General features: G+C 51.2%; 128 protein-coding genes, 1 other RNA gene and 1 pseudogene (1 of these 130 cut by a window edge). 24 read left to right on the forward strand and 106 right to left on the reverse strand.

Going from position 1 to position 111,865, the window contains the following annotated elements:
• Positions 1–41: 41 nt before the first annotated feature.
• The 5 genes from cysK to HMPREF0494_RS02050 all read right to left on the reverse strand — a co-directional run bounded on the left by cysK (position 42) and on the right by HMPREF0494_RS02050 (position 3,929).
• A complete protein-coding gene (gene cysK / locus HMPREF0494_RS02030; RefSeq protein ID WP_007123250.1) occupies positions 42–965 on the reverse strand; it encodes a cysteine synthase A in 924 nt (307 codons plus the stop codon).
• Between the two features lie 5 nt (positions 966–970).
• The gene (locus HMPREF0494_RS02035) at positions 971–1,798 is read right to left on the reverse strand and encodes a homoserine O-acetyltransferase/O-succinyltransferase family protein (protein WP_007123251.1); all 828 of its coding nucleotides are present in this window, start codon (positions 1,796–1,798) and stop codon (positions 971–973) included.
• Positions 1,799–1,966: 168 nt separating this feature from the next.
• Complete coding sequence (locus HMPREF0494_RS02040; RefSeq protein ID WP_007123252.1) at positions 1,967–2,506, reverse strand: flavodoxin family protein; 540 nt, start codon at positions 2,504–2,506, stop codon at positions 1,967–1,969.
• 212 nt (positions 2,507–2,718) lie between these two features.
• Entirely contained in the window at positions 2,719–3,039 is a 321-nt protein-coding gene (locus HMPREF0494_RS02045; RefSeq protein WP_007123253.1) for an ArsR/SmtB family transcription factor, read from the reverse strand.
• A 65-nt stretch (positions 3,040–3,104) separates the two neighbouring features.
• Complete coding sequence (locus tag HMPREF0494_RS02050; RefSeq protein ID WP_007123254.1) at positions 3,105–3,929, reverse strand: glycosyltransferase family 8 protein; 825 nt, start codon at positions 3,927–3,929, stop codon at positions 3,105–3,107.
• 145 nt (positions 3,930–4,074) lie between these two features.
• Here HMPREF0494_RS02050 and HMPREF0494_RS02055 point away from each other — a divergent pair, with 145 nt between their 5' ends.
• Positions 4,075–4,905: an Rpn family recombination-promoting nuclease/putative transposase gene (locus tag HMPREF0494_RS02055; protein ID WP_007123255.1), complete on the forward strand. Its 831-nt coding sequence runs from the start codon at positions 4,075–4,077 to the stop codon at positions 4,903–4,905.
• Between the two features lie 129 nt (positions 4,906–5,034).
• Here the strand turns inward: HMPREF0494_RS02055 and HMPREF0494_RS02060 are convergent, their stop codons facing one another.
• Together HMPREF0494_RS02060 and HMPREF0494_RS02065 are read right to left on the reverse strand one after the other, a co-directional pair.
• Complete coding sequence (locus HMPREF0494_RS02060; RefSeq protein WP_040458663.1) at positions 5,035–5,451, reverse strand: cupin domain-containing protein; 417 nt, start codon at positions 5,449–5,451, stop codon at positions 5,035–5,037.
• 96 nt (positions 5,452–5,547) lie between these two features.
• Positions 5,548–6,021 carry a flavodoxin family protein gene (locus HMPREF0494_RS02065; protein ID WP_007123257.1) on the reverse strand — a complete coding sequence of 158 codons (474 nt, stop codon included), beginning with the start codon at positions 6,019–6,021 and terminating at the stop codon, positions 5,548–5,550.
• Between the two features lie 55 nt (positions 6,022–6,076).
• Between HMPREF0494_RS02065 and HMPREF0494_RS02070 the strand changes: the two genes are divergently transcribed.
• Positions 6,077–6,985 carry a LysR family transcriptional regulator gene (locus tag HMPREF0494_RS02070; protein ID WP_007123258.1) on the forward strand — a complete coding sequence of 303 codons (909 nt, stop codon included), beginning with the start codon at positions 6,077–6,079 and terminating at the stop codon, positions 6,983–6,985.
• Positions 6,986–6,988: 3 nt separating this feature from the next.
• Here the strand turns inward: HMPREF0494_RS02070 and HMPREF0494_RS02075 are convergent, their stop codons facing one another.
• On the reverse strand, positions 6,989–7,522 hold the full coding sequence (locus HMPREF0494_RS02075) for a GNAT family N-acetyltransferase (protein WP_007123259.1): 534 nt from the start codon (positions 7,520–7,522) through the stop codon (positions 6,989–6,991).
• A gap of 152 nt (positions 7,523–7,674) precedes the next feature.
• On the opposite strand from HMPREF0494_RS02075, the gene HMPREF0494_RS02080 reads away from it, so the two are divergent.
• The 3 genes from HMPREF0494_RS02080 to HMPREF0494_RS02090 all read left to right on the forward strand — a co-directional run bounded on the left by HMPREF0494_RS02080 (position 7,675) and on the right by HMPREF0494_RS02090 (position 9,923).
• Positions 7,675–8,526: an alpha/beta hydrolase gene (locus HMPREF0494_RS02080; protein WP_050759636.1), complete on the forward strand. Its 852-nt coding sequence runs from the start codon at positions 7,675–7,677 to the stop codon at positions 8,524–8,526.
• Between the two features lie 10 nt (positions 8,527–8,536).
• A complete protein-coding gene (locus HMPREF0494_RS02085; protein ID WP_007123261.1) occupies positions 8,537–9,181 on the forward strand; it encodes an endonuclease III domain-containing protein in 645 nt (214 codons plus the stop codon).
• Positions 9,182–9,266: 85 nt separating this feature from the next.
• Positions 9,267–9,923, forward strand: a complete 657-nt coding sequence (locus HMPREF0494_RS02090; RefSeq protein WP_007123262.1) for an HD domain-containing protein — start codon at positions 9,267–9,269, stop codon at positions 9,921–9,923.
• A 54-nt stretch (positions 9,924–9,977) separates the two neighbouring features.
• Here HMPREF0494_RS02090 and HMPREF0494_RS02095 read toward each other — a convergent pair whose 3' ends face one another.
• The 3 genes from HMPREF0494_RS02095 to HMPREF0494_RS02105 are packed head-to-tail and all read right to left on the reverse strand — an operon-like array spanning position 9,978 to position 11,939.
• The gene (locus tag HMPREF0494_RS02095) at positions 9,978–10,433 is read right to left on the reverse strand and encodes a DUF441 domain-containing protein (RefSeq protein WP_007123263.1); all 456 of its coding nucleotides are present in this window, start codon (positions 10,431–10,433) and stop codon (positions 9,978–9,980) included.
• 10 nt (positions 10,434–10,443) lie between these two features.
• The gene (locus tag HMPREF0494_RS02100; protein WP_225430245.1) at positions 10,444–11,058 is read right to left on the reverse strand and encodes a hypothetical protein; all 615 of its coding nucleotides are present in this window, start codon (positions 11,056–11,058) and stop codon (positions 10,444–10,446) included.
• Between the two features lie 5 nt (positions 11,059–11,063).
• Positions 11,064–11,939, reverse strand: a complete 876-nt coding sequence (locus HMPREF0494_RS02105; RefSeq protein ID WP_040458664.1) for a DegV family protein — start codon at positions 11,937–11,939, stop codon at positions 11,064–11,066.
• A 203-nt stretch (positions 11,940–12,142) separates the two neighbouring features.
• Here HMPREF0494_RS02105 and HMPREF0494_RS02110 point away from each other — a divergent pair, with 203 nt between their 5' ends.
• On the forward strand, positions 12,143–13,819 hold the full coding sequence (locus HMPREF0494_RS02110) for an NFACT RNA binding domain-containing protein (RefSeq protein WP_007123267.1): 1,677 nt from the start codon (positions 12,143–12,145) through the stop codon (positions 13,817–13,819).
• A 376-nt stretch (positions 13,820–14,195) separates the two neighbouring features.
• On the opposite strand, the gene HMPREF0494_RS02115 is transcribed toward HMPREF0494_RS02110, so the two are convergent.
• From HMPREF0494_RS02115 to HMPREF0494_RS02140, 6 genes are all read right to left on the reverse strand, one after another.
• Complete coding sequence (locus HMPREF0494_RS02115; RefSeq protein WP_007123268.1) at positions 14,196–15,968, reverse strand: oleate hydratase; 1,773 nt, start codon at positions 15,966–15,968, stop codon at positions 14,196–14,198.
• Between the two features lie 251 nt (positions 15,969–16,219).
• A complete protein-coding gene (locus HMPREF0494_RS02120; RefSeq protein WP_007123269.1) occupies positions 16,220–18,724 on the reverse strand; it encodes a carbamoyl phosphate synthase preATP-grasp domain-containing protein in 2,505 nt (834 codons plus the stop codon).
• On the reverse strand, positions 18,724–19,806 hold the full coding sequence (locus HMPREF0494_RS02125; protein WP_007123270.1) for a carbamoyl phosphate synthase small subunit: 1,083 nt from the start codon (positions 19,804–19,806) through the stop codon (positions 18,724–18,726). The genes HMPREF0494_RS02120 and HMPREF0494_RS02125 overlap by 1 nt, the downstream gene beginning before the upstream one ends.
• A 71-nt stretch (positions 19,807–19,877) precedes the next feature.
• Positions 19,878–20,789 (reverse strand): RluA family pseudouridine synthase, encoded by a 912-nt coding sequence (locus HMPREF0494_RS02130; protein ID WP_007123271.1) that lies wholly within the window; start codon positions 20,787–20,789, stop codon positions 19,878–19,880.
• A gap of 3 nt (positions 20,790–20,792) precedes the next feature.
• Positions 20,793–21,239 (reverse strand): signal peptidase II, encoded by a 447-nt coding sequence (gene lspA / locus HMPREF0494_RS02135; RefSeq protein ID WP_007123272.1) that lies wholly within the window; start codon positions 21,237–21,239, stop codon positions 20,793–20,795.
• Between the two features lie 2 nt (positions 21,240–21,241).
• Positions 21,242–21,637 (reverse strand): EbsA family protein, encoded by a 396-nt coding sequence (locus tag HMPREF0494_RS02140; RefSeq protein ID WP_007123273.1) that lies wholly within the window; start codon positions 21,635–21,637, stop codon positions 21,242–21,244.
• A gap of 38 nt (positions 21,638–21,675) precedes the next feature.
• On the opposite strand from HMPREF0494_RS02140, the gene HMPREF0494_RS02145 reads away from it, so the two are divergent.
• The gene (locus HMPREF0494_RS02145; RefSeq protein WP_007123274.1) at positions 21,676–22,065 is read left to right on the forward strand and encodes a ribonuclease HI family protein; all 390 of its coding nucleotides are present in this window, start codon (positions 21,676–21,678) and stop codon (positions 22,063–22,065) included.
• 94 nt (positions 22,066–22,159) lie between these two features.
• The gene (locus HMPREF0494_RS02150) at positions 22,160–22,516 is read left to right on the forward strand and encodes a lipopolysaccharide assembly protein LapA domain-containing protein (RefSeq protein ID WP_007123275.1); all 357 of its coding nucleotides are present in this window, start codon (positions 22,160–22,162) and stop codon (positions 22,514–22,516) included.
• A gap of 289 nt (positions 22,517–22,805) precedes the next feature.
• Here the strand turns inward: HMPREF0494_RS02150 and HMPREF0494_RS02155 are convergent, their stop codons facing one another.
• From HMPREF0494_RS02155 to HMPREF0494_RS02200, 12 genes are all read right to left on the reverse strand, one after another.
• Entirely contained in the window at positions 22,806–23,939 is a 1,134-nt protein-coding gene (locus HMPREF0494_RS02155) for a THUMP domain-containing class I SAM-dependent RNA methyltransferase (protein WP_040458665.1), read from the reverse strand.
• A gap of 66 nt (positions 23,940–24,005) precedes the next feature.
• Positions 24,006–24,824: an aldo/keto reductase gene (locus HMPREF0494_RS02160; protein WP_040458666.1), complete on the reverse strand. Its 819-nt coding sequence runs from the start codon at positions 24,822–24,824 to the stop codon at positions 24,006–24,008.
• Between the two features lie 17 nt (positions 24,825–24,841).
• Complete coding sequence (locus tag HMPREF0494_RS11575; protein ID WP_007123278.1) at positions 24,842–24,994, reverse strand: hypothetical protein; 153 nt, start codon at positions 24,992–24,994, stop codon at positions 24,842–24,844.
• Complete coding sequence (locus HMPREF0494_RS11580) at positions 24,991–25,209, reverse strand: hypothetical protein (RefSeq protein WP_007123279.1); 219 nt, start codon at positions 25,207–25,209, stop codon at positions 24,991–24,993. Before HMPREF0494_RS11580 ends, HMPREF0494_RS11575 begins: the two co-directional genes overlap by 4 nt.
• Positions 25,210–25,297: 88 nt before the next feature.
• Positions 25,298–28,480: a carbamoyl-phosphate synthase large subunit gene (carB, locus tag HMPREF0494_RS02170; RefSeq protein ID WP_007123280.1), complete on the reverse strand. Its 3,183-nt coding sequence runs from the start codon at positions 28,478–28,480 to the stop codon at positions 25,298–25,300.
• The gene (carA, locus tag HMPREF0494_RS02175) at positions 28,473–29,561 is read right to left on the reverse strand and encodes a glutamine-hydrolyzing carbamoyl-phosphate synthase small subunit (protein WP_187368708.1); all 1,089 of its coding nucleotides are present in this window, start codon (positions 29,559–29,561) and stop codon (positions 28,473–28,475) included. The genes carB and carA overlap by 8 nt, the downstream gene beginning before the upstream one ends.
• A 2-nt stretch (positions 29,562–29,563) precedes the next feature.
• Entirely contained in the window at positions 29,564–30,850 is a 1,287-nt protein-coding gene (locus HMPREF0494_RS02180) for a dihydroorotase (protein ID WP_007123282.1), read from the reverse strand.
• Positions 30,850–31,800: an aspartate carbamoyltransferase catalytic subunit gene (locus tag HMPREF0494_RS02185; protein WP_040458667.1), complete on the reverse strand. Its 951-nt coding sequence runs from the start codon at positions 31,798–31,800 to the stop codon at positions 30,850–30,852. Before HMPREF0494_RS02185 ends, HMPREF0494_RS02180 begins: the two co-directional genes overlap by 1 nt.
• Before the next feature lie 115 nt (positions 31,801–31,915).
• Complete coding sequence (gene pyrR, locus HMPREF0494_RS02190; RefSeq protein ID WP_007123284.1) at positions 31,916–32,440, reverse strand: bifunctional pyr operon transcriptional regulator/uracil phosphoribosyltransferase PyrR; 525 nt, start codon at positions 32,438–32,440, stop codon at positions 31,916–31,918.
• A 331-nt stretch (positions 32,441–32,771) separates the two neighbouring features.
• Positions 32,772–33,145, reverse strand: an RNA gene (gene rnpB, locus HMPREF0494_RS10895) — RNase P RNA component class B.
• A 32-nt stretch (positions 33,146–33,177) separates the two neighbouring features.
• Positions 33,178–33,543, reverse strand: a complete 366-nt coding sequence (gene gpsB / locus HMPREF0494_RS02195) for a cell division regulator GpsB (protein WP_040458668.1) — start codon at positions 33,541–33,543, stop codon at positions 33,178–33,180.
• Positions 33,544–33,618: 75 nt separating this feature from the next.
• Complete coding sequence (locus tag HMPREF0494_RS02200) at positions 33,619–34,203, reverse strand: SLOG family protein (RefSeq protein WP_007123286.1); 585 nt, start codon at positions 34,201–34,203, stop codon at positions 33,619–33,621.
• 83 nt (positions 34,204–34,286) lie between these two features.
• On the opposite strand from HMPREF0494_RS02200, the gene recU reads away from it, so the two are divergent.
• Together recU and HMPREF0494_RS02210 are read left to right on the forward strand one after the other, a co-directional pair.
• Complete coding sequence (recU, locus tag HMPREF0494_RS02205; protein ID WP_040458669.1) at positions 34,287–34,922, forward strand: Holliday junction resolvase RecU; 636 nt, start codon at positions 34,287–34,289, stop codon at positions 34,920–34,922.
• Positions 34,912–37,164, forward strand: a complete 2,253-nt coding sequence (locus HMPREF0494_RS02210; protein ID WP_007123288.1) for a PBP1A family penicillin-binding protein — start codon at positions 34,912–34,914, stop codon at positions 37,162–37,164. The genes recU and HMPREF0494_RS02210 overlap by 11 nt, the downstream gene beginning before the upstream one ends.
• Positions 37,165–37,343: 179 nt before the next feature.
• Here HMPREF0494_RS02210 and HMPREF0494_RS02215 read toward each other — a convergent pair whose 3' ends face one another.
• From HMPREF0494_RS02215 to HMPREF0494_RS02230, 4 genes are all read right to left on the reverse strand, one after another.
• Entirely contained in the window at positions 37,344–38,267 is a 924-nt protein-coding gene (locus HMPREF0494_RS02215) for a DMT family transporter (protein WP_007123289.1), read from the reverse strand.
• Between the two features lie 17 nt (positions 38,268–38,284).
• Positions 38,285–38,992, reverse strand: coding sequence for a DnaD domain-containing protein (locus HMPREF0494_RS02220; RefSeq protein ID WP_007123290.1), 708 nt, complete (start codon positions 38,990–38,992; stop codon positions 38,285–38,287).
• A gap of 64 nt (positions 38,993–39,056) precedes the next feature.
• Positions 39,057–39,575: a cell wall elongation regulator TseB-like domain-containing protein gene (locus tag HMPREF0494_RS02225; protein WP_007123291.1), complete on the reverse strand. Its 519-nt coding sequence runs from the start codon at positions 39,573–39,575 to the stop codon at positions 39,057–39,059.
• A gap of 72 nt (positions 39,576–39,647) precedes the next feature.
• Complete coding sequence (locus HMPREF0494_RS02230) at positions 39,648–42,497, reverse strand: helicase C-terminal domain-containing protein (protein ID WP_040458670.1); 2,850 nt, start codon at positions 42,495–42,497, stop codon at positions 39,648–39,650.
• A 180-nt stretch (positions 42,498–42,677) separates the two neighbouring features.
• Between HMPREF0494_RS02230 and mvk the strand changes: the two genes are divergently transcribed.
• Genes mvk through fni form a run of 4 tightly spaced genes read left to right on the forward strand, consistent with a single transcriptional unit; the run spans position 42,678 to position 46,822 of the window.
• Positions 42,678–43,628, forward strand: coding sequence for a mevalonate kinase (gene mvk / locus HMPREF0494_RS02235; RefSeq protein ID WP_007123293.1), 951 nt, complete (start codon positions 42,678–42,680; stop codon positions 43,626–43,628).
• A complete protein-coding gene (gene mvaD, locus HMPREF0494_RS02240) occupies positions 43,628–44,599 on the forward strand; it encodes a diphosphomevalonate decarboxylase (RefSeq protein ID WP_007123294.1) in 972 nt (323 codons plus the stop codon). The genes mvk and mvaD overlap by 1 nt, the downstream gene beginning before the upstream one ends.
• 26 nt (positions 44,600–44,625) lie before the next feature.
• A complete protein-coding gene (locus HMPREF0494_RS02245; protein WP_040458671.1) occupies positions 44,626–45,738 on the forward strand; it encodes a phosphomevalonate kinase in 1,113 nt (370 codons plus the stop codon).
• A 40-nt stretch (positions 45,739–45,778) separates the two neighbouring features.
• Positions 45,779–46,822, forward strand: coding sequence for a type 2 isopentenyl-diphosphate Delta-isomerase (gene fni, locus HMPREF0494_RS02250; protein WP_007123296.1), 1,044 nt, complete (start codon positions 45,779–45,781; stop codon positions 46,820–46,822).
• Positions 46,823–47,047: 225 nt separating this feature from the next.
• Here the strand turns inward: fni and HMPREF0494_RS02255 are convergent, their stop codons facing one another.
• Together HMPREF0494_RS02255 and HMPREF0494_RS02260 are read right to left on the reverse strand one after the other, a co-directional pair.
• Positions 47,048–47,914 (reverse strand): SPFH domain-containing protein, encoded by an 867-nt coding sequence (locus HMPREF0494_RS02255; RefSeq protein ID WP_007123297.1) that lies wholly within the window; start codon positions 47,912–47,914, stop codon positions 47,048–47,050.
• A gap of 15 nt (positions 47,915–47,929) precedes the next feature.
• Positions 47,930–49,306 carry an RsmB/NOP family class I SAM-dependent RNA methyltransferase gene (locus HMPREF0494_RS02260; protein ID WP_007123298.1) on the reverse strand — a complete coding sequence of 459 codons (1,377 nt, stop codon included), beginning with the start codon at positions 49,304–49,306 and terminating at the stop codon, positions 47,930–47,932.
• A 127-nt stretch (positions 49,307–49,433) separates the two neighbouring features.
• Here HMPREF0494_RS02260 and HMPREF0494_RS11205 point away from each other — a divergent pair.
• Positions 49,434–49,553: pseudogene (locus HMPREF0494_RS11205) on the forward strand (HAD hydrolase family protein); the annotation flags it as partial.
• Here the strand turns inward: HMPREF0494_RS11205 and HMPREF0494_RS10740 are convergent.
• From HMPREF0494_RS10740 to HMPREF0494_RS02485, 50 genes are all read right to left on the reverse strand, one after another.
• Positions 49,549–50,601 (reverse strand): GH25 family lysozyme, encoded by a 1,053-nt coding sequence (locus tag HMPREF0494_RS10740; RefSeq protein WP_007123301.1) that lies wholly within the window; start codon positions 50,599–50,601, stop codon positions 49,549–49,551. The pseudogene HMPREF0494_RS11205 and the gene HMPREF0494_RS10740 sit on opposite strands and share 5 nt — an antisense overlap.
• Positions 50,594–50,986 carry a phage holin, LLH family gene (locus HMPREF0494_RS02270; RefSeq protein WP_007123302.1) on the reverse strand — a complete coding sequence of 131 codons (393 nt, stop codon included), beginning with the start codon at positions 50,984–50,986 and terminating at the stop codon, positions 50,594–50,596. The genes HMPREF0494_RS10740 and HMPREF0494_RS02270 overlap by 8 nt, the downstream gene beginning before the upstream one ends.
• Positions 50,967–51,296, reverse strand: a complete 330-nt coding sequence (locus tag HMPREF0494_RS02275; protein WP_007123303.1) for a coiled-coil domain-containing protein — start codon at positions 51,294–51,296, stop codon at positions 50,967–50,969. The genes HMPREF0494_RS02270 and HMPREF0494_RS02275 overlap by 20 nt, the downstream gene beginning before the upstream one ends.
• Positions 51,297–51,307: 11 nt before the next feature.
• Positions 51,308–52,153: a pyocin knob domain-containing protein gene (locus HMPREF0494_RS02280; RefSeq protein WP_040458673.1), complete on the reverse strand. Its 846-nt coding sequence runs from the start codon at positions 52,151–52,153 to the stop codon at positions 51,308–51,310.
• Positions 52,154–52,259: 106 nt separating this feature from the next.
• Entirely contained in the window at positions 52,260–52,391 is a 132-nt protein-coding gene (locus HMPREF0494_RS11210) for an XkdX family protein (RefSeq protein ID WP_007123305.1), read from the reverse strand.
• 2 nt (positions 52,392–52,393) lie between these two features.
• Positions 52,394–52,939: a hypothetical protein gene (locus HMPREF0494_RS02285; RefSeq protein WP_007123306.1), complete on the reverse strand. Its 546-nt coding sequence runs from the start codon at positions 52,937–52,939 to the stop codon at positions 52,394–52,396.
• A 17-nt stretch (positions 52,940–52,956) separates the two neighbouring features.
• Positions 52,957–53,412, reverse strand: a complete 456-nt coding sequence (locus tag HMPREF0494_RS02290; protein WP_148466461.1) for a hypothetical protein — start codon at positions 53,410–53,412, stop codon at positions 52,957–52,959.
• Positions 53,413–53,450: 38 nt separating this feature from the next.
• Positions 53,451–53,912 carry a hypothetical protein gene (locus HMPREF0494_RS02295; RefSeq protein WP_007123308.1) on the reverse strand — a complete coding sequence of 154 codons (462 nt, stop codon included), beginning with the start codon at positions 53,910–53,912 and terminating at the stop codon, positions 53,451–53,453.
• Positions 53,913–54,008: 96 nt separating this feature from the next.
• The gene (locus HMPREF0494_RS02300) at positions 54,009–54,962 is read right to left on the reverse strand and encodes a BppU family phage baseplate upper protein (protein WP_007123309.1); all 954 of its coding nucleotides are present in this window, start codon (positions 54,960–54,962) and stop codon (positions 54,009–54,011) included.
• 12 nt (positions 54,963–54,974) lie between these two features.
• Positions 54,975–55,400: a hypothetical protein gene (locus HMPREF0494_RS02305; protein WP_007123310.1), complete on the reverse strand. Its 426-nt coding sequence runs from the start codon at positions 55,398–55,400 to the stop codon at positions 54,975–54,977.
• Complete coding sequence (locus HMPREF0494_RS02310; protein ID WP_148466460.1) at positions 55,391–55,969, reverse strand: pyocin knob domain-containing protein; 579 nt, start codon at positions 55,967–55,969, stop codon at positions 55,391–55,393. Before HMPREF0494_RS02310 ends, HMPREF0494_RS02305 begins: the two co-directional genes overlap by 10 nt.
• 12 nt (positions 55,970–55,981) lie before the next feature.
• On the reverse strand, positions 55,982–56,836 hold the full coding sequence (locus HMPREF0494_RS02315; protein ID WP_007123312.1) for a hypothetical protein: 855 nt from the start codon (positions 56,834–56,836) through the stop codon (positions 55,982–55,984).
• Entirely contained in the window at positions 56,823–59,147 is a 2,325-nt protein-coding gene (locus tag HMPREF0494_RS10745; protein WP_050759637.1) for a phage tail protein, read from the reverse strand. Before HMPREF0494_RS10745 ends, HMPREF0494_RS02315 begins: the two co-directional genes overlap by 14 nt.
• 21 nt (positions 59,148–59,168) lie before the next feature.
• Positions 59,169–60,011 (reverse strand): phage tail domain-containing protein, encoded by an 843-nt coding sequence (locus tag HMPREF0494_RS02325; RefSeq protein ID WP_007123314.1) that lies wholly within the window; start codon positions 60,009–60,011, stop codon positions 59,169–59,171.
• A gap of 3 nt (positions 60,012–60,014) precedes the next feature.
• Entirely contained in the window at positions 60,015–64,541 is a 4,527-nt protein-coding gene (locus HMPREF0494_RS02330; protein ID WP_007123315.1) for a phage tail tape measure protein, read from the reverse strand.
• Between the two features lie 18 nt (positions 64,542–64,559).
• Positions 64,560–64,730 (reverse strand): hypothetical protein, encoded by a 171-nt coding sequence (locus HMPREF0494_RS11380; RefSeq protein WP_007123316.1) that lies wholly within the window; start codon positions 64,728–64,730, stop codon positions 64,560–64,562.
• A gap of 8 nt (positions 64,731–64,738) precedes the next feature.
• Positions 64,739–65,092 (reverse strand): phage tail assembly chaperone G, encoded by a 354-nt coding sequence (gpG, locus tag HMPREF0494_RS02335; RefSeq protein ID WP_007123317.1) that lies wholly within the window; start codon positions 65,090–65,092, stop codon positions 64,739–64,741.
• A gap of 49 nt (positions 65,093–65,141) precedes the next feature.
• On the reverse strand, positions 65,142–65,780 hold the full coding sequence (locus tag HMPREF0494_RS02340) for a major tail protein (RefSeq protein WP_007123318.1): 639 nt from the start codon (positions 65,778–65,780) through the stop codon (positions 65,142–65,144).
• Complete coding sequence (locus tag HMPREF0494_RS02345; RefSeq protein ID WP_007123319.1) at positions 65,777–66,193, reverse strand: hypothetical protein; 417 nt, start codon at positions 66,191–66,193, stop codon at positions 65,777–65,779. The genes HMPREF0494_RS02340 and HMPREF0494_RS02345 overlap by 4 nt, the downstream gene beginning before the upstream one ends.
• A complete protein-coding gene (locus HMPREF0494_RS02350; protein ID WP_040458675.1) occupies positions 66,190–66,561 on the reverse strand; it encodes an HK97-gp10 family putative phage morphogenesis protein in 372 nt (123 codons plus the stop codon). Before HMPREF0494_RS02350 ends, HMPREF0494_RS02345 begins: the two co-directional genes overlap by 4 nt.
• Positions 66,494–66,898, reverse strand: coding sequence for a phage head completion protein (locus HMPREF0494_RS10900; RefSeq protein WP_007123321.1), 405 nt, complete (start codon positions 66,896–66,898; stop codon positions 66,494–66,496). Before HMPREF0494_RS10900 ends, HMPREF0494_RS02350 begins: the two co-directional genes overlap by 68 nt.
• Complete coding sequence (locus tag HMPREF0494_RS02355) at positions 66,888–67,205, reverse strand: head-tail connector protein (RefSeq protein WP_007123322.1); 318 nt, start codon at positions 67,203–67,205, stop codon at positions 66,888–66,890. The genes HMPREF0494_RS10900 and HMPREF0494_RS02355 overlap by 11 nt, the downstream gene beginning before the upstream one ends.
• A complete protein-coding gene (locus HMPREF0494_RS11835) occupies positions 67,205–67,300 on the reverse strand; it encodes a hypothetical protein (protein ID WP_207727774.1) in 96 nt (31 codons plus the stop codon). Before HMPREF0494_RS11835 ends, HMPREF0494_RS02355 begins: the two co-directional genes overlap by 1 nt.
• Before the next feature lie 50 nt (positions 67,301–67,350).
• Positions 67,351–68,505, reverse strand: a complete 1,155-nt coding sequence (locus HMPREF0494_RS02360) for a phage major capsid protein (RefSeq protein WP_007123324.1) — start codon at positions 68,503–68,505, stop codon at positions 67,351–67,353.
• Positions 68,506–69,159 carry an HK97 family phage prohead protease gene (locus HMPREF0494_RS02365; protein ID WP_040458676.1) on the reverse strand — a complete coding sequence of 218 codons (654 nt, stop codon included), beginning with the start codon at positions 69,157–69,159 and terminating at the stop codon, positions 68,506–68,508.
• Positions 69,098–70,360, reverse strand: a complete 1,263-nt coding sequence (locus tag HMPREF0494_RS02370; RefSeq protein ID WP_007123326.1) for a phage portal protein — start codon at positions 70,358–70,360, stop codon at positions 69,098–69,100. The genes HMPREF0494_RS02365 and HMPREF0494_RS02370 overlap by 62 nt, the downstream gene beginning before the upstream one ends.
• A gap of 6 nt (positions 70,361–70,366) precedes the next feature.
• Positions 70,367–70,522 carry a DUF1056 family protein gene (locus HMPREF0494_RS11790; protein WP_081445933.1) on the reverse strand — a complete coding sequence of 52 codons (156 nt, stop codon included), beginning with the start codon at positions 70,520–70,522 and terminating at the stop codon, positions 70,367–70,369.
• Between the two features lies 1 nt (position 70,523).
• Entirely contained in the window at positions 70,524–70,685 is a 162-nt protein-coding gene (locus HMPREF0494_RS11220) for a hypothetical protein (protein WP_155802460.1), read from the reverse strand.
• Positions 70,686–70,773: 88 nt separating this feature from the next.
• Positions 70,774–72,483 (reverse strand): terminase large subunit, encoded by a 1,710-nt coding sequence (locus tag HMPREF0494_RS02375; protein WP_007123328.1) that lies wholly within the window; start codon positions 72,481–72,483, stop codon positions 70,774–70,776.
• The gene (locus HMPREF0494_RS02380) at positions 72,480–72,947 is read right to left on the reverse strand and encodes a P27 family phage terminase small subunit (protein ID WP_040458677.1); all 468 of its coding nucleotides are present in this window, start codon (positions 72,945–72,947) and stop codon (positions 72,480–72,482) included. The genes HMPREF0494_RS02375 and HMPREF0494_RS02380 overlap by 4 nt, the downstream gene beginning before the upstream one ends.
• A 185-nt stretch (positions 72,948–73,132) precedes the next feature.
• Positions 73,133–73,918 carry an HNH endonuclease gene (locus tag HMPREF0494_RS02385; protein WP_040458678.1) on the reverse strand — a complete coding sequence of 262 codons (786 nt, stop codon included), beginning with the start codon at positions 73,916–73,918 and terminating at the stop codon, positions 73,133–73,135.
• Between the two features lie 67 nt (positions 73,919–73,985).
• On the reverse strand, positions 73,986–74,165 hold the full coding sequence (locus HMPREF0494_RS02390; RefSeq protein ID WP_007123331.1) for a hypothetical protein: 180 nt from the start codon (positions 74,163–74,165) through the stop codon (positions 73,986–73,988).
• Positions 74,166–74,309: 144 nt separating this feature from the next.
• The gene (locus tag HMPREF0494_RS11385) at positions 74,310–74,453 is read right to left on the reverse strand and encodes a hypothetical protein (protein WP_169304277.1); all 144 of its coding nucleotides are present in this window, start codon (positions 74,451–74,453) and stop codon (positions 74,310–74,312) included.
• A 198-nt stretch (positions 74,454–74,651) separates the two neighbouring features.
• Entirely contained in the window at positions 74,652–74,840 is a 189-nt protein-coding gene (locus HMPREF0494_RS02400) for a hypothetical protein (RefSeq protein ID WP_007123333.1), read from the reverse strand.
• 44 nt (positions 74,841–74,884) lie between these two features.
• Positions 74,885–75,493 carry a DUF4145 domain-containing protein gene (locus HMPREF0494_RS02405; RefSeq protein ID WP_148466458.1) on the reverse strand — a complete coding sequence of 203 codons (609 nt, stop codon included), beginning with the start codon at positions 75,491–75,493 and terminating at the stop codon, positions 74,885–74,887.
• A 782-nt stretch (positions 75,494–76,275) separates the two neighbouring features.
• Positions 76,276–76,821, reverse strand: coding sequence for an ArpU family phage packaging/lysis transcriptional regulator (locus HMPREF0494_RS02410; protein WP_040458680.1), 546 nt, complete (start codon positions 76,819–76,821; stop codon positions 76,276–76,278).
• A gap of 75 nt (positions 76,822–76,896) precedes the next feature.
• Positions 76,897–77,259, reverse strand: coding sequence for a hypothetical protein (locus tag HMPREF0494_RS02415; protein ID WP_007123336.1), 363 nt, complete (start codon positions 77,257–77,259; stop codon positions 76,897–76,899).
• Between the two features lie 116 nt (positions 77,260–77,375).
• Complete coding sequence (locus HMPREF0494_RS02420) at positions 77,376–77,636, reverse strand: hypothetical protein (RefSeq protein WP_007123337.1); 261 nt, start codon at positions 77,634–77,636, stop codon at positions 77,376–77,378.
• A gap of 9 nt (positions 77,637–77,645) precedes the next feature.
• A complete protein-coding gene (locus HMPREF0494_RS02425; RefSeq protein WP_007123338.1) occupies positions 77,646–78,428 on the reverse strand; it encodes a hypothetical protein in 783 nt (260 codons plus the stop codon).
• A gap of 2 nt (positions 78,429–78,430) precedes the next feature.
• Positions 78,431–78,850, reverse strand: a complete 420-nt coding sequence (locus HMPREF0494_RS02430) for a hypothetical protein (RefSeq protein WP_007123339.1) — start codon at positions 78,848–78,850, stop codon at positions 78,431–78,433.
• A 247-nt stretch (positions 78,851–79,097) separates the two neighbouring features.
• Positions 79,098–79,439 (reverse strand): HNH endonuclease signature motif containing protein, encoded by a 342-nt coding sequence (locus HMPREF0494_RS02435; RefSeq protein ID WP_007123340.1) that lies wholly within the window; start codon positions 79,437–79,439, stop codon positions 79,098–79,100.
• 94 nt (positions 79,440–79,533) lie between these two features.
• Complete coding sequence (locus HMPREF0494_RS02440) at positions 79,534–79,791, reverse strand: hypothetical protein (protein ID WP_007123341.1); 258 nt, start codon at positions 79,789–79,791, stop codon at positions 79,534–79,536.
• A 466-nt stretch (positions 79,792–80,257) separates the two neighbouring features.
• On the reverse strand, positions 80,258–81,184 hold the full coding sequence (locus HMPREF0494_RS02450) for a site-specific integrase (protein WP_007123343.1): 927 nt from the start codon (positions 81,182–81,184) through the stop codon (positions 80,258–80,260).
• Positions 81,174–81,848, reverse strand: coding sequence for an N-6 DNA methylase (locus HMPREF0494_RS02455; RefSeq protein WP_007123344.1), 675 nt, complete (start codon positions 81,846–81,848; stop codon positions 81,174–81,176). Before HMPREF0494_RS02455 ends, HMPREF0494_RS02450 begins: the two co-directional genes overlap by 11 nt.
• A gap of 18 nt (positions 81,849–81,866) precedes the next feature.
• Positions 81,867–82,799: a DnaD domain-containing protein gene (locus HMPREF0494_RS02460; protein ID WP_007123345.1), complete on the reverse strand. Its 933-nt coding sequence runs from the start codon at positions 82,797–82,799 to the stop codon at positions 81,867–81,869.
• Entirely contained in the window at positions 82,780–83,472 is a 693-nt protein-coding gene (locus HMPREF0494_RS02465) for a putative HNHc nuclease (RefSeq protein ID WP_007123346.1), read from the reverse strand. The genes HMPREF0494_RS02460 and HMPREF0494_RS02465 overlap by 20 nt, the downstream gene beginning before the upstream one ends.
• Positions 83,473–83,739: 267 nt before the next feature.
• Complete coding sequence (locus tag HMPREF0494_RS11390) at positions 83,740–83,907, reverse strand: hypothetical protein (RefSeq protein WP_007123348.1); 168 nt, start codon at positions 83,905–83,907, stop codon at positions 83,740–83,742.
• The gene (locus HMPREF0494_RS02475; protein ID WP_244858916.1) at positions 83,900–84,115 is read right to left on the reverse strand and encodes a DUF6877 family protein; all 216 of its coding nucleotides are present in this window, start codon (positions 84,113–84,115) and stop codon (positions 83,900–83,902) included. The genes HMPREF0494_RS11390 and HMPREF0494_RS02475 overlap by 8 nt, the downstream gene beginning before the upstream one ends.
• Before the next feature lie 101 nt (positions 84,116–84,216).
• Complete coding sequence (locus HMPREF0494_RS02480) at positions 84,217–84,525, reverse strand: hypothetical protein (protein ID WP_040458683.1); 309 nt, start codon at positions 84,523–84,525, stop codon at positions 84,217–84,219.
• Positions 84,526–84,538: 13 nt separating this feature from the next.
• Entirely contained in the window at positions 84,539–84,745 is a 207-nt protein-coding gene (locus HMPREF0494_RS02485) for a hypothetical protein (RefSeq protein WP_040458684.1), read from the reverse strand.
• A 56-nt stretch (positions 84,746–84,801) separates the two neighbouring features.
• Between HMPREF0494_RS02485 and HMPREF0494_RS02490 the strand changes: the two genes are divergently transcribed.
• From HMPREF0494_RS02490 to HMPREF0494_RS02525, 9 genes are all read left to right on the forward strand, one after another.
• On the forward strand, positions 84,802–85,161 hold the full coding sequence (locus HMPREF0494_RS02490; protein ID WP_007123352.1) for a hypothetical protein: 360 nt from the start codon (positions 84,802–84,804) through the stop codon (positions 85,159–85,161).
• Positions 85,162–85,488: 327 nt separating this feature from the next.
• On the forward strand, positions 85,489–85,800 hold the full coding sequence (locus tag HMPREF0494_RS02495; protein WP_040458685.1) for a helix-turn-helix domain-containing protein: 312 nt from the start codon (positions 85,489–85,491) through the stop codon (positions 85,798–85,800).
• A 1-nt stretch (position 85,801) separates the two neighbouring features.
• Positions 85,802–86,203, forward strand: a complete 402-nt coding sequence (locus HMPREF0494_RS02500) for an ImmA/IrrE family metallo-endopeptidase (protein ID WP_040458686.1) — start codon at positions 85,802–85,804, stop codon at positions 86,201–86,203.
• Between the two features lie 20 nt (positions 86,204–86,223).
• Positions 86,224–86,850 carry a hypothetical protein gene (locus HMPREF0494_RS02505; protein WP_007123355.1) on the forward strand — a complete coding sequence of 209 codons (627 nt, stop codon included), beginning with the start codon at positions 86,224–86,226 and terminating at the stop codon, positions 86,848–86,850.
• Between the two features lie 44 nt (positions 86,851–86,894).
• Positions 86,895–87,086 (forward strand): hypothetical protein, encoded by a 192-nt coding sequence (locus HMPREF0494_RS02510; RefSeq protein WP_040458687.1) that lies wholly within the window; start codon positions 86,895–86,897, stop codon positions 87,084–87,086.
• Positions 87,087–87,095: 9 nt separating this feature from the next.
• Positions 87,096–87,254 (forward strand): hypothetical protein, encoded by a 159-nt coding sequence (locus tag HMPREF0494_RS10910; RefSeq protein ID WP_007123357.1) that lies wholly within the window; start codon positions 87,096–87,098, stop codon positions 87,252–87,254.
• 166 nt (positions 87,255–87,420) lie between these two features.
• Complete coding sequence (locus HMPREF0494_RS11225) at positions 87,421–87,993, forward strand: hypothetical protein (protein ID WP_007123359.1); 573 nt, start codon at positions 87,421–87,423, stop codon at positions 87,991–87,993.
• Positions 87,941–88,384, forward strand: coding sequence for a hypothetical protein (locus tag HMPREF0494_RS02520; RefSeq protein WP_040458688.1), 444 nt, complete (start codon positions 87,941–87,943; stop codon positions 88,382–88,384). Before HMPREF0494_RS11225 ends, HMPREF0494_RS02520 begins: the two co-directional genes overlap by 53 nt.
• Before the next feature lie 74 nt (positions 88,385–88,458).
• Positions 88,459–89,589, forward strand: coding sequence for a tyrosine-type recombinase/integrase (locus tag HMPREF0494_RS02525; RefSeq protein WP_007123361.1), 1,131 nt, complete (start codon positions 88,459–88,461; stop codon positions 89,587–89,589).
• A gap of 124 nt (positions 89,590–89,713) precedes the next feature.
• On the opposite strand, the gene rplS is transcribed toward HMPREF0494_RS02525, so the two are convergent.
• From rplS to rsgA, 21 genes are all read right to left on the reverse strand, one after another.
• On the reverse strand, positions 89,714–90,076 hold the full coding sequence (gene rplS, locus HMPREF0494_RS02530; protein ID WP_007123362.1) for a 50S ribosomal protein L19: 363 nt from the start codon (positions 90,074–90,076) through the stop codon (positions 89,714–89,716).
• Between the two features lie 113 nt (positions 90,077–90,189).
• Positions 90,190–91,623, reverse strand: coding sequence for an APC family permease (locus HMPREF0494_RS02535; protein WP_007123363.1), 1,434 nt, complete (start codon positions 91,621–91,623; stop codon positions 90,190–90,192).
• Between the two features lie 11 nt (positions 91,624–91,634).
• Complete coding sequence (gene trmD, locus HMPREF0494_RS02540) at positions 91,635–92,393, reverse strand: tRNA (guanosine(37)-N1)-methyltransferase TrmD (RefSeq protein ID WP_007123364.1); 759 nt, start codon at positions 92,391–92,393, stop codon at positions 91,635–91,637.
• On the reverse strand, positions 92,393–92,899 hold the full coding sequence (gene rimM / locus HMPREF0494_RS02545; protein WP_007123365.1) for a ribosome maturation factor RimM: 507 nt from the start codon (positions 92,897–92,899) through the stop codon (positions 92,393–92,395). Before rimM ends, trmD begins: the two co-directional genes overlap by 1 nt.
• Before the next feature lie 55 nt (positions 92,900–92,954).
• Positions 92,955–93,215, reverse strand: coding sequence for a KH domain-containing protein (locus tag HMPREF0494_RS10915; protein ID WP_081445934.1), 261 nt, complete (start codon positions 93,213–93,215; stop codon positions 92,955–92,957).
• A gap of 13 nt (positions 93,216–93,228) precedes the next feature.
• Positions 93,229–93,504 (reverse strand): 30S ribosomal protein S16, encoded by a 276-nt coding sequence (gene rpsP / locus HMPREF0494_RS02550; RefSeq protein ID WP_003713500.1) that lies wholly within the window; start codon positions 93,502–93,504, stop codon positions 93,229–93,231.
• An 82-nt stretch (positions 93,505–93,586) separates the two neighbouring features.
• Positions 93,587–96,427: a mucin-binding protein gene (locus HMPREF0494_RS02555; protein WP_081445935.1), complete on the reverse strand. Its 2,841-nt coding sequence runs from the start codon at positions 96,425–96,427 to the stop codon at positions 93,587–93,589.
• A 245-nt stretch (positions 96,428–96,672) separates the two neighbouring features.
• Positions 96,673–98,115 carry a signal recognition particle protein gene (gene ffh / locus HMPREF0494_RS02560; RefSeq protein WP_007123369.1) on the reverse strand — a complete coding sequence of 481 codons (1,443 nt, stop codon included), beginning with the start codon at positions 98,113–98,115 and terminating at the stop codon, positions 96,673–96,675.
• 3 nt (positions 98,116–98,118) lie between these two features.
• Positions 98,119–98,460, reverse strand: coding sequence for a putative DNA-binding protein (locus HMPREF0494_RS02565; RefSeq protein ID WP_007123370.1), 342 nt, complete (start codon positions 98,458–98,460; stop codon positions 98,119–98,121).
• Between the two features lie 10 nt (positions 98,461–98,470).
• Complete coding sequence (ftsY, locus tag HMPREF0494_RS02570) at positions 98,471–99,814, reverse strand: signal recognition particle-docking protein FtsY (RefSeq protein WP_007123371.1); 1,344 nt, start codon at positions 99,812–99,814, stop codon at positions 98,471–98,473.
• 11 nt (positions 99,815–99,825) lie between these two features.
• Positions 99,826–103,392, reverse strand: a complete 3,567-nt coding sequence (smc, locus tag HMPREF0494_RS02575; RefSeq protein ID WP_007123372.1) for a chromosome segregation protein SMC — start codon at positions 103,390–103,392, stop codon at positions 99,826–99,828.
• 17 nt (positions 103,393–103,409) lie between these two features.
• Positions 103,410–104,108, reverse strand: coding sequence for a ribonuclease III (gene rnc / locus HMPREF0494_RS02580; protein ID WP_007123373.1), 699 nt, complete (start codon positions 104,106–104,108; stop codon positions 103,410–103,412).
• A gap of 189 nt (positions 104,109–104,297) precedes the next feature.
• Positions 104,298–104,555 (reverse strand): acyl carrier protein, encoded by a 258-nt coding sequence (gene acpP / locus HMPREF0494_RS02585; protein WP_003713297.1) that lies wholly within the window; start codon positions 104,553–104,555, stop codon positions 104,298–104,300.
• A gap of 37 nt (positions 104,556–104,592) precedes the next feature.
• Positions 104,593–105,624: a phosphate acyltransferase PlsX gene (plsX, locus tag HMPREF0494_RS02590; RefSeq protein WP_040458690.1), complete on the reverse strand. Its 1,032-nt coding sequence runs from the start codon at positions 105,622–105,624 to the stop codon at positions 104,593–104,595.
• 13 nt (positions 105,625–105,637) lie between these two features.
• Complete coding sequence (gene recG / locus HMPREF0494_RS02595; protein WP_007123375.1) at positions 105,638–107,674, reverse strand: ATP-dependent DNA helicase RecG; 2,037 nt, start codon at positions 107,672–107,674, stop codon at positions 105,638–105,640.
• Positions 107,675–107,748: 74 nt separating this feature from the next.
• Positions 107,749–109,458 (reverse strand): DAK2 domain-containing protein, encoded by a 1,710-nt coding sequence (locus tag HMPREF0494_RS02600; protein ID WP_040458691.1) that lies wholly within the window; start codon positions 109,456–109,458, stop codon positions 107,749–107,751.
• Positions 109,459–109,483: 25 nt separating this feature from the next.
• On the reverse strand, positions 109,484–109,846 hold the full coding sequence (locus HMPREF0494_RS02605; RefSeq protein ID WP_040458692.1) for an Asp23/Gls24 family envelope stress response protein: 363 nt from the start codon (positions 109,844–109,846) through the stop codon (positions 109,484–109,486).
• Positions 109,847–110,028: 182 nt separating this feature from the next.
• Positions 110,029–110,214 carry a 50S ribosomal protein L28 gene (gene rpmB / locus HMPREF0494_RS02610; protein ID WP_003713527.1) on the reverse strand — a complete coding sequence of 62 codons (186 nt, stop codon included), beginning with the start codon at positions 110,212–110,214 and terminating at the stop codon, positions 110,029–110,031.
• 126 nt (positions 110,215–110,340) lie between these two features.
• Positions 110,341–110,997 (reverse strand): thiamine diphosphokinase, encoded by a 657-nt coding sequence (locus tag HMPREF0494_RS02615; RefSeq protein WP_040458693.1) that lies wholly within the window; start codon positions 110,995–110,997, stop codon positions 110,341–110,343.
• Positions 110,998–111,140: 143 nt separating this feature from the next.
• The gene (gene rpe, locus HMPREF0494_RS02620; RefSeq protein ID WP_040458694.1) at positions 111,141–111,794 is read right to left on the reverse strand and encodes a ribulose-phosphate 3-epimerase; all 654 of its coding nucleotides are present in this window, start codon (positions 111,792–111,794) and stop codon (positions 111,141–111,143) included.
• An 11-nt stretch (positions 111,795–111,805) separates the two neighbouring features.
• Positions 111,806–111,865, reverse strand: the 3' portion of a protein-coding gene (rsgA, locus tag HMPREF0494_RS02625) for a ribosome small subunit-dependent GTPase A (protein ID WP_007123380.1). 834 nt of this gene lie beyond the right edge of the window; 60 of the gene's 894 nt are visible here — the last part of the coding sequence; its start codon lies beyond the right edge, outside the window; it ends in the stop codon at positions 111,806–111,808.

Genomic DNA, 111,865 nt, shown 5'->3' on the forward strand with positions numbered 1-111,865 from the left:
GGGTTTACTTCCACCCATCCAGGATTTTGCGTTGTTAATAATTAGTAGTCGAATAATTCGGTCGACAAGTAGCGGTCCCCGCCGTCTGGGGCAACGGTGATGACCTTCTTGCCCTTGCCGAGCTTCTTGGCTACCTCAATCGCGCCCCGAATATTGGCGCCCGCGGAAATCCCGACGAGGATTCCCTCCTGGTGACCAACCTGACGGGCCATGGCGATTGCATCGTCACTCTTAACTTCCAGGACTCCATCGTAAATGTCAGTGTCCAGTACTTCTGGGATAAAGCCGGCGCTGATTCCCTGAATCTTGTGCTTGCCACCCTTGCCCTCTTTTAGCAATGGCGACTCAGCCGGTTCCAGGGCGTATACCTGGGCCGCCGGGTTAGCACGCTTTAGTGCCCGGCCCACCCCGGTTAAGGTGCCACCGGTGCCGACCCCGGCCACAAAAGCGTCCGGAGTTTCGTCACCAAAGGCCGCCAAGATTTCCTGACCGGTTGCCTGCTCGTGAATCGCCGGGTTGGCGGGGTTCGCAAACTGCATCGGCATGAAGTAGCCCTTTTCCTTCACTAATTCTTCAGCCTTCGCAATCGCGCCCTTCATTCCGTCGGCCCCTGGTGTCAGGATCAGTTCTGCGCCGTAGCCCTGCATTAACTTCCGCCGTTCCACGCTCATCGTTTCTGGCATGGTAATCACCAGGTGGTAACCCTTCGCCGCGGCGACCATTGCCAGGCCCACCCCGGTGTTGCCCGAGGTTGGTTCAACAATCGTGCCGCCAGCTGACAGCTTCCCGGCTTTTTCCGCCGCTTCAATCATGGCCAGGGCGATCCGGTCCTTGATCGAGCCAGCAGGATTAAAAAATTCAAGTTTAACGTACACGTCAGCGGCATCCTCTGGAACCACCCGGTTTAACTTTACCACGGGAGTATTCCCGACTAGGTCAACGATTGAATTTACGATTTTCGTCATTGTAATTACTCCTTTACTAATTGACTAGCAGTGACATTTTCCGCAACCGACCGCAGCCAGTTGCCAAAGAAAGTTCGCTGGGTTCGCGCCCAGCTGAATTCCGGCCCCGTCATATGAAGCGGATCCCGGAAGTAGTTTTGCGGCTTCTTGTATTGGACGTCTGGGTGGGCATTGCGCTCCCGCTGGTACTCCTTTAGCAAGGCGTCCTGACCGTATTCCAGGTGTGAAAACAGGAAATACTGTTTCTGCTCCCGCGCCCGGAACGAAAACAGGCGCTGGTCCTTAGTAACCGCATTGATGACCAAGCGCGGATCCGCGGCAATCCTTGCAACGTCCATTTCTGCATAGCGGGCATGGGGCGCCAAGAAGCCATCTGGAAGCCCGGCCAGCAACGGATCTGGATAGCAACGGAAGTTGGGGAAGACCCCAAAGAGTTTCGCCGGCAACGGCCGTTTGGCAACCCCATAAAGGTAATTGGCCGCCGCCATTGCGCCCCAACAGATATATAGTTGGGGAACGTCCTGTTCAACCAAGCGGTCAATCAGCTGGTGAACTTCTTCCAGGTAGGTAATCTCTTCAAACGGCAGCTGCTCGACCGGCGCCCCAGTGATAATAAAGGCGTCGTAATCCGCCACGTCCTGCACATCTAAGGGCCGCGAAATCTGCTGCACCAGGTCGGGTACTGGTCGCCCGGTGTAGTGGCTCCGCGGGTAAAAGAATTCCAGCTCAACCTGGTACGGGCCATTTTGCAAAACCTTAGCAAACCGCTCCTGGGTGTCGACCTTATCGTGCATTAGGTTTAGAACCCCGATCCGCAACGAAGGCTGATTCATTAAATCACCTCACTTACAATTAATGCTATCGCTAATAAGCAAAATCAGCAGCAACAGCCAACCGTCAACTTCACAGCGAGTATCTCCTTACTAATCCCTTTGTGCTTATAAATAGTAAGGACATTTTATACTCAATCAGCGTCAAATGTCAACCAGGGTGCTCTGCGGCTAGGCAATTCCCTTCCCCAGGGTGTACGCCTCTTGAACGTGCTGGGCAAGTTTTTGCTCGTTCCATGAATCGGCCGCTAGGACACTCCCCACTGGCTGCCAGCGCATGTAATCCAGCAACTGCTTTAAGTACAGGTTGAGGGAAGCAAAGGCATCTTCCTGCCCGTAGCCGGAAACCAGTGTCACCGCCTGCTTGCCACCGTGCAATTCGTGATTATAACTGTAAAAGCGGTCGATAACGGCTTTCAACGCGGAATTGATCCCGTAGTAATAAAGCGAGCTGACTAACACCACGAGGTCAGCTTCCAGCAGCTTAGGCATGACTTCCCGCTTGATGATGTCGTCAGGCTCGACCTCAATTTCCTGTCCCGGATGATTATCTTCCAGCTGGATCAGTGAAAATTCGTCAATTCGTCGACCAGCGTCAAAGCGGTAAACCTCATTGCCCGCCCCAATGGCACCCTTGACAAAGGCGTCCGCCAATTGTTCTGAGGTTCCCGGGTGGTGGGGACTTCCGGTTAGCACCACAATTTTCTTCATAAAAACGTCACTCCTTTGGACTAAATTATCATTCGTTTGGATCTACATAACGGCCCTAGCGTTTCTTTCGCGGTGTGCCCCCGGTCAGGACCAGCAGCAGCGCCGCCAGCACAGCTAACGCCACAATTTGACTTGCCAGCATCATCCAACCTCCTTAGCATTTACATATCGCTATTTAACGATTTATACTCTTAAAAAGAAAAGAAGAACCACTACAATTCTTCTTTGATTAACGCACCCAGCTTTTGAATTGCCACCTCATTCCGACGGTAGAATGTCCACTTGCCATGACGTACCGCAATCAGTAGGTCCGCCTCCACCAGCAGATTGAGGTATGACGAAACCGTCGACTGGGCCAGCCCCGACTGGTTGACCAGGTCACTAACGCAGACCCCCCCATAATCTTTGATTTCCTCGCTAATGGGTACACAGGTGGGCACGTGAATCTCATTTTCCGGGTCCTTGAGCCAGCGTAAAATTTCCAGACGCGTCTTATTAGCCAGCGCCTTAAAGAGCTTTTCATTTAATTCCATGCTTACATTATATCGTTGTTTTCCGATATGTCAATAGGATTTACTGACAAAAAATTAGTAGTTTGTTAAGCCAGCAAGAACTTCTTAGCCATCTGGAAGTAGTTCTTATATAATGCCGTGAACTTCCCGTGGTTGACGTTCTCCAACCATGGTTTCTGCCGCCCGCAGTAATGAAGGAGAACGGTATTTTTCATGACCCAGTCCAAGGTGTCAACCCCCATGGAAATCGTTTCATAAATCCGCAGGTTCCGTACGTCAAAATTATACAGTTCATCCGGCACGGACTTAATGTGGTGGCCATAGAGGGCGTTGAGCACGTCCTGGTCCGGTAGCAGGAGAACATGGCTGCGAATGTAGTTAAAAATGTCGTTCGGCCGAACATGACTACGGATCTCGTCAAGGTTCATCAGCAGCACGCCCGAATTGTAGTAACCATCCGCGTCAAAATTTTGCAGGCGGATCTTATTGATGACCTCGGTGGCGTTGGTCAAATTGGTATGGATTGCCGAGGCATAGAGGTAGCCATTCAGGTCGGTGCTATACAGTGGTCGCAAGTCGTTAATGCAGAGGATGTCCGCGTCCAGGTAAAGGATGCGGTGCAGCTCCTGCGGCAAGTACAAGTGTGCCAAGAGCCGGTAGTATATGGTTAACGGGTAGCGGTCGGTCACCGGGGCATTCTGAAAAGCAGTATCCGGAATTGGCACCTCATGGTAGTGCATCCCCAGGCGCCGGCACCCGGCGGCTAATTGGGCCGAGTAATGAAAGTGGCCATTGGCGATGACGTAGACGTTAATTTCTTCGCCATCAAGACTTGAATTAAGCTTAATGGAGTACAGCGTTGTCAGCAGCTGCTGGTAAAAGCGGTCGTCAATTGAAAATAGTAAGTTCATGGGTAACAGAGTCTCCTGTTGCTAATAATTAACTTAATTATCGCGCAAGCAGGGATTTTTTGTCCAATCTTAACCCGGGAGATGCGTGCAAATTCCCCCTCCCCCCGTATATAACTAATAACGGACAAAAGGGGGTACCAAGATAATGACACGGGAGGAACAAATGCAATCGATTGCCGACAAGTGGGAACAGCTGACGATTGCCAATGACCAGATGTTTAGCATGGTGATGGAAAATGACGCAATTTGCCTAGAATTGCTCCGGCGGATTTTTCCGGAGCTAGTGATTGACCGCGTAGAACGAGCAACGGTTCAGAAACAAGTCAACGCACCACTGGATGCACGAACGGTTCGCTTCGACGTTTATATCCGGGACGATCAACGGCGGACGTACATTGTTGAAATGCAGGTTGCTAATCACGATAATTTACCCTACCGCCTCCGTTACTATTTAGAGCAGGCCGATCACAACATTTTGGGGCCGGGTGACAGCTATGCCAAGTTGAAGGATTATCCGACCTACGTAATCTTTTTCTGTGACTTTGATTATTACCAGCAGAGTCGGGCTGAATACCGTTTTGAATGGCGCTGTACCCAAGACCCACAGCTAACAGCTGGAACGGGCCAGCAACTAGTGGTTTTTAATGCCAAGGCGGCCAGCTTTCGTGATAATATAGGGTTAGCAGGATTCCTTCAGCTGATGCACAATCAGGTGCGGGCTGGAGACCATTTAGTCGAACAGATTACAAACGAAATGACGCGTATTAAACAGGATCCCGGAAGGCGGCGATTATTTATGAAGTATGAAATGGATTTGATGGATGCACGAAGCGAAGGAAAACACCAGGCAATCGAACAAGCTGCTAAAATGCTGATCAACCTTGGCATGAATGATGACCAGGTTATCCAGAATCTCTGCTCAGCCTACCGCCTTTCAAAAGATGAGGCTGTTCAACTCCTCGAAAGTACCAATTAAGAAAGTCACAAGCAAAAAACGACAGGAAATGGTTAAGATTACCAAATCCTGCCGTTTATTTTTACCGCCAGCTCCTACGTTAGAACATTAATATCCTTGCGGGACAGATGAGTTCCCTCCCACCTATTTTTATTTACCTAGCTGGTCGTAATATTCATCGTCAACCTTTTCCAGCCATTCACTAGTTCCCTTGGTAATCGCAATGTGGGAGAAACAGGAGTCCTTAGTGGCGCCATGCCAGTGCTTAACGCCTTCGTGAATTGCAACCACGTCACCGGGATGCAACTTCCGAGCGGGCTTGCCTTCTTCTTGGTACCAGCCCTCACCGGCAGTTACCAACAGAATTTGAAAGCCATCGTGGTGAATATGCCAGTCATTCCGGCATCCAGGTTCAAAGTTAACGTTGGCAACGTTAACGTCAATGTTGTCATCCGGTGCCACTAACCCGTTCAGGTAACTGTCACCGATAAAGTACTTCGCAAAGGCAACATTCTTTTCACCAAAGCCGAACAGGTCGTTCTTTACGGCCGCTTCATTTTTTGCCATTCCCATCGCTCCTTGAAGTTCATTACCGCTAGTTTAAGCTGAACTTCGCATAATGTAAAATACTCATTTTGACTGTGACTATATGCAAAAAGTGAATTATAATTTCCGCAGCCAGGACATCAAATTGGCCTGGTCGTAGTGTGGCCGGCCGTGGGTCAAGACGTGGTAACCGGGACAAAGCCGCAGCTTTCCCGCGTGCGCCTGCCAATCTTGCTCGTAGTTACCAAGCTCTGACCAGCCGGTGCTAAACGGTGCGACCTTGCCAGCAAAACCCTGCAACTGCTCAAGGGCCGCCAGTACCGGCGAAGAAAGCTGACCATCCCAGACCGGGCCGCCCACTAAAATCACGTCATAGTAGTTAAAGTCCGGCCACTGGTTAGCAAGCTTTGGCCACTGCCCCTGCCGTCGCTGCTGCCGGTAAACCCGATCGGTTTCCTTCATATCCGCGGGAAAATCGGTCGTAGGTTGAATCCGGAGAATATCAGCCCCCGTCAACTGGCGAATTTTGCTGGCTAGCCGCGCGGTGTTGCCAAACTGAGAATAATAAAGAATCAACGCTTCCTGCGCCATCTTGTGCACCCCTTAATGCTATAATAATCATATTAACTTTACCTGGAGGAAAGAAATGGATACGCGGGTCTTAAAATACTTTTTAACCGTTGCTCACACCAATAATATCACGAAAGCAGCGGAACAGTTGCACATCACCCAGCCGACCTTATCCCGGCAAATCATGGACCTAGAACACGAACTCGCGGTCCCGCTCTTTGACCGCCGGCAGCACCGGATGCAGTTGACCAAGGCTGGAATCCTGTTCCAACAACGTGCCGCCACTATGCTCCAGCTGCTCGACCAGACCAAAGACGAGCTTCACCAGCAGGACCGGGAGCTGGTGGGCACCGTTAGCCTCGGTTGCGCCGTTTCCTCCGCTTCGGCCACCCTAATGAAACTCGTCGTCCGTTTCCAGGCGGCCCACCCGGCAGTCCGCTTTAAGGTTTTCGACGGGGACGGCGATTTCCTGCGCCGTCAGGTCGATGAAGGAACCGCCGACCTGGCCTGCCTGCTGGAACCGGTTGAGGCGGCCAAGTACAACTACCTGGTGCTGCCGCAAAAGGAACAGTGGGGCGTCATTATGCGCAGCGATGATCCGCTGGCCAGCCGGGAACGGATTACCAAGGAGGACCTCTACAAGCTCCCCCTGATCCTGCCCAACCGCAATATTATCCGTGATGAAGTCAGCGACGTCCTCCAGCTGGACCAAAACAAGCTGAACGTCAAGATCACCCATAACCTGCCGAGCAACGTCCTTGAACTCATTCGGACCGGCCACTATTATACGGTTACCATCAAGGGAGTCACCACGGTCCTGCAGGCGCCCGACATCCGTTTTATTCCCTTCTGGCCGGCAAAGGAAACCGGTCACGTGTTGGTTTGGCGAAAAAATAACGTCCTCGCCCCCGCCGCCGAAAAGTTCCTTCAATTCGTGGCGACTGAAAGCAACAAAAAAAGCCCCCACCAGGGAGGGCCGCATTAATCGCTATTGATCTTCTGAATGGGTCAATTGGGCGTAAACGTACAGGACTTCATCCGGCCGGTAGTAGCCGTACACTTCGCCGACCTTCTTGAAGCCGTGCTTGGTAATCAAGTGCTGCATCACCTTGTTGTCGATGTGGGTATCAATCCGGATGGTTTCAATGTCTTTCCGGTGTTCCTTAATGTAGTCAATAACCGCAACAAAGAGCTTGGAAGCATAGCCATGGCCGGCGTGACTGGAGTGAATCGCAACCCGGTGGAGGACAACATACTTATCGGTGTCAATCAGCCAATTGCCCTTCATATTAGCGTAAGATTCATCCGGGCCATCAACAACGGCGATCGTACCGACCGTCATCCCATCCGCCGATTCCGCCAGGTATGCCCAGCCGTTCTCAATATCCTTTTTAACGACGTCCGGGTTCGGGTAATCACCCTGCCACTGATCAATTCCCTGTTCTGCCAGCTGGTTGCTGCCATCACGCAGGATCCCCATAATCTGGTCATAATCTTCCATCGTGGCCTTCTTAAGTTTCATCGTTATCCTTCCCTTCTAAATTTTAATTGTTAACCGTTTTTCAGAATCAACCTAAAAAACTTTATCACACTCTTCCGTTTTTGCCAACTAAAAATAAAAGCGGCCGGTTTTGATTAGCTTTTCTTCAGCCATCAATGCTATCATAGCACTAAATCAGTAAAGAAGGTTTTATTTTGTCCAAGATCAAACAGCTCGTCCTCTGCGTTTTCGTTGCTAGCCTGGTCGTTATTCTAACTGGTCAGCCGACCAAGGCCAGTCAGCAATACCTCCAGTCGACCACCCCGACAATCTTTTTTCACGGCTATAACAGTGGTGCCCACGCTGAAAAATACATGGTTAACGGCATTAAGAACGCCGGCGTCAGCAAGACGGTGGTCACCGCGGAAGTCGCCGCGAACGGCAAAGTCACACTCGAGGGACGGATCCCCAAGGGCGCAGTTAACCCACTGGTGATGGTCAACTTTGCCAACAGCCGCAACACCGACTACCCCCTGCAGGGCCAGTGGGTCAAAAACGTCATCGTTAAGCTGCAGGACCAGTACCACATTAAGCAGATTAACATCGAGGCCCATTCCATGGGTAACATGGCCGTCATGTACTACCTGCTGGAAAATGCCCAAAATAAGCAGCTGCCGCAGCTGCAAAAGTTTCTTGCCATGGCCGGAACCTTTGATGGGGCCATCGGCTGGAACGAACCGGCCAATCTCACCGTCAATCAGAAAACCGGTAAGCCGTCAGCCGAAAACGACGCCTTTAAGAAGCTCCTGCCCCTCCGCCAGACCTTCCCGCGCCAAGTCAGGGTGCTTAACGTCTACGGTGACGTTGGTGGCGGCAATGATAGCCAGGTCAGCAATCAGTCCTGTCAAACCCTTCGCTACCTGGTAAACGGCCGGGCCAAATCCTACCGCGAAGTTAAGGTTACCGGAAAAAACGCTTCCCACGAGCTTCTCCACCACAATCCACGGGTCAACCAGCTCCTGATCGACTTCTTCTGGGCGAAGTAAGGCGGACGCCATGGAATTAACCCTGGAGAAACTCTACCAGAAAATGCACCGGGAGATGGGAACGTCCGGGTGGTGGCCGGCGGACTCAAAGACGGAAATCATCATCGGCGCCATCATGATTCAAAATACTAACTGGCGAAACGCCGCTCGGGCCGTGGCCAATTTTCGGCAGGTCACACAGTTTGTCCCGGGCAAGATCGTCCAGTTGCCCCGCGAACAAGTCCAAGAGTTAACCCGGCCCGCTGGGTTTTACCGTAGCAAGTCGCGGGCGGTTGGAGCGGTCTTTGCCTGGCTTCGTCAGTTCGACTTTGACTACCAGCGAATTGCGGCCACACATGGCGCGCAGTTGCGTGACCAGCTGTTGACCCTGCACGGGGTCGGCGATGAAACGGCTGACGTGCTGCTGACCTACGTCTTCGATACCCCGACTTTTATCAGCGATAAGTACGCGCGAACCCTGTTTAGCCGGTTGGGGATTACGGGACTGACCGACTACCATTCCCTCGCCAGGCGCTACCGGCTTAGCCCCTACTTTAACCTTGCCCGTGCCCAGGACTTTCACGGCTTAATTGACGAATTTGGCAAACAATACCTACGCTCGCGGGACGCCTTTCAAACAAGCTTTCTTGCTGGCGATCGGTTGAAGCTAGTCTAGCCGCCGGGCGATATGGGTCTGCTTGCGTCACCGGCTAAAATTAGTTACCCTTAGAATATTATTAAAAAAGGAGCAATAATCTGGAATGACTCACGAACAACAAATTGCGGCTGTCAAACGCTACACGGTTGAAAAACTGGGTGAAGACAGCACCGGCCACGGGATGGACCACATCAACCGGGTCGTTAAAATGGCCAAGAAGATTGCCATCGGGGAGGGAATTGACCCCTTCGTCCCGGTTGCCGCGGCCTACCTGCACGATACGATTGATGAGAAGCTGGTCGCAAACGTCGACGAAGCGAAGGAGGAGCTGTGGACCTACCTGGAGCAACATGATTTCGATGCCGCTGACATCGTCACCATCATGGACGTGATCGCTAACATTTCCTTTGCCCACACCCTCGATGACCAGCCGATCCGCCTGACTAAAATTGGCGAAATCGTGCGCGATGCCGACTGGCTGGACGCAATTGGGGTGATTGGCATTATCCGGGCCGTCTACTACGGCGGCGCCCACCATGAAAAAATTTACGACCCGCTGGTCAAGCCGCGGGAAAACATGACCCATGAAGAATACCGCAACTTGGACGACGAAACGATTATTAACCATTTCCACGAAAAGATTCTCAAGCTTGCCGACATGATGCAAACGTCGACCGCTAAGCAGATTGCCCGACACCGCCAACAAGTTCTGGAAGACTTTTTGGACGAATTTTACGGCGAGTGGAACAACGAGTGCTAACAAACAAAACCGCCAATTAACATTCAGCAAACGAATGTTAGTTGGCGGTTTGTGTTAAAAATGCAGGTTAAGCAGCGTGACGATGCAGTAGGTCATCCCGCTGGCAATCACCGGTCCCGCGGCCACACCCTTGAAGACCACGACCCCAATGATGGTTCCCAAGACAAGGGCGACCGTTACCTGCGGCACCGCTGCCAGCTGGTTAATCCCGTACTTGGATAAAATCGCCACAGCAATCCCGGCCACGATTGCGATCCAGCCAGCCGGGGTCCGAAAGGCCTTAAACAGGTCATTAAAGGTAATTTGACCGGTTGCAATCGGAATCAGGATGGCAACGGAAATTACCGTGACCCCCCAATTAATCCCCTTGTTTTGGATTACCGGCAGCCACTTGGTGGTCAGTGGCAGGAGTTTGAGCACCATTACCACGACGCTGGCAATAATCAGCGAGGTATTCTTGCCAAAAATCGCAATCGCCAGCACCAGTGCTAAGAACAGCCAACTTTCCATTGTTTCTTCCTCACTTCTGTTTACGTTTATCTTTATGGCTAAGGTCGATTTCAACCGGACCCCGCGGTGAATCTGCAGAATCACCACTTGGCGGTTCAGGCGGTAAAAGCTGCCGCCCCAGCCACCGCCACCCGGCGGCTAACGGTCCCACCAGGACGGCGAATAGCAAGGCGGTTAGCACCCCCGGCAGCCAGGCCAGCCGAACAAAAATCAGCCAGCCCGCACCGGTAACTGCCCCCATTACGGCCACCTGAACCAGGTTCAGCCCGAATTCAGTTATTCCAGCAACGATTCCCAGCCAGATCAACTGCTGGTGGGTCAACCGCCTCGTGAGCGGCAGGCGCCAGCCAATTACCCAGCCGATTAACAGGACCAGCAGGAGGTAGTTAAGCACTAATAGCCAATCCGCGCTACCCAGCAAGAGCAGAGCCAGGCCGCCAATCAGCGCCGTAGCCACCCCGCTTACGGTTCCCAGGCCAACCGCCACTGACGCCGCTACCAGACCGGCAAGCGGGGCAATTAGGACCGTGGTGGGCGCGACCGTCCGCCAGCTATTGATGCCGACCAACAACATTAATACAACCGCGAGAATAATTATCCCCGCGGTCCGTAATCTTTTCTTCATTTCCATTAGAGCGGCTTCTTTGACGTATCCTGCAACCACGCCAGGGCCAACGCACCCTGACCAAGGTGGGTCCCAATCACCGGACCAAAGTAGCCCAGAGTAAAGTCAATCTCGGGGTGGTCTGCTTGCAACTTATCCAGCCACTTTTGCCCCGCCTCTGGCGCATTGGCGTGAATCACCATCCCACGAACCGGGTAATCAACCGCCGCAATCTTTTCATTAAAAATTTGCTCACAGCGGAGCTTAGCTTTTTTCATCGACCGCACCTTCTCAAAGGCTTCAATTGAGTGGTTCGGGTTGTCAAACGACAGTAAGGGCTTAATTTTTAAAATTGAGCCGACAAACGCCGACGCGTTCGACAGCCGGCCGCCCCGCATCAGGTTTTGCAGGTCGTCAACCACGAACAGGTCGCCGACCGTGTCGCTTAATTTGCGCAGGCGCACGGTAATTTCGTCCGGTTCCGAATATTCTTTGACCAGCTTTGCGGCTTCCAAGACAATGTAGTGCATCGGCTGGGAGGTGATGTGGCAGTCAAACGGAATAATCTTGATCATGTCAGCCATTTCTTCGGCAATCTGCGCAACGTTATTCAAAAAGCCGGAAATCGATCCCGTCAAGAAAATACTGATGGCGGCATCGTAGCCGTCAGCGGCCAACTGCCGGTATAGTTCCATCATTTCGCCGATTGACGGCTGGGACGTGCTGGGGAATGAACTAGACGCTTTCAACAGCTTGTAGAAGTCATCGGTTGAAATATCAACCCCTTCCCGAAAATTTTGCCCATCGATGGAAAAGGGAATGGGGACCACGTGAATATCGTTTTTCGCCGCCTCTTCAGGAGTGATGTTGGCGGTGCTGTCAGTCACAACAGCAATTTTCATCTTCTCTTCCTCCAAGTCGTTATAAAATTTGAATAATTGCAAAATTAAATATTAATAATATAAGAAGCATACCACAAGAATGCTGATAAACCAAACAATTCTTCTTGGCTGATAAAGCTTCCAGCTTGTGTCTTTTTCGGAAAAAACGGTATAATAATAACCGCATTTAACCTGTTCGAATAAAATAAAAAGGAGTAATTACCATGTCCTTCGACGGCTTTTTCACCCATGCAATCGTGCATGAATTAAATTCTACATTAAAGACCGGCCGTGTTGCCCGGATTAGCCAGCCCTACCCGGCCGAACTGATTATCACAATTCGCGCACAGCGCCACAACTACGCCCTCCTGCTCTCCGCCAACCCGACCTACCCGCGGGTTCAGGTCACCGAAGTACCGTTTACCAACCCCGCGGTCCCGACCAACTTCACGATGACCATGCGCAAGTACCTCGACGGAGCAATTTTAGAAGGGGTTGAGCAGGTGGGCAACGACCGTATCATCCGGCTGACCTTCAACACCAGGGACGAACTGGGTGACAGTCAGCGTCTGCTCCTAATCAGTGAAATTATGGCCCGCCATAGCAATATTTCCCTGGTCAATGAAAAAACGGGCAAGATCATTGACACCGTTAAACACGTCGGCGCCGACCAAAACCGGGTCCGCCTCTTATTGCCGGGGGCGACCTTTATCATGCCGCCGAAGCAGGACAAGGCGGACCCCTACCTGCCGAACCAGATTTATAGCGACCTGGTACGCCAATACCAGGAGCCGGCAGAACTCGCCAAGCAGCTGCAAGCCCACTATGAGGGCCTCGGCCACGATACCGCCCGCGACCTGGCCGACCGCCTCCTCGCCAGTGACCACCTGCCGACAACCTACCAGCAGTTTATCCAACACTTTGATCAGCCCGACCCGGTAATCATCGATGACCGCAAGAAGGACTTCATGGCCTTTCCACCGTTAAACGCGGCGGGTGAGCTGCAGCACTTCACGACCCTCTCCGCCCTGCTCGACAGCTACTACCAGCAAAAGGCGCAGCAGGACCGCTCAAAGGAGCTTGCCGGCCAGGTCCTTAAGGTCATTAAAAACGAGCTGAAAAAGGACCGCCGCAAGGTTAAAAAGCTTAACCAGCAGTTGGCGGACGCCAGCCAGGCTGACCAATACCGAATCCGTGGGGAAATCCTAACCACCTACCTGGGCAAACTAACCCCGGGAATGGACGCCATCACCCTGCCCAACTTCTACGATGATAATAAGCCGTTGAAAATCAGCCTCTCGCCAGAATTGTCCCCTTCGCGGAACGCCCAGAAGTACTTTACCAAGTACGATAAGCTGAAGGCCTCCGTTGCCCACGTCAATGAGCAATTGAAGCTCGCCAATGCGGAAATTGAGTATTTTGAGAACATCCAAAACCAAATTGAGCTGGCCTCCCCGGCAGACATTCAGGAAATCCGGCTGGAACTGCAACAGGAGGGCTACATTAAACGGAAGCATAAGGGGAAGAAGCAGCGGAAAGTCCGGGCCAGCAAGCCGGAGCAGTTCCACACCAGCGATGGCACTGTCGTACTAGTCGGCAAGAACAACCTGCAAAATGACCGGCTGAGCTTCAAGACCGCCAACAAAAACGAAATCTGGCTGCACGTTAAGGACATTCCGGGTTCCCACGTGGTCATCCGTGATACTAACCCGAGCGACGAAACGATTTTAGAGGCAGCCCAGCTCGCCGCCTACTTCTCCAAGGGCCGCGATTCAGATAACGTACCAGTTGACTACCTCCCCGCCAAGCGGCTCCGCAAACCCAACGGGGCTAAACCAGGCTTCGTAACGTTCACGGGACAAAAGACGCTCCGGGTAACGCCGAAGAAGCTAACTAACTAATAATTATTAGACCGCTAGGCAATTTTGCTTAGTGGTTTTTTATTTATAAGGTGGTTGGGGGCGATTTAGTTAAAGTAAATAATATCTGATAAGTCGTTTGTGAATCAAAAAGGCCCTAACCTTAATTCGGCTAGTGCCCCACTACTTGCCCCTTAGTATTACACTAAGAGTAAACCTGCTTAACTACTAACAATACAGCTGTTTCTAGGACAAATGACGAAATCAATAATAAGCTTTCCATTCTACCGATGCGCTCCTTTAATTTAGTAATCGCTTTCATTTTCTAGTATAGCACTTCTCTGCTATTTTCTTGCAGTCATTAAAAATGGGCCCCGGAGCGCCGACTAAATAAAGCCGGTTCCAGGACCCTGATTGCTTAGAGCAAGTGTTGTTCTTTCATTAACTCACCAATCCAGTTCTTCTTGATTTTATTCAGCAGTGGTTTTTTAATCATTTTCGGGATCGGCAAGTCAATGTCTTCAAGCGGTTTTTGGTCGTTCATGTAGTACATCGCCCGCATCAGTTCGCGGAGATCGTAAATCGAGTTAAAGACCTCTGGTACACCGCGGTCAACATTTAGGAGTGAGTAGACCGCCTCCATTGCGGTCCGCACAGAATATTCGGTTGTGAAGACCGTATCACGGGTCGGCGATTCGGCAAAGTTGCCAATAAAGGCAAGGTTGGCCGACCCTTTAGGAACAACCGCCGGACGGTCGCCCTTCACCCGGGGCATGAAGTAGCTGGTCACAAACGGCATGTAGACCGGAACGGTGTTAATCGAGTCCTCCTTTGCGAGACCATCAATTAGCGCTTCCGGCACGCCGAGGTGGTAGAGCCACTCCTTCGTGATTTCTTCCCCGGTACAATCAACGATCCGCTTTTTAACGTAGTTTCCCTCGGTGTCCGAGTAGAGGCCGTAAATCCAGACAATCGTTTCATTTGCCTTTTGGTTCTTAAAGTGGGGCTGCCGGTGAATCGTCCAGCTCAGCATCCAGTTAGAGTCGGTTACCGTAATGATTCCACCGGTATTAACCTTTCCGTCGTGGAGGTCCCGCTTGGTCAGCCGTTCAATGTATGGCTCAACCTGGGGGTTCTTAACGGTTGCGGTTGCCGAAACAAACCAGCTGCGGTTCGGAATATTCTTGCAGAAAACGTCCGGGCGGCCGAATGCCGGGGACTGTTTGGCGAGGTTCTCCCATAGCTTCCAGCTGCCGCCAAGGGCCCGGGTTGGCTGCGCAACCTGGTGGTGGCTGCCATAATTAGAGCTTTCGGTAATCGAACCATTGGTAACAAAGACAAGGTCATCATCGCTGAGGTCAATCGTTTTATCCTTGCCGCCCTGCTTTAGAATGATCTGCTTAGCGTGCTTTTCCCCATTTTTGGTGTCAACCAGGACATTTTGCACCTGGGTGTCGTATTCAAAGTTGACGCCGTGATCTTTAAGGTAAGCGAGGAGTGGCTTCGTCATTGATTCATATTGGTTGTACTTATTAAACTTGAGGGCGGTAAAGTCAGGCAGGCCATCAATATGGTGGATAAAGCGCATCGCGTACCGGCGCATTTCAGCCAATGAGTGCCACTTTTCAAAGGCAAACATGGTTGACCAGTAAATCCAGAAATTACTTTCAAAGAATTCATCAGAGAAGTAGTCGCCAATTGTTTGCGCGCCCAGCTGGTCTTCAGGAGTAAGAATTAATTTCATCAGTTCCTTTGCTGACTTGCCAAGAAGGTACTTGCCGTCCGTCGGCACCTCATTCCCCCGCTTGTAGGTTAGCCGGCAATTGGAGCTATTCGGGTCATCCTTATCCAGCCAGTAGTATTCATCAAGGTATGACGCACCGGGCACCTCCAGCGACGGAATTGACCGGTACATATCCCACATACATTCAAAGTGGTTTTCCATTTCACGGCCACCACGGGTTACAAAGCCTACGTCTGGCCGATCTTGGCCGTCTAGCGAGCCGCCAGCAATCGGCAGTTCCTCCAAAATGTGGATGTTTTTGCCGGGCACCTGCGCATCCCGAATTAAGAAGACGGCTGCGGATAATCCGGCAAGTCCGGCACCAACAATATACGCCTGCTTATTATCCACCCCTGCCGGTTTCCGTGGTCGGGCAAATGCTTCATAGTTTCCGTTCGAGTAATACATAAGAAAGTCTCCTTCCGTTTGCTAAACCGCCAGCTCTTACAACTCTATTATAGCGCTTCCAGCCGGTTAATAACATCGCTAACCACTTAAACCTGACAGTATAAAAGGAGGCTGGGAATTAACTCAGCCTCCTTGCTACTTTAACGCTAGTAATGCAACAGCGCAGTAGCTGGCTGCGCGTCGACGGAGGTGGGACAACGAACTAGACAAGCTAGCTCTGTCCCACTCTCTTTAAGCGCTCGCCAACCCGTTTACTCAAGGAAGTGGATCTGCGCGCCAATAATCTTATTTGCCGTTGGTTGCCCGCCAGCCACGTGGAGGGCCTTAAAGGGAAAACTCGGCTGGTACAGTGCGGTACCCGCCGTTTCTTCCCGCTTCAGGAAGTCATTTATCTGGTCGGCATTTACCTGGCCGGTTACGATCCGGGTAAAGAGCGCCGTCAAATCTAGCCGGAGCGCCTTAGAAAGGAAGGCCAGCTCGGTCAGTGGAACCTCCTGGACCCGGCGTTTAACGTAGTTATCCGATGCCAGCTGTTCAAAGATTACCTGGTACAGTCCCGGACGCTCCTCCTTCAGCACATCGGTGAGACCGCGCTCGGTCAGCTCCTGGTTGTACGGACCATTGACTGCCGCTGGGTACTGGACCACCGTCGACCCTAAGTCAGCATGGTCCTGGTCGTGGATGTTGCTAGTCGCACCCAGCGGGTAAGCATACTTGCCATCATACAGGAAGTTGTAGCTTACCAGCCGCTGGTCGGGATTAATCAGCTGCGACCGGCTCGTGTCAGGGATCACGACTACCCGCCCACTGATTTCGCTCTTCCCCAGCGCGGTTAGCAATTCGGTGTAGCTGGCAGGGACAAAGAGGAAGCGCGGCTGTTCAATTCGGATGATCTGAAGAATATTCTCCGCCGTCGCCGGCTCAAGGTAGCGCTTATCCGCCAGCGGGTAGCTCAGGTTCACCGAACCGGGATTGGAATTTACCACAATCGTGTGAAAACCGTCCACGTGCAGCTGGCGCATCATCATCGCCACGAAGTAGTCACCGGCATTGCTCAGGCCCAGCCGCAGACCACCGGTACCAACGACCAACGCACTGGGCTGGGCCGTCTTCCGAACCTCGTTTTCGTCCTCAAAGGCGGCATAAAAACTGTGGGTATGTTGGGTGAATTCGCCCCCCGACGGCTCAATTTCTTTGTACTTGGCCATCAGCTGGTGGTCCTCCGCCATTCGGTAGACCTGCTCCGGACTGGTAGCCCAGAGGTGGGCAATCAGCTGGTTGCTCAGGCCATAATACTTTGCTTCCGCCAGCATCGGCTCCTTTTGGCGGTGCACGATGACGTCCTCAATCAGCAGGCGCATCCGGTTAATCTGGTCAAAGTAAAAGGGATCGATCTTAGTCATTTCGGTTAATTCCTCGACGGAGTAGCCGCGCCGCATTGCCTCAATCAGAGTAAATAGACGCCCCGCCTCGGGATGAACCAGCTTCACCACCAGCTCGTCGTCAGACAGCTTCTCCTGCTCGTGCAACCGAGTGTCAGTGGACTGGCGGTGGGTGGCCTCAATCGCCTTGAAAACGGCCTCAATCGGGCTCCTGCCCACGCCAAAGACCGTTCCAACCGACTTCTTTTCGGTCGCCAGCTGGCGGTCGGCCTCGGGAAGCTCATGGAAGCCCCAGAGCGGAACCCGCGCTGCAATGTGGTCCATCGTCGGTTCCACCAGTGCAGCGTGGTGAATATAATCCGCGCCCAGGTCGATGTCCCGCAGCAAGCGACCCGCGTAAAGCTGCGCACAAACCTTGGCAACCGGGTACCCGGTCGACTGGGCAACAAAGGAGGTCATCCGGTCAAAGTAGGGACTGTTTTTAATGACGTAAAAGCGGTCGTTAGCGGGGTTTAACGCAAATTGAACGTGGTTGACCCCCACGATCCGCAGCTTGCGCGTGATGGCAAAGGCCGTATCCCGCATATCTTGAATCTGCCGGTCCAAGAGCGTCTGCGGTGGGTTAAACGCAACCGAGTCACCAGCATGAATCCCGATCGGGTCCATATCCTCAACCATCGCCAGCATCATCATTGTCCCGGACTGGTCGCGCTGCACGACGACCTCAATTTCCTTATAGCCGGCCAGACTCTGTTGGACCAGGACCTGTTCTGCCCGTGACTGTTTGAGGCAGTTTTGCACGGCCGCCGCTAGTTCCCGCCGGTCATGGACAATTCGCCGGGTACTGTTGCTCTTAGGCAGCACCGACCGGATGATGACCGGATAGCCGAGCTGGTTAGCCTCCCGCAAAGCGTCCTGGTAATTATTGACGGTCGCAATCGACTTCATCGGCGCGTCCATCGAATGGAGGGTGCGGCTGAGCAGGACGGGATTGTTAATCTGGTGAATCGTCGCCTCCGGAGTGCCCAGGAGCCGGATTCCCTTCTCCCGCAGGACCCCCTTATCCATCAACCGCTGCGTCAGTTCAAAAGCCCGCCGGTTGCCCAGGGTCGGCAAAATGGCGTGCGGCTTGTAGCGGTTAATCACTGCTAATAGGTTCTCAACCGTGAGGGCCTCAATGCAGGAGTGGTCGATCACGTCATGACTTTCCAAGCTGACAGAAAAGGGGTTGTCATCGACGAAGATCGTGTGAATCCCCATCTTGGTAAACTCGGTCGCAATCTGAAAGGTAGCCGCGTCAACTTCATCCCCATGTTGAATGTCGTTGGCCCCCGCTCCAATAATCAGGACCGAGTGGACATCACTATTATTCATCAGCGCTGGGCCTCCTTTCGGTTCATCACGTCGATAAATTCGTCAAACAATGCGTTGGTTTCATCAGGCCCCGGTGCCCCATCCGGGAAGAACTGGACGGAAAATGCCGGGTATTCCCGGTGGCGGAGGCCCTGAATACTATTATCCAGCATATCGACGTAGGTAACGAAGAGCTTGGTCCGGTCAACGGTTGTTGGATCAACCTGGTAGCCCCCGCCCTGGGTCGCGTAAACGATGTGGTCGGTAATGACCTCCCGCAGCGGGTGGTTCATGCCGTGGTGCTCGACCGGCTGCCGGTTGACCTTGGCACCATTGGCCATTGCAAAGAGCTCGTGTCCTAGGCCGATGGCAAATAGCGGGACCCGTGCTTCCACTTCGCGAATCGTCGCCAAAATCGAACTTTTGAGCCGGTTCGGGTCGCCAGGGCCAGTCGACAGCACGACCCCATCTGGATCCAGGCGCAGGATCTCATCCGTCGTCGCCGTGTATGGCAGGACGGTGACGTTGCATTTCCGCCGGCTCAGCTGCCGCAGAACCCCGTTCTTGAGGCCGAAGTCAATCACGACTACGCTCTTGCCCACACCGGGATTGGGATAGGGCTTGGGCGTTGCTACCTGGGCGACCTGCTGACTGGTGAGCACGGTCGCGTGCAGCTGGTCAAAGGCGTGATCATCCGGGACCGGCACGATACTCCCCTTCAGCGGCTTTTGCGCAGCCCGTAGCTTATGGACAATCGCCCGGGTATCGACGTTAGTGATTCCCGGGATGTTCATCTGCTTTAGGTACTGGTCCAGCGTCAGCCGCCGGACATTATTCGTGGCGACATTGGAGAGGGACCGGACGACGACCCCCTTAATCGTCGGCACGATCGTTTCGTAAATATTCCGTTGAATCCCGGTACTACCAATGTTAGGCTGGGTAAACACCAGCAGCTGGTTATTATAAATCTGGTTGGTAATAATTTCCTGGTAACCGGTCATGCTGGTGTTGAAGACAACCTCACCAAACGTGACCGCAGGGGCGCCGAAGCCTTCGCCGGCAAAAACCGTGCCATCTTCAAAAATCAGGTAGCGTGCTGCCATTGAATGTCCCTCCCTATGATTACTTGCTCATTAATTCACTCACATTATTATAAACGAATTTTGCCTAGCTGTTAATTAGAATCCGTCTTTTTCAGCTTATCCACCATCTGCTGGAAGTAGTCCGGCAACGGGACCGTAAAGACTAGCTCCTGCCCGGTCCGCGGGTGTTTAAAACCTAATAAACGGGCGTGCAGGTACTGTCCCCGGCCCGGCAGGGTTTTCCGGGGGCCGTAGAGCGGGTCGCCAGCCAGCGGGTGGCCAATTGACTTCATGTGCACCCGAATCTGGTGGGTCCGCCCCGTCTCCAGCCGGCAGGACACCAGGGTATAGTGACGGAAGCGTTCCAGCACTTTGAAGTGAGTGACCGCGTGCCGGCCATCACTGACGATCGCCTGTTTTTTCCGGTCCTTTTTTGACCGGCCAATCGGTGCGTCAACCGTCCCCGCGTCCTGCTTAATCACCCCGTGGACCAGGGCGACATACTCCCGCTGGTTGGTTTTTGCCTTGAGCTGGGCCGCCAGCGAACGGTGGGCCAGGTCGTTTTTGGCTACCATCAGCAGGCCGGAAGTGTCCTTATCAATGCGGTGAACAATCCCCGGCCGAAATTCCCCGTTAATGGTCGAAAGCGGGCAGTGGTACAGCAGGGCGTTGACCAGGGTGTGGTCCGGGTGCCCCGGCGCCGGATGCACGACCATCCCCTGTGGCTTATTAACGACGATGACGTCATCATCCTCGTACACAATGTCAAGGGGGATCTTTTCCGGAACCAGGTCGATTTTCTGGGGCGCCTCGGGTTTAATCACGACCTGGTCCCCTACGGCCAGCTTGGCTTTGGCCTTAACCGCCTCGCCATTGACCTGGACATTGCCGTCCGCAATCCACTTTTGGAGCTGGGAACGGGAAAACTGGCGAAAATGGTGGGCGAGCGCCTTGTCCACCCGCCCGGTCAGCGTGTCATCAACCGTTAGCTTGAACGTATCCATCTATTATTCTTCCTCTCGAATCACAATCAGCAGTAGCCAGAAGACCCCGACCGTTAAGCAGCAGTCGGCAACGTTAAAGACCGGGAAATTGACGAAGAGCAGCTCAAACATATCAACCACATAGCCATTCTGCAGGCGGTCAATAAAGTTCCCTACCGTCCCGGCAATGATCAGGCTGATTGGAACCAGCAGGCGCGACTGCCGGCGCCAGCGCCAGGCAAAATACAATTCGGCCAGCAAGGCGATTACGGTGATGACCGTAAAGAACCACTGCTGCCCCGCCAGAATACTCCAAGCGGCCCCGTCATTATGCAGGTTGGTCAGCGCAACGAGCCGGCCAATAAACGGCTGACTAGCACCCAGTGCAATGTGGGCAACCACCCAGTGTTTGACCAGCTGGTCGGCAGTGACCAGGATAGCTGTTAACAGCAAAGCTCCAATGATCGGCACGGCTAATTCTCCTTTTCCTGTTGTTTGATAAGCACCCGCAGGCGGCGAACCGCCTTATTACTGAAGGTAAAGTTCAAAACCTCGCCGTTAACTGTCATTGTAACGGTATGTTTAGTAAAATGGGGTTGGCGAATATCTGCCAGGGGGATCACCAGGTAGTCCTTCTGCAGGAGCCGGCTAAAGGTCAGCTTGGTCGGCGTAACCAGCACGGTCCGCCGTTTGATCTCCAAAAAGGTCAACAGCGCAAAGAGGGCAAAGAAAAGTGCCGTCAGCCACTGAAAATGAGTAATTTCCAACCAGACTACCAGACCGGCAATAAACAGCAAAAAGGTCCACGACCAGCTGATAATGGCCCCGGTCAAGTCGGGCTGATAAAAATAGCGGGTTTCTTCTTCCATCGTGTAATTAAGTTCCTTTCAATCTGAGGTGATTTTAAATGATTAAAATATACACTGACGCGGCGACACGGGGCAATCCCGGTCCGACCGGAATCGGGGCCCTGGTGCTTGCTGACCATCAGCAGTTCCAGCTGACGTCAACGGTTGCTAACTGTGACAACCACCAGGGTGAATTTGCGGCTGCCGAGTTTGGCTTCCGCTACCTTCGCCGGCATTTTCCAGCCGCGCAAACAATCCTATTCTACACTGACAGCCGCTTGCTCAGTGACGCCATTGGCAAAAATTATACAAAACATTACCAAAGCGAGCTGGACCGGCTCAATGCCCTGCTCGATTACTTCCCGACCGTGGTGACCCAGTGGATTCCAGACGCCCAAAATCAGGGCGCCCACCACTTAGCAAACCAGGCCCTGCAATCAGCAGGATGAACTCCTCCAGTATAACAAAAAGCCGTGCTGGTGTCCCGAGTAGTTCCCCGTCAAATACTTCTATAATATATAAACGCAAAAGGAGACATTTCAAATGAAAAAACAGTCGACCACAATTTTTTCAATTATCCTCTTAATCATCATCGCCATCTTTGCGATTACCAATACGGCCCCCGTGGAGGTCAACCTGCTCTTCACCCGCTTCCAGAGCCCGCTGATTTTGCTGATCCTCGCCTGCCTTCTTTTGGGGGCATTGATTATTTACCTCTTTTCCCTTTCCAATCACCTGAAGCAGGGCAAAGAGTTAAAAACGCTCCGGTCCAGTAAAGCAGATCCACAAAAAATCGCCCAGCTAGAAAAGCGGGTGCAAGAATTGCTAAAGGAAAATGCCGCGCTCAAGTCCGCTAACGCTAATTTGAGCAAAGATCAGCAGAAGTCCCCGGCCAATTAAAATCCGGCCAAGTGAGCTGATTAACGGCAGCAGACTAGCCACCGTTGCTCCCATCAGCCAGCCCTGTGGGGAATCCCGTCGACGTGAAGCTAGTCTATAGCGAGCACAAATAGAGGCCTAGGGTTCGTTTTACCGAGCTTTAGGCCTCATTCATGTACCGCGTCATTCTTAGTAATAGTATTTTAGTCAAAGACGACCTGCTGAGGAGTTTACAACTCAGCGGGCCGTCTTTTAAAACACTTAGCGCCGGGCGAAGCTAATCCCTCGCCCGGCGCCGTTTATTCATGTTTTATCTCTTCTTTTTGCCCCAGTACTGAAAGAGGTCGGTCCGTAATGCACCGTTGTACAGCTTCCGCCGCTTCGTCGCCGGAGCCCCGTAGTATTTCTCGAACTCCAAATCAGCGGTCAGAATATACTTACTCCAGGTTGTCATTGGCCGGTAGATGTCCCCCATCTGCCGGTACAGCTCGTGAACCGCCTCGTGGTCGGAGAGCCGCTCCCCGTATGGCGGGTTAGCGACAATGACCCCGTTAACTTTCTCCGTGTGCCAATCCTTAACCGCCAGCTGTTTGAAGCTAATATCATGGGTCAGTCCAGCCGCCCGGCAGTTCTCTTGGGCAATCTCAATCATGTTCTGGTCAATATCGTAGCCATGGATATCCAGCTCAACGTCGTAGTCAGCCTGGGCATCAGCCTCGTCGCGAACCTCGTCGCTGAGGCCCGCCGACGTCAAGTTTGTCCACTGCTCACAGGCAAAGCTCCGGTTGATCCCGGGCGCAATGTTGTGACCAATCAAGGCCGCCTCAATCGGGATCGTCCCCGAACCGCAGACCGGGTCAACAAACGGGTTATCGGTAAACCAGTGGGCCAAAAGCACCAGGGCCGCGGCCATGTTTTCCTTTAATGGCGCGCCCCCTTTATTCCGCCGGTAACCCCGCTTAAACAGGCTATCCCCCGTAGTATCCAGGGTTAGCATAACCTGGTCCTTGTTAATCGCTACTTCCAGCGGGTACAGGGCACCGGTTTCCGGCAGGCGGGTCCGCCGGTGGTAAACTTCGCTTAGCCGCTGGACAATCGCCTTTTTGACGATTGCCTGGACACTGGGCACATTGTGGAGCTGGGAGTGGTGACTCCGCCCCTCCACTGGGAACTCAGCGTCAACCGGCAGGAGGTCTTCCCACGGCAGGGCCTTCGTCTGTTCAAACAAGTCGTCAAAGGTCCGCGCGGTAAACTCGCCAACAATAATTTTGACCCGGTCGGCCGTCCGCAGCCACAGGTTGCTGGTCAGGACATCCTTCATATCACCGTCGTACCGCACCCGGCCATTTTCAACCCGGGTTTCGTAGCCCAGCCGGCGGAGTTCCTTCCCCACCAGGGCCTCGATCCCGGCGGCCGCCGTCGCCATTAACTGATATTTTTGCAAAAGTATCCGCTCCTCTTCGTCGAAACTTCTGATACCATTGTACCCGATTCCCGGCGAAAGCCAAAGCTAATATTGGTCCTCCTGCATCGCTGCCGGCCAGCCATCAATCGACTGACGCGCGTCGAGGCCCTCCAGTGTCCGAACGTCGGCCGGTTCCAGGGCAAAATCGGCAATAGCAAAGTTGTCAGCCATGTGCTGACGGTTGAGGGTCTTCGGGATGACCACAATTCCCTCCTGGATCAAGAAGCGCAGGGTTACCTGGGCCGGTGTCTTGTGGTAGCGCTGGGCAACCTTAACCAGTACCGGGTTATCGAGGAAGCCCGGCTGGCCCTCGCCGAGCGGGGCGTAAGATTCGTGAACCATCCCCCGGCTAGTCAGGTAGGCGTGCATTCGCTTCTGCTGCCAGTTGAGGTGGGTCTCAATCTGGTCCAGGGCCGGCATCACCGTCGCCCCGTCGATAATTGCCTGGACCTGGCGGGCGTTAAAGTTGCTCAAGCCCAGTGCCCGCACCTTGCCATCCCGGTAGGCGTCTTCCAGGGCCCGGTAGGTTTCCGCATCGTTTCCGGTCGGCCAGTGAATAATCACCAGGTCGAAGTAGTCGTGGTTAAACCGGCGCAGCGATTCATCTAGTCCCCGCTTGGTTTCTGCATAACCGCTCGTCTGGACCTTGGTCGTGACAAAAACCTGGTCGCGCGGCAAGCCGCTTTCCGTCAGCGCTTCGCCAACTTCAGCCTCGTTGCCATAATACTGGGCCGTGTCAATTAACCGGTAGCCGGTGCGCAACGCCTGCAAAACGTTGGCCGTCGTCATGGCCGGAACGGTCCGGTACGTCCCGTAGCCGATCATCGGCATAAAAATACCGTTATTTAGCTCTACTGTTTCCATTTTAAAAGCCTCCAAGTTTATTCCCAATATTCTTCATACTTACGAGAAGCAGCCGTACTTGCGTCAGCAGGCGCCGCTGCTGGGGCTTGCTCTGAACCGGCCGCGGCGGTCACTGGTTCTTTGACCGCCTGGTAAGTCAACCGGCCACCCCCCTGGTAGTCGATCGTCACCTGCTTGCCGGAGAAAACCACTCCTCAGCAAACTCCACGTAAAATTTCAGGCCGTCCTGGCTGACGGTAAAGACCGGCTGGTCCGGGCGCTGAACCCGGTAATTGATTGTAAACTGGCCGGCTTGCCGCTCCGCCCAGAGGGCAACTTGGCTGCCGCTGCTGATTCCCGTTTGCTGGAGCCACTTGCTGGCCCGGTTGGTGACCACTAATTTCATCACGTCCACTTCCTTTCACTATAAAAATAACATAATCAAAAAAAGAAGGCTGGGATAAACACCTCGCCTTCCAATATTTTCTCTTGTTTTACAGGGCCGTCGTCGAGAAAGAACGGTTTTCCAGCGCCCGCAGCAGGGCATCGACGGTATCAAGGGCCGTCAGCAACGGGATATTGTGTTCAATCGCCGTTTGCCGGATGATGAAGCCGTCGGAATTCTTGGCGTAGTCGTGCCCCATCGTGTTGATAACCAGGTCGACCCGGTTATCCTTGAGCTTGCTGATGATGTTATCATCCCCGTCATCCTCGCCGATCTTGCCGACCGTTTCCACGTGGAGACCGTTCTCCTTCAGGAAGTCGGCGGTCCCCGTCGTCGCCAGAAGGCGGTAGCCGATCATGGCAAAGCGCTTGGCCAGCGGCAGGATCGCTTCCTTATCGTTGTCTTCGATCGTCAGGAGGACGCTGCCGTTATCCGGCAGCTGCATCTTCGCCCCGGCAAAAGCCTTGTAGAGGGCCTTGGCGAAGGTCTGGTCGCTGCCCATTACCTCCCCGGTCGACTTCATCTCGGGACCGAGGTAGGCATCAACGTCGTCCAGCTTGTTAAAGCTGAAGACCGGTGCCTTGACATGAATGGTCTTGCTTTCTGGATAGAGGCCGTCGTGGTAGCCCTGGTCCGCTAACCGCTCACCGAGGATTACCCGGGTCGCCACCTGGGCCATCTCGATTCCAGTAATCTTGCTCAAAAACGGCACCGTCCGGCTGGCCCGCGGGTTGACTTCCAGGACGTAGGCTTCGTGGTCGTGGATAATGAACTGAATGTTCATGATTCCCCGGCACTTGAGGGCAATCGCCAGCTTCTTGGTGGCGTCGACAATCTGCCGCTTGATGTCCTCATCAAAGCTCTGCGGTGGGTAGACCGCCATTGAGTCCCCCGAGTGAACCCCCGCGTGCTCGATGTGTTCCATAATCCCCGGCAGGAGGACGTCCTGACCGTCACAGATGGCGTCAACTTCACACTCCCGTCCTTCCAGGTAGGCGTCGATCAGGATCGGGTGGTCGCTAGCCACGTCGGCGTTTTCCTTGAGGTATTGCCGGAGCTCGTCTTCATTGTAGACGATTTCCATCGCCTTGCCGCCTAGAACGTAGCTTGGCCGGACCAGAACCGGGTAGCCGATTTCCGTCGCGGCATCAATGACTCCCTGGTGGGTTGTCGCGGTCAGGCCAACTGGTTGCTTCAACCCTAGTTGCTTGATGATCTCGTCGAAAATCCGCCGGTCCTCGGCCGCATCCAGGTCCTTAACACTGGTTCCCAGAATCCGAACACCGTTTTTCTCCAAGCCGGCCGCCAGATTAATCGCCGTCTGCCCGCCGAACTGGACGATTACGCCTGCGGGCTGCTCCAAGTCGATCACGTTCAGCACGTCCTCCAGGGTCAGCGGTTCAAAGTAGAGCTTATCGGAAACGGAGAAGTCGGTTGAGACCGTTTCGGGATTGGAGTTCATGACGATGGCTTCGTAGCCCAGTCCCTGCAAGGCCTTAACGCAGTGGACGGTGGCGTAGTCGAATTCGACCCCCTGGCCAATCCGGATTGGGCCGGAGCCGATGACCAGGACTGACTTCTTATCCGTCCGCTGGCTTTCGTTTTCGCGGTCGTAGCTGCTGTAAAAGTACGGGGTAGCCGATTCAAATTCCGCCGCGCAGGTATCGACCATCTTGTAAACTGGGATGATCCCGTTGGCTTTCCGGAGGTCCCGGACCGCTTCCGGTGTCGTTTGCCAGAGCCGGGCAATCGTCGGGTCGTTAAAGCCGTACTTCTTTGCCTGGCGCAGGATTGCTGGATCATTCGGCCGCGCTTCGATTTCCCCTTCCATTTCCACCAGGTGGGCCACAACGTCGAGGAAGTAAGCGTTGATCTTGGTCAGCTCGTGAACGTCATCGATGGTGTAGCCGCGGCGGAAGGCTTCGGCAATGTAGAAGAGCCGGTCGTCCTCCGCGTGGACCAGTTTGTCTTCCAGGGCCGTATCACTGGCGGCGTGGGCAGTCGGCGAGAAAAGGTCCTTTTCGTCGATTTCCAGTGACCGCACAGCCTTTTGCAAGGCTTCTTCGGCAGTCCGGCCGATTGCCATCACTTCCCCAGTCGCCTTCATCTGACTGCCTAACCGGCGGTCAGCCCGAGTAAACTTGTCAAACGGCCAGCGGGGAATCTTGCAGACTACGTAGTCGAGGGCCGGCTCAAATTCGGCATAGGTCGTCCCGGTGACCGGGTTCTTGATTTCATCCAATGTCAGGCCGACCGCAATCTTCGCCGCCATCTTGGCAATTGGGTAACCGGTGGCCTTGGACGCCAGCGCCGAGGAGCGGGAAACCCGCGGGTTGACCTCGATCACGTCGTAGTGGTAGCTGTTCGGGTCGAGGGCCAATTGAACGTTGCAGCCCCCCTCAATCTTCAGGGCGCGAATCAGCTTGAGGGCACAGTCCCGGAGCATTTGGTAATCACGGTCCGAGAGGGTCTGGCTCGGTGCAAAGACGATCGAATCACCAGTGTGAATGCCGACCGGATCGAAGTTTTCCATGCAGCAGACCACCATGGCGTTGTCGGCGGCGTCCCGCATCACTTCAAACTCAACTTCCTTGTAGCCGGCGATTGACTTTTCAATCAGACACTGGGTTGCGGGGGACAGGTCCAGGCCATTCGCCGCAATCGTCCGTAGTTCTTCGTCGTTGTGGCACATCCCCCCACCGGTGCCACCCATAGTAAAGGCGGGCCGGACAATCACCGGGTAGCCAATCTGGTGGGCAAAGTCCAGGGCTTCAGCGACCGTTGAAACCGTCTGGGAAGCCGGCACCGGCTCACCGAGCTGCTGCATCAGCTCCTTGAACTTTTCCCGGTCTTCGGCCTGATCGATTGAGGCCAGCTTGGTCCCCAGGAGTTGAATACCAAGTTCATCCAGCAGACCGGTCTTGGACAGGGCCACGGCCAGGTTTAAGCCGATCTGGCCACCCAGGGTCGGCAGGATGGCATCGGGATATTCCTTGCGGATAATCCGGGAAACGGATTCGACCGTTAACGGTTCAATGTAGACGTGGTCAGCGATTTCGTTGTCGGTCATGATCGTCGCCGGGTTGGAGTTCACCAGAACCGTTTCGTAGCCCTCTTCCCGCAAGGCCAGGCAGGCCTGGGTCCCAGAATAGTCAAATTCCGCGGCCTGGCCGATGATGATCGGGCCAGAACCAATCACTAAAATCTTATGAATATCCGTGCGTTTAGGCATTCGTCCGTTCACTCCTTTGCTGGTCTACCATGCTAATGAAATCGTCAAACAAACTGTCGGCATCGTGGGGGCCGGGCGCCGCGTCGGGGTGGAACTGGACGGAAAAGGCCGGGTACTGCTTGTGGCGCAAACCTTCCACCGTCCCGTCGTTGACCTCGACGTGGGTGACCAGGAGCTTCTCCGAGTCGACTGAAGCCGGGTCGACCGCGTAACCGTGGTTTTGGGAGGTAAAGTCAATTTCACCGGTGGCGATGTTGCGGACCGGGTGGTTGAAGCCCCGGTGGCCAAACTTCATCTTGTAGGTCTCGGCACCGTTAGCCAGCGCGAAGACCTGGTGCCCCATACAGATGCCAAACAGGGGCAGGTGTTGTTCCACCTCGGCCACCATCTTGGCCGCTGCTTGCATCTCTTCCGGATCACCCGGGCCGTTGCTCAGCAGGATGCCGTCCGGCTTGAGGTTGAGGATTTCTTCAGCCGTCGCAGTATACGGCAGGACAATCACGTTACACTCTCGTTCTGCCAGCTCCCGCAGGATACTGTGCTTAATTCCGAAGTCAATAACGACGATGTTACGCTTCGTTCCCGGGTTCGGGTACGGTGACCTGGTCGAAACCTGGCTGATGATGTTAGCCGTTGGGGCCGCCGTCTGGAGCTTCTTCACGATGTCTTCCAAGTCGGCCACACTATCAACAATGGCACCGCGCAGGGTACCGTGGTGGCGGAGCTTCCGGACCAGCTCCCGGGTATCAATGCCCTGGATTCCCGGGATGTTACGGTGTTCTAAGAAATTTGGCAGGGTGTCCTGCATCCGCCAGTTGCTTGGCCGCCGGGCGACTTGATGGCAGATGACTCCCTTGATCTGCGGCTCCAGTGATTCGTAGTCGTCCAGGTTGACCCCGTAATTGCCGATCAGCGGGTTGGTAAAGACCAGGATCTGGTTGGCATAGGACTGGTCCGTGATGGCTTCCTGGTAGCCAGTCATCCCGGTAGTAAACACCACTTCGCCCAGGGTGGACCGGTCGGCACCGAAGGCCTCTCCGGCATAGACACTGCCGTCTTCTAATACTAGGTAGCGCTCCATCATTAATCTTCCTTTCGTTCGTAAACTACTTGACCATCGACCAGGGTCATTACCGTGGCCCCGTAAACACGGTCGCCGGTGAACGGCGTGTTGATACCCTTGGACCAGTAATCTTCCTGCTTGATTTCACTTTCGTGGTCGAGGTCGAAAATCGCGATATCAGCCGGCTTTCCCGGTTCGAGGTGCCCCGCCTGGTCCAAGCCGAACAGGTCCGCCGGTTTGGCCGTCAGCAGGTCCAAGAGCTTCGTCAGGCTGCAAATTCCGGTTTTGACCAGCTTCGTGTACAGCTCAGCAAAGGCCGTTTCGCTACCGGTAATTCCGTTGGCCGCCTTGGTGAAATCGCCGGGCTTATCGCCAACGGTATGCGGGGCGTGGTCGGTCGCAATCATATCGACCGTCCCGTCCAGCAATCCTGCCAACAACGCTTGCCGGTCTTCCTCACTGCGCAGAGGCGGGTTCATCTTGTAGTTGCTGTCACCAGCGGGGATGTCCTTGTCCGCCAACAGCAGGTGGTGGGGAGAGGCCTCACAGGTGACGTTCACCCCCTGCTGCTTGGCAAAGCGGACCATCGCGATGCTCTCCTTGGTAGAAACGTGGCAGATGTGGTAATGAACGTCGGTTGCTTTGGCAAGGACCAGGTCACGGGCCACCTGGGCGGATTCGGAAACGCTTGGCGCCCCCGGTACCCCCAGCTGACGGGACCGTTCGCCCTCGTTCATCACCCCGCCGAAGAGGAGGGAGTTGTCCTCCACGTGGGCTGCCAGCGGCAATCCAGCCGCGGCAGCTCCTTGCATTGCCTGGTACATCGTCCCGGCGGTTTGGACCCCGCTGCCGTCGTTGGATACGGCAAAGGCACCAGCTTCCTTGACCCCAGCGAAGTCGACGAGCTGGTCGCCGCTCCGCCCGGTTGTGATAGTGGCGTACTGGGCAATGTGAACCAGGCCCTCTTCACGGTTGCGCTTTGCCATTTCTGCGACCCGCTCTGGCGTATCTGGCGCTGGCTCGACGTTTGGCATCGCCCCAACGGTAGTAAAGCCGCCGTGAGCGGCCGCGGCAGACCCGGTCCTAATGGTTTCCTTCTGGGTCTGACCCGGGTCGCGGTAGTGGACGTGGACGTCGACCAAGCCTGGCGCAACCAGCCTGCCGCTCGCGTTAATCACCCGGCCGACCTCATCACCCAGGTCGCCAAAGTCGCCCAGCGCTTGAATCTGGTCGCCATCAATCAAGACATCAGTGTGAATCAGCTGACCGTTAGTGTACACGGTCCCGTTTTGAATCAAGGTTTTCATTATTGTAAGCCTCCCAAGTGCCGTCCTCGTACTACTGCTTCCAACATCGCCATCCGCATGAAGACCCCGTTTTGCATCTGCTTGAAGAAGGCCGATTTTGGTGCCTCCACCAGGTCGCCGGCGAGTTCGACATCGTGGTTAATCGGGCCCGGGTGCATGATTAAGCAGTCATCCTTGAGGCGGGCATAGCGATCATGGTTAATCCCATATTGTTGGTGATACTTGGCAGCATCGAAGCTGCTTTCGTTGGCATCCCCGGCGTGGCGTTCGTGCTGAACCCGGAGGAGCATCAGCACATCGACCTGGTCAACCAGCTCATCAACCGGCAGGTACTTGCCGTACTGATCGAAGCGGTGGTCGTACCAGTAGTCAGGACCAGAGAAGTACACTTCCGCACCGAGCCGGGTGAGGATCTCCATGTTCGACCGGGCGACCCGGGAATTGGTAATGTCCCCGACGATGGCAACCTTCAAGCCGTTAAAGCGGCCGAAGTGTTCATGGATCGTCATCATGTCCAGCAGGCTTTGCGACGGGTGCTGACCGCTGCCGTCACCGGCGTTAACAATCCCGAGGTTCAGGTGCTGGCCCGCGCCTGGGTTAATCAGTGGTCCATAGTAGGCATTCTCGCTGGCCCGGATAACGGACAGGTCCACGCCCAGGGCGTTCATCACCAGGCAGGTGTCATAGAGGGTCTCCCCCTTGCTCATCGAGGAGTGGGCCGCGTCAAACGGAATTTCCGTCAAGCCTAGCTTCTTCTCAGCCATCGCAAAGCTGGTGTGGGTCCGGGTAGAGTTTTCAAAGAACATATTGGTAACGTAGACCGGCTGGGTCAGTGTTGGCGTAGCACCGCCCTGCTTGAAGTACTCGGCCCGGTCAATCAGGGCGTTAATCTGGTCGACGGTTAGTTTTTCAACACTTACAAAATGCGGTAATTGGACAAGTTCTGTCATTATGATTCTCCTTATACTAAAAAAGCCTGGGGCCATTGCTCCGGGCGTACTGGTCGCTAGTCTGTCTACTAGCGGAACTACCATGACGCCCTCTCTGGAGCAGAATTAATGGTTGCTATTTAATTAATTCCACCATATCCTGGTGGTCAATCTCGGTCATGTTGACCTTAATTGCTTCACGGTTGGCTGTCGGGACGTTCTTACCGACAAAATCTGGGCGAATCGGCATCTCACGGTGGCCCCGGTCGATCAGAACCGCAATCTGGATAACCTGCGGCCGGCCTCGATCCATCAGGGCATCCATCGCAGCCCGCATTGTCCGCCCGGTGTAGAAGACGTCGTCGACTAGGACTACGCGCCGATCATCAATCGGCACCGGCAGACTTCCCTGAACCTGGCTCTGGGCCGCCTGATTTGGCTGGTCATCCCGATAGCCGGTAATATCCAACGCGCCTACCGGGACCGTCGCCCCTTCGAGCTTGTTCATCTGCTCGGCAATCCGCTGGGCAATAAATTCACCCCGGGTTTTGATCCCAACCAGGACCAGTTGGCTGGTCCCCTTGTTCTTTTCGATAATTTCATAGGTGATCCGGGTCAGAGCCCGTTTCATTGCCATTGCATCGATAATTTGCTTACTCATAAAGCCACCTCTTTCTGCAATGTCCCAAAAGAGAAGCCCCTAGACTTATCCGTGTAGTCTAGGGGCTTCTCATACCAATCAGCTGGTATTCTCGTATCTTTTACCGCACCTTACTAGCCTCACGGGACTAACTTAAAGGACATTGATTGTCTATTACAATACCAGCTTTTAGGGAAATGTCAAGGCGGTTTTTAACCTGATCGCAGGGAGCAGGAAAATTGCCGGCTGAGTTCAGCAGCCGGGTCCCCCGTCCAGCGCGCGGGAAATGCTATTGCAAGCTTTAAAATAGTAAAGGGCCGGGAAAAATCCCAGCCCCTGCCTGTTTGCAAGAATCTGTAGGCCATGTTTTGTCGTAGGACAACCACCAGGCAATGGCCGTCCCGAGGCAATCATCTATCTCAGAGCAAATGCTCTCCCCTGGAATCGCTTCAATTTGCTATCCAAAGCTCCCCTACCGTAGTTTGGGTTTACCGCTTGAGGGGTTTACCGCGTTCCACCAACCAGGTTTCCCCGATTGTATCGTCACTGTGGCACTTTTCAGGAATACTCGGGCATAGTAAAACCGTAGCCGTTTTTTCCGCCGTCACCGGACTAGCCGGTGCCCCGCCTTATTTTTTCAGCGAGCACAAACACTACAGGCATCGCAGCCTGTGCGAGCATGGACCTTCCTAACACAACAAAAGCTGTGCTCAATCACCCAAGACTTGCAAGTAACTATTATATACGTTTAGCGCGCCCTAAAGCAAGTGTGAATCTTCGTTATTGCCATTTTCCCCAAGTTGGGAACCAAAGACCCGCCGTTCCAAGTTGGATAAGCGCTTGAGAATATCCATGTTGGTAGCAGATGACACCGGCTGCCGGCTGGCGGACCGGCTTGGCATCGAAGAGCCAACCTCGACCTGGCGGTTTAATTCATCCACCTTGGCCTTGAGCCGTTCGTTTTCGTCATTCAGACGGTCAACTTCCTTATTGTAGGCGTCGTAGTCCTTAATCACATTGTCGAGGAACTCGTCCACATCAGCCATGTCATAGCCCTTACCAATGCTCTTTTCTTTAAACTGCTTGTGCAGAATATCCTGCGGCGTGTAATTAATACTATCCAAGCTTAACACCTCAATCTTTAGTTTGCGTAATACATTAATAATGGTAACAAATCTAGCCCCGATTGCAAGGGTGAATTAGTAACCCTGCTCGGCCAGCTTCCGTTCCCGTTGCTCTTCGCCCCACTCAACGGCCGCTTCCTGGAGCTCGTCAAAGTCGACCAGGTCGACCGGGTAGTCCTGCTGGTCACCGTACTTCTTTGCCAGTTGATAATCGTACTTCGGCTTGCCCGGATGGTCAGGATCATAGACCATCAGCAGGCGGTCAGTGTGGTCCAGCATGAAACGCTGGTACAAGCGGAGCTGCTCTGGCGACTCGTAGGGCTTGCTGGTGACCTCGCGAGCAAAGTCAACCCGGTCGCGCAGGTTCACTAGCCGGTCACGGTTGGCCGCGTTCCACTGCTGGCCAAAGTCGCCAAAGGGCAGCATCATCGCGACCTTTAGCTGGTGGAAGTCCGCTTTTAATTCTAGGGCCACGGCAGCTCCCCACTGCTCAACCCCCAGCTGGGGACCGGTAATCACCCAGAATTCATCGTCATCCTCCTCCAGCAGGCCGGTCAGGCGCTGGGTAAGTACCCGCTTAACGATCGTAACCTTCGGATCGTCATCGCCAAAGGCGTTTAATTCATAGCTGCGGTAGCCCGTTAACCATAAGCGACGCATAAATTCACCCCCGTAACTGTTCTGTATCAATCATCGCACAATTTTTCTGGTATAATATATTGCTAGTTAGGAGAGTGAGCAAATTGACTATTCACTATCCCAATGGTCAGCACCCTCACCAATCATATCACGCTAACCGGGATTTACCGACCCCCCACCAGTCGATTTATGCGAAGCGGGGGATGTCGTTGGAAGATGAAATCAACCATAGTAACCAGTACTACCTCAGTCGGCACATTGCAGTTATTCATAAAAAGCCGACGCCAATTCAGCTGGTCAAAGTTGACTACCCGAAACGGAGCGCCGCGGTTATTAAGGAAGCCTATTTTCGGCGGCCTTCGACTACCGACTACAATGGCATCTACAAGGGCTACTACATTGATTTTGACGCGAAGGAGACCCGCAACAAGCGGTCCTTCCCGCTAAAGAACTTCCACGAGCACCAAATCCGGCATATGCAAGAGTGTGTGCGGCAGGGCGGCATTTGTTTTGCCTTCATCAAGTTTACCGAGTTAGACCTGGTTTACCTCTTGCCGGCCAGCACCCTGATCCGGTATTGGGATGCCCAGGCTAGTGGTGGCCGCAAATCAATTCTGCTGACCGACATTCAGCAGGCGGGATTTTCAATTGACTACCAGTTGAATCCGCGCTTGCCATATCTTCAAGCAGTCGATCAAATCATCGCTGCAAAGAACAAAGGAGCCTATCATGTCGAATAACGAACAACCGACTCGCAGTTCCCGCCGGCAACCCGACGAAGAGCGCGATGAGGAGCAACGAAGCGGCGGTTTAGTCAAGAAGATTATCCTGTCAATCGTCGGGGTCGTGATCTTGCTGATTGTCGCCGGCGCTGCCCTCTTCTTTTACTACGCGTCGAGTGCGCCGAAGATTAGTCAAAGCGAGTTAGCTAGTCAAAACGGAACCACTATCTATGATAGCCAGAACCGGGTAATTTCCCGGCTGGGCCTGCAAAAGCGTGAATACGCCAAGGATAGTCAGGTTCCAGCAACCTTGAAGCACGCGGTCGTTTCCATTGAGGACCGCCGCTTTTACAAGCACCACGGGGTCGACCCGATTCGGATCGCGGGGGCTGCGACCGCGAACATCTTTGGCCGCTCCGATGGGATGCAGGGTGGTAGTACCCTGACCCAACAGCTGGTTAAACTGTCCGTCTTTTCCACAGCCGCTTCAGACCGGACCTTTAAACGGAAGGCCCAGGAAGCCTGGCTGGCAATCAACGTGGAACGTCACTTCAGCAAAAACCAGATCCTTGATTTTTACATTAACAAGGTCTACATGGGTAACGGGGTTTACGGAATGCAAACTGCGGCCCAGTACTACTACGGCAAGGACCTCGACCAGCTGAGCCTCTCCCAGTTAGCCCTGCTGGCCGGGATGCCGCAGTCACCGACCTACTATAACCCACTGTCAAGCAACACCCAGGCAGCGACCCGTCGGCGAAATGAGGTCTTGAACGCAATGGTGCGGAGCAAGTACATCACCCAGGCCCAGGCGGATAAGGCAGCCCAGGACAGTATCACCGCCGACCTGGACTCAAGCCACGGTAATACCTCCAACGGGGACGTGAACGTCGATGAAAAGGTCATTGACCCGTACATCAAAGAAGTGCTGGCCAACCTGCAGGAAAAGGGCTACAACCCTTACAATGATGGTTTGCAGGTCCACACAAACATCGACCTGGCCGCCCAAAAGCACCTCTATAACGCGGCAAATAACACCGTTCCGTTCCAAAGCAACCAGATGCAGGCCGGCGTGGCAATCACTGATCCGCACAATGGTCAGGTCGTTGCCATGCTCGGCGGCCGGCACACGGGGAACGTGGTTTACGGTCTGAACCGGGCCGTGCAGACCAACCGGAGTTCCGGTTCGACCGCCAAGCCGTTAATGGATTACGGTCCGGCAATTGAGTATCTTCAGTGGCCAACCTTCAAGGCGGTCCAGGATACCAAGTTCTACTACCCGGGGACCAGCATCGCCCTCCACGACTTTGATAATAAGTACAAGGGAACGATGACGATGCGGGCGGCCCTCGTCCAGTCGCGGAACGTGCCCGCCATTCGGACCCTGCAAGACGTGGGAATCAAGCGGGCAACGACCTTCCTGAACGGGCTGGGGATTTCGCAAAAGAAGCCGTACACCCTGCAAAACGGGATCGGCTTGTACATTTCACCGTTGCAAGTATCCGCGGCGTACGCGGCCTTTGCCAACGGCGGGACCTACTACGAACCGTACTACATTTCTTCGATTACTACCCAGGACGGCAACGTCAAGCGCTTCAGTTCCAAGGGGCACCAGGCAATGAACAAGGCGACCGCTTACATGATGACCGATATGCTCAAGGGCGTCTTCACCGATTCCCAGGGTTCCGGACGGGAAGCCAACATCAGTGGGGTCAACCAGGCCGGAAAGACCGGGACGACCAACTATCCGGGCGGCAACCAATCTGGGGTCATGGATTCCTGGATGGCTGGCTACACCAAGAACTACTCAATTGCCGTTTGGACCGGTTATGACCGGCCGCAATCGGCCAGCCCGATTTCCGATACCTATACCAACTCTGCCCAATGGCTGTACAAGTCAGAGATGGAATACCTCGACAGTCGGAACCACGCCTCTAACTGGAAGATGCCGGATACGGTCGAAGCCGTCCGGGTTAATGGCAAGCGTCAACTGGTCATTAAGGATTCAAAGTGGGCCTTAGAATACGCGGCGATCGATGACGATGATGAAAGCAGTAGCAGCAGCGAGAGCCGGTCATCGTCACTCAGCAGTTCAATTATTTCTTCCTCGTCAGTCTTTAGCAACAATGGTCAGGAGCAAAACAGCTCCAGCACCACTACCCAGTCCAGCAGTGCTAACACAACCACGCCGAACGGGAATGCTGCTAATAATAACAACAATGGTCAACAGACGCCACCAAGTAATGCCGGCGGCCAATAATTAGCCGCTAGAAACAACTCTGTTCCAGAAAAAGTTAATCATGAAATGATGATTATCATCTAAAGTGACGGCCCTTACCAGAAAAAATAATTCTGGCAAGGGCCGTTGCCATCTAAAAAACGTCGTCGCAACGAATAATCCGTTGCTGACGACGTTTTTTAGTTTCTTAAATCAAATATTCACACTTGGAGTTTCCGGCGGCCGTCCTGCAAGAGGTAGATGGCAACCAGGACCAGGATAATTCCGATAATTTCCACCCAGTTCATGAAGATGTGGAAGAAAATCACGCTCAAGACCGAGGTTACGATCGGCTGCAGGGCATCCATGATGCTGACCACGTCCGATGGTGCAAAGTTGGTTGCGTGCAGCAGCAAGCCAAATGGTAAAATCGTCCCGAACAGGATCACCGTCCCCACCGACAGCACGAGGGTTGTCGAGATGTGCGGCGGGTTGACCCACATTGGCCGGTAAAGGTTAAAGAGGACCCCGGCAATCATCGTCCCCCAGCCAAGTACCACCAGTGGCGGATTCTTGGCTACCGCCCGCTTCGGCAGGACAACGTAAAACGCCGCGGTAATCCCGGAACCCAGGCCCCACAAAAGGGAAACTACTGGCAGCGACAGTGAATGCAGGTTCCCCCGGGTAACACACATCACGATCCCAACCATCGCCAGAATAAAGGCAATGATGTCACTGCGCAGGGGCCGCTCCCGCAGGATAACAACATCCCCGAGAACGATAAACAGCGGTGACAGGTACTGTAAAATGGTTGCCGCAGAGGCATTCCCCGTCTGGACCGCGTAGTAGAAAGTCAGCAGGTTCAGCATCAATCCGAAGATGGCGTAGGTTACAACCGAGATCGCGGTTTCCTTGGTCTTAAAGACGTCAAAGGTGCGCTTCCCATAAATGCAGAAACTGATTGCCAATAGAATTACTCCGGTAATCAGGGTCCGGGTCGACAGCATCCAAGTGGCCGGAATTGCCAGGTTTTGCGAGATTAGCTGGAGTACCGTCCCGGAAATCCCCCACATAACGGAGGCGAGGGCCGCCCAGCCAATCCCTTTCATTACCTGCCGTGACAAATTACTATTATCCATTTTCATCCATCCCTTCTCTACTCTTACTCGCCCAATTTGTAAATTGGGATCTTCGGGCCGCGCGGCTGCTTGCCCTTGCCGGTTGAAGCCGGCGCCTGGCCGTGCTGCTTCTCAAACTGGCGCTCGTGCTCTTCGATGTCATGCTGACTGCGTAAGCCCTGGCGCGCCCAGCTCTCCAGGATCCGCTCCATGTATTTGAGGTTGAGGGCACTGTTTAACACCGCTTGCCGCAGGGCCAGTTTAATCATTACCGGGCTGTAACTATCCTTATCCAGCCAGTCATTTACAATCTGCATCTCCATTGCCGACAAAGGACGGTTAAACTCGGCTTCCAGCTGGTTGAAGGTCTTCATCCGCTCATTAGCGCCCGTATCCGCCGCCTGCTGGTCGGTCTGCTGCTGATCGTAGAGGACCAGCCGGCTGATCAGCGGTGTAAAATCATACACCGCCTCTTCCTTGCCGTCCGCCTGCCGCTGCATTTTTTGCTCCGCCAGGCCGTTGACCATCATCTGGTGCAACTGGTCAAAGACCTGGACTTCAGACGTTCCCAAGTTTTTGGCCACCTGCCGGATATCCGGGTTGGCCACCCCATGATCCTGGTAAGACTTAAACTGCAGGTAGAGCACCAGCTGAGCAGTGGTCAGCCCCAATTCCTTATAGTGGTGGAGCAACAGGTTGCTGATCAGGGTTTCCCCCGCCGCCAGGTAGCGCTGCAAAACATTATCCGCCATTTAACACCCCTCCGATATAAGAGGTTGGGAGAAAATCGTGTTTTCCCCCAACCTCTTGACGACTTTATAAGTTATTAATCTCTTGAACATACTGGCCGGTCTTGAAGTTGATCAGGTCGTAGCACAGCCGGCCTTTACTATTCCGGTAGGTAACTTCCCAAACGGCCTTATTATTAAAGACGCCTGGTGCAACCTTGAGAATTGCACTGGGGTGCCGGCGCTGCCTGGTCATCGTCCGGACCTGCTGGGCAGATAGCCCGTCCGCCTGCTTGAGCACCCGGAGGTCTCCGCCCTTTTGCGGGACAATCACCAGGATGGCTTGACCCTGCCGGTTCTTCCCGGCAACCGTGTAGAAGGTATTCTCCCGGTTATAGATGTAAAACTTCTGTGGATCCTGAAGGTGACCATATTTTTTGGCCAGCTGGATGGCCTGCCGGCGAGCGGCCGCCCGTGGCTGATTGCTGACCGCGTACGTCACCCACCCCACCAGCAAGATCACCAGGATTGCCAGCAAAACGTTGCGGACTCGCTTGCGAAACGAACCGCGGCTCTGTGCTTGTTGAACTTCACGTCGACTTTGCATTCTTGCTATCCTTTCCTCGGCTTCTGATGTCAATCTTTTAGATTATACCAAAAAATTACTAACTGGCGTTAATTAATGGTGCTTTTTAATAAAATTATTAGCAGTCTGCACCAGCTGGGCGGTCGGCAACACGGTCAGGGGGTAGTCCCGCTCCAGGTTCTTCATCATCGTCTGCCCATAGCGGCGGGTCAGCAGGCGCGGGTCGAGGATTACCGCTACCCCGGTATCGTGTTCGCTGCGGATCAGCCGGCCAATCCCCTGCCGCAGGCGCATCGTCGCTTTCGGCAGCTCCGACTGGTAGAAGGGGTTCTTGCCCTGGCGCTTGAGCAGGCTGTTGTACGCCCGGTTCATAATCTCGTCGGGGGAATCAAAGGGCAGCCGGGTGATAATCAGGAGCTCCAAGGCCGTGTCCGGCAGGTCAACCCCTTCCCAGAAGCTGGCCGCCCCCAGCAGGAGTGCATTTTCACCGGTGGAAAACTGCTTAAGGATTTTTTCCCGGCTGCCGGTAATCCCCTGGGCCAGGATGTCCCGCTGGTTAAAGAGGTCCGTCTCCCGCAGCTGCGAGTAGACCTGGTCAACCATCAACAGCGAATTAAACAGGACCATCGTCTGACAATTGCTGTCCTTAGTCAGGTCGTAAATCGTCCGGGCCAGGTAGTGAACGTAGTCCGCGTTCTTCTGGTTGCCCGGCAGGGGGGCGTCCTTAGCAATCAGGACCTTGGAATGGTGCTGGTAGTCAAACGGCGAAGCAAAGCGTTTGGTCAGCGTGCCCCGCCGGTCCAAGTCCAACTGCTGGTACAGGTATTGCGACCGGCTCGAGCTAAAGAGGGTTGCGCCGACGAAGAGCGGTTGGGCAAAGTAGGGATAGACCTGTTCCGTCAAAAAGTGGTTAGCAGAGAGCAGGCCGCCCCGCAGGACCATCGTACTGTGCTCTGCCGACTGCCGAATCGTTAGCCAGAATGCCGCCTCGTCGCCCCGCTGGCGAAGGGTTTCGTTAAAGCTATTAAGCGTCGTATCGGCATCCACCAGCGTCGTCAGCTGGCTCTGAAACTGGCTCATCAGGTAGCGGTCACTGGGCAGCCACCGCCCCGCCTGCTGGCCAAAGATATGCCGGAGGGCGGAAAAATGCAGCTGCACGCTGCCCAGGGCCTGTTCCAGCTCCATCATCACCGGACCGCCGATGTCCAAGAGCTGCTCCAGCTGTTCGTTCTCCAGTGGCTGTTCAATTAGCTCATTTTCCGCGTTCGTGCTGGTTTGCTGCATAAACTGCCGGTAAAGCGCCTGCTGGAACTGGTTGACGGCCTCGCTCACGTGTTGCAGGTCCTCTCGGAGCAATTCGACGTTATAGCTCCCCAGGGGATGGTCGGCAAAGATATTGACCAGGTTGCGTTCGCTACCGTTATTAACCAGGCCGTCCAGAATGTGCACGGCGGCCCGGATCTGTTGGAAGTTAAACTGGCGCCGCGACTGACGAAGAATATTGCGGCTCAGGTGCTGGGCCTCGTCAACCACTAGGTATGGCCGCCGGGTGCCATCCCCCAGCAGCTCGGCATGGGCCACCAGGTAGGAGTGGTTGGTAATAATTACGTCTGCCTGGGCCAGGCGCTGGTCCCGCCGGACTAAAAAGTCATCCTTGTAGAACTCGCTCTTCGGGTTGAGCGTTCGGACCCCCCGGTGGCGAATTTCAGTAAAGTATGGTGAATGAGTGGCCGTTAGGTTGAGCTCATCGAGGTCGCCGGTCGTCGTCTGCAGGAGCCAGACGAGAATTTTAGCCTTAATCAGCTGCACCAGCTTGGAATCCTCAATCACGCTCAAGGAGTGAACGAACTTGGCAAGGTCAATATAGTGCTGGTTGCCCTTGACCACGACGCTGTTGACCGTAAACGGCAGCACCCGGTTGAGCTGGCGGACCGCCTGGCTGTCGACCTGTTCCTGGAGCAGGTTGGTGGCCGTGCTGACCACGATCCGCTTATCTGGAAAGGCAGCATAGGCCAACGGCAACAGGTAGCCGAGGGTCTTGCCGCTCCCAGTGCCGGCCTCGACAACCATGTTCTTCGGCTCGTCATGCGTGTAGTTATTATAGATACTATTCATCATCTTGGCCTGGACCGGCCGAAAATCGAGCTGGTCCTGGAAGAGCTTTTCCTTCGCCCGCCGGGTCGCCGGATAGCGAACCTTGGCCGTGGACTTTTCGACCGCTAGGGGCCGCTGCTTATGCAAAACCAGGCCGTGACTAACGAATAAGTCCTCACTGAGTGGCTGCGGATGGGTCCGACGCCGGTCAAGTTCCGCCGCCAAGACGTCGGCCGTCTGCTGGGGCAGGTCCAACTTCATCTGAACCAACTGGTCGAGGGTCACCGTCGGCAGGTCATGAACCCGCTTCAGCAGGTCAACCAGTAAGCCCGTGGTGGCCTCCGCGTCAGAAACCGCGCTGTGCGGGTGGTCATGTTCAATTTGCAGGCTGCTGGTCAGGTCGCGCAGGCGAAAACTCTTCGCCGTCGGCAACAGGATCTGGCTGAGCGTCACCGTATCAATGGCCTTAATCGATAGCGGCGGGTAGCCGGCCCGCTCCAGCTCCGCGTTTAAAAACGGGAAGTCAAAGTTGACGTTGTGGGCCACGAAGATTGTCCCCGTCAGCAAGCTATAGATTGTTCCTGCGACATCCTCAAAGAGCGGGGCCTTACGCACATCCCGCTCCTGGATCCCGGTCAGCTGCACGACCGCGCGGGGGATCCTTTCCCGCGGGTTGATTTTGGTTTCAAAGCGGTTGATCACCTGGCCGTCCTGAACCAGGACACAGCCGACCTGAATGATGCGGTCACCATGGTTTACACTGGTACCGGTCGTTTCCAGGTCGACCACTGAATAGATTGGCGCGGTTCGATCACGCTTTGGTGACCGCCGCTTAGTTTTCTTTTGCAAAATATCACCGGATTTCTCCTATTTTATTACAATAATATGATACACCATTCTTCCCCAGCCGCGGGTGATTATGTCGGTGAATTCTTTAGATTTAGTTACGAGTAGGTTCTCCCCCTTTTCCATTAGACTATTTTAAGTTATGATGGAAAATGGAATTTTTATCTGAGAAAGTAGGTTACGATGGTGAAACAACAGGGGATTGGAACGAGCCATGCCAAAATTATTTTGATGGGAGAACACAGTGTCGTGTACGGTCAGCCCGCGATTGCGCTCCCGCTTCCCAGCGTTAAGCTAACGGCGACCATCGAGCAACGGCAAACGCATGAGCAGCTCATTGCCAGCCGCTATTACAACGGGCCGCTCAGCCAGCTACCGGCGGCGATGCGCGGCATTCAAAAACTGATTGAGGCGCTCTGCCAGCGCTTTGCCGGTGAACAGGACGGCTGGCGGCTGACCATTGCCAGCGAGCTGCCCGCAGAACGGGGAATGGGGTCATCTGCCGCAACCGCAATCGCGATTGTGCGCGCTTTTTTTGATTATTACGAAAAGTCCCTGGATCGCCCAACGCTGCTCAAACTCGCCGACATTGAAGAAGAGGTCACCCACCGGAGCCCCTCCGGCCTAGACGCGGCGACCAGTTCATCTGCTCAGCCGTTGTACTACGTTAAGGGCCAGGCCGGCCAAGCACTGGAAATGAACCTGACGGCTACAATGGTCATTGCCGATACGGGAGTCAAGGGCGCCACTAAAGAGGCCATCACGGATGTCCAGGCACTCATTCAATCAGACCCGGCAACTGCCAACCGGCATATCGAACACCTGGGGTCGCTGGTCAGGGATGTCCGCGGCTTTTTGCAAAACAATGAAGTCGGCAAGCTGGGGGTGGCACTAGATGCGGCTCAGGACGACCTGGCAGCCCTCGGGGTCAGCAACGACCAGCTCGACCACTTGATTGCCGTCGCCCGGGCTAATGGTGCCCGGGGGGCCAAGCTAACCGGAGGCGGCCGTGGTGGCTGTATGTTTGCCATCATGGAAACCGCCCTCGGGGCCCGGCGCCTCGCCAGTATTCTCAAGGAACATGGTGCCGCCCAGACCTGGATTCAACCGCTGGATCAAGGAGGAACAATCTAATGGCGACTGCAAAAGCCCACACCAACATCGCCTTAGTCAAGTACTGGGGCAAAAAAGACCAGGAACTGATAATTCCGCAGACGGATAGTCTGTCCCTGACCCTCGATGAATTTTACACCACCACCACGGTTGATTTTGACCAGGAACTGGCCAGCGACCAGGTAATGATTAACGGCCAGCAACTTGGCGGCCCCGCCGCACGCAAGGTTACCCGCCTGCTGGACATCGTTCGGCAACGCAGCGACCTCACCGCCCGGGCCCGGGTTGATTCACACAACCACGTGCCGACCGCAGCCGGGCTCGCCTCCTCCGCTTCCGCCTTTGCGGCCCTGGCCGGTGCCGCCAGTCAGGCCGCCGGCTTGCAGCTAGACCGCCGCGGCCTCTCCCGACTGGCCCGGCGTGGGTCCGGGTCGGCAACGCGGTCAGTTTACGGCGGCTTGGTCGAATGGCAAGCCGGTAACGACGACCAAACCTCCTACGCGGTCCCGATTATGGAAGAAGTTGACTTTGGGATTGAGATGATTGCGATCCTGATTGACACCCGTCAGAAGAAGATTTCCAGCCGCTTCGGGATGCAGCAGAGCGTCGCGACATCCCCCTATTACCGGCTTTGGCCAGAAGTGGTCGCCCACGACATGGTGGCGGTCAAAAAAGCGATTGCTGCTCGGGACGTTGACCAAATCGGGGCGATCGCCGAAGAAAACGCCCTGCGAATGCACGCCCTGACGCTCTCGGCCGCCCCGGGCTTCACCTACTTTGACAGTGATACCCTCAAGGCGATGGCCATCGTCCGGGAACTCCGGGCTAACGGTATTAATTGCTACTTCACGATGGATGCCGGGCCCAACGTCAAGGTAATTTACGACCGGGTCAACCGGGAGGCAGTCTACTCATCACTGGCGGACCAGCTTGGTGCCGACCGGCTGGTGGTTGCCAAACCGGGACCGGGAATTAAGATTTGGAATGATTAATTTGGATGAGAAGGGAAATTAGACAATTGATTACTGAAAAAGCACCAGGAAAACTATACATCGCTGGCGAATATGCCGTGGTCGAAAATGGCTACCCCGCGGTTTTGGTCGCCCTTGACCAGTTTGTCACCTGCACGATTAAGGAATCGGCGCGGGAGATGGGACAGATTTTCAGCCAGCAATACCACAACAACCAGCTGCTATGGCGGCGGATGGGTGACCAGATGGTCGTGGATAAACGGGACAACCCCTTTTCCTACATTCTCTCGGCCATTAAGGTCACCGAAGAATACGCCCGGCAATTTGAGCGGGAACTCCGGATTTACGACTTACAGATCGATAGCCAGCTCGATAGCCAGAACGGCCGCAAGTACGGCCTGGGTTCCTCCGCGGCAGTCACGGTGGCAACCGTCAAGGCCCTCTGCCGTTTTTACAACCTGCCGGTCAGCAAGGATGAAATCTTCAAACTGGCGGCAATCGCCCACTTTGAAGTCCAGGGCAACGGTTCGCTTGGCGACGTGGCCGCATCGGTCTACGGGGGCTGGATCTCCTACCACTCCTTTGACCGACAGTGGCTTGCCCAGCAACGGCAATACCTAGACATCAAGTCGCTGGTTGACCTCCCCTGGCCGGACCTCCAGATCGAGTCCCTGCACGCCCCTAAAAATCTCCAGCTGCTGATTGGCTGGACTGGCAAGCCGGCTTCAACCTCCCAGCTGGTGGACAAGATTTCCCTCTTTAAAGCCCGGCAGCAGGATGATTATCACCGCTTCCTTGAGGAAAGTAAGGCCTGTATTCAGCGGATGGTGGAGGGCTTCCACCAGCAGGACCTCGAACGTATCAAGCAGGAAATTCGGTATAACCGGGATCTGCTCAAGCAACTCGGGACGAACTCCGGCGTCGACATTGAAACGCCGGTCCTAAACCGCCTGTGCCAGATTGCAGAACAGTTTGGCGGCGCTGCGAAGACCTCGGGCGCTGGCGGCGGGGATTGCGGAATTGTCGCCATCGACCAGAACGCCGACTTTAACGCCGTCTTGAAATCCTGGGCTAAAAACCGGATTGAGCAGCTGCCGCTCAACGTTCACTTTATCGCGGACATTAAACACCGGGTCCAGCAGCACCTGCCATTGCATTAACCCGCTCTGGCCCCGCCCATTACCATTAAGGAGTAGCTTTATGGAATCGCGTCAAGCACAACGCAAAAACGAACACCTTTCCCTCGCCCGAAAGTATTATGACCAGGCCCATGCCAGCCATCCATTTGACCAGGTTCGGCTGGTCCACACGGCCCTGCCGGAAATGGCGGTCACGGACGTTGACCTCAAGGTCCCACTAGCCGGACAACTCCAACTCAGCGCCCCCTTTTATCTTGAGGCGATGACCGGCGGCAGTCAGACGGCACTAACCATCAACCGGCAGCTCGCTCGGCTGGCCGCTAAGCACCGGCTGGCAATGGCCACCGGCTCAGTTAGCATCGCCCTAAAGGACCCCACAGCCCGGGCGTCGTTTACGGTGATCCGGGAAGAAAATCCGGACGGGATCGTCATTGCCAACCTGAGCAGCGGTGCCAGTCTAGCAGACGCGCGAGCAGCAGTTGAGCTGTTAGACGCCGACGCGTTGGAGCTCCACCTAAACGCCGCGCAAGAACTGGTAATGCCGGAGGGCGACCGCCGCTTCTTCTGGCTGGACAATCTCCGCGAGCTGGCGGCCGCCCTCACCGTGCCAGTAATTGTCAAAGAGGTCGGCTTCGGTATGAACAAGACCGATGTCGCTAAGCTGGCGCAGGCCGGGGTTCAAGCAATTAACGTCAGCGGGCGCGGCGGAACCAACTTCGCGCTGATTGAAAACCGGCGCAACCACGGGGAAGACTTTAGCTCCCTCGCACAGTGGGGACAGACAACCCCAGAAGCACTCTTGGAAGCCCGGGCGGCCAAAACTGGGCGGCCGATCATTGCTTCCGGGGGGATTAGCTCACCCTTAGACGTTATCAAGGCCGGGGCACTGGGGGCAAGCTCCTGCGGGGTCGCGGGCTACTTCCTGAACATCCTGCAAACGGCCGGACCAAAAGCGCTGGACCAGGAAATTGCAAACTGGCTGGCTGTCCTTCCGCGTCTGCTTGCCCTGCAAGGGGTCAGCCGCTTTGCCGACCTGCCGGTAATGGCTGCCCCAGTCTTCGCACCAGAACTGTATAGCTATGCCCAGCAGCGCCACCTGCTATAAGATACTAACTTAAAAAGGGCCTGTGACAAAACTATGTTTTGCCGCAGGCCCTCGTTTTAGTTCCGAATATTTTAAAGATATCGCGTGACCCAACCCAGGAACTTAGAGTCTAGCTACGGACAATCACCGGCCCGTGCCGTGCCAATGATCGTCCTAGGCTAGCCTTACAGTCCCTAACCGTGGGTTGTGTCACAGCTCCTTTCTGCATCCATCATTTCTTAATCATTAATTACTCGTCCCGGTATTAATCACCGGCTGGGTCCCCCGCTCACTGACAATCGCCACCATAATGTTATTGATAATCTGGAGACGCTGGGCATCGGTCAGGTCAAGGCTGGTTTCGCGGGCCAGACGGTCAATCGCATCCTCAGTAATTGAAACCGCCCCTTCGACGATAATTTTACGGGCGGAGAGGATGGCGGCTGACTGCTGTTTTTGCAGCATTGCACTGGCAATCTCGGTCGCGTAGGCTAGGTGGGTCAGCCGGGTCTCAATAATTTCGACCCCGGCGACGTTGAGCCGTTCCTGAAGTTCGGCCGTCAACCGGTCCGAAACCTCGGTCGGGTTGCTCCGCAGGGTCAGGGCATCCTCATCTTCAAAGGTATCATAAGGGTACTCGCTCGCCACGTGGCGGACTGCCGATTCACTTTGGATTTGGACAAACTGCTCATAGTCGTCGACAGCAAAGAGCGCCTTGGCGGTATCGACTACCCGGTAAACGATTACCGCCGCAATTTCTACCGGGTTCCCCTGGGAGTCATTGACCTTGAGGATTTGACTATTGAAGTTGCCAACCCGCAACGATACCCGCTCCTTGTCGGTAAAGGGAACCGTCAGGAAAAGGCCGGCATCCCGAATCGTCCCGATGTAATTCCCAAAGAAAGTCAGGACCTTCGCCTCGTTTGGCTGAATGATTGTCAGGGAAGTCGCGGCCACTGCCACTAGGACCAGCAGGATGGCACCCGCGACCGTCAATCCCAGCTGACTGGCGGTTAGTCCCCGGTAAACGAGCCAGGCCGCAATCACCGCAACCACGATGGTCAGGAAGAAGGCTAAGTAGCCATTAATATGAAACGCATTCTTTTCTTTCATTAGTAGACGTCCTTTCTAAAAACGCAAGCCCTTAGGATAAAAGTTTTTCACCGTCCCGTTGACCAGCTTGCCAAATCCAACCGCAAAGTCCTGACACACTAACAGGTACCAGCCGTTGGGGAGGTCAGTCGGTCCGGGCAGAACATCGCCGTGAACGTAGGAGCGCCATTGTTCACGGCTTAGTTCAATCCGGCGCTCAGTGTCTGCCGGCCGCATTGTCAGGGCTAAGGCCAGGGCCGGCTCAAAACGCCGCTTCTTAAAGGTCCCAAGGTGGAGCCCCGGTCGCAACGCGGTTAACCCTCCTACCGATGAAAGGCCCGCCGGCAGGTCATAAAGCTGGTCGCCGTAAGTCAACAGCTGGCAAGGCTGGTAGGCGGGCATGAACCACTGGCAAAAATCAGCAAAGAGCTGCCGCTCCTCCTTCGTCAAACCGTTCTGCCGGTCGCCCTTGCGATGCCGCTTGTTCTTCTTTATGCGGTGGTCAGCGGCGCGCACCGGAGCCGTGGCAGCCAGCTGGAACTTGGCAATGAAGTGTCCCTCCCCCGCAATGTGGTGGGGGAAGAGGCGGACAGCGTTGGCAAGGGCGGGATTGCCGTCGGCCCACTCTGGCCGGCCATCATCCATTCCCGGGTACTTTTTAATTGGAACCATTGTCAATCCCGGGTAGGTCGCCAGTAACCAGGCCGCGGTTTGTTCATCCTCCTCCGGCGCAAAGGTGCAGGTCGAATAGACCAGGGTCCCCCCGGGTTTAAGCATTTTCAGTGCCGAGGCCAGAATTTTGCGCTGGCGGTTGGCACACTCAGCCGGGTAATCCGGCGTCCAATACTCCATCCCGGCCGGCTCCTTGCGAAACATCCCCTCACCGGAACAGGGCGCATCCACCAGAATCCGGTCAAAGAATTGGGGAAACTGCCGTTCCAGTTCGGCTGGACTTTCATTGGTAACCACTGTATTGGCGGTTCCCCACCGTTCCAAATTTTCCGCGAGGACCAGGGCCCGCTTGCGGAAAATCTCGTTGGCAATCAGCAAGCCCTGGCCACCCATCTTGGCAAGCAGGTGGGTAGTCTTGCCTCCCGGCGCCGCGCAGAGGTCTAAGACCCGTTCCCCTGGCTGCGGAGCGACGACCTCACCAACATACATAGCGGAAGGCTCCTGGCTATAAATCGCCCCGGAAACGTGGTCGAGGGACTTGCCATCCACCGGTCCCCGGTAGCCGGTCGGCACGTACTCGACCCGCCCCGTGGCGGTGGCGATAGTCGCGGTTGGCTCAGCTTTGGCGGGGTTGACCCGGAAGCCCCCGGTTGCCGGCTGGTCAAAGGCTGCCAAAAAGGCCGGAGCTTCATCACCGAGCAGGCGACGATATTTACTAATAAACGCATCTGGTAGTTTCATCAATTATCCCTCATTTCTCTTCCCCACTATTATACAGTAATTTCCGACCGCCACGAAATTGTTCACATTTACTGCCGATTCCCGTATAATTACTTGATAAGCATTTTTTGACAAAGGAGTGACGAACGTGGATCAGCACTTAATCGCCCTCGATCTCGACGGCACCACGTTAAATAACCAGTCCGCCCTCACCCAAGAAACTATTCGGACCCTCCGGACCCTGGCTGATGAGGGCCATATCGTCAGTACCAACCAGCTACATTGAGTTTTTTGCCAAAGGATACGCTCATGCTATCCAGGTAGGCGGCTGATTGGGTCATGTCCGCCAGGCTCACGTAGTCAGTGGCATTGCCATTGCCTGCCGGGTCGTCCGTGTAGCGGAAGTAGACCCGTAGTTTCTTACCAGCCATTGCCGCTGTGTAGTCAAACTTGGCCGCAAAGCCAGACTGACCAGCCCCCGGAATGTCTGGGAACGCCTTAGCCACGTCTGGACGTGGTGACAGTGCCACGCTCTGCCGGGCAAACTCATGCCCCTGGTCATCAGTAAGGATAATGTAGTGGTTGCCCTTACCATTTGCCTTATCACTGGCAAACCAGCCGCCAACGACCAGCTTGCCCTCTTCAAAGTGGCAGTCATCCAAGTGGCCGCCACTGGTTACTTTTTCAGTCGTAGTAAACACCCCCGTTAAATCTACTGAACCGTCAACACCCCAGCCACGCCAGTTATCGGTATACTGCCAACCATCGATGTAGGCTGAAATGCTTGGGAAGCTGCCATAATCTGGTGCGTAAGCCGGGCCCAAGCGTGGGTAAGCGGCCACCCAGAACTTCGCACCCGTGGCCTGCCGAATTGCTTCGTAGTCCCACAGGCTCGCCATACCAGAGTACGAGTAAAAGGCTGGCACGAAGCCGTTGGCCTTGATTGTCTTACAGAATGCAATGCACGCCTGCGTATTGTAGGCCCGGATCCCGGCCCGCTCTTCGTAGTCCAGGACGATAATGGACCCATGCGGCAGGCCCATGCTATTGGCCGTTGCAATAGCGTAGTTTGCTTCGTTGACTGCCTGGTAGGAGTTGCCAACAAACTTTGCGAAGTGGTAGGCCGCTACCTTCATGCCAGCCAGCTTGGCTGCCGTTACCTGGTTCCAACCATAAGGATTACGATACCAAGTTCCCTCGGTAATCTTGACGATGGCCCCTGCTACGCCTAGCTGCTTGGCCTGGTCCCAAAAGGCCCGGTTCTGCGCATTAGGATTCCAGCCTGATACATCTAAGAATTCTAATCTGTTAGCCATTGTGGACCACCACACCCGTCTGTGGTTGAGCGGCCGGGTCAACGGTAGGCGTCAGATCACTCTTTTCGTAGGCCGCCTGAACCGCGTGTTCAATGGTTTGCCGCTGAACGTCGAAGCCCTTGTCGGCCAGAGTAGTGCCAACCATGCGGGTGGCCGCGTTAAACTTATCGTGGCCCGTGATGGCCGTGTTGCTTACCAGCGAGTTGACGGCATTATCGGCCAGGGAGTTGACCAGGCCCAGCAGTTCCTTTTCCTGCACAGTCTTGGCGTGCTTTTGCTTCTCTACCATGACAGGCTTGAGGTACTTCCAGGCAAAGACTGCAAGGGTGACCAAGGCCCCTGACTGTACCAACCAGTTTCCAATATCAGTGATAATCTTCATCATGCTTGCTTCCTCCAATTCTAGCCTTCAATTCGGCCATCTGAACGTGAACTTTATCAATTTCTTCTTCGAGCTTTCCGACTCGTTTATCAATACCTTCAATATCCTTATTAACCTGCCGGAGTAATTGCGACAACCCGCTGACATTGATTTTAAAGTCGGTGAGCTTAGTATTAAGGTCTTCCAAGTCTTTCCGACTAGACTCATGAGCAGTCTTTGAAACACTGCTCTTAAAATAGTTGGCAACAACCATAACAAGCGTGATCAAAGAAACAACTTCTCCCCAGCCTAGTCCCCAGAATCCATGCGGCATTCAATCTCACCTCAATTCCACTGCGTAGTCCAACGCCACGGATTCCATTCACCTTTAAACATGGTCCGCATATATTGCTCCCCGCGGCGTAGGTCATAGTACAACTGGACACAACTATCGCTGAGGCCAACGACCTTCAAGACAAATTGACCTGTGCTAGGGGCGTTGGCAATCGTCATGGCATTGCCCGTGTAGTAACCACTAGTTTGTACCTGATTTAGGTCCTTGCTATCCAACAGCTCGGTCTTAATTGCACCAACTGGAATTTTAAACTCCAGAATAGCGGCAGTATTTGAGCCGACATTAGTAACCGATGGTGCTTCATTAGCAGCGACCTGTTTGGTATCCCCAATCGTGATAGTCGCATCCACACCGTTCCGCGCAGGTTCAGGTTTCATCCCCTGGATTTTCTCCTGGGCCTCCGCCACGAACTTATCGAACTGGACTTGTAGAGCATCCATAAGGCCATCCTGCATCTGCTTCATGGTGATGGTCGTAACTTTTTCGCTCATGTTACCCAACGCATTCTCGTTGATGGTAAACGGCAACCAACCATCGTCAGGAAAAATGTCAGTGTCCCCCGTCTGTTTGTCCATGTGCCAAAGCTCTAGCTCGTAATTGCCAATCGGCAAATTCGCTAAATCTTTGGAACTCAGGGCGACATCGGATCCAGATACAGTGGCTTTAGCCGTCTGGACAAAGGCTTTGTCAGTTTTGATTTGGAAGTAACAAGGATCATCACTTGGAAATTCCTGTGGCTCACCATTAATTGTTGCTGTGTAGTGCAGGAGCGTGTTGGTATCGTCAATTTTGAATTGGTGAGTATCACCCTGTGGCACTAAGTCCATTTTCTTCAAGCTCAATCACTCTCCTTTCTAAAAGCCGCCCATAAAAAAGCCCCGCTCGTCTGAGTGAGGCTTTCTTATGTATTGTGCATTTCTTTGGCGACATAATTTTATGTGACTAAGCAGCTACTGGGTTAAGGATCTTCTGTTCGTCTGCCGCCGACAGCATAGCTACTTCAACAAATAGGTCCAAATTCTCCTTGGTAAAGAGCCCCATCTTGTAGTAGGTGTTGTAGTAATCAAATCCCATCTTTATCCCTCCTGTGTACTGGGTGCTTCGGCCTTCATCTGCTTCTTCAACGCTGCAATGTCCAGTGTCAACTGCGCATTCAGCTTAGCCTGTTGAACTTGCTCCTGCTTCATTTGAGCAATTTGTACACTCATCTCGGCATTAGCCTTCTGTTGAGCAGTCGGCTTCACTTCTACCTTGGGCTGTTGAGCATTCCATTCGGCTTCAGTAATCCCGGATTCCCAGGCAGTCCCGTTAAACTGTGGCTCATATAGCCCATCTTTGGGAACCACCGTGGTTTGTCCGGCTTTGAGCGTAGTTCCCGCAGGTACGGAGAACATATCACTCAGTGAGTTATTGTTATTGACGTCGTAGCAATAGACAGTTACTGTTGACGTTACCCAAGCTCCTGTTTCGGCGTTCCAAAAGTTATCTTGCCCTTTTTGAGGCTCATCGAGTGTTTCATTAGGCTGAAGCTGATAATCTCCTTCGACTAGCCGTTGTCCGATATACTTATGGCTTGGAGTTTGAGTATCAAAGACGTAGACCGTCTTGTACTTTTCCATCATTAGTTAATCCCTCCTTGTTAATACATAAGGCTAAAGCCAATCCAACCATTTAAATAAGGGCCACCATCATACTTTCCGCCAACTTTTAAAGTAGTTGTTTGAGTCGAATTATCCGAATAGGCAAGTGTGACCGATACATAGCCGCTCGCCATGTCATTATTTGCAATCCGAGCGACAGCTTGAATTGCACATGCAGATTGAGGAACATCAGAAAGTCTACAAAAATCTGTCCATCGACCGTCGTATTGCGTTTTGGTAACTTCACCAACAACATGAGTTAGGTAAATGTTACCGACCTTGTCCCTCAAGAAACGCACACTAATACCATTCCCAGCACGTCCAAACCCATTGAGAAGAACTGCATTCGCTGCTTGCCATTCGGTCCATGATAGGGTCCGATTGTCTAAATTGGTTAGATCATTATTTAGTGTCTTTAACCAGCCTTGGCCTGGTTCAACCTGTTTGGTATCCATTTGCATTATCCTTTCCAGGACACTAGACTGGCTTATTGCTATTGAGCAAACCACACAATCGACATAGCCACCTCAATATTGTGCTGCTTGTTAGCCTGTGGATGTACGCCACCGTCATTTGGGACAAAGTGGCACCATACGCCAGTTCCGCCTGAGTTGCCAACGCCTAATTCCAAATATCCACCAGCACTTCCATCATAAGTAACACTAGCAGTATTTGGAAATGGGTTGCCGATAACCTTACCTGCTGCTGGCGTCTTAAAAAGCCAGCCCGCTTCGTTCGGCGATACTAACTTCTGCAATACACCTGAGAAATGGTAGAGTTTAGTTCCATCCAGTAAGGTGTAGCTATCCAAACCCTTATTCCCATCCTTAGCCTGCCAACCGTTCATTAGCACAATGTCACTTGTAGCCGTTCGCTCAACTGCTAATTGCTTAAAATTATTCTCGATAATTTTTGCCCAGTCTCGTTGTCCTTCAATTGTTGTATTCAGATTCATTAGTTGACACCGCCCTTCTTAGGCCGTGCCAGTCGGGTAGTAGCTAGGTTGCTACCCCCCCCATTTTTTGTAAGTGAGTATACATAAAATTACCTCCTAAAATTGTGCTACTGCGTGCCACTTCGACCAGGTCGTGTCACCAGTCGACTTCCGTTCCAGCTTGTATACATAGTCGTTCTTGGCTTGAACGGTTGCTTCCTGGGACACGATGTTATTTAACACAGTAGTCTGGACCATCGCCACTTGTTCACAGTCAGTGGCGTCTACCGTCTTGCCCGGAACAATATCCAAGTCACCCAGGTAAGCATACCCGTAGTGAATCCGGTAGAATCCTTTCTCAATATACATTGCCGGTGTTGGTAGACCGCCAATGTTGTTTTCAATTAGTGTGATCCCGAGATCTTCAACCGTGGCGAGCTGCTTCTCCTTAATCATGTCGTTAAGCGAGTTATCCAATGCCTTCACAGTTTGCATCTTTGCTAAAAGATCTGGAAAATCATTCAACAAGCTATTGGCAGTATTACTGATCTGCTTTTTAGCATCAGCTGCAAACTGTTGAACATCATCTAGGGCTGATTGCATCCCCGAATGGTACGCCTGTTTGGCAATTGCCATCGTTGGATTACCATTGAGGACCTTTAACTTCACATTCAGCGTTGATACGATTGAAGTTGTTTTAGCTGGGTCCACTCCAGCCTCCAATTCCGATTGTGGAATGTCGACCACACGGAAGAATGCCCAGTCCCATTCACCAGAGGCTTCAAAGGTCTCCGCCGGAAAATAAAATGTAAACCGGCCTTTGCTCCAATCATCACCGTGCCGGTTTACATCATTCTTACCGTAAACGGTGAATTCAGTGCCATTGAAATCTTTCCCTTGGAAGATCACACTCTTACCGGTTAGGTCATAAGCTCGCCCTGCTGCTATAATCGCCATGGGCAAGAAGCTATCACTATCGCCGACCCGGCCTTGAAAATAAGGCGTTAAATCGACAATAGTTTTGGTATCACGAAGCAAGTCCAAAACTACCCGCGTATTAGGTGCTGCCATTTTCTCCCTCCTTTACCGATTAATTTCTGCATAGTTTTCAAGCTCATCTAGGAGCTTATTTGCTGTATCATAATTTGACTGCAAGTTATCAAAGTAGGCGGAGCTAACCTTTAAGGTATGCGGTATCCACCAGTTAATAATCTGCGAAGTATCATGATAGTCATCTTCGTTAACAAATCCGCTTGCATTATAAAAAAGGACTAGCTGATTCAGGACATTCAGTAGCTCTTTAGTTACCCGAATGGCCCATGAATAGTAGTCCCGATTATACAAGTAAACATTGGGATTATTTTTATCAACTGGTGGGCACCGCTCAATACTTAGTTCGGGAATGGTTAGTTCATCGTCTAAGTTAATGTCCTTCTCCAGCTGATACATTTTCTTAATTCGGTTGTAGATTTGCTGGGTATGACTGGTAATAAATTCAACTAATTCCATAACGTGATCCACCGCCAATCACTCCAGTTTTCGCCAGACTTAGCCCGGATATACAGTTCAACGTTGACCGGATCAAACCATAGTTGGGTGACCGTATCACCCGCACTGTTAGCAAGGACCAGCATGAAGGACTTGGTGACATCCGACCGCGGCAAGTTCTTCTGCACACCGTCAAGAGCGTAAATGTTCTTACTGGTAACGGCATCCGCATCTGGGTACGACGCAACGCTCAGGTCAGTCACTAGGCCATTAAGCTGACCCGGCGCCCCCTGAATTCCCTGTGCTCCACGTAATGAAGCCAGCCATTGAAGAACTGTACCATTGAAGCCTTGATATTCAACAGCCAAATCGTAGGCACTTTTACCATTCTTCCCGGGATCCCCGGGACGTCCTTTCATTAGTGCCATAAAATATTTGGTGTTATCTAAATCATGCCGCCTATTATCAATCAGCACTAAATAGGCGTGATTGCCATTAGTGACTACGTCCATCTTCTTATACCAGGTTTCCGGATCATACTCGCCCCGGAACCGTAATTTCTGCAATTCTGCTGTTTCGATTGCTATCACCACCTTTCAAAGTTAATCCCATTCAGTAATACCGTGCCAAGGGTACCAGACATTTCCAGTACCAGTACGCTCAAAAGTATATGGATAGTCGCTGTCGATGACTTCAAAGCGTTGTCGGACACAGTGGGAACCGTAACTGTCAATTGCCACCGAGGTGAGCAGGCCAATTGTGCTATAAGTCAAATTCTTGCCTAAGGTCGTCTGGTTAACTTCAAGAACACCTGCTGCTTTTAGCTCACGAGAAAAGCCTTCCTGATATTCGGAAGGCTTTTTCGCTACAAATTCTTTTGAAGCGTCAAGAGTGGTAGTTGCACTTTTGGCAACAGCCAGTGCCTGTGCGGCGTCCTGCTTAGCTTGAGTGACATCAACTCTGACTTTATCCAGTTCAGGAGAGTGGACCAGGTCCGTTGGCAAGTCTTTCCGGTCTACCTTCTCAGACAGTGCCTTACTGTTGGCGTCCGCTGTTGACTGCGCCTTTTCAGCAGTGCTTATCGCACTCTCCACGGTTGTCTTGACAGCATCGACAGTGGCCGCTTTTGCTAAGCCGCTTGTATCGGGCAGTTCGTCCCTCTTGGCAAACTGGTTAAAGTCCGGTAGGTCTTTCTCCAGAACCAGGTCCGGCTTGTCACTAATTTTTGACCAGGTCAACTCGTTTCCACTGGCATCAATGGCCGATTGAACCTTACTCTCAATGAGGTTCCAAATCTTATCGCCATCTTCTGGATGCAAGACCAAGCCGTCCGGGCCGACAATCAGTTTGATGGTTTTCCCGTTGTCACTCGAGCAAATCAACCCGAAGAACCCATCTTTATCTAAGCCGAATCGGACAATCTGCTTATAGGTGGTAGGAATGTCAGTTTCCGCCATCTTTACCACCCTCTCTGGTTAACTTTTTCAGCGCATCCATCCCCTCTTGAGTAAGATTTGGTGGAGTTGCACTAGCCTGGTTATCCTTATCCTTGGTATTGACGATTTGGGTTAACGTCTGCGACTGCCGATCTAAGCTGCTGGCAACCCCTCGTAGCCGTTGCTTCTGGTCGTTCAAAGCCTGTTGAATGATGGCTGTCCGCTTATTCTGGTAGTCCAAAATCGTCTGCTTAGCATCATTCAAAGTGATTTGGGTACCTTCACTAGCACCAGGTTCGGGATACGTGTCATAGCCGACCGTACGCCAACTACCGGCATACTTCTTCTGACGAGCCTGGACGCGAAGAATTTCACCCTTTTTAGGCTGAAAAGAATTGTCTTTAAGCGTCACTTCAATCGTCAAACTTGGATTTGGCTTCAAAGTCGTTTGAGCATACTTTCGCATCGCCTCGGCATCGTGGAACCGTTCATCAACCAGGTCAGGGCCTGGATGAACGCCCCATTCCTTGATTGACTCATCATCTTGCAAGATAAACGGCTGGAAGTAGTATTCCTCCGCTGATACGGATCCACCGCCGCTACCATCTCCGCCGCCAGCGATTCCGGCTTTGATTGTGGCAATCGGGTCCAACCAGGTACCGTCATCGTTATATCCATGGTAGTAAGCTAATGGGATTGCTTTCTTACTAATCCCGACGTGCGTGTGGGTACCAGTAACTCGTGCGATTGGCGTACCGGTTTGAACTTGCTGGCCCTCGTGGACATAGATGCTGCCAGCACTAAATCCTTCCTGATAGACAATATTGTAACCGTCCGACGACTGTATCCAGATATACCACCAGCCAAGGTCAGCCCCAATCTTGTGAACTGTTCCTGGGTGAATTGCTAAAACATTGCCGGTATAATGAGCGCCATCGAAGTCGAAACCATCGTGGAAGTCTCCACCACCACGGCCATATCCAGTGTGGCCATACTGCTGACCATTAAGGTAAACGTTAGGTTGCCCATCACGGGGAATATTAGCAAAGGGCCAACCCCAGCTGCCGCCCCCTGAGTTAGTGTGGCCACCCCAGGATTTGATGAGTTGCACACACCAATTCATCGGGCGACCATACCTCCCTGGGTTTTCATTTGCCAGCTCCATTACGGCCGCCGCAGTCCCTTGTAAGTACAAACGACCAATGGTGCCCTTATGGAATTCCTGGTTCCACTGAGCGGCCATCTGCGGGCTGGTGTAAGCACCATACCCGGAAGCAGGATTGAAACTGTCACTATTAGCAAACTGCTTAATCCAATTACATACGTTAATGGCATCCTGATATGGGTCTGGATTTCGGTATGCAAAGTGGTTCAGCCAACTATTCGACATTGGGTCCTGTTCGGTAATATCGTACGCAAAGAACCACTCTGGACTGATACCCTGCGCCTTTACTGTATCGTAAAGGCGGTTAACATCGACGCCCCAGGCATGAACACGGTGGTCCTGAGAGGCAAAGCTCTGTAGCATCGCCTGCTTATTAACTCCAAAGTCAGCGTTGATTGGCGACTTAGCAAAGCCCTCAACATTGTCCAGATTTCCACCGGCTCCGGAGCCAGTGCCCATTGCGACATCAACGTTATGCTTCCCACCAACACAACGAATTTGATTAATAATTGTCGAACTATCACGGGTCGTCTTCATGGACTTTAAGTTGTTCGGGAAGTCTAATACCCGTCCCTCATCTTTAAAGAACTGGTCATCAGAATAGATCCGGATGTTCTTGTTGTCCGGAAAAACAACAGCATTCGGCCAAGACTTACAGATTTTCTCCAGCATTTCCTTGCCGCTGCCGCTTTCGATCCCGTCACAAGGTGCATCAGGGAAATTTCCATGAAGCTCGTAGGTAAATCCCAGATCCTTATTGCCAAGATATAGCTTCAAAATATCTTCCAGCTTGTAATTCTTAGTTTGCTGTTCCTGTTGGGCCTGCTGTTGATTATTGCCGCTGTCGTTATTTGAAGTAACAGTCAGCTCTTTACTCAAATCTGAGCGGACATAGATCCGACTGATCTCGTTATAAACGTGCCAGGCCGTTATCTCCTTAGTGCTGGTGTCGTAATTCTCAACGCAGTTCTTGACGATGTACTCTTGACCACCAAGGAAAATTGAACTCTCAACGTCCAGCTGGTCATACAACTCGGAGCCAACGTCAAAGGCCGTGAAGTTGATTTGCCAGGTGCTATTATTCGCCCACTGCTCGTGCATTGTCGGCCAGACGATAATCTTGCGAATTGGTTCTTTGGTTGTCTCCTTATGTGGAGTCATTAACATTAATCCCAATTTCATCGCCTCCTAGCCTAGATACATGTATGGGAAACTAAAAGTAACATCTAAATCATTAGCCCCGGTGACTGTAAACTTGTTCCAGCCCGGGGCTAACGTAATATATCCATAATCGGTGCTAATGCTGTCCAACGCCTGGTTCTTATAGGTATTGATGCCATCAAGAATGACGGTATCATTACCGCCAAGATTTTTGTTGTACGTCCAGGACGTTTTGGTAGTCTCATTTTTCAAAGTGAACTTACCGCCGTTATGCTTCATCGTGATTTTTAGCTCATGATTTTGCATTTCGGGGTCCACAGCAATATCACTGGCATTAAAGACTTCAAACGAGGTTGAACCAGCAAAATGATACTGACGCTCTTTGCTTTCCAGGTTGATATTCAAACTCAAGAAGTCCTGGTCGGTCATCTTGTCAGTATTAATCCGACTGTACCGAAGCCCCCGTGGGTTCTCAAACGGAATCTCAAACTGGCAGTAATTACCCTCGGCCGGGTCAGACGTCATCTCAAATGCCGTTGGCCGGCAGTACCGGACAACATCAGGCTCAACGCCAGTCCGCAATCGAAAAATTCCCTTTTGGGCAAAGACACGATAGACTTCATGTTTTGCTAGCTTAAAGTCGTTCCGGTCAATAAAGGTCACCACAAACTTTGCTGTAACGGTGGTCATCCCATAGCGAGAGTAGTTCCAAAACTGGCCGTCCTGGATACTTTCGTCACGGTAGTTATTGAGTAGGCTTGGCGCCTCGGTCAACCCAAGGAAAGTAAGATTCTTAGTAATATCAGTGCTGGCAATCTCATCTTGATCGTCAATTTTAATGTAAAGAACATTAGCTGCGATTACTCTCACCTCCTACAATCTTTGAGCGTCGTAGTAAACCTGATCCATCCCCATCTTGGAGTACAGGTCATTCTTGTCGAATGCACTAGCCTTGATGGCAGACAACTGAGCCGCGTTAAGGCCGAGCATGGTGCCCAGACGGTCAGTCATTTTACCAAGGCGTTCTAGGACCTCACCCATGTACTTATTATCTGAGGTGCTGGCACTTTGACTGTCGTTGGTGCCCTTAGCACTAACTTGAACTGGCTGAATATTGTTCAGCACGGAAACAGCGTCTGAATTACCGTTTGCATATTGTGGTAAATGAGGGAACTGTTTTAAGGTATCTGAAGCTTTAACAATACGAGTTCCTCTTGGAGCGTTTAGAAGAACATTTCGGCCGTATGGAATAAATGGAATTTCCCCAGGGAACTGAACCATTTCACGAAATATCGGTCCCTTTTGGTCGTTAACCATTACCGGACCACCTTCAAAGTAATTTGCACCATTGGCCTTATTCTTATGCTTGGTAATAACCTCTGTTATGAACTTATGAATAATTGGATGTGCTTTGTTCCAAGCGTCAATCGCAGATATTGCAATTTGGGCATTTTTGCTTGCCTGGTCATTAGCCCGAATATTTTTAGTATTCGCGCCTGTTCTATTCCAACCAAAAATTGAATTAGTTGCATTTCCAAATGGTCCACTCGCATTATCGACACCACTAGCAACCTTAGGAGCGCCCGTGCTTGACCCGGCGAAGACATTAACACCACCGGTAGCATTGTGTAGTGGACCACTCGCATTATCAATTGCCAGTGCATTCTTCGGTGCACCCGGATTTGCCTTGATCCAAGCCTGCATTGCATCGTTGGCAGCCTTCAAATTACCACTGGCTCTGTCCTGGGCAATGATTTGCTTAGCCGCACTGGCAGGCAGCCCCCTCCATAGGCCGTAATCAGTAATCAGTTGTTGTAAATCCGGTCCACCTTTAGCGCTAACAATGGCTTGTTGCTGCTTAGGTGACAATGAATTCCAGCGGCCCATCTGGTCAATGCCTTGAATTACCTGTTCAGTTCCTTGAGTACGAACCAAAGCGAGCTGCTGTTTAAGGCTCAGTGAGTTCCAGACGCCACCCTTTACCAGGGCATCAACCAGTTGGTCCTTACCCTTGGCATTGATAATGGCCTCCTGTTGCTTCAAGGTCATGCCGTTCCACTGACCCGACTTTTGAAGGCTATCCACCAGCGGCAATGTCGCCTTATCGGCCACAATCGCCTGCTTTTCCTGCAACGTCAGATTGTTCCAGCCAACAGACTCCATCAGGAGGTCAGCCATTTCTTGCTTGCCCTTGGCATTTACGATGGCTTCCTTCTGTTCCAGGGTTAAGTTATTCCACTGGCCCGAGTCTTCCAGAGCTTTAACAATTGTCTGGTGGAATTTATCGTGCAACCAAGCCTGTTTATCAGGCCAACTCATGCTGTCCCATTGGCCGTTAGCAATTAAAGCAGCCGCTACCATGTGCTGGGCATTAGTGCTTAACTTCCCTTCTTTTTTCAGAAGTTTAATCTGATTCCAGCCCTTGGAGGAATTAACTGCCTTGTTGACTTCTTCTTGGGCATTGGTGCGTACTTTCCCAGTTTTGGGATCAAAAACCAGGTTGTTCCACATATTAGCGGCCTTTTTAACTTTGCCACTCATCTTAGTGGTATTAACAGCTAGGCTCTTCTGGTCTTGCATGGCCGCTTTTGTTTGACGGCGAATCTCCGCAGTACCTGCTTTGTAGCTAAGTCCCATGCTTTTAAGGTCTTTCTTTATCAAACTGGTACTTTCACCGTTTGCCCTAGCTAATCGAATATATTCAGCAGCAGCTTTATTGGAGTAATCGCTAAGCGCTCGTTGATTTGATTTCAAGCCAGCCCGATATTCAGCTCTTGAAAGTTCATTGTTCTTATAACGCTTCTTCAAAAGTGAAGCTTGACGCTTATACTGCTGCTCCATTTCAGCAGTTTCGCTAGTTATGTCCCCCATTCTTGTAGACCGTTGCTGTTGCGACATATGCTTTATATCGTTGTTGAGAACCGCCATCGCTTTAGCACGTCTACTCCCGGAAAGCTGTAATGTTTTCATTTCATCATTAAGCATTTCCGCCTGGTAATTACGCAGCATTGTTCTTTGCGTTTGGTCTAACTCGGAAACTTTCCGATTACGCCCCGATAAGATCTTTTGGACATTCTGGTTCGCAACATCAGCATCATGAACATAGCCATTAAATGAGGACTTTTCTTTTTCAGCCTCAGCATCAATTGCCTTCGAGACCTCTGGTGACAAGCCTTTTTCAGCTTTCTTTACATTTTTAAAATGTTCTCTGGCGCTTCGCTCAATCTGTGTGAATTCCCTGTCAAAATCATCCGCCATTTTTTTAGTAGAAGTGTGTGCGGCAACATCCATATCAGACAATGCTGTTTGAATACCTTGAGATGTCGACTGCATTTTACTCAGGGCATGGTCAGCTGCAACGCCGACGTCTGATCCCCACCGATTTGTACGTTCATCAGAAGCAGCGGCTTTCTTCCCCCAAAGCTCCCAAGCTGCAACACCAGCAATAATAACTGCCGTTGCAGCTGCAATGGGGATAGCTGCCGCACCGAAGGAAGTCCCGGCAACTGCAGCTGATTCACCAGCAGTCGTTAATGCACGTCCCGCTGAGTCAACAATAGTTTTAGAAGAACTAATTGTTCCGTTGGCAGTGTCAACAGTCCCTTTAAGGGTCGTCATTGCGCCACTGGCGGTAGTAGCTGCTTTACCAAACTTGGCAGTTTCAAAGGCATTCTTGGAGAATGCTGACTTCAAAACTGTCAGTCCACCGGCCCCCATGCTAATAGCAGCGCGGGCCCGGGACATACCTCCGGCAAAACTACCTAGCTTCAATGCAAGTCCACCAACGCCACTTGACAGCTTTCCAATCAGGAGAAGCAGGGGTCCGGCTCCGGCAACGAACAGCGTCGTATAGGTAATGGCCTTTTTCATTGGTTCTGGGAGCTGACCGAAACCTTGGGCCAGTTTGGAAAGATCTTGAACCAACGGTGTAATTATTGGTAAAACATTTTTAGCAGCGTCCATCCCTGCATTGGTCAACGATTCCTTGAAGATGGCTAACTGCGCTTTCGGGGTATTCAGGTTCCGCTTGGCTAAATCACCAATATAGTCCCGCTTACCGGCATTATTAACTTCATTAGTCAGTTCACGTAACCGCTTGGCGTTTTCTGTCAAGATGGCCCCAGCTTGTTGTCCGGTAGTACCAAATAATGAATGGAAGATGTCGTTCTTTTCGTGCCCGGTTAAACCCTTCATGTGCTTATTCAGGGTAGCAAAAATAGTCGACATTGACTTGAGCTTCCCGTTCTTGCCGATGAAGTCCTTGGTTGACAGGTTAATTTTTGCCAGGGCTTCAGCTCCACCCTTAGTTGGCGTAATTAACGATTGAATGACTTTCCGTAAGCCAGTCCCGGCCTTATCAGCTTCCAGACCGTTGTTGGAAAGGATCCCCATTGCTGACGCAGTTTCGCCCAGTCCAAATCCAGCCTGGTGCGCAGTAGCCCCAACATAGGACATCCCCACACCAAGTGAATTGAAGTCAGTAGATGTAGCGTCAGCCGCATACGCTAGCTTGTTCAAGGTGTCCTTGGACCGTTCCTGCATTAAGCGGGCACTCTTCAAAGGCTGACCGGCCTTGTTAGTCGATAGGCCAAACGATTCCATTGTCTGGGAGGCAACCTTAATAACATCATTGAAGTCGTCCCCGGTAGCAATGGAAGCCTTCAACTCGTTACGCATGACCCCCACAGCGGCCTTGGACGTATAACCACGCTTAACCAGATCTTGATACCCGTTGGCAATCTTGATTTGGCTAACCCCGTACATATCGGAGTATTTCCGGGAATCACGGAGCATCTGGTTATATGACCGTTGCGTTTCTGCAGCAGACTCACCAGACGTTCGAATGACGTTCTTGGTTCGGTTCATAGCATCCTGGAAGTCAACCAGCTTACTTGCTGAATAAGCTAATCCCGCAGCAATAGGTGCGGTTAAATATGTTGACATTCCACGACCTACGCCCTGAACTCTTGAGCCAACAGCAGTGGCCACATTACCAAAGTGGTTAGCTCTAGCCGCTAATTGCCCCCAGCGGCTCGACTGCGCTACAATCTCTCGGCTAAGGGCCTGCATTCGGGTCCGTAAGATTTCCACTTGGGCTGATGTCTTGTTGAACTGGTTAGCTGCGTTAAGACGAGAACGCTCACTTCGCGTAGTATCGTCCATCAAAGCCTTAGACCGTTGTAACTGGGCATTATAGTTATTCATCTGCGACTGCATTGTCGCATAAACTGCCCGCATATTATTAAGACTATTTGCGGATCCTTTCAGTGCAATTTCTTGGGCCCGCAAAGCATTGGCGGTTGATTTAATTTCAGCCTTCAAAACATTGTTTGAGGCTTTGAATGGATTAATATTCAGACTGACCGTCGCCGCCAGATGCCCCAATGAACTTCCTGCCATTTAGTTACCTCCTTTCCGCTAGAATAAGAATGGGAATGCCTTATCGATGGTGGTCTTTCGTTCTTCAAAGACGGTACTCATCATCTGCAGGTCGGTCAACGTCATCTTGCTGACTTCATTCCACTTATAGCCATTTTTAAGATGGTCCTTGATAAAATCGGTCAAATTGTTGATGGCGTCATCAATCATTTCGACCGTTATTTTTTTGGGTCCTTATCTGGTTCATCTTCCTCATCAGATGCTGATAAGTCCATTCCCAGTGTCGTAGCAACAGCTTTCTCAATCTGGGCCAGTCCTTCAACCGAAGAGACACCGGACAAGACATCCTTCTGAGTCAGTCCGTGTCCCCAAAACTTGGCCGCAAACTTCGCAAGAGCATCAATCCGGGCCTTATTTTCCTTGGCGGTCGGTTGATGATCTGCCTTTGAGAACATCTCAATCTCAAGCCGCTGGACTTCGAGTGCATCAAGCAGGTTTTCCAGCATCGGTACTTGATCCCGGGTATAGGTGGCCGTTTTATCCTTAGTCTTCACATTTAGTTCTAATGGCATGTTGTTTCCTCCAATCGTCTCACTATGCTCGTCTCTGTATTCTTAGCTACTAACCGTTATCTACTACCTTTTCAGGCTGGCCATTATTGGTATTCGTCGGGTCCGTTACCGGTGCATCTTCACCAAAGACCATCTTGTGGAACTTAGCGAAATCGAAGCCATCATTATCTTCCCGACCGATAACCAGGATAGTTCCGGTGTCAGCGTCACCTCGTGGGACAAAGCTACCTTCAATTTCATCCGCGTCTGGATCTGGAGTACCGTCCTGAGTCTTGGTTGAAATCCCCGGGATTGAGAACATCCCCTTGAGTAGGCCAAACCAACAGTGCTTCCCATTCGAGAGCTTAGTCCGGAACAGCGTGGCCACATAATTTGGCGTGATGTTTTTGGTATAAACTTCTGCCCCGTCAACGATATTGATCCCGTAGAAGTCCTTCTTCATCTGGCTATCAACGTCAAAAATATTGATGGTTTCCTTAGCCTCAGTAATACCACCAGACAAGATAAGATACGGGCCATCATCGGCTGCTAAAGTTTTCTGTTCATTAGTCAGAGTAATCTTAACTTCCTTTAACCCAGTAACTTTCCGGGTCTCCTTGATCTTCTCGTTAGCGTCCAGAACCCCATATTCAAAATTTGAGGCCCCAAACTTAGCAACTTTTGCATTCGGTGTTGCTGCCATTGTCATTCTCCTTTCATTTCAAACCCTTCAAAATTGGCGGTTACCATTAGGCAACCATCCAGGTCCGGATCCGCATACCGGTCCTTGTAGTACCGGTTGAACCCGTGGCTATAAAGGGTATCAGTTATTCTTTGCTGTAATTCCTCCAGATGAGCCATCTTTTCTTTACGAATCCAAAAATCAACCTGTACCCGTGGGTACTCAAAAAGGCGAGCGTCATCACTGTAAATTGCGTCATCTCCTGGAATAGGAGTTACGCGAATCCATGGTGCTGAACTCGCCTTGATAAAAGCATCATCGGGTGTCCCGGTAAAGACCGGAGCGTAGCTTAACTTATCGATTCTCAGACTAGCCATCTGCTGCATCAATTTTTCATCGTTGGCCAAGTAATTAGCCACTTCAACTTCTGGCAAACTCATACTTGCAGATCCTCCACAAATTTTGCGAGAACCGCTGTTTTAGACTCTTCCTGGGACTTTTCAATGAAGTGCTGCGGCCGCTGTTTGGAGGTTCCCGAGTTTGGGAAGTGGGCAATGTATCCCTTCTCCTTATCATAGCCGACGTCAACTTCAAACTCCCCGCCAGTGGTCTTGAGGTTACCTCTCTTAGTGTGCTCCCGTAGAGGCGTTTTACCAGAATGGTCCTCGTGAGAGACCGGCGTATTGGCCTTCAGTCGTTCTTCAAAGACTTTGGCCCCATCACGGGTGGCCTTACGGGCCTTAGCCTCTTCGGTTTTCTCCAAGCGTTCCAGGTTTGCCATCAGCCCCGCTTCCCCGGTCACTGCCATTATCAACCACCTCCTGAGCTGAAATCTTCGACAAGTCCCGTAATTTATAGTCAGGATCCATGCCAGTAATTTCATAGTTCTTGCCGCGCCACTCAATCAGCCAGTTTGGCTGAACGGGCTTGGGTAGCTTAAAGGCTACTAGAAACGTTGGTGACTCCTTCCGGAAACCGACCTCAGAACTATTCTGCACGAATTCCCGGATTGGTAGCTTAGGTACTTCCGCCCAACAGGAAAACTCCTTCACTGGAGCACTATCCAGCGGCTGCCTTGTCACCGGGTCAACACCAGTTTGGACCGAATAGAACGTTATTCTCTCAGTCATGTTTCTAAGCTTCATCTGCAGTCACCTCGCTTCGCAATTGGTTAATAATACCGTTGATTCCGGATCCAATCTCCGGACGGTAACTATCAGCGGTCAAGCCCCGCTCATAGTAGTCTTCCTTAACCTGCTTCATGACCGCAATCTTAAAGCGTGGTTCGCCAGCATAGTCATCGGGGGTCTTGGACTTATCAATCGCCTTAGCAATCATCGTGGCCGCTGCATTGGTCATTTCGATAATGATTTCATCATCAAAATCCTGGTCAACCTTGCAATAATTCTTGAGGTTATTGAGGAATACTTCCCCGCCAAAAACATCGGCCATTAAGCATCACCAACTAACTTTAACAGGTCATCCTTTAGAGCAGTGGTTGGGTAACTAATCCCCTTCTTATCTAGGTAGCTCTTAATTTCATCCACCGTATTAGCGGATGTTGGTTTTACGTCCGCTCCGGAATTGTCGGACGGCATTATTTTGACGGAGTTTCCACAGGAACAGTTACAAAGTAACCGGCATTTGCATCCGCTTGTTTTGCGTCCATACGGAGAACAGCCTGCAAGTATTGACCATAAACTTCATTGTCTACCCACCGGACTTGAAGGTCTTTCCGATTAGCTAAAACAACTGCCCGGTATGGATCACCGACAAATGCGTGTGCCTCTCCATGCGCACCTAGAAGGTCATCTTCAACCACTGCTACGTTAATTCCAGAAACTGCCTTACCTGATGGACTAGTAATACTGTCTTGCAGTAAGTAGCGACCATTCTTGTCTTTAAGAGTATCAAGCCAATTGAAGAAGCTCTGGCTTGCAATAATCATCTTGTTATATGCAACGTCCAGGTCGACATTCCAAATTTTCTTCAAATCATCAATTGCTTTGGAGGCATCAACAGTCTTTGCAGTAAAGGTTTTTAAAATTTCCGAAATTGCTGCATTCTTTGTGTTGAGCGATTGTTCATTGGCATTCCTACCGACTAAACCTGTTAAGTCAACGGCAGAATCATCAATTGATTCCTGTGAGATTGGAATGGCCCCACGATAAGTCCGAATTTTCCAAGCTACTTGAATAAATTCTGGCTTGGCCAAGGCAGGATTCTTTGCCAGCTCTTCTACTGTGTTCATCTTGGCAGTAGCCTTTTTAAGAATTGGGTAGGATCCAGAAGCTGTAGTGGCGTTAAAAACCTGTACAAATTGGCTAAGGTCGGTAACCGTTTTAACTTCGGATTCAGGATTATATTGAATTGACTCAGGAATAGTCACAGCCGCGTCAGATGAAGTAATCCCAGAAGCATCATCACGCGTTTCCTGGTGGAGGTAAGCATTAAATGCTCGCTTCTCTTCTTCAGCGCCAGGTTCTGTACCACGTCCTTCCCCCTTGTGACCGCCATCCGGTGCGGGTGTTCCCTTTTCAGCGGCACGATATAGCTTAATATCTTCTTCAAGGCTCCGAACTTCGTCTTCCGCCTTGGCGATGTCTGAGCGTAAGGACTTAGCCTTCTTCAAGTCATCTTCAGTAGCGTCTTCGTTTGACAATAAGTTACGCATTTCCTGGGTCTTCTCATTGATAACTGCCCGCTTGCCGTCCTTCTTAGCAAGTAATTCTTTCAGTTTTTCCTTAAACATTTAATTTCCTCCTTTGAGAGAATCTAATAGTGCTTGACGATCCAACTCACGCAACATTTTCTGCCGCTCCAGTTGAATCGCCGCTTTATCATCTTTCGACTGCATCCGCTTAACAATATCCATTGAACGTTGGCCGACCGTGGCCACTGTGTCTGGATAAGCCGGCGTCGTTACAATCGACACATCATAAAGATGGTCAATCTGCCGAATGGTCCGTTCATAGTCAACGCCTTCTCGGGTAGATTCAACCCAATCCTGGGCTTCATCCGTATCGGCAACTGTGAATGCAAAGCTACACTGGTTAATTACACCTGCCCGGATATTGGTAATTAGATCCTTAGCAAATGACGTGTTGGTCGGGGTTACACTGAACCGCAGGCCAACATCATCTGGGGTCAGCGTGAGATTAACACCCGACCGCCCTAGTACCTGATTTTGATCATGGTTAATCGTGGTCACCACGTTTGACATGTCGCAGTCACGTAGAGCGTCCGGAGCAATCTGTTCAATGAAACGAACAAAGCCGCCCAGAACTTGGGACGGCTTATTATACTTCAGCGCATAGCCTTCAATCAGCGGCTCATCGTTCTCATCACTTGCTGTCCGGATCTGAACCGGCATCGTCAGTTGACGAGTTTCCAAATCGCTTGTCATCGTGATTCTCACCTCCTTTCTTTGCAGCTTGTTCTTGGTAGTCCTCTTTCTTATCCAGGAAGATCGTGTTCAATGTTGACTGGAACCGGTCCATATCTGGATTGTCCGACTCAACCATACCGGCCAGGACCCGGCCCTCATTAGGGGTAATCACATTATTGGTAATCCCCTTTTGCACGTCGTCCATTGACATTCCCGTTTCCTTCCGAGTATCGAATTCAACGTGATAATTGTGCCGCTGGCGGTCGGTTAACATTGTCATCTCAATGTTGCTAGCAATCGGCTTAAAGTAATACGGCAAGTCGGACCGGATAAAGTCCTCGTTTAACTGCTTAATGGATTGGTTAGGGCTGTTGACGGCCAGTTTATATGCTGGAATGTGCAATGCCTTAGCAATTTGGGAAGTTGAGTAGTTGTTGCTATTAATCAGTTGGAGGACATTGGTATCAACTTCAATTGGTGAATACTCAAAGGTGTCATCCGTGACAATTGGGCTACCGGCATTGCTATTACTTTGTGCAAACTCGAAGGCCTTCCGGGTCTCCCGTCGTGCCTGCGGCGACAGCTTACCTTTGGCTTTGAGGATCCCGCCTTTCAGTCCTGACTTGAAAAACCGCCGGAGGGTTTTAATTCCATCATCTTGCAGGCCAATTTCATCCCCCAGGGAGAGCAGTGGAGACCGCCCGTGAACCCCGTCGTAGGTAAAGAACATGAAGTGGATAACATCCTCAGCGGGACAAATAATCGTCCTGGTCTGGCCTTTAACATTAATAGGCGTGAACTCATACTTAATGTTATTAAGGTCCGAATCGTCAATATAGGTCTGCGAAGTCGGAAAGTACCGCAATTCCAATGGAGCTTTTGTCTTAGGATCTCGAATAATCCGGGTAAATCCATCCCCGGTCAAGATTGCGTTAACCGTCATAATGAATCGCCAATGATAGGCTGACAGCATATCGTTGGGGTGCTTATTTAGTAAATAGTTAACCGCCTTGATATTCTTAACCCGGTTCTTGTTGTCGTCTAGAACTACCAGGGGAAAACGAGCAACGTTACTGGCCACATGTGATATGGCAGTCAGCACGTCAGAGTTCTTCAATGCTCCGATTCCAAGATATGTTCCCAAATTGGAATAGCCTGGGATAATTCCCTGGTCAATGTAGTCCTGAGCCCAGTCACGTTGCTCTGTGTGGAATAGCATTTAATCTCACCCCCTTTCCTCCGAGATGAAGGCCAAAACAAATAGTTCAATTGATATGACCAGTAGTCCTATTCTCAGGGAAAATAAAAAGCCCGTAGCTGCTAGGCAGATACAAGCTAGTAAAAACAGAATTACAGGTTCATTGACTTTCCAAAATTTCATATTACTTACCCTTGTTATTAGACTTGATGATTTTAACTAACAGCTCCAAATCTTCAAGCGTAATATCGTAAATTGCTAGGCTTGGGATAATCTTCCTCAGCCTGTCAATTTGGCCTTGCAATACGGTGGTGTCAATTTTTACAGTGGCTTTTTTCTCGGCCATGCTTATCCCTCCTAACTCGGACCATACATTGTCTACTTTAATCGGGGCACCTTCTGGGAAAAGTGGCCCTGCAAATTGATTGCGTGACTTAGAACCCAAAGCCATTACCAAACACATCCTCATCCGTAATGTAATCATCAATATCTTCACGAAAACAAATTGCGTAAGCGTCGAGCAAGGCGTCCGCCGCATCAATCTTGTTTGAATATTTGTTCTTGTCAATCCGGACCCCATTATTGTCTGACTTGAGGATTGCATTGGCCATAGCCCCAGCCAGGATTTCGTTATTAGGGTGCCGCACCCGCCGTTCCAGAATGTCGTCCCGGAACTGCTTGGTTGGCATCGATAATGTTAGTGTCCCCTGACGGACTGAAATTTGCTGCCATTCTGGATGGCCCTTTTCAATCTGTGTCAGTAATGGGCCATATTGCGCCGGGTCATAACAGATTGCCTGAACATCCAGGTCATGTTCTTCTACGAAGTTGTTCAACCACTCGTAGACCCGGTCAACATCGATTACCCCCGATTCCAGTTTGGTAATTTCACATTGCCCCATATCCTGCAAACGGACATAGTCCAGGCGGTCCGCCTTAATCTTGGATTCCAAACCGTACTTGGTACCAACAAAGGCGTAGGAATCGGCATACCAGTAGCCATCCTGTGGAATTAGCCAACTGATTGCGTACAAGTCAGAGGACTTCCCTACATCGACGCCAAACCATACTCTTTGGCCGTCAATGTCAATCGGGTCCACTTCTGCATGTTTCCAAGCGTCAATGTCCATATAGCTATCCTCCCCGGCTTGCCGCCACATGTTATAGTTCTTAACCAGAACAGAATTCTTCGTTCCCTTCTCCTTGGCTTCTTTCCAGCGTTTCTTCAGATAACCATTAACTTGGTCCTGTAACGCCGGAACACTCAGGATTGGGTTAGACTTAATCCACATTTCCGGATTATCAACTTCGGCCACGTTATCCTGTTCCGCAATGTAAGCGAAGTAGCTGTCGTCGGTAATATCGCCGGTCAGCACCTTGGTAGCATACGGATATTCAATCGTGTGCATTGGAACATTCAGGTCAAACCCGGCCGTGGAAATAATCATAATTAATGAATTGTCCAGGAGGGCCTGCCCGGATTCAAGCAGCTCCATCATTTCAGTGGTTCGACTAGCAGCATACTCGTCCAGGATCCCGACATGGGGCTCAAACCCATCGACCGTCCCGGTTTCCTTTGAAAGGGCCCGGACGTAGGAGTAATCATCAAGGTTACTAATAAGATCCCGATTGACCTTAGTCCCCCGCTTTGTATCACCATCACGTGACCGCAAGGCGTTCAGCCGCTTCTTAATCATAGTGAAGACGATGTTTGCCTGCTTCTTATCGTTGGCAGTACAGAAAATCTGCCGAGAGTAAGCTGGTGAGTTCCCCATCAGAAACTCATAAAGGGCAATGCCGGAAATGAGAATCGATTTTCCGTTCTTCCGGGCCATGGATAACATCCCCTTCCGGAATCGCCGCTTGGTATTATCATCTTTCCGCCACCAGCCATACATATTGGCAATAATAAATCGCTGAAAGTCAGCAAGCGGATAGGCCCGCATCGTCTTTGGATCCGGGAGAATTTCCATAAACTTAATAACTCGGTTGGCCCGTTCATTGTCGTAGTAATAAGGAAAATCATCGTTTTGGGATTTTTCAAGGTCGTTTAAGTACCTTTTGGCCGCTAAAATTACCTTTTTTCCAGCAATTCGGTCTCCATTGATAACTTTTTCAGCGTAATCTTGGGCAAAATTAATCATGAGATACCAAACTTCTCACGCAAAGACTTATGTTCTTCCTCTTTATCGGCCTTTGGCATATTCATCTGCAGTCGCGAGTTGACAGTCAAGCCGAGGTCGGAAGCCAATCCTTTAATGTTCCGGGTGCACTTGTCGAAGATTGAGGTGTAGTAATTCACGCTGTCGGGATCTCCGGCAATATCCTTGACCTCTCTGAATTCCTTGGAAGCCCGATTATAGATACTGTACCAGGTACAATAAAGTTCTAGCTCGCTGCGGTCCAGATTCCGGAGTGGCAACTTACCCAGCGAACTAATAATTCGTCGATATTCTGCCTTGGCTACCTTGTCTAAGTGCGCCGGCGGGGTCTTTTGCAACTCAGGAAGTCCATCTGCAGCTAAAAACTCGGCCTTATACTTGGCCTCCTGTTCAACAACCCGCAGATGGCCGGTTGACTGCGATAATAATTTTTGCTTTCTTGCCAAATTTGCCACCTCCGTGCTATGATGAATTTGCACACAAACATTACAGCGCCAAGCGTTCCACGCTTTGGTGCTTTTTTAGTATTCCGGCCCGATTTTCAAAAATTGTTGGAATTTGCCATGCAAAAAAGTCGATGCGCGTTCAAACGCTTGAAAAAATCTAACCCCCGTTAAAAAGAGAGGGGGGCTTACCGGTTTTTGACCACCCGGTACCCCGTAAAATCTGCAGTCTTAAAGGCATTCAAAATCTCTTGAAAGGAAATAGTTTGTTTCCGCTGCTTTAGTCGTTCCTCACAGATGTTCGGTTCAGTATCAATAAGAATGTGATTGATATGATGATAGTTGCCAAGCAATGTATCAATCCGCTTGTCCGGTAATGTCCTGATAATCCAAACATTATTGAATGTCTGTTCCGCCTTGAGCTTCCGTAACATCTGGTCAAGGAATAGCATGATATAGTCGTGCACATCGTAGTTACGCTGATAACTTGGCAAGCCAGACAGAGCTTGCATCAACTCATCGTAATCATATATCAAATCATGTTCTGTCATATGTCGCTTAACATATGTCGACTTACCACTAGCAGGCAAGCCGCATACTACATTGATGTCCATGTACCTTGTCATCCCCTTATGATGTTTCATCCACTCACGCTTAGTCTTGATACGGTGACAGGACCGGCAAAGGGACTGGAGGTTGTCAGCATTAAGTCTGTCTTCCCAATCCTCTTTACTGGGGATGATATGGTCCACCAGTGCGGCTTCCATTCCACACCGTTGGCATAAGCCATAATCACGGTCCAGCACCTCTTGCCGCTTATGCCGCCAGGGGGTTGAGTGATAGAACTTTAGATAAGCGTCTTCAGTGAGCTTGCGATGATAGTTGTACGCTTTATCATTGTCCTTACGAACAACCTTGTCATAAGCTACCAACGTTGGTTTGCCGTCTACAAAGGTTAATTTGGTTGGCTTCATCATCCCCACCCCCTCGTTTGAAATATGTATGGGTGCAAAATAAAAGACGGTAGCTAATGCTATCGCCTTAATTACTATTCAGCTTCTCATCAATCATCTTACGTAACTCTTTGAGGTCGTCATCACTGGCAATCTCACGAACAAATGTTTTAGCATGAGAACGATAAAGGTAAAGTTTTCGCTTTGCTTTATTTTTTTCGTCCCATTTCTTATTTGCTTTTATACGCGCTTCACTTAATTTAGCCATAAGCGAACCGCCCCATCAATTGCCCAAATAACGACACCAGTCAGGACACCGTACAACGCAAGCTTATAATATTTCTTTTCTTTTTTGCTCATGTTAAAATTAGATATGGCAAAGAGGCAAGAGCCTAAGCCCTCACCTTTTTGTTTACTTGTTATAAAGAAGATGTCTTACAATCATTTTTGCAATGTCAACAACACCACTTGCTGGCATTGCCCAAGCTCCAATTGCTACCCATTTAGCAACTTCAGCTTTATTGTTTGACTTCTTCTTTTTATTTTTCTTTGCCATATTTTTATCCCTCCCTTCACTTATTATAATACACCTATACACGTACATAATCAAGTAAATCAAGGAGAAAATTATTTATTTTTGTGTACTTTAAAAGCCGGCAAGCGTTGGCCTGTCGGCTTTTTCTTCTGCTTCAAATGTCGTTCAGCTCGGCATAGCATTAGATATTCCTGCTTACTTGCTACTAGGCCAAAGCACTTAGTTTGGAACATTAAGCATTTCCTCCGTAATGGGGATGTTAATCCGGTGCCCCGTTTTAGTAATGCCTTCAAAAGTAATCAGATGTTTTTTCAGCACCTCAAATCCATACATACCTACTACTATTTGGGCAAGGCTCCGCTTATATTTAATCGCGGCGTTCATGCCATTAATAAAACTTTGCACCATACATCCCCTCCAAAAAGAAAAGCCAGCGCTAGGCTGACTTGGTACTAGTTATTATTTTCATCAGAAGCAATTGAAGGATATTCATAATTGAGTTTTAAAATCATTTCACAGAATTTAATAATCCTTTGTGCTTCCTCTTTTGTATTAATTCTTATTTCATGATTTGCTTGGTTACCGAACTGTCTTATTTGGTCTACCCATTGTTCACTTCTTACTCCAGCATAATGGTGCTCATTCAAGTAGTCAACATATTCTATAAAACGAAGATTGTCTCTTGCCCCTAAGTCAGTTGCTATATGCATTAATAACTTTCTGCATAATAAAACAACACCCGTATATGACCCAGTTGAAAAAGAGCTCCGTGCTTCCTCATATACACTTTTTACTTCACCAGGTACATTATTCACCGATGCTCCATACCTGTTACCTGGAACTTGAACGTCCTTGTAAATAAATGTCGGCATATGGCAATGAGTACAAATATATACGCCATATCCGCTTTGTAGTGTTATATGGCCCGGTTCATCTAACAATAAAGGCATACCTTCATCACTAGAAACTTCATGGCCACAGTAGCCACAAACATAGCTTTTTTCCATGATGTTACCACTTTTCCATTTGTTGTAATCTTCATCATATAAGTCTTCTACCATAATCATTTCACCTCATACATATAATACAAAAGCCCGGCCATGATGACCAGGCAAATGAAGTGAAATGATTTAGACAGGCAGCGGTGGAAGTGAGGTGCAAAACTCGCCTCCTTAGAGTTGATTTGTAAAGTAGGCTGCCTGCCTAATGCTGATGGGCGGAATCGAACCGCCGGTAAACGAGAACTACTCGCAAACTTCCTGCGCCCGTGATTCCTTGGTTGTGAGCCAAGTAAACCACGTTCTGGACACCATCAGCGTAAACCTACCCAATGAGGATTCCCACTTGAGCAGGTATAATGTGCAGCTGCCAAGCCGATGAAGCAAGCTGCGAGCTTCTTTGTGCCGTAGCACCGGGCGCCCAGAAAAAAGTTGCTGTTAGAAAATTGGTACTGATTTAATCGGAGATTACATTTACTTCAGATGTCATTGAATTGCGGATAAGAAGAAAAAGAATCGAATTTCCTGGGCGAAAGGGTACGAGCTGGAGTCGAACCAGCCTTGTGCGTGAAGGAATGGAAGTTCACCTTCATGCCCGCTGTACGCGTGCCATACATCCGGCGGACGATACCCAGGAGCAAGGAGAGCTGTGGTGCAACCTTGCTCCAACGCTGATGGTAGTCGCTTCCACTACCTGCCGGATTTGAACCGGGTCAGCACGTGCATTTAATAGAGACCCTGAGGTGTGAGTACCGTACAGGCTCCAAACACGAGGACGTTTCATGGCACGTCCTAACCATATCGAATTTTTCGACAATACCAGTTTATAACAGGTGGTTTCCCGTTTATGTCCTGTTTTCTTCCCGATTTTGTCCTGATTTTGTCCCGTTTGTTTCCCGTTTTCTTCCCGATTTTGTCCCGTTTTTTCGAACCAGCATTTTGGGGATGAGTTTTCGGTCGACGTGCATTACCTTGGCTACACTATCAATGCATTCGGCAAACTCGTAGCAGGCTTGGTCATCAGCCGTCTGGTAGGTTGAATGGCCGTGCTTCTGATTGAGGGTGTCCTTGACTTCCCTGACCGTCAGCTGGTCGATATACCGGAGCTTCATAATATCCTGGCTAGGATACTTACCGGTATTACTGCATCCCCCAATTGCAGTATCAACCGCCCTTTTAGCATTAGCATACTGGGCATAGTCAATCATGGCATCTTCAGAAGAGTTGCTCTTACGGGAACCATGAATTCCGGTTACATCTACTTGGGGTGACTTTATTCCATCCAGCCATGCTCGCCGCCGGATTCGTTGGTAGCAATCTTCACGCTTGAAGAAGCTCCGGACATTTGCAATCGTTCTTGATTTATCAATTTGTGGAAAAAGTTCCCCCAACGTAAGCAACCCCTTATGATATAATAATTTTACGAATATTTGTTTGGGGCACTCCAGTTAGGGGTGCTTTTTTCATTAGCTAAATAAATCCTTTACTAGCGAAGCAATGGGCGCACAAGCATGAATAATATTAATAACTAAACTCATCAGCATAATTAAACTAATCATTCCACCTGTCACTGCTACCATTCCACTAACAGCCGAGCAATCTGTTCTCCATATTCTTTCATGACTTGACTGTTTTTCGCCCTTCTTAAAGAAATAAACTGATAACCATATGGTGCCAGCTAAACATGCAATAAGGAAAACACCGCATAGCACCGACAAAACCATTGCTGATAGTTGATATTGCTGAACCATTGTCTTAGCAATTGCTGGTAGTTCGTTTAATTGTCCATTTAATGTTTTAAGTAGTTGCTGCTCTGCCTCATGTTTCATTTACTTTTATCCTCTCTAATGTTTGTCATGCTTAATGTCCAGAACAACGGCTAAAACAAAACCGGCACAGAATGCGATGAGCAGGCCAATTCCAACTGCCGCTAATTCATCCCCTGTCATTTCATCACCTCTTTATACATACCATCCATTTCAGTAACCATGTTGCCCCACTCCTCTTGCTTAACAAATCGCCAATTATCCAATCCATCTTCATCGGGCGGCACAAGCCTGTATCCATTATTCTCACGGCGCTTAGTTTCCTCAGCAAGCCATTTCAAACAAGATCCTTTATCACAAAACACTAGGATATCTTGTTTATAAGGGAAGCCATCAAGCGCATTCTCATTAATCATCAGTACATAAACTTTGATGTTCATAACGCTCTCCTAGGCAATGACTGGGAACTTAATTTCACCGAATGCCTTTTGCTGTTCTTCATTCAGGAACGCCTTGATCCGCTGCTTGGCTTCAACTTTCCATTGGCTGTTATCAGCCTCAAATAGTGCTGAGGTCATCCCCTCGTACATCCGGAAGATAAATTTGCTTGCCGGCTGTTCAATTTCCTGGAACGTCCGGTAGGGGGTGAGGGTAACCGGATTAGGAACCTTCACGGTCGAAACCGAAGCAACTCCGGAATTAATTTGGACCGTTTGCGATACCCCGTCATCGGTCTGTTGCTGAACTTCATCACTGCGGAGGTTGCTAACCACCTGTAACAGGATGTCACGGTCATCAATGCCCTTTTCGGTCTGCTGCTCCTCATCATGAACGAATTGTGATTGCAACAAGATAACCATATCCTCCTGATCCAAGAAACGGCCGAAGGGGATGTCATCAATTACTGCATGGACATCCACATAAACTGACCGGCGCCCCTGGTTATTCACCATACCAATTACTCGCACCTTGGTCGGACTTACCACTTGGACCATCAGGAAATCCTTCTCAGCCTGGATTTTAATTCCTTCATTGTTAATCCAATCTAGTAACCCTGTCAGTTGGTTAAGAACCAGGGGCTCTCGGACCAGTGGATTAGTTAGCAGGTGAACATCGCCATCACCATCAACCACATATTCCTGCCCGTTCTGAGCAATAAAGTGCTTCTTGTCTTCTGCCTGACGAATCAGTTCAATAGCTGGTTGCAATTCTGAATTAATTTCTAAACCCATAATTAGTTCTCCTTCCGCTTTTGTAAGTCAACGACCTTCTCGGCCTTCTCAACATCATCGACCTTTTCTCCGGTATCAGTCTTGATCTCACCAGTTTCCGTGTCGATATACTCTTGGCCCCGGACACCTGACTTCAACTCATTCACATGTGGTTGGCCCTTACTGTCCATCCCCAGCAACATTGTCGAAGCAACGCCAACTTCTGGGGCCAGGGACGTTTTGACTTCAATTACGGTGTCCGCCGCGTCCCGCTTGTCATTCGGCGACACCGTAATTGTTAAGGTCACCTTGCGCTTCTTCTTGGCTTCGGTATTGGGGTTCAAGATGTTGCTAGCGACCTCCTTGAGGGCCCGGTTCAGCTTAACCTGGACGCCCCCCTCTGCGACTTCACTCAAATTAAAATTAATTGGTTCTTTAGCCATTGTAATGTCTCCCTATCATTTTTAATGCTGCCTCAAAACTGAAACTTCTTTTCTGATTAGCACCGAAATATGCCGGCCCCGCGGTACCATATATGTCACAACGCTTTGACCTGCTCATGCGGGCCACTTTTCGCCACCCGTGGGGATGACGATAAGTAAATGCGTGGGCAAACTTGCGTGAAATGCAGTAGTAATAGTCACGCGTAACCGCAGCCTGATGTTTTTGTCTTTGCTTGCTCATGAATAATCACCTCTTACTCCTCTCCCGAGCCTTCATCATTACCCTTGCTACTAGCATTCCGCTTTTCGATAATGCCGTATCATCAAAATGTAAGCCCATATGGTTGATATACATTGCTTCTGCACGGGTCACTGCAGCTAGATTATTGATATTCACGTTGCACTTATTTCCATCCAGGAAAATGATTATCATCCCCTTGGGTAATTTTTTGTGATAGTAATTTTGCCAAATATACTTTTGATATGGTATCCATCGGTTTGCCCTAGGGCCTTCATCACTAACTTTGATGTAAAAATAACCATCGGTATTTTCTCGAATGGTTCCAATTGGTTTATATGTTTGTGGCATATGGCCCTTTGTGAACCGAGTTTTATGACTATTGCCTCCAGAATCCCAATGTATTCCCTTATTCCAGGGGCGATGACCCTTAAGAAACTGACCATTAGTCTTTCGTGTTGTCATGCTCATCTAACCCAATCATGTGTGGTAGAACCATGTTATTGTCAACGCGTTGGTCATAAATCGCCGCAGCCTTGATAACCGTATTAGCATTCTGGATAATTGTATTTCCTACTGCCGACATTGCTTTAGCTCTCTCAATTTCGTGATTGAGTTCTTCTGGTTTAATGTCATCCTTGTCTAACCGTGACAGCTCATTAAAGAGCAGATCATTTAAGTCTTCTAGTTTATTGCTTGCCATTACTTATATACATTCCTTCCGCATTTTGGGCATTGTTGTCGAATGCTTTTGTTTATTATTCTGCTATAACTTGCTGGCATCTTATGTCCACACTTACATTTAATAATTACCTGTTTCCTTTGTTTGGCTTTATCGTTTGACAAATAGTCAATTACCATTTCACAACTCAAGATACGCTTCAAAGTTTTTCGAGGACTCATTGGGATTTCCTTATGCCGTTGGCAGTATTCACATTTCTTGTTGAATTTACCCTTTAGTATTGAATCAACGAACCGATATGTTATATGACCACAATTCTTACATTTAAGTTGGACCCGATCATTGGTCGTTTTAGGGGCTTTAACTAAATCAAATTTATCCGCATACTTCCCCTGAAAAACTTTTATAAATTTTCCTCTAAACTGTTTTGTAGCTTCCTCTCTACTAAGAAGGGGATGCAATTTGAGAATATTACCTTGGTAAAACATTACAGTTGCGCCAGCCCCTTCATGATAATTTTGTTATCTTCGCGCCTCTGCTGTTCCAGCAAATGAATATACGTCTCCTGCGTGGTAATTGTATCCGCGTGGCCTAATCGACTTGCAACACTTTGAATTGACACTCGATTTGCTATTAGAAAACTAGCATGAGTATGTCTCAACCCGTGTACTGTGATAGGTAATCCCGACAAATGCAAATACTTACTCTGAATTTTTTTAAGAACATCATTAACCGTTGAGTTATACCGGATTCCTGCCCCTCGAAAAATTGGTTCGTCATTTTTGATGCCCTCCGCATTTCTCTTAAAACACCTCAAAGTATAATCATCAACTTCAATCGTCCTAACGGATGATGCGTTTTTAGTAGGTTGAAAACCACTATCAGCTTTATAGTCCCAAGTCTTATTGATAGAAATAGTATGCTTATCAAAGTCGATATCATTCATCGTAACGCCTAGGCCTTCAGCAAACCTCAAACCCGTTCTAAGAAGCACATCAATAAAGTTAGTATATGTTCCATCATCTTTCCGGCAAAACTCATCCAACTTTTTCATCTCTGAAACTTCTAAATATTTTCTTCGCTTGGTCACTACTGGCTTAGTTGTAACTACCTTAATTCGGTATGTTGGATCCCTATCAAACAGCCCCTCATAATTCAAGTCTCTAAATGGCTGGTTAAGGGTATGCACAAGCCATGCTACGGTATCTTTTCCATGGTCTTTGCCAAATTTGTTTATGAGCATTTGGTAGCGACGCCTGGTAATATCCCCAATTTTAATGTTTGGCCATTCATTCTTCACAACTTCATTAGCAAGGTAATACTTTTCCAAAGTGACTGTCCGTACTTCATTCAGCTTATAAGTAGCAATCCAATTATCAAAATAATCTGAGAATAATGTCTCCTTAGTTACCAAAACTATCAACCCATTCTGAAATGTTAAACTCTTTTCGAATTACATCTTCATGCGGGCACTTAATAACTTCACTAAATTTCATAAAGTCAGAGGTATTATTACGTATAAAATAAACATCCTTCGCCTCTCTAGTGAGAGAATCACATTGAATAGCAACACCATTCATTCCTCGAATTGCCATATTGAATATCAGAAATGGAATAGCCCTGTCCGAAAGCTCTTCCACTTGATACCAATATGCCCTTGGATCGTACGTAAAGACTGATAAGAATCGCAACGCCGTTTTATTGCTCAAGGGATTGCCAATTCTGTCATGTGTACGATCATCCAGCCATCGTTTGATTAAGATTCCTCCGGTACCTGCCGCAACCTCATAGTAAGTATTAGGTGCCTGCTCACTGTCAACTAAATTATTAAGAACCTGGGCAATACTGTTAGGCGTAAAGTCCTGCTTCTTAGATTTTCGTTCTGCTTGCTCATCTTCAAAGTACTCATGGAACCAGTCGAAGTCCAGATTCGCAGACACCCGTAAAAACTTCTTGAAGAGTTCAGGGCGCTCATCATTATTAAGCATTGCCTCCATCATTCGCTTAGGAGCCTTGAATGAGTCATCAATGCCCAATAAATTATTTACTGTCTTGACATCAAACTGCACATTATTCATCACACATCATCTCCTTTCTTAACTAGTCCTATTCCGGTTTGCCAGCATTGCTCTAACTTCTGCGGCTCTCTCTGGTGAAGCTGGCCTTGTACGCTCTTCCTCCGTCATCTTGGTCCACGATGGCATAGCTTCTTCGTAGTGAGTCTTACCAGGACGCTTAGAATAGCCACTACTGTGCTGTTGCTTGCTATGTTCAGCTTCTTCAACTGACTTGATACCGTCCTTCTGCAATCGGTTCAAGATAGCTGCCAAGTAGTTCCAGCTACAACGTGGTCCGTCAAAGGTCTCACGAATGGCCCAACATACGAGGGGCTTACCGAGAGCGTTAATGGCATTCAAGAACAGATGTTTATGTTCCCCGTCGTTGACATTGATGCGACACTGACGGGCCAGCTCAAACGGGTCTTCGACTTGCTGACCATCCGTGGCATCCTCGCTGGTGCTCTCTGCTGTATTCTCCTGGTAATCTCTTGTAGTAGTCTCTGGTAGTCTATTGGTATAGGTTGCCCCATTTTGAGACATAGGATTGCTCTGTTTTGATGCACTCGTTGCATCATTTTGAGACACCCCATTGTCCTGTTTTGATGCACTCGTTGTATCGTTTTGATACAATCGTTGTTCGAATTTCTGCAATGCGTCATAGTCGATTCGGTACCACTTAGTCTTATCAAACTTGGCCTTGTTGAAATTACCAGTAATGATGAGGCCCCGCTTCTCAAGGTCATCGAAGTACCTGGTTAGGCGGGCCCGGGTTTTAATCCATGGAAACTGCTTCAACCAATCGGTCATTGAGTTGTAGACCCAGTTGTGTCCATCTTCTTGAACATTGTTAGTCCGCTTCAGCCAATAGTGAATTTGTTGAAAGACAATTGCTTCGTCCGCACTGCCTAGCAGCATCGCCAAGCTCGGCTGGCACTGGAGAGGCCGTTCATCAATTAGTAGTTTGCTCATAGTCCCCTCGTACTCCTATCTTCTTCAAATCGTCAGCATTAAGGCGGATCCCCAGCCTGGTTATCAGATACTTCTTGGCAAAAGCTACGGACCCGATTTTGTGATACTCAGTATGGTGGTCCCGGCACAGGGCCATCAGGCGGTGCTTGGTGTGGTCAATATGGTTACGGTCACGCCCCATCCCGACAGCGTCCACGTGATGAGTGTCCGCATGGCGGCCACAAATTAGACAGTGTTTCGACATCAGACACTTGTACTGAAAAGCGGCCTCGTTTCGTGGTAGCAGCTCGTAGCCCTCATTTACCGGCACGCCGTTAAAAAAGATAAAATCAATCACATTATTGATGAGCTTAGTAGCTTCGGTCATCGTGGTGTTGCTATCATCGGATAAACTGATTTCACGACCGTCATTCTCTTCCTGAAACTCATCATAAAAATACTTTTTCATCACGGGTTTAGAATTACCTGACCAGTCAACAATGTCGTCCAGCAACGCAAAGAACAGGTTGCGCTGGTCAGTGCTGGCTAATCGGTTGTCGACAAACTCAAAACGGATCCGGGCACCGTCAAGCTGCCCGTCATTCAGGCGACGAATCCGCCGCTCGTTCGGCTGATTATCTGGTGCAACCACGATATACCCTTCCCTTAAAAAGGCTGTTCCTTCTTCTTGCATCTACCTCAGCTCCTTCCGTAATGAGGGTCATCTTCAAACACCGACCGGGCCAATTGCTTTGCGGCCGCGTGCAAACACGCAGATTGATTAACTAACTTCAACACTGCTTCTTCACGTTCCTTAAGTGTCACTGCATACTTGAAGTTGCCAAGACAAATCTGGCATTCTTCAAGGTGAAGTTGGCATAATATTTTGTAGGTGTGCTTATCGTGCTCGTTCATGATATAATTACCTCGAATGATTATTTCCAATAAGTTTCATTTGGCGTTAGTGCTGGCGGGTACTAACGTCTTTTTTGCTGCCATAACTCCAGACGGTGATTAAGTAGACCAGCAGAATAGTGATGGTCCCGTCCATCTGGCCCAGGGTATAGCAGTAAAAGGCCCATACCCCTGCAATGAAAGCCGTCAATCGACTATTAGCAATCTTACTCATAGTGGTGTACCTCCTCTCGTTGCTGAATAGATACCCGGTTAACTAGTCCGTACTTAACCAGATTCTCCAAGTAGTGGGCTTGCTGCCAAACGTAAGCGTCATTTGGCCCGCCCCCAGCCATGAACCAATCTCCCAGCCGGATCTTTATTACGTTCACCTGCGCAAGCGAATACTCATTTTCCTCGAGTAGCTGTTGAATTCTTTCCATTCCTGTCATTGAAACTTCCTCCTTAAAAATCCTTGATGATACATACCAACGCAATTAGTGCCAGTACAATTGCTGGCAGTGCGAATAAAAACGTAAACAAGCTAAGCCTCCTCAAGATATTTCGAATGGGGATCCTGCTTCTTCTCATACATTGCCTGAGAATAGTAGGCATTGAATTTCTGATACTCGCGAAGATCCACACGGCCACCATACAAGAACACCTTCCGCCACTCTGGATAATGCTCCTGGGCCCAATCGCGGCGGCGATAAAACGTCGCTTTACCCATGGGCTGTTCGACTTCCTCACCAGTAGTCTTATCAACTCGAACCATCTTCCAAATCTTGCAGAATTCAACGCGGTTAAATTGATAAAGATAAGGTGAATCAATATTTCCAACGTTTGAACTCATTGCTTACACCTCCTTACATCCCCAGCACTCGGTAAATCTTCTTACGAATCTCAACCGACTTGGGGTTAGTCCATCCCTTGATGGCCCGGTTCACTGATTGCGGGTTTTCCTTAATCAGATCAGACAATTCAACCTGCGACATACTGCGCTCAATTAGCCGCAACTTAATCTTCTTCTCAACAGTCGCTGCCGACTGTTCAAGGGTTTGTTCAACTGGCATTGCCATTCCTCCTTTCTGATATACTTAAACCAAGTTCAATACAAAGGTGATTAAAAATGGAAACAGTCAAAAAAGAACGAAAGCTCCTTAAAGACTTAATTAATCTTTCCAAAAAGTACGACCATAACATTATTCCAATTAACTCACTACCTGTTGATGTAAATAATTACTATCTAAAACAACTAATCAGTAAAAATTTGATTAAGGTAACTAATTCAACAGGAATTAACCCAACAACTCACCAACCTATTAATAGCAGTCCGGTAGATATGATCGTAACGGATCAAGGACAACATTACTTTGAAAATCTATGGGAAGACATTAAAGCTTTTCTGCTTAAGAGCGTCCTAGTACCGATTATCGTCTCTATAATCACAACCATCCTAGTTTTATTAATAAAAGGGTTGTTCCGATAGAAGCTAAGCAACTAACAACAAGAGGCACTACATATTCCCAGAACGTTTCTGAATTCCAGAAGCGTTTTTTTCTTTGCCTCATCTTCTTCCCCTCCTCTGATATTTCTTGCACAAGTTATTGACTATTTTTAGTAAATATACTAATATCAACTTAAATTAAAAGTTTCGGAAACCTTTTCTATTCAAAGACTTATCAAGCTTCCAAAACTTGTCAGAAAACTATATCAACAACTTGACGACTATATTATTACGTGAATATACTAATTAGTCAATAGTTTTCTGTGTAAATTTACTAATTCGACTGTGAGTAGAAAGAAGATTATTGATATGAACGTATTCGAACGTACTAAATCTCTAGCTAGAAAAAAGGGGCTTTCTTTGGCAGCTCTGAATGATAAAGCAGGCTTAGGAAAAAACACAATCTACACTTGGAAAAGGGTTAAGCCTGGAACCGAAGCTCTGGACAAAGTTGCAAAGGTCCTGAACGTTTCAACCGATTATCTACTCGGTAATAACGAGAGTGATAAGCAAAGAACTGCTGACTTAGATGATGATGATGTCATTTTCACCTACCAAGGAAAACCACTATCTGAGGAGGATAAGGCCCTTATTAAAAGACTAATGAATGGGAAGGATTAGTATGGATAAATTAATTTCATATCTAATTAATTACGGATTCGATCATGGTATTTCATCTACACTAACTTATGAGCTGCCACCTGATTTTCCATCAAGTGCAAGTAGTAAATACAAAAAAGCCTTAATTAATATGAATTGGCACAATAAATGGGAAGTACCATTTTCGTTTGCTCACGAGCTAGGACACATCATCAATGGGGATGACGGTATTAATTACTACCACTCTTTTACTGTTCATTCTAAAACTGAGTTTGAAGCAAATAAAACAGCAATTGATATTATTCTTGCTTACTGTCGAGATAATGACATCCCCACCGATAACTCAAATACGTTATGTGAGCAGTTCGGAATTCCATTCAAACTTGAATACATTGTTGCGCTGAAACTGAAAAATATTATGTAAATTCACAAGGATTATTAGGTATGTCAATTAAAGTAAACTCGGCTAACTATCAGGGCAACGTTGACAGATTGATACCTTATTTGGAAGGCTATGAAACGTTCGCCGGCATGAATAATAGTAAAATACTAAATTTTCACTTTAACGAAAAAATATACCAATTTGATACTCATGTTTTAGAGAACGAATTTGTTTGTACCTTGCAATACCGCGATGATTGCTATCAAGTTTTCTTACAGAGAATTATCCCTGGTTACACGATAACTGGCGAGCATCCTGAACAACATCCAACAACGCTTTCAGATCCTATCCTTGTTGGTGTTACTAATTCGCGTTCTAATTCTCTAATCAAAAAATACCTTGAAGAGAATTATACCTGCATTCCCCTGCTCTATGGAGGCAGGTATAAAAAAGTTATCGTTGGCAAAGACGGGGACGATCACGTTGAGTCTTTCAGAGAACCATTCCGACTAGCTCTCGAATTTAAGAAACCTCGTAATGAGCCTGCTCTGGAGCCGCAGCAACAAACTACACCTCCTATTCAAACTGACAAGAATAGTACCGGGTGCATGGGATGTCTGATAATAGTTCTTATTGCGATCATTGCAGTACCGTTATTGATTTTTCTTAATATGATATTTAACTATTGAAGCTTATAAGTAACTGCTTATTTCGACAGTCTGGAGGTGCTTTTTTGAATTCTAATCAGAATCAGGATAACCGCAATAAAATACTTGAGCAGGATAAACTATATCAATTTAGCCAAAAAGCAGAGAAAGTCGGTAATGCGATGAAAAGCACGGGTGATGATATAGCAGGGTGTGGTTGTCTTATTACTTTATTCGTTACTATTCCAGTAATTCTCCTATTAATTTTCGTTCTATGAGAGGTTAATATGAATAGCTTAGATGACGCAGCACTAGATAAAGCATTTGATAATATCTCATTCGATCACCCAGTGACCGAGCATGACCGCCGAGTAATGAAGCAGCTCTGGAAAGAATACATTAAAACTAAAAAAGCATCCCCTACTTATGTAGAGAATGCGGAATAGAATACTTTGATGATTGCTGATGGTGCTTAGGATTAGGACTATTAATTGCTTCTTCCAACATATACCGTAAATCATCATCACCATACTTAGTTAATGCTTCTACTTTAGCGTCTTCGAATGATATGTCGGTGCTAGCTTGCTTCAATGTTATGTATAAATTAATGGCTTGCCAGTAACTAAGTTTTTTCAGAAAGGAGCTGACACTATTAGACTTGCTCATATTATTTTCCCTCCAGGAACATTAAAAATATGCGGTATTCCTTGTACTGTCTTAGGCACCCTCAGTGCCCTAGCCTCTTTTACGAACATACTAAATGGATTCAAATCAGTAGTTTTAATATTTTTTGCTGTTTCAATTCCACTTTCATATATTATAAGCCTATTAATCAATATAGCTAGGTTAACTAACCGAAATCAAACCATTAACAAGAAAAACAAAAAGCTAAAGAAGAAGCTAAAGCAAAAATCAAAAGAAATTACACAATTAAAGGAAAATAGAACCGGATTAAAGAACCAGCTAAATATATATCAAAATGAAATCCACACTCAAGAAAATATTATCCAAAAACTAAATTTTGAAAATCAGCATTATCAAATTTTTAAATACCTAATTCTAGCATTTGTTCCTGATAATAAACTTCCAATGCTAGAACAACGTATGAATATTTTAGAAGGTCGTGAACTAAATGAAAAAAATGAAAGTAGCAAAGATAATCAGCACCAAACAAATAGTTGTTAATGCAGGAAAAAGTGATGGTTTAGCAGAGGGAGACGAGCTAGAAATTATTGGTGAAATCGGTGATCCTGTTAAAGATCCAGATACAGGAAAAGTAATTGGAACACTAGATAACCTCAAAGGAAGGGTCATTGTTACAACAGTTTATCAAAATATGTCCATTGCTGATGCACCCAAAAAAGAAGTTCTTAATGATCCGTACAGTAGGATATTAAGGCAGTCCCACTTATTCTCAAAGCAAATCGATCCAATGAAACAATGGAAGGGTACCGTTCAAGAAGACCTTGATGTCGATCCAGATGAAATTACAGGTGGCTTGCCTGAAAGTAAGAATGAATATGAAGACATGATTCATGTTGGCGATACCGTTATCTTAGTTTCTGATGCAAATTAATTTAAACCGGTCGATTTCGACCGGTTTAAAAAGCAATCACAAAGAACATACATTCGCAAGAAAGGAGAATACTCATGTACATCCAAAAATCTGGGAATAAATTTCGGCTAGTGGAACGCTATAAAGACCCTTTGACGGGTAAATTAAAACGAATCACAATTGGAATTCCTGATAAACGTAAAAGCACAGTGAAAGAAGCGAGGATCAGATTAAACCGTTTGATTGAACAGAAACTTAGTGAAGTTCAACAGGGCAATATTATTCATGGTATTACCTTGGGTCAGGTTCTGGATGAGTACGAAAAAGAATCCTCCTCACGAATTCGGCGTTCTACTTACTATAACCATCTAACAATGGCTAAAAACATGCGTGCCACTATTGGTGATGATGCTCTTATAGAAAAAATTACGCCTAAGGTTATTACCAAATTCATTGAATCTCTTATGTATGGTGACAAAAATATTTCAAGCGGCTATGCTTCTAAGTACAAATATTTTTGCCACACAATCATGGAATATGCTCTAAAGCAAAATTATGTAAAAAATAACCCCGTCGACAAGGTTGAAATTGACTACAAGACACCTGTCAGCGGAGTTAAAATCCAAAATAAATTTCTGGAGCAATCTGAACTCGAAACATTGCTCAAATATGCTTACGCTCATAATACCACATACGCTCAGTTGTGCGAATGGCTATATTTGACTGGGTCCCGCATTGGCGAAGCTACCTCGTTGAATTTTGATGATGTCCATCAAAATGGGAACCACTGGGTTGTAGATATTACTGGTACCTTAGACTATGACCATGTAAAAATTACTGATCAAAAAAAGGCTGCAAACCCGAAAACCGCCTCTTCAGTCCGATCCGTAATTCTTCCAGAGAAAGCTCTTAAAATCTACCAGGACCGCATCGCAGAAACCGGTGGTAACGGTTTTATCTTCTGCACCTCCAATGGCACCCCCGTTCAATCCTCCGCGCTTAATTCATTCCTCAGGGCCGCTAAGAAGAAACTTAAAATAGACAAACCTCTGAGCAGTCACATTTTTCGTCATACCCACATTTCAAAGTTAGCAGAATTAGGTGTCCCCATCTATATTATTCAACAACGAGTTGGTCATGCGGATAGCAAAGTTACGCGGCAGATATATTTACACGTTACCGAGAAGGCTGTCGAACAGGAAGCAAGCAAACTTGATAAACTGTAATTTTGACAATAATCTGACAATAAAATCTATTGTCAGATTTTTTAATGTCATTTTTCGTTCAGAATAATTAATTTAAAAGTAAAAGAGAACCCTTGATACACAAGGGTTCTCTTCATTAGGATTACTATTCAGCATCGCGACGACGTTCAGCAATCCGCGTAGCCTTACCAGTACGTGCCCGGAGGTAGTACAGCTTAGCACGACGAACACGACCGTGACGAAGCACATCAATCTTTGCAACCCGTGGTGAGTGAAGCGGGAAAGTCCGTTCCACACCAACACCGTTACTGATCTTCCGTACAGTGTAGGTAGCGCTGATTCCAGCACCGTGGCGCTTGATTACGACCCCTTCAAACATCTGGATACGTTCGCGGGAACCTTCCACGATCCGTGCGTGAACCCGCACAGTATCACCGGCACGGAAGTCCGGAATATCATCACGCAGTTGACTAGCAGTAATCTTTTCGATTAACTTATTTTGACGCATACAATTTCTTTCCTTTCGCCGACATTCATGTCCTCAATGGGCAGCGGAATACCGTTATTCACGGCTAAACAGCCACTAACTACTATACATAATTTTCCGTTAACTTGCAAGGCCTATTTCTGGTGCTCCTGGTTAATGATCGAATGGCGAATCCCGTAAGCAAAGTAAATCAGCAGGCCAATCACGAACCAGCCAACCATCAAAATCTTTGCGTCCCGGTTCAAGCCCCAAAAGATCACAGCAGAAAACAGCGCCGAAATCGTTGGCAACACCGGGTACCAGGGCATCTTAAACTGGGCATCCGGCAGATCCTGCCCCTCCCGTGGCCGCAGAGCATAGATCCCCAGGGAGACGAAGATAAAGGCCACCAGGGTCCCAGCCGAAACCAAGGTTGCCAGGAAGGTAAACGGAAAGACCGACCCTAAAATCATTGCCAACACGGTAATCAGCCACAGTGCATGACTAGGAACGTGACGGCCATTGACAACCCCCAATTGCTTGGGGAGGAGGCCATCCCGGCCGAAGGCGTAAATTAGCCGGGAGGACGCCAGCAGGATCGCAATCAGCGCGGAAAAGATCCCGATAATCGCCACCACTGACAACAAGTTGGCCGTCAGGTAGTGTCCCGACTGACGGAGTGCCCAGGCGGCCGGCTCGGCATTGTTAGCGTAGCGGGAGTACTTAAACATCCCCACCAGCACCAGGGACACGGCGATAAAGAAGCCGGTCCCGAGCACCAGGGTCCCGATTAGTCCCCTGGGCATCGTCTTTTGCGGATTCTTCGTTTCCGCGGTGTTGGCCGCGATTGCGTCAAAGCCCACGTAGGCGATAAAGATTTGGGCCGTTCCCGCAAGGATCCCCTGCCAGCCCCCAAAGCTCGTTCCCGGCCGGTGTGCCGGAATAAAGGGAACGTAATTGTGGGCCTGGATAGCGGTCGCCCCCACCACAATAAACATAATGATCACCAGCAGTTTAATCGCCACAATGATGTTTTCAATCCGACTCACCTGGTGAACCCCGCGGGAAATTAAAATTCCGACCGCCAGAATGGCGACCGCCGCTAGGACATCGACGTAGGAGCCCTGGGCGGGGTTAAAGCCCCCAGTCAGCGCCGCCGGCAACTTAATGCCCAGGCTGGCTAAGAAGCCCTGCATATAGGCCGACCAGCCAGAGGCGACGAAGGCCACCGAGATGAAGTATTCCGCCAGCAACGCCCAGCCGGCAATCCAGCCGAAAAATTCGCCAAACAGGACGTTAATCCAGGAAAAGGCGGACCCGGCAAAGGGCAGGACCGAGGACATTTCGGCATACGCCAGGGCGGACAGCCCCGCCCCAATTGCCGCCACGATAAAGGCCAGGGGCACGGCGGGTCCGGTATGCTCAGCCGCCACGATTCCCGGCAGGGTAAAGATCGCAGTACCAACAACCATCCCGGTACCCAGGCCGATGAGGTCAATCGTTCGCAAGCTCGGGGTCAACTTGGCATCTTTTTGCTGGTACACCGCCGGATCCTGCTTCCAGAGCAACCGTTCAAACAACTTTTTCATTGCCCCGCCTCCTAATCCGGCACGTCTGGATCTTCGTCCAGCTTAATGTCCTCGAGCAGGCGCTGCTGTTCCCGACTGAGCGGGGCTGATTCCAGCAGGTCGGGACGCCGGTGCAGGGTCCGCCGTAGCGACTCCTTCATCCGCCATTCCCGGATCTTTTGGTGGTTGCCGCTGGTCAGGACTTCCGGTACCTTCATGCCCCGAAAATCTGCGGGTCGGGTGTATTGCGGATACTCAAGCAGGCCGTTGCTAAAGGAATCACCCATTGGGGAGGCCATGTTGCCGAGGACACCGGGGACAAAGCGAACGGTGGCGTCAATCATCACCATCGCGGCTAATTCCCCCCCGGTCAGGACGTAATCCCCTAGCGACGCCTCATCAGTCACCAGCTGACGGATTCGCTCGTCATAGCCCTCGTAATGACCACAGATGAAGGTCAGGTGTTCCTCCTGAGCCAGCTCCTGGGCATAATCCTGGTCAAAGCGCCGGCCGGCCGGATCCATCAGGATAACCCGCCCCCGAGGATACTTGCCCGCCGTTTCCTTTTCAATTGCGTCCATCGCGTCAAAAATCGGCTGAGGCTGGAGGAGCATTCCTGCGCCCCCGCCAAATGGCGCATCATCGACGTGGTTGTGCTTGTCGGTGGTGTAATCGCGAAAGTCGGTTACTTGCAGGTCCAAGAAGCCGTTCTCCTGCGCCTTACCGATAATTGACTCGCCCATCGTCGCATGGAACATCTTTGGGAATAAACTTAAAACATCAATCCGCATTACTCCAGTCCCTCCATTAATTCTACGGTAACCAGGCCCTGGTCCAGATCGACCCGCTTAACCACGTCGTCAATTACCGGGAGCAAGAGGTCGGTTTTGCCCGGACGCTCAACAACCCAGACGTCATTTGCTCCCGGGGCAAGGATCTCCTTGATCCGGCCGAGCTCTTCACCCGCGACCGTCTTCACCGCCAGGCCAATAATCTGGTGGTAGTAATACTGGCCGTCTTCTAAGGGTTGCTGGTCTGCCGCACTCACCATTAGTTCATGACCGCGAAAGCCCTCCACCGCGTTAATGTTATCGTAGCCAGCAAACTTCACCAGAATAAAGCCCTTATGCTGGCGAGCCCCCTCAACCGTTAATTCTAACGGGCCGTCCGCTTCCTGCAGGTAGAGCTTCTGCTGGGGTGCAAAGCGCTCCTTGACGAAGTCCGTGGTAGGCAGGACCCGGACCTCACCGCGGATACCGTGGGTGTTGACAATTTTACCAACATTATAAAACTGCATCTTATCCTCCTAAAAATGATAAAAACTCCCACAGGGTTGGTGTGGGAGTTTTTATTTAGTGACGATGATCATTAATCAGTAACCGGACTTTCTTAGAGTTGGAACGCCGAGAACGCGCACCCTCAACGACTGTCCGCAACGCTGCGGCAACGTGACCCTGGCGGCCAATCAGGCGCCCAACATCTGCTTGGTGGACGTTGACAATGTATTGGTGGTAGCGCCCACCATCCGTTTGGGAAATCGTCAATGCCTCAGGATGTTTCAACAGCGGGGTAACTAGACTACGAATCAGCGTCTCTATGTTTGTCTCAGTCATGATAAATCATCACTTACTTCTTTGCGTACTTGGCTTCGTGGTACTTCTGCATAACGCCAGCTTTTTGAAGCATGTTACGAACGGTGTCGGATGGTTGAGCACCCTTTTGGAGCCATTCCATAACAGCATCTTCATCAAACTTGACTTCCTTAGGAGTAGTCAATGGGTTGTAAGTACCTAAAGCGGTAATGAAACGACCATCACGTGGTGAACGTGAGTCGGCTACGACGATCCGGTAGAAAGGACGCTTCTTAGAACCCATACGCTTTAAACGAATTTTAACAGACATTTTTGCACCTCCCTGATTTCTTTTAACAGGTAATAATATACCAGTCTTCCCGGAGAATGTAAAGTAGTTTTTCTTGACAGGCTTAATTATTTTTCCGCCGGCTACCGGCAAGGCCGAACGAAGCGGCGAGAGCGGCCAGGCCGACGGCAAGGATCCCTGACCGGCTCCCGGTTTGGGGCAGCTGGTGAGCAGTCGGTTGCTCGCGGCGCGCAGCTTGAATGATGGGAGGAACCTGCCCGCCCCTCATGCCGGGGTACCCCGGTCGCTGAGTTGGGGTTGGCACTGGCTGCGGCGTTGAAGCCGGGCAATAGACCACCGTTCGGTCAACATCAGCACTCGCATGGCTAACCAGGACGGCCGCCACTGCCGGAAGATTCGGCAGGTAGCCGGCAAGGGCTGGCGAGATTACCGCCGGGAAGGTTTGCGGTCCAGACCAGCTGCTCGTAACGGCACCGGTAACTAAATCGCGGTAACCCGTCTGCGTAAAGGACAGCTGGACTTGATGATCCGGCAGCAGCTGGCGGCCCGCTGTGTCAACGTAGTGGATCGTTTCCGTCACCGTCCGTTGACCGCTGACCGGGATGGTCCGGTGCGTGAAGTGGGCAATGAAATACTGGTCCGTGTGCGGAGCGGTGGCAAAATCGCCAAAATTGAGCTGGGCCAGTGTCGCTCCACTTACCGGGCGGGCCGTATTGCGAGGGTCATCCCCCACATAGGTTCCGGCATAGTCATAGTTCCGCAGGTCATAGCTGCCGGGCACCGTAAAGGTGATTGGCGTATTCCCCGCCCCATGAATGGTCAACTCCGGCATTCCCGGAATAAAGCGGTGGGCGGTATCGTCGTAAAAGCGCAAGTGCGCAGTCGCCTGGTCAGTGGACTTATAAACAACGTACTCCACGAAGTCCGCGTGAGGGAATTCAAACGGTGCCTCCTGGCCAGCCTGGTGAATTGGCGCCCCGGTTGTTGCGGCCTGGCCATTAACCACTTCCAGCTGGCCGCTCGCTGACTGGACGCCCCGGTAGGCGGTATAGCCGGGAATTACCGGAAGTTCAACCGCCGTAAACCGGTCGCTAGTCTGGTAGCTGCCGACTTGGCCGGTCTTACTGGTAAAGGTCACCTGCCGATGGACCGCGGGGAGCTCCTCCCCAGCTGGTCCCTTCATCGCACGGCCCTGCCCATCAACGAAGTAAATCACCTGGTTGACGAAGCCGTAGTAGGTCGAGTCGACATAGGCCCGACTCACGGGCTTGAGGTCGTTGTGAATGTCGATCCAGTAACCCCAGTCTGCGTCATACTTTGTCTGCCCCCGACTAACAACCTGGACGTGCCAAGGATGGCTATTCAGATACTCGCGAACCGCCGCGTTTTGAACCGAATAGCCGCCCAGCCAATGTCCCGGCCGGTCACCGTAAGTAATCTCCTGCTGGTCCTGTTGATAATTTCGGATATTGTTGCCCGGCAGCAGCGCAACCGGATCGGTCGGCTCCCAAGTCAGCAGGGTGACCGGTGAGCTACCATCACTGTTGGTCGAACGAAAGCCTGCATAGGCCCCGCCAATGGTGACGTGGTAGCTTGCTTCATCAGGCCCATTATCCGTCCTCTTCACCGTGACCACCGGTTTTTGGTAAATATACTGCTTAGTCAGGTAAAAACCGGTTGCCCCCGCTAACTGGTCGGACAGCTCGGCTGGCTTGCCCGTGGTCACCGGAACAATGATTTTCTGCAGTTCCCGTTGCAGGTCCGCGGCACTGACAAAGTTAGTTTTGACCGCCGCATTGCCTGCCGGCTTGGTAACCGTAATCGTAAATTCCGTGCCCACGTTGTCGAGCGAAATGCCGACGCTTTGGGTCGGGTTTACCAGCTTGAGGTACTCCCGGTTGCCATTCTTCACCCAGGTGTGGGCCGCAAGCGCACCAGTATGGTCGCTGCAGGTGATCTTCGTTGCAACCGGCACCGTTTCGACTTCCGCAGCCTTCACAACCCGGAGGCTGATTCCACTGGCATAATGCTGGCCGCCAATCTGCAAATCGGCACTAGGTGCATAATGATCCACGTTGGCAGCCGCCGCATATAAAACAAGCGCCTGGCTCGGCGGCAAAAGCTTCTTGTCACCGTTGCTGCTGGGGTTGTACCAAACTAAGTCCGTATTAAAGGTCAACGCACCCGGCGTGCCCTGATGATTACGGAAGTAGTTGCCTAAAACGGCATTAAAGACAATCTGATAGTAGCCATTGCTGCCGGCGTTCGTCAGGACATTATCATTCTGGTTAGCGACAACCTGCCAATGGGGGTCGCTGCTGGTGGCACCGGCACCTGGAACCGATTGCTGGTAACTCGCCAGATTCCCCGCGGGCAGAACGTAGCCGATGATTTGTCCCCCGTACCACAGCGGGACCTGGTTGCTGCCGTTGACTGCGCCGTAGCTGAACACCTCATGCTGCCCGTCAGCCGTCGTGTAGGGCAGGCCAAGTTTGACGTTGATGTAATCACCGTTCTGTAAATGGCTAATTGCCGTCGCGGGAATTGTCAAGCCCAGGTGCAGGGTAACCGTTCCCGGATTACCAGTATTCCGATCTCCCGGTGCCTCAGTAACCGTATGATTAGTCACCGTGATGCTCTGGCCAACCTGGCTATCAATTGACGTCGTCGGTGTCACAGCGTCAGGAACGGCGCTCACCGGCGCATTAACGCTAGAAACAGCGGGAGCCTCCTTAGTCTCCTGGTGCGCGGCTGCCGATTCCCCCAGCACACCGTTCACCTGAGCACCATCCGGAGTTGCGTTCGCTGCCGCTTGGGCATCCCCCGTCATTCCCAGCCAAATGCTGGTTGACAACAGGACTGATACCACTCCAATTCCCAGCTTCCGTAAGCCATAGTGCGGCTGCCGAACCAATCCATGCTGGTAATTATTACGCGAAACCATTATGAATCCCCCTTAACTAATCTTAAAACAGGTTTATAATATTCCATTCCGCCCCCAATGGCAACCACAAACCAGCCGGTCAGCAGCAAAAAGTTCACCAGCTGAAAACTGCCAGATCGAGCCCGTGGCAACTACTGGATTATAAAAGCACCACCAGGGCTGTCAAATTCTGACGCCATGGTGGTGCTTATTAGATAGCGGAGGTATAACGCCGCCGTTGTAGCTACCGTTATGCTCCGCGCGCTTTACTTCTTCCGCAGCTTGCGGAGTTTCTTAATCCGCTTAGCCTTATCCTTTTTCATCTTCCGGGCCATCCGGCTCATCGCCATCTGTCCCATCTTCCCCCCGGGCATCTGGCCGCCAAAGAGGTTCTGCATCCCACTCATGTTCCCATTCGTGACCTGCTTCATCATCTTGCGCATCTGGTTGAACTGCTTGATCATCCGGTTCACCTCAACGATTGGCCGGCCGGATCCGGCAGCCAACCGCCGCCGGCGACTTGGGTTCATCAGGTCGGGGTTCTCTCGTTCCGCGGGGGTCATGGAGAGGACGATTGCCTTGATATGGGCAAACTGCTTGGGATCCAGATTGACGTTCTTCAGCGCCGGGTTGTTCGCCATTCCCGGCATCATTTTGAGAATATTTTCCAGTGGACCCATCTTGGTGACCTGGTCCATCTGGGCAAGAAAGTCGTTGTAGTCAAACGTATTCTCCCGCATTTTGTCCATCGTTTCCTGGGCCTGTTCCTCGTCGAAGTTCTTCTGGGCCTTCTCGATCAGGGTCATCATGTCCCCCATCCCGAGGATTCGGGAGGCCATCCGGTCGGGGTGGAAGACGTCCAGGTCGGACATCTTTTCCCCTTCACCGACGAACTTGATCGGCTTGCCCGTGACGGCCCGGATTGACATGGCGGCCCCACCACGGGTATCCCCATCAAGCTTGGTCAAGACAACCCCGGTAATGTCAAGCTTGTCGTCAAAGCCCTGGGCGGTGTTCACCGCGTTCTGCCCGGTCATTGAGTCGATTACCAGGAGAATTTCGTCCGGGTGGACCAGCTCCTTGATGTTTGCCAGCTCATCCATCAGCTGTTCGTCAATTTGCAAGCGCCCGGCAGTATCGATAATCACGTAGTCATTATGGTTCTGCTTGGCAACTTCCATTCCCTCACGGACAATTTCCACAGGATCCACGTCGGTTCCCTTTTCAAAGACCGGTACGTCGATTTGCGCCGCCACTTGCTGCAGCTGGGTGATCGCAGCGGGCCGGTAAACGTCGGCCGCGATAAACATTGGCCGGGCGTGGTCCTCATTTTTCAAGCGTAAGGCTAATTTGCCGGCGGTGGTCGTCTTACCAGCCCCTTGCAGCCCGACCATCATAATGACGGTGGGGATGTGGGCCGCCTTATTTAGGGGTACTGCCTCTTCCCCCATCAGTTTCGTCAGCTCGTCATTGACGATCTTGACAATTTGCTGGGCGGGGTTCAGGCCCTTGAGAACCTCGGCACCGGCCGCCTTTTCCCGCACGGTTTTGACAAAGTCCTTCACCACCGTGAAGTTGACGTCGGCCTCCAGGAGGGCCAGGCGGATTTCCCGCATCGTTTCCCGCAGGTCGGCTTCCGTTACTTTTGGCTTACGCCGGAGTTTTTCCATCGCCTTTTGCAGGCGTTCAGTCAATCCTTCAAATGCCATTGATTATTCTTCCTCCAAACTCTCTAAGTGGCTGACCAATTCATTGAGCCGCCCGTCATCCGGGTAGTGGGCGCGGACATACTGCTGAATCTCGTCCGCCTGCTGGTTGCGGGCTTGAAATTCAGCATAAAGGTGCAGCTTTTTTTCGTAATCCTCAAGGATGCTTTCCGTCCGCTTAATATTATCATACACGGCTTGGCGGCTCACGTTAAAGTTTTCCGCGATTTCGCCCAGTGAATAGTCATCCCCATAGTACAGCTCTAAGTAGTCGTTTTGCTTTTTGGTCAGCAATGGTTGGTAAAACTCAAATAAGGAGTTGATCCGATAATTTTTTTCGATTTCCATTGCGACGCCCCTAATCGACCTCTACGAGCCCCTTGAAGAGGCCGTAAACAAAGTCACTAGCGTTGAACTTCTGCAGGTCGTCCACTTTTTCACCCAGGCCAACGTACTTGACCGGCAGGTGGAGTTCGTTGCGGATGGCGAGGACAATCCCCCCACGGGCGGTCCCGTCAAGCTTAGTTAGGACAATTCCCGTCACGTCAGTACTCTGCTTGAAGAGTTTGGCCTGGTTCAAGGCGTTTTGCCCGGTTGTCGCGTCGAGAACCAGTAGGACTTCATGCGGCGCATCCGGAATTTCCCGGGTCAGGATCCGCTTCATCTTCGCCAGCTCGTTCATCAGGTTGACCTTGTTTTGCAACCGGCCGGCGGTGTCAACGAAGAGGACGTCATAGTCCTCCCGTTTTGCTTTCTGGACCGCATCAAAGACCACGGCCGCCGGATCACCATTTTCCGGGCCGGTCACAATGTCGACCCCGTCCCGCTGGGCCCAAACGTCCAGCTGTTCGGTCGCTCCCGCCCGGAAAGTATCGGCCGCCGCCAGGAGAACTTTCTTGCCCTGGCGCTTAAAGAGGGCCGCCATTTTCCCGATGGTCGTCGTTTTTCCGGCACCGTTAACACCGACAAACATGATCACAGTTGGCCCCTGGGCCGCCATCTGCAGGTCCGGATTTTCATTCCGCCCCGCTTCTTCGTAGAGGTCGACCATCTTTTCAATGATTACGTTGGAAACTTCCTGCTTGCTCTTGGCGTTTTCCAGCTTGACCTCTTCACGAAGGCTGTCGCTGAGTTTCATTGCCATATCGTAGCCGACATCAGACTCAATTAGCATATCTTCCAGGTCGTCAAAAAAGTCCTCGTCAACGTGCCGGAAGCTGGCCAAGAAACGGTTTAGCCGCGCGCCGAACCCGGTCCGCGACTTTTCCAGACCGCGATCGTATTTCTTTTCCTGCTGGTCCGCCGCTGGTTCCTCGCTCGCCGGAGCCTGGTCAGTACCCTCCGCCGTCGAAGCTGGGGCCGGCAAAGAACTGCTAGTAGCCACGCTGCCGGCACTCTGCCTCTGACTAGCGACGCTGGCGCTCACCGAATCACTGGTGCTAGCCGCCGGCCCAGACTGGCTGAGTGACGCTGCCTGGCTGGTGCTTAAACTGGCGCTAAGCGATTGGGAGGTCATCCCTGACCCGGCCGTGCTCGCCATGCTAGCCTGCCGACTAGTGCTACCGCTGGCGGAAGCGCTGGCCGCCGTGGTCATCGAGCTGTGGGTCGATACCGCAGTCGTCAGCGACTCAGAAGCGGTGCTCTCACTGGCTGGTGCTTCCGCGGCCTTTTTGTGGCGGCGGAAAATATCAAATAATCCCATTCTGATTCCTCCTACTCTTCTTGGTCATTCAAGGTATCAATCACGTCTACCGAAACCATCTTTGATACCCCCGATTCTTGCATCGTCACCCCATAGAGGACGTCTGCCCCCATCATGGTTCCCTTACGGTGGGTAATCACGATAAACTGCGGCCCCCGCTTGCCAAAACGCTGAAGGTAGTTAGCAAACCGCTGGACATTGACCTCATCCAGGGCCGCCTCCGGTTCATCCAAAATGGCAAACGGTACGGGCCGCACCTTTAGGATGGCAAACAAGAGGGTAATTGCCGTCAGGGCCCGTTCGCCCCCGGACAGGAGGTTCAGGTGCTGGTTCTTCTTTCCCGGCGGCTGGGCCATGATGTCCACCCCGGTCGTCAGCAGGGCGTGGGGGTCAGTCAACTCCAGCTTCGCCCGGCCACCGGCAAAAATCTGGCGGAAGGTTTCGTCAAACGCCGCCGAAACTTCCTTGAAGGTAGCCATAAACCGCTGCTTAACTTCGCCATCCATCTCGTCCATCGTCTGCTGGAGCTGGTTGCGGGACTCCGTGAGGTCCTGCTGTTGGCCAGCCAGGAAGTCATAGCGTTCCTTGACCCGGTCGTATTCCTCAATTGCGCTGACGTTGACTTCCCCTAATTCGTCGAGGCCCCGTTGCAGGAGCTTTAGCCGCCGGGCCAGGTCACCATCGCTAATCTGCTGGTCAGCTTTTTGCCGGGCCGCCGCAATCGTCAATGAATGGTGGTCCCGGAGCTGGTTGAGCAGCTGGTCGAGCTGGCCCTCGCAGCGGACCCGTTGCTCGTTCAGGGAATTCAGGTCATCAAGCGCCGCCCGTTCCAGCGCCACCAACCGTTCCTGCTTATTTTCCGCGGCCGTCAGCTGGTCGGCCAAAGTGGCTAGCTGCTCGTCAGTAGCAGCCAGTTCCTGCCGGGCATCCGTCAGGGCCGCTTTGGCCGTTGCAAGCGCAGTGGCGGTATCTTCACCATGGCTCCCCTGTTGTTGGGCACGCTCTTCTAACTGGCGAAGCTGGCGGTTGAAGCCGGCAGCGGTAGTTTTAAGCCGGGTCAGCTGCTCTTCCAGCGTCGTTAGCTGGCGCTGGTACTGCTGCTGACGTTCCTTGGCAACCGCTAGCCACTGCTGGAGCTCGTGGACCTGGTCGTTCTGCGCGTCCGCATTTTGCCGCAGCTGGGTAATCTGCTGGTTAACAACCGTAGTCTGCTCCTTTACCGTCGCCAGCTGCTCATCAATTTGCTGCTGGGCCGTCGTATTCGTCTGAAGCTGGTCCTGGTAGGAACCGTGCCGGGAGGTCTGTTCATCAGCCTGGTATTGCAGGGCATCAATCCGCTGCTCAGTCGTGCAGGCCTGGTCAGCCAGCCGGTTAAGGCCCGCCTCCGCTGCCCGCAGTTCGTCTGCTTGTTCCTGGGCCGTGGCCTGCAAGTCAGCTAATTTAGCCTGGCCGCGCTGCTGGGACGCCTGGAGTTTAGCAACCGCGTCCTCTGCCTGCTTAGCGTGTTGCTGCTGTTCAGCCAGGAGGGCCGCGAGCTGTTGGCCGGTCTGCTTTTGGGTCAGGACCCCGGCCCGCTGGTGACGGTTTGCTCCCCCAGTCATTGCTCCGCTGGCGTTGATCAGCTGCCCGTCAAGTGTCACGACCCGGACCTGGTGGCGGCCGGCGCGAGCGATGGCGGTCGCATTATCCAGGTTATCAGCTACCACCGTATTTCCCAGCAGGTAGTCAATAATTAGCTGGTAGCGCTGGTCATACTGAATCAGGTCAGTCGCGCGGCCCACATAGCCAGCCATTCCTTCCAAAGCCGCCCAAACCGTCAACGGTCGACGGCTCCGGAGCGTATCCAGGGGCAGGATCGTTACCCGCCCCGCACGCTGCCGCGTTAAGAAACGGATGATCTCCTTCCCGGTAGCCTGGCTATCCACCACCAGCTGCTGGAGCTGACCGCCAAGAACGGTTTCAATCGCCGTTGTTACTTCAGCCGGGGTTGTGATTAACTCGCCAACTGCTCCGGCTAAGCCCGGAAACTGCTGACGGTTCCGCAGGACACTTTGGACACCGTGATAGTAACCGTCATAGTCATCCTCACGAGCTTGGAAGTCCTTGATCCGGGCCGCGGTCGAGTGTGCATCCCCCAGCAGCTGGTACCACTTCCGCTGCTGGTCCTGGTAGCGCTTGGTCAGTTGCCCAAGCTGGGCCTGCACATCAGCAATTTCCTGGTTGGTCGCCGTAACTCGTTGCCGTTGCTGGGCCAGCTTCGTCCGCTGAGCGGTTAGTTCCTGCTGCTGGGCGGTTTGCTTCTCCTTGAGCGCGGTCAGCTCGGCCGCACTCTCCTTTTGCACATTCAGTACCTGCTGGTGATTCTCCTGAAGGTAGTTCGCCTGGTTATGCAGGGTCGTCTGTTGCTGAAGGAGCTCAATCTGCTGGCTGCGCAGCTCCTCCAGGCGAGCCTGGAGCTGTTGCAGCCGTTCACTGGCAGTTTGCTGTTCAGCCTGGTGAAGCTGCTGCTGGTGGTCAGCCATTGCGGCCTGGTGGGTGGTTAAATCATGCCTAACTCCGGCTAGCTGCTCCTGCAGCCGGGCTTGTTCCTGTTCGTTAGCAGTAATTTGGTCAGTCAGGCGCTGCTGTTCTTGTTTTTGCTGCTGCTGCTTGACCGTCGAAATCGACTGCTGGTTGTGGTAGTCAGCAATCAGTTGCGTTTGCCGCAAGATCGTCTGGTTGATCCCGTCTTTTTGCTGCTGCAAGGCGGCCCGCTGCTGTTTACGCCGTTCCAACTCGGCATCAGCGGTCTTCGTCTTTTGCCGGTACTGGGCAACTAATTTTCGCGAATCCGCTAGTTTGCCCTGGGCCTGGTCGAGCTGCTTGTGTTGGCGGTCATAGCTGCGAACCAGCCGGGTTTGATCCAGGCGGTCAAACTGGCCCTTCTGTTCCAGGTAGTCCTTCGCCAGGGCACTCTGGTCAGCTAGCGGCTCCAGCTGACTCGCTAATTCACTGATAATATCATTGACCCGGTTGAGGTTGTCCATCGTCTGCTCCAGGCGCCGTTCTGCGGTCTGCTTATTTTTGCGGTACTTGGCAACCCCGGCGACGGTTTCGATAATGGCCCGCCGGTCTTCCGGCTTCCCGTTAAAGATAGCTTCGATCCGACCTTGAGAAATAATCGAGAACGATTCCCGGCCGAGTCCGGAGTCGATAAAGAGGTCCACAATGTCCTTTAAGCGGACCTTGTTGCCGTTCAGCAGGTACTCACTGTCGCCGTTGCGAAAAAGCTTCCGGGTAATGGTTAGTTCGTTAAAGTCGCTGGCGAGGTAGTGATCACTGTTATCAAAGGTAATCGAGACCAGGGCCCGGTTTAATGGGACCCGGCCAGCCGAACCGTTGAAAATCACGTCCACCATCTTATCCCCCCGCAGGTGCCGGGCAGATTGCTCCCCCATTACCCACCGGATGGCTTCGATAATGTTGCTCTTACCGCTCCCGTTTGGACCGACAATCCCAGTCATCCCCTCCTCAAACTTTATCGTTGTTTTGTTGGCAAATGACTTAAAGCCGTCAATTGTTAATGACAATAATCGCATACTAACTTCCACTCACATTACTTTTTTGCCCGCAATTTTTTCAGCGCCCGCTGGGCAGCTTGCATCTCAGCCTGCTTTTTCGACGATCCCTGACCATCCGCAATAACCTGGCCATCCGCAGCCACGTCGACGTGGAAAGCAGGATTGTTCTCGGTCCCGCTCTCTTCTAGGAGGTGGTATTCAATCAGCACGTCGCCGTCCCGTTGCAGGAACTCCTGCAGGCTGGTCTTGGCGTCAACGGCGTGGTCAAACCAGCCCATGTCCAGCTTGGGAAAGATCACCCGCTGAACAAATTTTTCAACTGCTGGCCGGCCCTGGTCTAAGTAGAGGGCCCCGACAAAGGATTCGAAAATGTCGCACAGGAGTCCCGGCCGCTGGCGGGCACCCGCGAGTTCCTCCCCGTGACCTAGGCGAATGTACTGGTCAAAGTGGCATTCCTTGGCAAACTTAGAGAAGCTATCCTCACACACCATGGCGGCCCGCAACCGGGTCAGCCGGCCCTGGGGCAATTCCGGGTACCGTTTATAAATATATTCTGAAACGATCAGTTCCAACACGGCATCGCCAAGAAATTCGATCCGTTCATAAAACTTCAAATTCTGGTTGGGGTGCTCGTTAACGTACGAAGCCTGGGTAAAGGCCTCGGCCAACAGGCGCGGATCAGAAAAATGAATGTCAAATTCCTTGGCCAAGTAGTCTTGTAGTTCTTCGATCATGTTTAGATTCCTTTCTTCCTCATTCTAAAAATTACATTCTTTCCTATTATACTAAACAAGTCCGGCCAGCGCAGGCGTTTCGCCATTTAAAATAGTAAAGAGGTTGAGCTGTCCCCAACCTCTTTGACTTTCACCACGCGGCTAGCAAAGCAGGCGCGCTCACCCAGTTAGGGCCAGTGCGCAATTATCCTAGTCAGCGGTGTGCTGGTCGATGTAGTCCACCACTTCACCAATCGTACTGAGCTTTTCTGCTTCATCGTCGGCAATTTCTGCGTTAAAGGTGTCTTCCAGTTCCAGGACGAATTCGACAAAATCGATTGAGTCGGCGTCCAGGTCGGTCTTCAGGTTCAAATCATCGGTAATCTTTGCCCGGTCAATGTCAAAGTGATCCGCCACGATTTCCGAAACCTTGTTAAAAATTTGTGTACGTTTATCATTTTCAGCCATGGTAAATAACCTCTCTTTATTAAATCCGAATCCTATTCTATTCGTTTTTGGCCTGCTTGTCCACTACCGCCTGCCGGCCAAAAAAGTCAACCGTTTTTTCGATCACCCCAGAGCTCAGCATTGTCCGAATTTGGCTAATCGTATTGGCAACCGCAGTGGCATCCGAGGAGCCATGGGTTTTTACCACAGGCGCCTTTAAGCCTAATAGGACCGCCCCGCCGTATGTCGACGCACTCATCTTTTTCCCGATCTGATGAAAGACCGGCTTTAAGAGCAGGTAGCCCAGCTTAGCCCGCAAGCCGCCGGTTAAAATGCCGTCCTTAATCAGGATCAGCATCATCTTGGCAGTTCCCTCGGTTGCCTTGAGGGCGGCATTAGCGGTCCAGCCATCACTGACCACCACGTCGGCCTTGCCAACCAGGAGGTCGCCAGATTCAATATTCCCCACAAAGTTTAAGTCAGCCGCCGCGTTTAGTTGCTGCCAAACGGCCTTGTGCAGCTGGTCGCCCTTATCCTCTTCAGCCCCGTTATTCAAGAGGGCAATCCGGGGATTGGCAACTCCCAGGACGTTTTCGGCATAGAACTTGCCGAGATAGCCATACTGTACCAGGTTGCGTTCCTTGCTCTCCGCATTCGCCCCGGTATCCAGGTAGACAAAGCTCTGCCGGGCGGCTCCGGGCTGGGTAATTGGCAGAATACTGGTCAAGCCAGGGCGGTCAATTCCCTTAATGCGGCCGACGATAAAAATCCCTGCGGCCAGCACCGCCCCGGTGTTGCCGGCCGAGAAAAAGGCGTCCGCACTGCCTTCCTTAACTGCCCGGGCGGCCCGGACGATTGAGGAATCCTTCTTGCGCCGAATGGCCCGGACCGGTTCTTCGCCCATCGTAATTTCTTCGGTGGTCGCCAGCAGGGTCAGCCGCTCACTATTCTTGATCAGCGGTTTGACCTTCGCCGGGTCGCCAAACAGCTGAAATTCCAGGTCAGGGTACTGGTCACGGGCCCGTTCAACCCCCGCAATAATCGCCTGGGGGGCGTTGTCGCCACCCATCGCATCAACAGCAATTTTCATTATTATCGACTCCTTAATCAAAGTGTGTTTCAAGCTGGTGGCGCTGCAAATACAACACCAGCGGCTGGTTATCATCCTGTTCGTCCCAGTGGGGAGTGCGCAGGAGGTCGGTTGCGTCCTGCCGCGCTATCTGGAGCATTTTAAGGTCGCCAACCGGGTCCCCGACTTTGAATTCCGGCATCCCCGACTGTTTATTGCCCAAAACATCTCCCGACCCCCGCAGCTCCAGGTCACGCTGGGCCACCACAAAGCCATCGTTGGTTTCCACCATCGTCTTCATCCGTTCCTGGCCTTCGTCCGTCTTCGGGTCGGCCAGCAACAGGCAATAACTCTGTCGGTCGCCACGACCAACCCGGCCCCGCAGCTGGTGAAGCTGGGCCAGGCCAAAGCGGTCGGCATTATAAACCATCATCACCGTCGCGTTCGGGTTATCGACCCCGACCTCAATCACCGTGGTCGAAACCAGGAGCTGGTATTCACCCTGCTGGAACTTGTGCATTACCCGGTCCTTTTCCTCAGCGGACAGCCGGCCATGCAGCAAGCCGACCTGGTAACGGGGCTGGAAATATTCTGCCAACTCATTATACAGGTCGGTGGCGTTTTGGACGTCAAGGGCCGCCGATTCTTCAATCAATGGGCTCACGATATAGACCTGGGCTCCCCCTGCTAGCTGGTCACGCAGGAAGTGGAGGGCCTCGCTCTGCTGGTTGAGCTTTAGCCAGCAGGTTTCAATCGGTTTCCGCCCCGCCGGCAATTCATCAATCACGGAGACGTCCATTTCTCCGTACGCAGTGATTGCCAGGGTTCTGGGAATCGGGGTTGCCGTCATCGCCAGGACATCCGGCTGGTCCCCCTTCTCCCGCAAGAGTTGACGCTGGTTGACCCCAAAGCGGTGCTGTTCGTCGGTAATCACCAGCCCCAGGTTGGCGTACTCAACGTCGTCCTGGATCAGCGCGTGGGTCCCAATCACGAGGTTGATTTCACCCCGCTTAATCGCCCCGACGAGCTCACGATGCTGCTTAGCAGTTAATGACCCGGTCAGCAGGCCGACGTGAACGTGGGTCCCCGCAAAGGTCCGGGCCAGCTTTTCCGCGTGCTGGGCCGCTAATATTTCCGTCGGGGCCATCAAGGCCGCCTGGTAGCCCGCCGTAATGGTGGCGTAAATGGCAATCGCCGCGACAATCGTCTTCCCCGAGCCGACATCCCCCTGCAAGAGCCGGTTCATCTGGTAAGGAGCGCGCAGGTCCCGGCAAATTTCGTTCACAACCCGCTTTTGCGCCCCGGTCAGCTCAAAACCAATTCCCGCAATAAAGTTCTTTAATTCATCGTTATGGTATAAGATTGGATTTCCGTCCGCGTGCCGGCGGGCCTGGCGAATTGCCTGCAAGCGCAGCTGAAAGAGGAAGAACTCTTCGTAGGCGGCCGTCCGCCGCGCGGCCTTGGCCTGACCTACGTTCTCCGGGAAGTGGAGAGCCTTAATCATTGTTCGCCGGTCTAGTAGGCGGTAGTGCTGGCGAAGGGGGGCGGGCAAGAGCGTCGGGATGACGTTTTGGTATTCGTCAAACGCCTGCCGAATTAACCCCCGTAGCGTCGCCTGCCGGATGTGCTTATTAACCGGGTAAATGGCGCCCGAATCACCGCTGTCCTGCGCCCCAGCGGCGAGAAACTTATTCGCCGTTACTTGAGCGCGCTGGGCATCCCACTTGCCCATCACCGTGACGGTCTGGCCGAGTGCCACCCGCTTGGCCAGGTAGGCCTGGTTAAAAAAGGTGACCATAATTACCCGCGGGCCGACTTGAAGGCGGAAGCTGAGGCGACTTCGCCGGTAGCCAAAGTGGGAGAGGAGCGGTTCCGACACCACCGTCCCCTGGGTAGTAATCCGCTGCCGGTCCTGAACGTTATCAAGGTCTGCCGGGGTAACGTCGTCATAACGGCTCGGGTAGTAAGTCAGGAGATCTTCAACCGTATCAATCCCCAGGGTTGCTAAATCTGCAGCCCGCTTGGGGCCCACGCCCTTCAACGCCGCTACCGGGTCCTGTAAGCTCTTCATCTCCACCCCTCCTTACTACATAAAAAGAGGCTGGGAAATTCCAACCTCACTGCTTACTTTAGTCTGCTGGCGATCTACTCAACTGAAATCAGGTAAGGGTAAACCGGTTGTCCACCTTCATAAATCTGAATGTCAAGTTCGTCGTCGATTTCTTCCACGGCCGCTTTAATCGCCTGGGCAGTTTCTTCGGTACCGTCCTCTCCATAGAGGATCGTCACGATCTCACTGTCCTCGTCTAGCATCTTCTTGACCATTTCAATTGCGGTTGCTTCGAGGTCCGGATTGGTTTCGACGATCTTGCCATCGACGATTCCAAGGTAATCATTCTTCTTGATCTCCTGACCGTCAATGGTGGTGTCCCGAACAGCGTGGGTCACTTCCCCACTGGCAACGTTGCCGACGTTGGCTTCCATGTTTTGCTGGTTAGTAGCCAAATCCTCTTCCGGGTTGTAATCCAGCAGGGCCGCCATCGCTTGGGCAATCGTCTTGGCGTGCACGACCCGGGTTGGGATTTCCGCTACCTCTGCCGCCTGTTCAGCCGTCATGAAGATATTGCCGTTATCCGGCAAGACCAGCGCCTGCTTGGCACCACTCTGGTTAATGGCATCCACGATGTCCTGGGTGCTAGGGTTCATTGTCTGTCCGCCACCGATGATGTGGGTCACGCCCAGGCTCTTTAAGAGCTTAATCACCCCATCACCAGAAGCGACCGCGATGACCGCAGTTTCTGGTGCAGGCTCAGTTTCTGCCGGCTGGGATGCCTGCTCATCAGAAGCAGCTGCGTCGCCCTCGTCATCATGTTCCATAATTTCTTCCTGCTGCCAGACCATGTTATGAATTTCAATCGTCTGCAGGTCACCGAATTCCTGACCCCAGGACAGGACCTGGCCGGGATGTTCAGTGTGAACGTGAACCCGGACCACCTGGTCGTCATTTAAGACTAGCAGGCTGTCACCAAGTTTAGCCAGGTAGTTGTAGAAAGTATCGTAATCAAACTTTTTGGTTACTTCCTTTCCCTTCCCCAGGCGAACCAGCATCTGAGTACAATAAGTGTACTTGATGTCCGCCGGGTCCAGCTTTCCTTGGACACTCTGGTGGTCCATTGCGTTAACCATTTCATCTACCTCTGCCTGATCCGGCTTATAGTCAGCACTCTTGGCAACTTCCTTGCCGCTCAGGAACTCATCAAAGGCCTCCAGGACATCGACTAAGCCCTGACCACCAGAATCTACCACGCCAACCTCCTTGAGCACCGGCAGCAGGTCGGGAGTCTTTTGCAGAGCCGTCTTGCTGGCTTCGTAAATGGTGTTGACGATTTCGACCAGGTCTTCTGTCTGCTTGACCTTGTTTAAGCCGGCCTGGGCTGACTCCCGCACTACCGTTAAAATCGTCCCTTCAGTTGGCTTCATCACCGCCTTATAGGCAACTTTGGCACCATTAGCGTAGGCGTCCACAAAATCTTGGGCATTCAAGGTCTGCTTGCCAGCGGCGGCCTTGGCAAAGCCGCGGAAAATTTGGGAAAGAATGACCCCCGAATTACCCCGGGCCCCCATTAACAGCCCCTTCGCGAGGGCCGCACTGAGGTCGCCAACGTTGTCACTTGCCGCTTCCCGCTCGTACTTGGCACCGCTCGCCATTGAGGACGCCATGTTCGTCCCGGTATCTCCATCAGGAACAGGGAAAACGTTGAGCGAATTAATAAAGTCCGCTTGTTGGTTTAACTTATCGGCAGCGGCTTGCACCATCTTGCCGAATTCAAGATTTGTAATTTCTGTTACAGCCAATGAAAATTTCCTCCCGTGTTCCATCCTAGTCTTCTGTTGAACGGACACCTTGGACACAGACGTTCACGGCGTCCGCGGTGATACCGAGCATTGATTCCAGATTGTACTTGACCTTAGCTTGCACACTCTTGGACACTTCTGAAATCTTGGTCCCGTAGCTGACGATAATATTAACGTCCACAACGATTCCGTTCTCCTGCTGGCGCACAACCACGCCCTTGTTAAAGTTCTCCCGGCGCAGGATCTGGTTGACCCCATCGCGAACCGGGTTCCGGCTTGCCATTCCAACAACACCGTAATTATCCGTAGCGGCACCACCAACAACGGTTGAAATCACATCGTTATCAATGTCGATTGTTCCCGCTTTTGTCTTAATTTTTACTGCCATCGTCATGGCCTCCCTGTTAGTAAATCATTTTCTTTACAAACCGTTTTTTACACAATAATAATTAACAATATCATAGCATAGCACACTAATAATAAAAAGTAACCCCATCAAAAAGTAGTTAAGGGGGTATAATATTTGAGGTAAAAAAATAAGCCGCCCACACTGGACGGCATCATTTTTAATTAAACCCGAGTCACTTTACCGGACTTTAAGGTACGTGCTGAAACGTAAACCTTCTTTGGCTTACCGTTAACCAAAATGGTTACCTTCTGCAAGTTAGGCTTCCAGCTACGACGACTTGAGTTAAGGGCGTGAGAACGCTTGTTACCAAAGCGTGTCCGTTTACCGTTGATGAAATCTTTAGCCATTGGTGATACCCTCCTCTTTATTACAATATTGTTTATACGCATATCTGCGCTGTAACTCACCTAATTAATTTACCATAGCGGTTGGCACAATGCAACAGTTTTCTTTCAAGTATTTTCCCTTGACAGCTATCCCTGCGGCCGGTCCGCCGCCTGGATTACCGCTACAACCCCGCTCGTAAAACTGAAGTGGTTCTCAGCCGCCGTAAACCGGTTGCTCGACCAGGAGAAGGGAATCGTACTCGACCAGTCATTTAGGGGGTACTTTTCGTCTGGCAGGGTCAAACCGGTAACTGGCGTAAGGTTGACGAAAGCGAGGTAGTCCTTGTCAGCTTCTTTCGTAATCGTGTACGCTCCCGGCCGGTAGTAGCTAACCGTGTTGCCGCGGTCCAAAAGCCGGATCCGGTCCAGGTAGTTTTGAAAGTAATCCTGAAGGGGCAGGTAGAGGTTCGCCAGGAAGTGGTCAATCCGGCCACCGGTTGCGCCGAAAACGTCAATCTGTGCTGGCTGGTAGCGGTCAATTGCCAGCTTAACGCCCAGCTGGGTATCCGTGAAGTCCTTGGCCGGGGGGAAGGTTTCAATTTCGGCCAAACGCCGCTGGACTTGGGCAAATTCGGCCGGGCTGGTCGAATCGAAGTCACCGACCGCTGCCGCGGGGAGAATTCCCCATTCCAGAAGCAAACTTGCCCCGTGATCAACCGCAATCCAGGTTTCCGCCCGTCGTGACCGAACCACCTCCTGGGGGATCAGCTCGACCGGCCCCCCGACTAATAAATTAACCCGCATTTTGCTTTCCTCCTTATGTGGCCTCATCGAGCACGACTTTGGAAAACACAGACGGCTTCCAAGGTTTGACTGAACACCCCTGGAAGCCGTCTATTTACCGCAGACCCGCTAAGAATTGCCCAGCGGTATCCGCCAATTTCAACTTACTTCGTCGCGTTTCGTAACGCTTCAATCCGCTCTGCCGGGTCATCAGCATTGAAAACATAGGATCCGGCGACCGCAACCGTCGCTCCGGCCTGGTAGCAGTCCTTAACGGTCTGGTCATTAACCCCGCCGTCGACTTCGATGTCAAAGTCATAACCCTTTTCACGCTTAATCGCGTTTAACTGGGCAATCTTATCAACCGTTTCCGGAAGGAACTTCTGCCCCCCGAAGCCGGGGTTAACGGTCATTACCAAGACCTGGTCGACCATGTGCAATACGGGCTCAATCAGGGCTACCGGAGTACCGGGGTTGATAACAACCTCCGCCTTGACCCCGCCGTTCTTGATAATTTGCAGTGCCCGGTGAATGTGCTGGGTTGCTTCAACTTGAACCCCAATGATGTCAGCACCGGCATCGATGAACATTGGCAAGATGTGTTCTGGACTTTGAACCATTAAGTGAACGTCCAGAGTCATATTCGTCACCGGCCGAATCGCCTTGACGAAGCCCGGTCCGTAGGAAATGCTTGGCACAAACGTCCCGTCCATCACATCGATGTGCAGGTATTCGGCTCCCGCCTGGTCAACCTTTTCAATGTCCTTTTGCAAGTTTACGTAATCAGCACTCAAAATCGATGGTGCAACCTTAATCATTCTAAATTCCCTCATTTCTTGTAATTTGGCTTCTGGTTGACGATGATGTCATGAAACTGGACATAGTCGTC

The sequence above is a fragment of the Limosilactobacillus antri DSM 16041 genome, assembly GCF_000160835.1.
Taxonomy (GTDB): domain Bacteria; phylum Bacillota; class Bacilli; order Lactobacillales; family Lactobacillaceae; genus Limosilactobacillus; species Limosilactobacillus antri.

Coding starts and splice junctions, on each gene's coding strand:
- cysK (WP_007123250.1), bottom strand. CDS start 965: ATGACGAAAATCGTAAATTCAATCGTTGACCTAGTCGGGAATACTCCC.
- HMPREF0494_RS02035 (WP_007123251.1), bottom strand. CDS start 1,798: ATGAATCAGCCTTCGTTGCGGATCGGGGTTCTAAACCTAATGCACGAT.
- HMPREF0494_RS02040 (WP_007123252.1), bottom strand. CDS start 2,506: ATGAAGAAAATTGTGGTGCTAACCGGAAGTCCCCACCACCCGGGAACC.
- HMPREF0494_RS02045 (WP_007123253.1), bottom strand. CDS start 3,039: ATGGAATTAAATGAAAAGCTCTTTAAGGCGCTGGCTAATAAGACGCGT.
- HMPREF0494_RS02050 (WP_007123254.1), bottom strand. CDS start 3,929: ATGAACTTACTATTTTCAATTGACGACCGCTTTTACCAGCAGCTGCTG.
- HMPREF0494_RS02055 (WP_007123255.1), top strand. CDS start 4,075: ATGACACGGGAGGAACAAATGCAATCGATTGCCGACAAGTGGGAACAG.
- HMPREF0494_RS02060 (WP_040458663.1), bottom strand. CDS start 5,451: ATGGCAAAAAATGAAGCGGCCGTAAAGAACGACCTGTTCGGCTTTGGT.
- HMPREF0494_RS02065 (WP_007123257.1), bottom strand. CDS start 6,021: ATGGCGCAGGAAGCGTTGATTCTTTATTATTCTCAGTTTGGCAACACC.
- HMPREF0494_RS02070 (WP_007123258.1), top strand. CDS start 6,077: ATGGATACGCGGGTCTTAAAATACTTTTTAACCGTTGCTCACACCAAT.
- HMPREF0494_RS02075 (WP_007123259.1), bottom strand. CDS start 7,522: ATGAAACTTAAGAAGGCCACGATGGAAGATTATGACCAGATTATGGGG.
- HMPREF0494_RS02085 (WP_007123261.1), top strand. CDS start 8,537: ATGGAATTAACCCTGGAGAAACTCTACCAGAAAATGCACCGGGAGATG.
- HMPREF0494_RS02090 (WP_007123262.1), top strand. CDS start 9,267: ATGACTCACGAACAACAAATTGCGGCTGTCAAACGCTACACGGTTGAA.
- HMPREF0494_RS02095 (WP_007123263.1), bottom strand. CDS start 10,433: ATGGAAAGTTGGCTGTTCTTAGCACTGGTGCTGGCGATTGCGATTTTT.
- HMPREF0494_RS02100 (WP_225430245.1), bottom strand. CDS start 11,058: ATGAAGAAAAGATTACGGACCGCGGGGATAATTATTCTCGCGGTTGTA.
- HMPREF0494_RS02105 (WP_040458664.1), bottom strand. CDS start 11,939: ATGAAAATTGCTGTTGTGACTGACAGCACCGCCAACATCACTCCTGAA.
- HMPREF0494_RS02110 (WP_007123267.1), top strand. CDS start 12,143: ATGTCCTTCGACGGCTTTTTCACCCATGCAATCGTGCATGAATTAAAT.
- HMPREF0494_RS02115 (WP_007123268.1), bottom strand. CDS start 15,968: ATGTATTACTCGAACGGAAACTATGAAGCATTTGCCCGACCACGGAAA.
- HMPREF0494_RS02120 (WP_007123269.1), bottom strand. CDS start 18,724: ATGAATAATAGTGATGTCCACTCGGTCCTGATTATTGGAGCGGGGGCC.
- HMPREF0494_RS02125 (WP_007123270.1), bottom strand. CDS start 19,806: ATGGCAGCACGCTACCTGATTTTTGAAGATGGCACGGTTTTTGCCGGC.
- HMPREF0494_RS02130 (WP_007123271.1), bottom strand. CDS start 20,789: ATGGATACGTTCAAGCTAACGGTTGATGACACGCTGACCGGGCGGGTG.
- HMPREF0494_RS02140 (WP_007123273.1), bottom strand. CDS start 21,637: ATGGAAGAAGAAACCCGCTATTTTTATCAGCCCGACTTGACCGGGGCC.
- HMPREF0494_RS02145 (WP_007123274.1), top strand. CDS start 21,676: ATGATTAAAATATACACTGACGCGGCGACACGGGGCAATCCCGGTCCG.
- HMPREF0494_RS02150 (WP_007123275.1), top strand. CDS start 22,160: ATGAAAAAACAGTCGACCACAATTTTTTCAATTATCCTCTTAATCATC.
- HMPREF0494_RS02160 (WP_040458666.1), bottom strand. CDS start 24,824: ATGGAAACAGTAGAGCTAAATAACGGTATTTTTATGCCGATGATCGGC.
- HMPREF0494_RS11580 (WP_007123279.1), bottom strand. CDS start 25,209: ATGAAATTAGTGGTCACCAACCGGGCCAGCAAGTGGCTCCAGCAAACG.
- carB (WP_007123280.1), bottom strand. CDS start 28,480: ATGCCTAAACGCACGGATATTCATAAGATTTTAGTGATTGGTTCTGGC.
- carA (WP_187368708.1), bottom strand. CDS start 29,561: ATGGAGCGCTACCTAGTATTAGAAGACGGCAGTGTCTATGCCGGAGAG.
- HMPREF0494_RS02180 (WP_007123282.1), bottom strand. CDS start 30,850: ATGAAAACCTTGATTCAAAACGGGACCGTGTACACTAACGGTCAGCTG.
- HMPREF0494_RS02185 (WP_040458667.1), bottom strand. CDS start 31,800: ATGACAGAACTTGTCCAATTACCGCATTTTGTAAGTGTTGAAAAACTA.
- pyrR (WP_007123284.1), bottom strand. CDS start 32,440: ATGAGTAAGCAAATTATCGATGCAATGGCAATGAAACGGGCTCTGACC.
- HMPREF0494_RS02200 (WP_007123286.1), bottom strand. CDS start 34,203: ATGCGTCGCTTATGGTTAACGGGCTACCGCAGCTATGAATTAAACGCC.
- HMPREF0494_RS02210 (WP_007123288.1), top strand. CDS start 34,912: ATGTCGAATAACGAACAACCGACTCGCAGTTCCCGCCGGCAACCCGAC.
- HMPREF0494_RS02215 (WP_007123289.1), bottom strand. CDS start 38,267: ATGAAAATGGATAATAGTAATTTGTCACGGCAGGTAATGAAAGGGATT.
- HMPREF0494_RS02220 (WP_007123290.1), bottom strand. CDS start 38,992: ATGGCGGATAATGTTTTGCAGCGCTACCTGGCGGCGGGGGAAACCCTG.
- HMPREF0494_RS02225 (WP_007123291.1), bottom strand. CDS start 39,575: ATGCAAAGTCGACGTGAAGTTCAACAAGCACAGAGCCGCGGTTCGTTT.
- mvk (WP_007123293.1), top strand. CDS start 42,678: ATGGTGAAACAACAGGGGATTGGAACGAGCCATGCCAAAATTATTTTG.
- mvaD (WP_007123294.1), top strand. CDS start 43,628: ATGGCGACTGCAAAAGCCCACACCAACATCGCCTTAGTCAAGTACTGG.
- fni (WP_007123296.1), top strand. CDS start 45,779: ATGGAATCGCGTCAAGCACAACGCAAAAACGAACACCTTTCCCTCGCC.
- HMPREF0494_RS02255 (WP_007123297.1), bottom strand. CDS start 47,914: ATGAAAGAAAAGAATGCGTTTCATATTAATGGCTACTTAGCCTTCTTC.
- HMPREF0494_RS02260 (WP_007123298.1), bottom strand. CDS start 49,306: ATGAAACTACCAGATGCGTTTATTAGTAAATATCGTCGCCTGCTCGGT.
- HMPREF0494_RS10740 (WP_007123301.1), bottom strand. CDS start 50,601: ATGGCTAACAGATTAGAATTCTTAGATGTATCAGGCTGGAATCCTAAT.
- HMPREF0494_RS02270 (WP_007123302.1), bottom strand. CDS start 50,986: ATGATGAAGATTATCACTGATATTGGAAACTGGTTGGTACAGTCAGGG.
- HMPREF0494_RS02275 (WP_007123303.1), bottom strand. CDS start 51,296: ATGCCGCATGGATTCTGGGGACTAGGCTGGGGAGAAGTTGTTTCTTTG.
- HMPREF0494_RS11210 (WP_007123305.1), bottom strand. CDS start 52,391: ATGGGATTTGATTACTACAACACCTACTACAAGATGGGGCTCTTTACC.
- HMPREF0494_RS02285 (WP_007123306.1), bottom strand. CDS start 52,939: ATGATGGAAAAGTACAAGACGGTCTACGTCTTTGATACTCAAACTCCA.
- HMPREF0494_RS02290 (WP_148466461.1), bottom strand. CDS start 53,412: ATGGATACCAAACAGGTTGAACCAGGCCAAGGCTGGTTAAAGACACTA.
- HMPREF0494_RS02295 (WP_007123308.1), bottom strand. CDS start 53,912: ATGAATCTGAATACAACAATTGAAGGACAACGAGACTGGGCAAAAATT.
- HMPREF0494_RS02300 (WP_007123309.1), bottom strand. CDS start 54,962: ATGGCAGCACCTAATACGCGGGTAGTTTTGGACTTGCTTCGTGATACC.
- HMPREF0494_RS02305 (WP_007123310.1), bottom strand. CDS start 55,400: ATGGAATTAGTTGAATTTATTACCAGTCATACCCAGCAAATCTACAAC.
- HMPREF0494_RS02315 (WP_007123312.1), bottom strand. CDS start 56,836: ATGGCGGAAACTGACATTCCTACCACCTATAAGCAGATTGTCCGATTC.
- HMPREF0494_RS10745 (WP_050759637.1), bottom strand. CDS start 59,147: ATGTTAATGACTCCACATAAGGAGACAACCAAAGAACCAATTCGCAAG.
- HMPREF0494_RS02330 (WP_007123315.1), bottom strand. CDS start 64,541: ATGGCAGGAAGTTCATTGGGGCATCTGGCGGCGACGGTCAGTCTGAAT.
- HMPREF0494_RS11380 (WP_007123316.1), bottom strand. CDS start 64,730: ATGATTGATGACGCCATCAACAATTTGACCGATTTTATCAAGGACCAT.
- gpG (WP_007123317.1), bottom strand. CDS start 65,092: ATGCCATTAGAACTAAATGTGAAGACTAAGGATAAAACGGCCACCTAT.
- HMPREF0494_RS02340 (WP_007123318.1), bottom strand. CDS start 65,780: ATGACAATGGCAGCAACACCGAATGCAAAAGTTGCTAAGTTTGGGGCC.
- HMPREF0494_RS02345 (WP_007123319.1), bottom strand. CDS start 66,193: ATGAGTTTGCCAGAAGTTGAAGTGGCTAATTACTTGGCCAACGATGAA.
- HMPREF0494_RS02350 (WP_040458675.1), bottom strand. CDS start 66,561: ATGGCAGTGACCGGGGAAGCGGGGCTGATGGCAAACCTGGAACGCTTG.
- HMPREF0494_RS10900 (WP_007123321.1), bottom strand. CDS start 66,898: ATGAAGCTTAGAAACATGACTGAGAGAATAACGTTCTATTCGGTCCAA.
- HMPREF0494_RS02355 (WP_007123322.1), bottom strand. CDS start 67,205: ATGGCCGATGTTTTTGGCGGGGAAGTATTCCTCAATAACCTCAAGAAT.
- HMPREF0494_RS02360 (WP_007123324.1), bottom strand. CDS start 68,505: ATGTTTAAGGAAAAACTGAAAGAATTACTTGCTAAGAAGGACGGCAAG.
- HMPREF0494_RS02365 (WP_040458676.1), bottom strand. CDS start 69,159: ATGACAAGCGATTTGGAAACTCGTCAACTGACGATGCCGGTTCAGATC.
- HMPREF0494_RS02370 (WP_007123326.1), bottom strand. CDS start 70,360: ATGCTATTCCACACAGAGCAACGTGACTGGGCTCAGGACTACATTGAC.
- HMPREF0494_RS11790 (WP_081445933.1), bottom strand. CDS start 70,522: ATGAAATTTTGGAAAGTCAATGAACCTGTAATTCTGTTTTTACTAGCT.
- HMPREF0494_RS11220 (WP_155802460.1), bottom strand. CDS start 70,685: ATGGCCGAGAAAAAAGCCACTGTAAAAATTGACACCACCGTATTGCAA.
- HMPREF0494_RS02375 (WP_007123328.1), bottom strand. CDS start 72,483: ATGATTAATTTTGCCCAAGATTACGCTGAAAAAGTTATCAATGGAGAC.
- HMPREF0494_RS02385 (WP_040458678.1), bottom strand. CDS start 73,918: ATGAAGCCAACCAAATTAACCTTTGTAGACGGCAAACCAACGTTGGTA.
- HMPREF0494_RS02390 (WP_007123331.1), bottom strand. CDS start 74,165: ATGGCTAAATTAAGTGAAGCGCGTATAAAAGCAAATAAGAAATGGGAC.
- HMPREF0494_RS11385 (WP_169304277.1), bottom strand. CDS start 74,453: ATGGCAAAGAAAAATAAAAAGAAGAAGTCAAACAATAAAGCTGAAGTT.
- HMPREF0494_RS02400 (WP_007123333.1), bottom strand. CDS start 74,840: ATGGTGCAAAGTTTTATTAATGGCATGAACGCCGCGATTAAATATAAG.
- HMPREF0494_RS02405 (WP_148466458.1), bottom strand. CDS start 75,493: ATGGTAGAAGACTTATATGATGAAGATTACAACAAATGGAAAAGTGGT.
- HMPREF0494_RS02415 (WP_007123336.1), bottom strand. CDS start 77,259: ATGAAACATGAGGCAGAGCAGCAACTACTTAAAACATTAAATGGACAA.
- HMPREF0494_RS02420 (WP_007123337.1), bottom strand. CDS start 77,636: ATGAACATCAAAGTTTATGTACTGATGATTAATGAGAATGCGCTTGAT.
- HMPREF0494_RS02425 (WP_007123338.1), bottom strand. CDS start 78,428: ATGGGTTTAGAAATTAATTCAGAATTGCAACCAGCTATTGAACTGATT.
- HMPREF0494_RS02430 (WP_007123339.1), bottom strand. CDS start 78,850: ATGGCTAAAGAACCAATTAATTTTAATTTGAGTGAAGTCGCAGAGGGG.
- HMPREF0494_RS02435 (WP_007123340.1), bottom strand. CDS start 79,439: ATGCCACAAACATATAAACCAATTGGAACCATTCGAGAAAATACCGAT.
- HMPREF0494_RS02440 (WP_007123341.1), bottom strand. CDS start 79,791: ATGGCAAGCAATAAACTAGAAGACTTAAATGATCTGCTCTTTAATGAG.
- HMPREF0494_RS02455 (WP_007123344.1), bottom strand. CDS start 81,848: ATGAATAATGTGCAGTTTGATGTCAAGACAGTAAATAATTTATTGGGC.
- HMPREF0494_RS02460 (WP_007123345.1), bottom strand. CDS start 82,799: ATGAGCAAACTACTAATTGATGAACGGCCTCTCCAGTGCCAGCCGAGC.
- HMPREF0494_RS02465 (WP_007123346.1), bottom strand. CDS start 83,472: ATGCAAGAAGAAGGAACAGCCTTTTTAAGGGAAGGGTATATCGTGGTT.
- HMPREF0494_RS11390 (WP_007123348.1), bottom strand. CDS start 83,907: ATGAGTAAGATTGCTAATAGTCGATTGACGGCTTTCATTGCAGGGGTA.
- HMPREF0494_RS02475 (WP_244858916.1), bottom strand. CDS start 84,115: ATGGAAAGAATTCAACAGCTACTCGAGGAAAATGAGTATTCGCTTGCG.
- HMPREF0494_RS02480 (WP_040458683.1), bottom strand. CDS start 84,525: ATGAGTTCAAACGTTGGAAATATTGATTCACCTTATCTTTATCAATTT.
- HMPREF0494_RS02485 (WP_040458684.1), bottom strand. CDS start 84,745: ATGCCAGTTGAACAAACCCTTGAACAGTCGGCAGCGACTGTTGAGAAG.
- HMPREF0494_RS02490 (WP_007123352.1), top strand. CDS start 84,802: ATGGAAACAGTCAAAAAAGAACGAAAGCTCCTTAAAGACTTAATTAAT.
- HMPREF0494_RS02495 (WP_040458685.1), top strand. CDS start 85,489: ATGAACGTATTCGAACGTACTAAATCTCTAGCTAGAAAAAAGGGGCTT.
- HMPREF0494_RS02500 (WP_040458686.1), top strand. CDS start 85,802: ATGGATAAATTAATTTCATATCTAATTAATTACGGATTCGATCATGGT.
- HMPREF0494_RS02505 (WP_007123355.1), top strand. CDS start 86,224: ATGTCAATTAAAGTAAACTCGGCTAACTATCAGGGCAACGTTGACAGA.
- HMPREF0494_RS10910 (WP_007123357.1), top strand. CDS start 87,096: ATGAATAGCTTAGATGACGCAGCACTAGATAAAGCATTTGATAATATC.
- HMPREF0494_RS02520 (WP_040458688.1), top strand. CDS start 87,941: ATGAAAAAAATGAAAGTAGCAAAGATAATCAGCACCAAACAAATAGTT.
- HMPREF0494_RS02525 (WP_007123361.1), top strand. CDS start 88,459: ATGTACATCCAAAAATCTGGGAATAAATTTCGGCTAGTGGAACGCTAT.
- rplS (WP_007123362.1), bottom strand. CDS start 90,076: ATGCGTCAAAATAAGTTAATCGAAAAGATTACTGCTAGTCAACTGCGT.
- HMPREF0494_RS02535 (WP_007123363.1), bottom strand. CDS start 91,623: ATGAAAAAGTTGTTTGAACGGTTGCTCTGGAAGCAGGATCCGGCGGTG.
- trmD (WP_007123364.1), bottom strand. CDS start 92,393: ATGCGGATTGATGTTTTAAGTTTATTCCCAAAGATGTTCCATGCGACG.
- rimM (WP_007123365.1), bottom strand. CDS start 92,899: ATGCAGTTTTATAATGTTGGTAAAATTGTCAACACCCACGGTATCCGC.
- HMPREF0494_RS10915 (WP_081445934.1), bottom strand. CDS start 93,215: ATGACTGAGACAAACATAGAGACGCTGATTCGTAGTCTAGTTACCCCG.
- rpsP (WP_003713500.1), bottom strand. CDS start 93,504: ATGTCTGTTAAAATTCGTTTAAAGCGTATGGGTTCTAAGAAGCGTCCT.
- HMPREF0494_RS02555 (WP_081445935.1), bottom strand. CDS start 96,427: ATGGTTTCGCGTAATAATTACCAGCATGGATTGGTTCGGCAGCCGCAC.
- ffh (WP_007123369.1), bottom strand. CDS start 98,115: ATGGCATTTGAAGGATTGACTGAACGCCTGCAAAAGGCGATGGAAAAA.
- HMPREF0494_RS02565 (WP_007123370.1), bottom strand. CDS start 98,460: ATGGAAATCGAAAAAAATTATCGGATCAACTCCTTATTTGAGTTTTAC.
- ftsY (WP_007123371.1), bottom strand. CDS start 99,814: ATGGGATTATTTGATATTTTCCGCCGCCACAAAAAGGCCGCGGAAGCA.
- smc (WP_007123372.1), bottom strand. CDS start 103,392: ATGCGATTATTGTCATTAACAATTGACGGCTTTAAGTCATTTGCCAAC.
- rnc (WP_007123373.1), bottom strand. CDS start 104,108: ATGATCGAAGAACTACAAGACTACTTGGCCAAGGAATTTGACATTCAT.
- acpP (WP_003713297.1), bottom strand. CDS start 104,555: ATGGCTGAAAATGATAAACGTACACAAATTTTTAACAAGGTTTCGGAA.
- plsX (WP_040458690.1), bottom strand. CDS start 105,624: ATGAAAATTGCTGTTGATGCGATGGGTGGCGACAACGCCCCCCAGGCG.
- recG (WP_007123375.1), bottom strand. CDS start 107,674: ATGAAGAGCTTACAGGACCCGGTAGCGGCGTTGAAGGGCGTGGGCCCC.
- HMPREF0494_RS02605 (WP_040458692.1), bottom strand. CDS start 109,846: ATGGCAGTAAAAATTAAGACAAAAGCGGGAACAATCGACATTGATAAC.
- rpmB (WP_003713527.1), bottom strand. CDS start 110,214: ATGGCTAAAGATTTCATCAACGGTAAACGGACACGCTTTGGTAACAAG.
- HMPREF0494_RS02615 (WP_040458693.1), bottom strand. CDS start 110,997: ATGCGGGTTAATTTATTAGTCGGGGGGCCGGTCGAGCTGATCCCCCAG.
- rpe (WP_040458694.1), bottom strand. CDS start 111,794: ATGATTAAGGTTGCACCATCGATTTTGAGTGCTGATTACGTAAACTTG.